The sequence below is a fragment of the Cohnella baijiui genome, from assembly GCF_020731285.1.
Lineage (GTDB): Bacteria > Bacillota > Bacilli > Paenibacillales > Paenibacillaceae > Cohnella.
The window spans coordinates 1-109,987 of record NZ_JAJFOW010000020.1 but is presented as its reverse complement, the minus strand read 5'-3'; the positions used below and the strand labels follow the sequence as shown (position 1 = coordinate 109,987).

General features: G+C 60.9%; 95 protein-coding genes, 3 pseudogenes and 1 riboswitch. Of the genes and pseudogenes, 63 read left to right on the top strand and 35 right to left on the bottom strand.

Features of this window, described 5'->3' with window-relative positions:
* Positions 1-223: 223 nt before the first annotated feature.
* Both LKX83_RS18500 and LKX83_RS18495 read right to left on the bottom strand, forming a co-directional pair.
* Positions 224-1,045 (bottom strand): 3'-5' exonuclease, encoded by an 822-nt coding sequence (locus LKX83_RS18500; protein ID WP_227883775.1) that lies wholly within the window; start codon positions 1,043-1,045, stop codon positions 224-226.
* Between the two features lie 163 nt (positions 1,046-1,208).
* Positions 1,209-2,021, bottom strand: a complete 813-nt coding sequence (locus LKX83_RS18495) for an SDR family oxidoreductase (RefSeq protein ID WP_227883774.1) — start codon at positions 2,019-2,021, stop codon at positions 1,209-1,211.
* A 381-nt stretch (positions 2,022-2,402) separates the two neighbouring features.
* Here LKX83_RS18495 and LKX83_RS18490 point away from each other — a divergent pair, with 381 nt between their 5' ends.
* The gene (locus LKX83_RS18490) at positions 2,403-3,038 is read left to right on the top strand and encodes a TetR/AcrR family transcriptional regulator (protein ID WP_227883773.1); all 636 of its coding nucleotides are present in this window, start codon (positions 2,403-2,405) and stop codon (positions 3,036-3,038) included.
* A gap of 88 nt (positions 3,039-3,126) precedes the next feature.
* Here the strand turns inward: LKX83_RS18490 and LKX83_RS18485 are convergent, their stop codons facing one another.
* The gene (locus tag LKX83_RS18485; RefSeq protein WP_227883772.1) at positions 3,127-4,494 is read right to left on the bottom strand and encodes a dicarboxylate/amino acid:cation symporter; all 1,368 of its coding nucleotides are present in this window, start codon (positions 4,492-4,494) and stop codon (positions 3,127-3,129) included.
* A 239-nt stretch (positions 4,495-4,733) separates the two neighbouring features.
* On the opposite strand from LKX83_RS18485, the gene LKX83_RS18480 reads away from it, so the two are divergent.
* Together LKX83_RS18480 and LKX83_RS18475 are read left to right on the top strand one after the other, a co-directional pair.
* Positions 4,734-7,346 carry a winged helix-turn-helix domain-containing protein gene (locus LKX83_RS18480; protein WP_227883771.1) on the top strand — a complete coding sequence of 871 codons (2,613 nt, stop codon included), beginning with the start codon at positions 4,734-4,736 and terminating at the stop codon, positions 7,344-7,346.
* Positions 7,347-7,560: 214 nt separating this feature from the next.
* Positions 7,561-12,096 carry an S-layer homology domain-containing protein gene (locus LKX83_RS18475; protein WP_227883770.1) on the top strand — a complete coding sequence of 1,512 codons (4,536 nt, stop codon included), beginning with the start codon at positions 7,561-7,563 and terminating at the stop codon, positions 12,094-12,096.
* 92 nt (positions 12,097-12,188) lie between these two features.
* Here LKX83_RS18475 and LKX83_RS18470 read toward each other — a convergent pair whose 3' ends face one another.
* The gene (locus LKX83_RS18470; protein ID WP_227883769.1) at positions 12,189-12,740 is read right to left on the bottom strand and encodes a C40 family peptidase; all 552 of its coding nucleotides are present in this window, start codon (positions 12,738-12,740) and stop codon (positions 12,189-12,191) included.
* Positions 12,741-12,972: 232 nt separating this feature from the next.
* Here LKX83_RS18470 and LKX83_RS18465 point away from each other — a divergent pair, with 232 nt between their 5' ends.
* A complete protein-coding gene (locus LKX83_RS18465) occupies positions 12,973-13,275 on the top strand; it encodes a putative quinol monooxygenase (protein WP_227883768.1) in 303 nt (100 codons plus the stop codon).
* Positions 13,276-13,412: 137 nt separating this feature from the next.
* Complete coding sequence (locus LKX83_RS18460; protein WP_227883767.1) at positions 13,413-14,063, top strand: M15 family metallopeptidase; 651 nt, start codon at positions 13,413-13,415, stop codon at positions 14,061-14,063.
* A gap of 995 nt (positions 14,064-15,058) precedes the next feature.
* On the opposite strand, the gene LKX83_RS18455 is transcribed toward LKX83_RS18460, so the two are convergent.
* On the bottom strand, positions 15,059-15,784 hold the full coding sequence (locus LKX83_RS18455) for a MerR family transcriptional regulator (RefSeq protein WP_227883766.1): 726 nt from the start codon (positions 15,782-15,784) through the stop codon (positions 15,059-15,061).
* Positions 15,785-15,922: 138 nt separating this feature from the next.
* Here LKX83_RS18455 and LKX83_RS18450 point away from each other — a divergent pair, with 138 nt between their 5' ends.
* The 9 genes from LKX83_RS18450 to LKX83_RS18410 all read left to right on the top strand — a co-directional run bounded on the left by LKX83_RS18450 (position 15,923) and on the right by LKX83_RS18410 (position 29,618).
* Positions 15,923-16,717 carry an Hsp33 family molecular chaperone HslO gene (locus LKX83_RS18450; RefSeq protein ID WP_370639097.1) on the top strand — a complete coding sequence of 265 codons (795 nt, stop codon included), beginning with the start codon at positions 15,923-15,925 and terminating at the stop codon, positions 16,715-16,717.
* 533 nt (positions 16,718-17,250) lie between these two features.
* On the top strand, positions 17,251-18,810 hold the full coding sequence (locus LKX83_RS18445) for a right-handed parallel beta-helix repeat-containing protein (RefSeq protein ID WP_227883764.1): 1,560 nt from the start codon (positions 17,251-17,253) through the stop codon (positions 18,808-18,810).
* A 293-nt stretch (positions 18,811-19,103) separates the two neighbouring features.
* Positions 19,104-20,210, top strand: a complete 1,107-nt coding sequence (locus LKX83_RS18440) for a Gfo/Idh/MocA family protein (RefSeq protein ID WP_227883763.1) — start codon at positions 19,104-19,106, stop codon at positions 20,208-20,210.
* A 30-nt stretch (positions 20,211-20,240) separates the two neighbouring features.
* Positions 20,241-21,140 (top strand): carbohydrate ABC transporter permease, encoded by a 900-nt coding sequence (locus tag LKX83_RS18435; protein WP_227883762.1) that lies wholly within the window; start codon positions 20,241-20,243, stop codon positions 21,138-21,140.
* Positions 21,140-21,970, top strand: coding sequence for a carbohydrate ABC transporter permease (locus LKX83_RS18430; RefSeq protein ID WP_227883761.1), 831 nt, complete (start codon positions 21,140-21,142; stop codon positions 21,968-21,970). The genes LKX83_RS18435 and LKX83_RS18430 overlap by 1 nt, the downstream gene beginning before the upstream one ends.
* A 19-nt stretch (positions 21,971-21,989) precedes the next feature.
* Positions 21,990-23,381, top strand: coding sequence for an ABC transporter substrate-binding protein (locus LKX83_RS18425; RefSeq protein WP_227883760.1), 1,392 nt, complete (start codon positions 21,990-21,992; stop codon positions 23,379-23,381).
* Between the two features lie 34 nt (positions 23,382-23,415).
* Entirely contained in the window at positions 23,416-24,813 is a 1,398-nt protein-coding gene (locus tag LKX83_RS18420) for an ABC transporter substrate-binding protein (RefSeq protein WP_227883759.1), read from the top strand.
* Between the two features lie 62 nt (positions 24,814-24,875).
* Positions 24,876-28,247: a DUF4832 domain-containing protein gene (locus LKX83_RS18415; protein ID WP_227883758.1), complete on the top strand. Its 3,372-nt coding sequence runs from the start codon at positions 24,876-24,878 to the stop codon at positions 28,245-28,247.
* Between the two features lie 327 nt (positions 28,248-28,574).
* Complete coding sequence (locus tag LKX83_RS18410) at positions 28,575-29,618, top strand: LacI family DNA-binding transcriptional regulator (RefSeq protein ID WP_227883757.1); 1,044 nt, start codon at positions 28,575-28,577, stop codon at positions 29,616-29,618.
* Between the two features lie 244 nt (positions 29,619-29,862).
* Here the strand turns inward: LKX83_RS18410 and LKX83_RS18405 are convergent, their stop codons facing one another.
* Positions 29,863-30,303, bottom strand: a complete 441-nt coding sequence (locus tag LKX83_RS18405) for a GyrI-like domain-containing protein (protein WP_227883756.1) — start codon at positions 30,301-30,303, stop codon at positions 29,863-29,865.
* Between the two features lie 130 nt (positions 30,304-30,433).
* Between LKX83_RS18405 and LKX83_RS18400 the strand changes: the two genes are divergently transcribed.
* Positions 30,434-31,192 carry a class I SAM-dependent methyltransferase gene (locus tag LKX83_RS18400; RefSeq protein ID WP_227883755.1) on the top strand — a complete coding sequence of 253 codons (759 nt, stop codon included), beginning with the start codon at positions 30,434-30,436 and terminating at the stop codon, positions 31,190-31,192.
* Positions 31,193-32,148: 956 nt separating this feature from the next.
* Positions 32,149-33,402 carry an MFS transporter gene (locus LKX83_RS18395; protein ID WP_227883754.1) on the top strand — a complete coding sequence of 418 codons (1,254 nt, stop codon included), beginning with the start codon at positions 32,149-32,151 and terminating at the stop codon, positions 33,400-33,402.
* Positions 33,403-33,682: 280 nt separating this feature from the next.
* Here LKX83_RS18395 and LKX83_RS18390 read toward each other — a convergent pair whose 3' ends face one another.
* Entirely contained in the window at positions 33,683-34,807 is a 1,125-nt protein-coding gene (locus LKX83_RS18390; protein WP_227883753.1) for an acyltransferase family protein, read from the bottom strand.
* Between the two features lie 380 nt (positions 34,808-35,187).
* Here LKX83_RS18390 and LKX83_RS18385 point away from each other — a divergent pair, with 380 nt between their 5' ends.
* From LKX83_RS18385 to LKX83_RS18340, 11 genes and pseudogenes are all read left to right on the top strand, one after another.
* A complete protein-coding gene (locus tag LKX83_RS18385; protein ID WP_227883752.1) occupies positions 35,188-35,841 on the top strand; it encodes a TetR/AcrR family transcriptional regulator in 654 nt (217 codons plus the stop codon).
* A 70-nt stretch (positions 35,842-35,911) separates the two neighbouring features.
* Positions 35,912-36,397, top strand: a complete 486-nt coding sequence (locus LKX83_RS18380; protein WP_227883751.1) for a hypothetical protein — start codon at positions 35,912-35,914, stop codon at positions 36,395-36,397.
* Between the two features lie 238 nt (positions 36,398-36,635).
* The gene (locus LKX83_RS18375; RefSeq protein WP_227883750.1) at positions 36,636-37,022 is read left to right on the top strand and encodes an iron chaperone; all 387 of its coding nucleotides are present in this window, start codon (positions 36,636-36,638) and stop codon (positions 37,020-37,022) included.
* Positions 37,023-37,195: 173 nt separating this feature from the next.
* Positions 37,196-37,588, top strand: a complete 393-nt coding sequence (locus LKX83_RS18370) for a hypothetical protein (RefSeq protein WP_227883749.1) — start codon at positions 37,196-37,198, stop codon at positions 37,586-37,588.
* A gap of 149 nt (positions 37,589-37,737) precedes the next feature.
* A complete protein-coding gene (locus LKX83_RS18365; protein ID WP_227883748.1) occupies positions 37,738-37,953 on the top strand; it encodes a hypothetical protein in 216 nt (71 codons plus the stop codon).
* A 289-nt stretch (positions 37,954-38,242) separates the two neighbouring features.
* Positions 38,243-39,013, top strand: a complete 771-nt coding sequence (locus LKX83_RS18360) for a DeoR/GlpR family DNA-binding transcription regulator (protein WP_227883747.1) — start codon at positions 38,243-38,245, stop codon at positions 39,011-39,013.
* 173 nt (positions 39,014-39,186) lie between these two features.
* The gene (locus LKX83_RS18355; protein WP_227883746.1) at positions 39,187-40,035 is read left to right on the top strand and encodes a class I fructose-bisphosphate aldolase; all 849 of its coding nucleotides are present in this window, start codon (positions 39,187-39,189) and stop codon (positions 40,033-40,035) included.
* Between the two features lie 2 nt (positions 40,036-40,037).
* Positions 40,038-41,195 carry a Gfo/Idh/MocA family protein gene (locus tag LKX83_RS18350; RefSeq protein ID WP_227883745.1) on the top strand — a complete coding sequence of 386 codons (1,158 nt, stop codon included), beginning with the start codon at positions 40,038-40,040 and terminating at the stop codon, positions 41,193-41,195.
* Between the two features lies 1 nt (position 41,196).
* A complete protein-coding gene (locus tag LKX83_RS18345; RefSeq protein WP_227883744.1) occupies positions 41,197-42,411 on the top strand; it encodes a carbohydrate kinase family protein in 1,215 nt (404 codons plus the stop codon).
* Positions 42,412-42,861: 450 nt separating this feature from the next.
* Positions 42,862-42,987 (top strand): annotated as a pseudogene (locus tag LKX83_RS34715) (transposase); the annotation flags it as partial.
* A 189-nt stretch (positions 42,988-43,176) separates the two neighbouring features.
* Positions 43,177-43,605 (top strand): hypothetical protein, encoded by a 429-nt coding sequence (locus tag LKX83_RS18340; protein ID WP_227883743.1) that lies wholly within the window; start codon positions 43,177-43,179, stop codon positions 43,603-43,605.
* On the opposite strand, the gene LKX83_RS18335 is transcribed toward LKX83_RS18340, so the two are convergent.
* The 5 genes from LKX83_RS18335 to LKX83_RS18315 all read right to left on the bottom strand — a co-directional run bounded on the left by LKX83_RS18335 (position 43,602) and on the right by LKX83_RS18315 (position 49,889).
* On the bottom strand, positions 43,602-45,584 hold the full coding sequence (locus tag LKX83_RS18335) for a glycoside hydrolase family 127 protein (protein ID WP_227883742.1): 1,983 nt from the start codon (positions 45,582-45,584) through the stop codon (positions 43,602-43,604). The genes LKX83_RS18340 and LKX83_RS18335 overlap by 4 nt on opposite strands.
* A 25-nt stretch (positions 45,585-45,609) precedes the next feature.
* Positions 45,610-46,653 (bottom strand): Gfo/Idh/MocA family protein, encoded by a 1,044-nt coding sequence (locus LKX83_RS18330; RefSeq protein ID WP_227883741.1) that lies wholly within the window; start codon positions 46,651-46,653, stop codon positions 45,610-45,612.
* Complete coding sequence (locus tag LKX83_RS18325) at positions 46,650-47,687, bottom strand: zinc-dependent alcohol dehydrogenase family protein (protein ID WP_227883740.1); 1,038 nt, start codon at positions 47,685-47,687, stop codon at positions 46,650-46,652. The genes LKX83_RS18330 and LKX83_RS18325 overlap by 4 nt, the downstream gene beginning before the upstream one ends.
* Positions 47,688-47,878: 191 nt before the next feature.
* Positions 47,879-48,889 carry a LacI family DNA-binding transcriptional regulator gene (locus LKX83_RS18320; RefSeq protein WP_227883739.1) on the bottom strand — a complete coding sequence of 337 codons (1,011 nt, stop codon included), beginning with the start codon at positions 48,887-48,889 and terminating at the stop codon, positions 47,879-47,881.
* Positions 48,890-49,004: 115 nt separating this feature from the next.
* Positions 49,005-49,889, bottom strand: a complete 885-nt coding sequence (locus LKX83_RS18315; RefSeq protein WP_227883738.1) for a hypothetical protein — start codon at positions 49,887-49,889, stop codon at positions 49,005-49,007.
* Positions 49,890-49,973: 84 nt separating this feature from the next.
* Here LKX83_RS18315 and LKX83_RS18310 point away from each other — a divergent pair, with 84 nt between their 5' ends.
* Entirely contained in the window at positions 49,974-50,138 is a 165-nt protein-coding gene (locus LKX83_RS18310) for a hypothetical protein (RefSeq protein WP_227883737.1), read from the top strand.
* 77 nt (positions 50,139-50,215) lie between these two features.
* Here the strand turns inward: LKX83_RS18310 and LKX83_RS18305 are convergent, their stop codons facing one another.
* The 3 genes and pseudogenes from LKX83_RS18305 to LKX83_RS34710 form a co-directional block, all read right to left on the bottom strand.
* Entirely contained in the window at positions 50,216-50,899 is a 684-nt protein-coding gene (locus LKX83_RS18305) for a PsbP-related protein (RefSeq protein ID WP_227883736.1), read from the bottom strand.
* Positions 50,900-51,170: 271 nt separating this feature from the next.
* On the bottom strand, positions 51,171-51,581 hold the full coding sequence (locus tag LKX83_RS18300) for a lipocalin-like domain-containing protein (protein ID WP_465249334.1): 411 nt from the start codon (positions 51,579-51,581) through the stop codon (positions 51,171-51,173).
* Positions 51,558-51,794 (bottom strand): annotated as a pseudogene (locus LKX83_RS34710) (family 43 glycosylhydrolase); the annotation flags it as partial. The pseudogene LKX83_RS34710 and the gene LKX83_RS18300, both read right to left, overlap by 24 nt.
* A gap of 270 nt (positions 51,795-52,064) precedes the next feature.
* On the opposite strand from LKX83_RS34710, the gene LKX83_RS18295 reads away from it, so the two are divergent.
* Entirely contained in the window at positions 52,065-53,015 is a 951-nt protein-coding gene (locus tag LKX83_RS18295; protein WP_227883734.1) for an ArsR/SmtB family transcription factor, read from the top strand.
* A 174-nt stretch (positions 53,016-53,189) separates the two neighbouring features.
* Here the strand turns inward: LKX83_RS18295 and LKX83_RS18290 are convergent, their stop codons facing one another.
* Complete coding sequence (locus tag LKX83_RS18290; protein ID WP_227883733.1) at positions 53,190-54,011, bottom strand: helix-turn-helix domain-containing protein; 822 nt, start codon at positions 54,009-54,011, stop codon at positions 53,190-53,192.
* Positions 54,012-54,144: 133 nt separating this feature from the next.
* On the opposite strand from LKX83_RS18290, the gene LKX83_RS18285 reads away from it, so the two are divergent.
* Positions 54,145-54,603, top strand: a complete 459-nt coding sequence (locus LKX83_RS18285; RefSeq protein WP_227883732.1) for an SRPBCC domain-containing protein — start codon at positions 54,145-54,147, stop codon at positions 54,601-54,603.
* A 239-nt stretch (positions 54,604-54,842) separates the two neighbouring features.
* Here LKX83_RS18285 and LKX83_RS18280 read toward each other — a convergent pair whose 3' ends face one another.
* The gene (locus LKX83_RS18280; RefSeq protein WP_227883731.1) at positions 54,843-55,418 is read right to left on the bottom strand and encodes a hypothetical protein; all 576 of its coding nucleotides are present in this window, start codon (positions 55,416-55,418) and stop codon (positions 54,843-54,845) included.
* Positions 55,419-55,556: 138 nt separating this feature from the next.
* Here LKX83_RS18280 and LKX83_RS18275 point away from each other — a divergent pair, with 138 nt between their 5' ends.
* Together LKX83_RS18275 and LKX83_RS18270 are read left to right on the top strand one after the other, a co-directional pair.
* Positions 55,557-55,856, top strand: coding sequence for a putative quinol monooxygenase (locus LKX83_RS18275; RefSeq protein ID WP_227883730.1), 300 nt, complete (start codon positions 55,557-55,559; stop codon positions 55,854-55,856).
* Positions 55,857-55,902: 46 nt separating this feature from the next.
* Positions 55,903-56,307, top strand: a complete 405-nt coding sequence (locus tag LKX83_RS18270) for a hypothetical protein (RefSeq protein WP_227883729.1) — start codon at positions 55,903-55,905, stop codon at positions 56,305-56,307.
* Between the two features lie 94 nt (positions 56,308-56,401).
* On the opposite strand, the gene LKX83_RS18265 is transcribed toward LKX83_RS18270, so the two are convergent.
* Positions 56,402-57,010 (bottom strand): TetR/AcrR family transcriptional regulator, encoded by a 609-nt coding sequence (locus LKX83_RS18265; protein ID WP_227883728.1) that lies wholly within the window; start codon positions 57,008-57,010, stop codon positions 56,402-56,404.
* Between the two features lie 106 nt (positions 57,011-57,116).
* Here LKX83_RS18265 and LKX83_RS18260 point away from each other — a divergent pair, with 106 nt between their 5' ends.
* On the top strand, positions 57,117-57,656 hold the full coding sequence (locus tag LKX83_RS18260; RefSeq protein WP_227883727.1) for a hypothetical protein: 540 nt from the start codon (positions 57,117-57,119) through the stop codon (positions 57,654-57,656).
* 321 nt (positions 57,657-57,977) lie between these two features.
* On the opposite strand, the gene LKX83_RS18255 is transcribed toward LKX83_RS18260, so the two are convergent.
* Together LKX83_RS18255 and LKX83_RS18250 are read right to left on the bottom strand one after the other, a co-directional pair.
* On the bottom strand, positions 57,978-58,430 hold the full coding sequence (locus LKX83_RS18255; protein ID WP_227883780.1) for a phosphotransferase family protein: 453 nt from the start codon (positions 58,428-58,430) through the stop codon (positions 57,978-57,980).
* Positions 58,431-58,706: 276 nt separating this feature from the next.
* Positions 58,707-59,036, bottom strand: a complete 330-nt coding sequence (locus LKX83_RS18250; protein ID WP_227883726.1) for a DUF6171 family protein — start codon at positions 59,034-59,036, stop codon at positions 58,707-58,709.
* Positions 59,037-59,166: 130 nt separating this feature from the next.
* Here LKX83_RS18250 and LKX83_RS18245 point away from each other — a divergent pair, with 130 nt between their 5' ends.
* Both LKX83_RS18245 and LKX83_RS34435 read left to right on the top strand, forming a co-directional pair.
* Positions 59,167-59,619, top strand: coding sequence for an RDD family protein (locus LKX83_RS18245; RefSeq protein ID WP_227883779.1), 453 nt, complete (start codon positions 59,167-59,169; stop codon positions 59,617-59,619).
* Between the two features lie 194 nt (positions 59,620-59,813).
* A complete protein-coding gene (locus LKX83_RS34435; protein ID WP_370639096.1) occupies positions 59,814-60,629 on the top strand; it encodes a C40 family peptidase in 816 nt (271 codons plus the stop codon).
* An 82-nt stretch (positions 60,630-60,711) separates the two neighbouring features.
* On the opposite strand, the gene LKX83_RS18235 is transcribed toward LKX83_RS34435, so the two are convergent.
* The 6 genes from LKX83_RS18235 to LKX83_RS18210 all read right to left on the bottom strand — a co-directional run bounded on the left by LKX83_RS18235 (position 60,712) and on the right by LKX83_RS18210 (position 65,945).
* The gene (locus LKX83_RS18235; protein WP_227883725.1) at positions 60,712-61,887 is read right to left on the bottom strand and encodes a glycine C-acetyltransferase; all 1,176 of its coding nucleotides are present in this window, start codon (positions 61,885-61,887) and stop codon (positions 60,712-60,714) included.
* A gap of 23 nt (positions 61,888-61,910) precedes the next feature.
* A complete protein-coding gene (gene tdh / locus LKX83_RS18230; RefSeq protein WP_227883724.1) occupies positions 61,911-62,957 on the bottom strand; it encodes an L-threonine 3-dehydrogenase in 1,047 nt (348 codons plus the stop codon).
* Positions 62,958-63,133: 176 nt separating this feature from the next.
* Entirely contained in the window at positions 63,134-63,688 is a 555-nt protein-coding gene (locus tag LKX83_RS18225) for a helix-turn-helix domain-containing protein (protein ID WP_227883723.1), read from the bottom strand.
* A gap of 198 nt (positions 63,689-63,886) precedes the next feature.
* Positions 63,887-64,303, bottom strand: a complete 417-nt coding sequence (locus tag LKX83_RS18220) for a DUF4190 domain-containing protein (protein ID WP_227883722.1) — start codon at positions 64,301-64,303, stop codon at positions 63,887-63,889.
* A 50-nt stretch (positions 64,304-64,353) separates the two neighbouring features.
* Positions 64,354-65,001 (bottom strand): DUF975 family protein, encoded by a 648-nt coding sequence (locus LKX83_RS18215; protein ID WP_227883721.1) that lies wholly within the window; start codon positions 64,999-65,001, stop codon positions 64,354-64,356.
* Between the two features lie 191 nt (positions 65,002-65,192).
* Positions 65,193-65,945, bottom strand: coding sequence for an acetamidase/formamidase family protein (locus LKX83_RS18210; protein ID WP_227883720.1), 753 nt, complete (start codon positions 65,943-65,945; stop codon positions 65,193-65,195).
* A gap of 363 nt (positions 65,946-66,308) precedes the next feature.
* Between LKX83_RS18210 and LKX83_RS18205 the strand changes: the two genes are divergently transcribed.
* From LKX83_RS18205 to LKX83_RS18190, 4 genes are read left to right on the top strand one after another with little or no spacing between them, the layout of a single operon-like run.
* Entirely contained in the window at positions 66,309-67,082 is a 774-nt protein-coding gene (locus LKX83_RS18205) for an ABC transporter permease (protein ID WP_227883719.1), read from the top strand.
* Entirely contained in the window at positions 67,079-67,870 is a 792-nt protein-coding gene (locus LKX83_RS18200; RefSeq protein ID WP_227883718.1) for an ABC transporter permease, read from the top strand. The genes LKX83_RS18205 and LKX83_RS18200 overlap by 4 nt, the downstream gene beginning before the upstream one ends.
* Before the next feature lie 60 nt (positions 67,871-67,930).
* Positions 67,931-68,911 carry an ABC transporter ATP-binding protein gene (locus tag LKX83_RS18195; protein ID WP_227883778.1) on the top strand — a complete coding sequence of 327 codons (981 nt, stop codon included), beginning with the start codon at positions 67,931-67,933 and terminating at the stop codon, positions 68,909-68,911.
* 59 nt (positions 68,912-68,970) lie between these two features.
* Complete coding sequence (locus tag LKX83_RS18190; RefSeq protein ID WP_227883717.1) at positions 68,971-69,492, top strand: NUDIX domain-containing protein; 522 nt, start codon at positions 68,971-68,973, stop codon at positions 69,490-69,492.
* 3 nt (positions 69,493-69,495) lie between these two features.
* On the opposite strand, the gene LKX83_RS18185 is transcribed toward LKX83_RS18190, so the two are convergent.
* From LKX83_RS18185 to spoVAC, 3 genes are read right to left on the bottom strand one after another with little or no spacing between them, the layout of a single operon-like run.
* Entirely contained in the window at positions 69,496-70,356 is an 861-nt protein-coding gene (locus LKX83_RS18185) for a DUF421 domain-containing protein (RefSeq protein ID WP_227883716.1), read from the bottom strand.
* A 5-nt stretch (positions 70,357-70,361) separates the two neighbouring features.
* Positions 70,362-71,390 (bottom strand): stage V sporulation protein AD, encoded by a 1,029-nt coding sequence (gene spoVAD, locus LKX83_RS18180; protein WP_227883715.1) that lies wholly within the window; start codon positions 71,388-71,390, stop codon positions 70,362-70,364.
* Positions 71,391-71,399: 9 nt separating this feature from the next.
* Complete coding sequence (spoVAC, locus tag LKX83_RS18175) at positions 71,400-71,873, bottom strand: stage V sporulation protein AC (protein WP_227883714.1); 474 nt, start codon at positions 71,871-71,873, stop codon at positions 71,400-71,402.
* Positions 71,874-72,024: 151 nt separating this feature from the next.
* Here spoVAC and LKX83_RS18170 point away from each other — a divergent pair, with 151 nt between their 5' ends.
* The 5 genes from LKX83_RS18170 to LKX83_RS18150 all read left to right on the top strand — a co-directional run bounded on the left by LKX83_RS18170 (position 72,025) and on the right by LKX83_RS18150 (position 76,659).
* Positions 72,025-72,231: a DUF1657 domain-containing protein gene (locus tag LKX83_RS18170; protein ID WP_227883713.1), complete on the top strand. Its 207-nt coding sequence runs from the start codon at positions 72,025-72,027 to the stop codon at positions 72,229-72,231.
* 65 nt (positions 72,232-72,296) lie between these two features.
* On the top strand, positions 72,297-73,085 hold the full coding sequence (locus LKX83_RS18165) for a polysaccharide deacetylase family protein (protein WP_227883712.1): 789 nt from the start codon (positions 72,297-72,299) through the stop codon (positions 73,083-73,085).
* Positions 73,086-73,299: 214 nt separating this feature from the next.
* Positions 73,300-74,265 carry an AAA family ATPase gene (locus tag LKX83_RS18160; RefSeq protein WP_227883711.1) on the top strand — a complete coding sequence of 322 codons (966 nt, stop codon included), beginning with the start codon at positions 73,300-73,302 and terminating at the stop codon, positions 74,263-74,265.
* 1 nt (position 74,266) lies between these two features.
* The gene (locus LKX83_RS18155; protein WP_227883710.1) at positions 74,267-75,367 is read left to right on the top strand and encodes a DUF58 domain-containing protein; all 1,101 of its coding nucleotides are present in this window, start codon (positions 74,267-74,269) and stop codon (positions 75,365-75,367) included.
* A complete protein-coding gene (locus LKX83_RS18150) occupies positions 75,364-76,659 on the top strand; it encodes a DUF4129 domain-containing protein (protein WP_227883709.1) in 1,296 nt (431 codons plus the stop codon). The genes LKX83_RS18155 and LKX83_RS18150 overlap by 4 nt, the downstream gene beginning before the upstream one ends.
* A 19-nt stretch (positions 76,660-76,678) precedes the next feature.
* Here LKX83_RS18150 and LKX83_RS18145 read toward each other — a convergent pair whose 3' ends face one another.
* A complete protein-coding gene (locus LKX83_RS18145; RefSeq protein ID WP_227883708.1) occupies positions 76,679-77,533 on the bottom strand; it encodes an AraC family transcriptional regulator in 855 nt (284 codons plus the stop codon).
* A gap of 177 nt (positions 77,534-77,710) precedes the next feature.
* Between LKX83_RS18145 and LKX83_RS18140 the strand changes: the two genes are divergently transcribed.
* Together LKX83_RS18140 and uxaC are read left to right on the top strand one after the other, a co-directional pair.
* Positions 77,711-79,003: a Gfo/Idh/MocA family oxidoreductase gene (locus LKX83_RS18140; protein WP_227883707.1), complete on the top strand. Its 1,293-nt coding sequence runs from the start codon at positions 77,711-77,713 to the stop codon at positions 79,001-79,003.
* Positions 79,004-79,032: 29 nt separating this feature from the next.
* Positions 79,033-80,439 (top strand): glucuronate isomerase, encoded by a 1,407-nt coding sequence (uxaC, locus tag LKX83_RS18135; RefSeq protein ID WP_227883706.1) that lies wholly within the window; start codon positions 79,033-79,035, stop codon positions 80,437-80,439.
* Between the two features lie 314 nt (positions 80,440-80,753).
* On the opposite strand, the gene LKX83_RS18130 is transcribed toward uxaC, so the two are convergent.
* The 3 genes from LKX83_RS18130 to LKX83_RS18120 form a co-directional block, all read right to left on the bottom strand.
* Entirely contained in the window at positions 80,754-81,221 is a 468-nt protein-coding gene (locus LKX83_RS18130; RefSeq protein WP_227883705.1) for a C40 family peptidase, read from the bottom strand.
* A 5-nt stretch (positions 81,222-81,226) separates the two neighbouring features.
* Positions 81,227-81,373, bottom strand: a riboswitch (cyclic di-AMP (ydaO/yuaA leader).
* 468 nt (positions 81,374-81,841) lie between these two features.
* Complete coding sequence (locus tag LKX83_RS18125; protein ID WP_227883704.1) at positions 81,842-82,660, bottom strand: hypothetical protein; 819 nt, start codon at positions 82,658-82,660, stop codon at positions 81,842-81,844.
* Between the two features lie 9 nt (positions 82,661-82,669).
* Positions 82,670-84,673, bottom strand: a complete 2,004-nt coding sequence (locus LKX83_RS18120) for a M1 family metallopeptidase (protein ID WP_227883703.1) — start codon at positions 84,671-84,673, stop codon at positions 82,670-82,672.
* Between the two features lie 175 nt (positions 84,674-84,848).
* On the opposite strand from LKX83_RS18120, the gene LKX83_RS18115 reads away from it, so the two are divergent.
* A complete protein-coding gene (locus tag LKX83_RS18115; protein WP_227883702.1) occupies positions 84,849-85,700 on the top strand; it encodes a hypothetical protein in 852 nt (283 codons plus the stop codon).
* Positions 85,701-85,890: 190 nt separating this feature from the next.
* Positions 85,891-86,388 (top strand): YwhD family protein, encoded by a 498-nt coding sequence (locus LKX83_RS18110; protein ID WP_227883777.1) that lies wholly within the window; start codon positions 85,891-85,893, stop codon positions 86,386-86,388.
* 99 nt (positions 86,389-86,487) lie between these two features.
* Here LKX83_RS18110 and LKX83_RS18105 read toward each other — a convergent pair whose 3' ends face one another.
* Entirely contained in the window at positions 86,488-88,596 is a 2,109-nt protein-coding gene (locus LKX83_RS18105; protein ID WP_227883701.1) for a transglycosylase domain-containing protein, read from the bottom strand.
* 300 nt (positions 88,597-88,896) lie between these two features.
* On the opposite strand from LKX83_RS18105, the gene speE reads away from it, so the two are divergent.
* The 9 genes from speE (at position 88,897) to argS (ending at position 101,025) form a co-directional block, all read left to right on the top strand.
* Complete coding sequence (speE, locus tag LKX83_RS18100) at positions 88,897-89,724, top strand: polyamine aminopropyltransferase (RefSeq protein ID WP_227883776.1); 828 nt, start codon at positions 88,897-88,899, stop codon at positions 89,722-89,724.
* A 463-nt stretch (positions 89,725-90,187) separates the two neighbouring features.
* Complete coding sequence (gene speB / locus LKX83_RS18095) at positions 90,188-91,057, top strand: agmatinase (protein ID WP_227883700.1); 870 nt, start codon at positions 90,188-90,190, stop codon at positions 91,055-91,057.
* A gap of 284 nt (positions 91,058-91,341) precedes the next feature.
* The gene (locus tag LKX83_RS18090; RefSeq protein ID WP_227883699.1) at positions 91,342-93,159 is read left to right on the top strand and encodes a sensor histidine kinase; all 1,818 of its coding nucleotides are present in this window, start codon (positions 91,342-91,344) and stop codon (positions 93,157-93,159) included.
* On the top strand, positions 93,134-94,687 hold the full coding sequence (locus LKX83_RS18085; RefSeq protein WP_227883698.1) for a response regulator transcription factor: 1,554 nt from the start codon (positions 93,134-93,136) through the stop codon (positions 94,685-94,687). Before LKX83_RS18090 ends, LKX83_RS18085 begins: the two co-directional genes overlap by 26 nt.
* A gap of 233 nt (positions 94,688-94,920) precedes the next feature.
* A complete protein-coding gene (locus LKX83_RS18080; protein WP_227883697.1) occupies positions 94,921-95,877 on the top strand; it encodes an ABC transporter permease in 957 nt (318 codons plus the stop codon).
* 16 nt (positions 95,878-95,893) lie between these two features.
* Positions 95,894-96,799, top strand: coding sequence for a carbohydrate ABC transporter permease (locus tag LKX83_RS18075; RefSeq protein WP_227883696.1), 906 nt, complete (start codon positions 95,894-95,896; stop codon positions 96,797-96,799).
* A gap of 72 nt (positions 96,800-96,871) precedes the next feature.
* Positions 96,872-98,617 (top strand): ABC transporter substrate-binding protein, encoded by a 1,746-nt coding sequence (locus LKX83_RS18070; RefSeq protein ID WP_227883695.1) that lies wholly within the window; start codon positions 96,872-96,874, stop codon positions 98,615-98,617.
* Positions 98,618-98,959: 342 nt separating this feature from the next.
* Positions 98,960-99,355: a YwiB family protein gene (locus tag LKX83_RS18065; RefSeq protein ID WP_227883694.1), complete on the top strand. Its 396-nt coding sequence runs from the start codon at positions 98,960-98,962 to the stop codon at positions 99,353-99,355.
* The gene (argS, locus tag LKX83_RS18060; protein ID WP_227883693.1) at positions 99,352-101,025 is read left to right on the top strand and encodes an arginine--tRNA ligase; all 1,674 of its coding nucleotides are present in this window, start codon (positions 99,352-99,354) and stop codon (positions 101,023-101,025) included. The genes LKX83_RS18065 and argS overlap by 4 nt, the downstream gene beginning before the upstream one ends.
* A gap of 56 nt (positions 101,026-101,081) precedes the next feature.
* Here the strand turns inward: argS and LKX83_RS18055 are convergent, their stop codons facing one another.
* The gene (locus tag LKX83_RS18055) at positions 101,082-102,230 is read right to left on the bottom strand and encodes a S8 family peptidase (RefSeq protein ID WP_227883692.1); all 1,149 of its coding nucleotides are present in this window, start codon (positions 102,228-102,230) and stop codon (positions 101,082-101,084) included.
* A gap of 351 nt (positions 102,231-102,581) precedes the next feature.
* Here LKX83_RS18055 and rpoE point away from each other — a divergent pair, with 351 nt between their 5' ends.
* The 6 genes and pseudogenes from rpoE to rho form a co-directional block, all read left to right on the top strand.
* Complete coding sequence (gene rpoE / locus LKX83_RS18050) at positions 102,582-103,169, top strand: DNA-directed RNA polymerase subunit delta (RefSeq protein WP_227883691.1); 588 nt, start codon at positions 102,582-102,584, stop codon at positions 103,167-103,169.
* 181 nt (positions 103,170-103,350) lie between these two features.
* Positions 103,351-104,958 (top strand): CTP synthase, encoded by a 1,608-nt coding sequence (locus LKX83_RS18045; RefSeq protein WP_227883690.1) that lies wholly within the window; start codon positions 103,351-103,353, stop codon positions 104,956-104,958.
* 142 nt (positions 104,959-105,100) lie between these two features.
* Positions 105,101-105,496 (top strand): response regulator, encoded by a 396-nt coding sequence (locus LKX83_RS18040; RefSeq protein ID WP_185142013.1) that lies wholly within the window; start codon positions 105,101-105,103, stop codon positions 105,494-105,496.
* A gap of 421 nt (positions 105,497-105,917) precedes the next feature.
* The gene (gene fba, locus LKX83_RS18035) at positions 105,918-106,772 is read left to right on the top strand and encodes a class II fructose-1,6-bisphosphate aldolase (protein ID WP_227883689.1); all 855 of its coding nucleotides are present in this window, start codon (positions 105,918-105,920) and stop codon (positions 106,770-106,772) included.
* 174 nt (positions 106,773-106,946) lie between these two features.
* Positions 106,947-108,197, top strand: coding sequence for a UDP-N-acetylglucosamine 1-carboxyvinyltransferase (locus LKX83_RS18030; RefSeq protein ID WP_227883688.1), 1,251 nt, complete (start codon positions 106,947-106,949; stop codon positions 108,195-108,197).
* A 73-nt stretch (positions 108,198-108,270) separates the two neighbouring features.
* Positions 108,271-109,593 (top strand): annotated as a pseudogene (gene rho / locus LKX83_RS18025) (transcription termination factor Rho); the annotation flags it as partial.
* Positions 109,594-109,987 lie beyond the last annotated feature (394 nt).

Here is a 109,987-nt window from a genome sequence, read left to right as displayed (position 1 = left end):
CCCAACTCAGCCCTGCCTACCGCGCCCCGGTTCCTACACCGCCGCCAGCACGCGCCCCACACCCAACTCAGCCCTGCCTACCACGCTCCGGTCCCTACGCCGCATCCGGCACGCACCTTCGCACCCAACTCAGCCCTGCCTACCGCGCCCCGGTTCCTACACCGCCGCCAGCACGCGCTCCGATCCCTACACCGCCCCAGCACGCGTCCTCGCGCCCCAGCCTCTACTCCGTCTCCGCAGGCGGCTCCTCGGACCGGACCGGCTGGGGCGGTTTGGCCGCAGCGGCGGGCTTGTCTTTCTTCTTCGCGCGCTCCGCCTCGAAGTACGCCTTCAGCTCCTCGGCTTTCCGCGGGTCGGTCAGCTCGATCTTTCCCTTCAGGTGATACTCCACGAGCAGCTCCCAGTCGGGGGCGACCTTCTGCGATGCCATCGCGCGGATGGCGTTCTTCACCATACGGCGCTCCTTGGCGTTGGTGAAGGTGTCCTTGAACCGCTGGATGCGCGTCATGTCGAGCGAGGGATAAATGCTGCGGAAAATCTCGCTCGTCATCCGCGCGTCGTCCAACGCACGGTGCGCCGAGCCTTCGGCCGAGATGCCGAGATCCTGCAGCGCCGCCTCCACGCTTACGTCGTTCGTGACGTTTTTGTAGCGCAAATACCCTTTCAGCAGATCGAAATAGTCGACGCCGAGCCAGTACGCGTCATCGAGCTTGTGCATGCGCGTATCGAAAATAATGCGCTTGAGATCTTCGCCGCCCCATGTCAGCAGCAGGAACGAGTCGTTGCCGCCGAGCCACGCCTGGAAATCCCCGATTACCTTGACGAAGCCGGACGCCGCGTCGATTTCCTCTTGGGCGATGCCGGTTTTTTTCTTGATGAAGCTGTTGAGCTTGGAGAAATAAACCGGCTTCACCATGGCTGAAAACGTATCCGTCAACGCCAGCGACGCGTCCAGCCGGACCGCGCCGATCTCGATGACCTCCATCGGGAGGTCGCTCGCAAACTTGCGGCCGTTGAATTCGATGTCCAATACGATATAGTCCAATGCTTGATCCTCCGATCGATCCTTGTGACTCCATTCTATCACTAGGAAGCGGGTCCGGCGCAAGCGCCTTCCGCCGGACGCTCCGGATCACGCACCCATCCCCAAAAGAATAGGCCAACCGGACAGCCGGTTGGCCTGTACAAACATGGACCCGCGTGGATCTTTAGCGGAAATTCGCTGCGATGAAGCCCATGAACTCCTCCTCGGTCCGCTCCGCTCTGGCGCCCATGAGAAACGCCGCGTCGTCCCCTGCGAGATAGCGAAAACGTCCGCCGGCGTCGTTCGCCGCTTCGTAGATCGTTTCGGCGATGCGTTCCGGCGCGGACGCGTTCGCCTGGAAGCTGTCCAGCTGCTTCTTCGTCACCGCCTCGGCGTAATCGCGATAGGAGGGGAGAGACTCGCCGGAAAGGAGCTCCAGAGACCGGCCGGTGAAGTCGGTGGAGACGTTGCCGGGCTCGACGACTTTGACTTGGATCTTTTGCGTTCCGAGCTCGTAGTAGAGCGATTCGGAGAAGCCCTCGATCGCCCATTTGCTCGCGTGGTAAAGCGACAGCAGCGGAAACGCGACGCGTCCTCCGACGGACGAGACGTTGATGATCGTACCCGCTCCGTTCGCGCGGAAATGAGGCAGAATCGCCTGGACGGCGCGCATCGTGCCGAACACGTTCACGTCGAATTGCCGCTTGATCTGCGCGGGCTCCGCCGCTTCGAAGACGCCGAAGGCCGCGTAGCCGGCATTGTTAAGGAGGACGTCGATCCGGCCGAAGCGCTCGATTCCGAGCGACACCGCCCGTTCGATCGTTTCCGGCTGCTCGACGTCCAGTCGTACGACCAACACGCGTTCGAGCGTGTTCAGCTCCGTCTCCCGCTCAGGTGCACGCATCGTGGCGACGACGTTCCACCCTTGCTGCGCAAAATGCCGCGCGGTGGCCCGGCCGATGCCGGAGGACGCGCCCGTGATCAAAATCGTGTTCATGGAAAAAGCCTCCTATCCAAGGGGATGTGAGACGATTATACGATGATAAGATAACAAAGTAAACAAAATTAATTAAAATAGTAAAATTAATAATCTATATACGCTGTGTTTACTTCGCTGTCGGGCGAACGGTATAATGGCTGAAACGGAACGGCAAGCGGAAGGCGAAAAAGGCTGGGCCTCGAGCGATTAGGGTGCGAAGGGCGGCCCGGCGGGACAGCCGATACGGCGAAACGGTTCATGCAGGGAAAAGCCCATGCGGCAAAACGGCACATACGGGGAAAGTCGATAATGGAAAAACGGCCCATGCGGGGGAAAAGCCCATTCGGCGAATCGGCCCATGCTGCAAAAAAGGCCGAAGCGGCAAAGGAGGCAGACGCCATGAAGACGGCGACGAGCAGCGCGACATATATCGAGAAAATCAAGCCCGTTCTTCGGAAGTTTCGATTCAGCCAAATGAAGATGGACGATATCGCGAGACATATGGACATCAGCAAGGTGACGATGTACAAGCACTTCGCGTCCCGGGACGACGTGATCCGGGCGGTCGTCGGTCACTACGCGGACTACCTGCTGGACGCGGACGCCGCTGCGCTGGACGGGAGCCGGCCGTTCGCGGAGCGGTTTCGGCGCGTCTTCGAGACGTCCTTGCGGTGCGTCGTCTACGTCAGCGATTTGTTCCTGCAGGATCTCAAGGATGCCTATCCGGCACTGTGGGAGGAGCTGCTTGCGGCGCAGCAGCGGCGCTATCGTTCGCTGGAGGCTTTTTTCGAGGATGGGATCGGGCAAGGCTTCTTCAATCCGATCAACGCGACGCTTTATCTGGTGCAGGACGATGCGACGCTGCGGCAAATCGTCGACCCGTCCTTCTCCATCAAGTACGATCTGACGGCGAAGCAGGCGCTGATGGACTACTATCGGTCGAAAAAGTATCAGCTGTTCCGGCCGGCGCATCTGGACGATGCGGAAGACGCCGAAGCGGAAAAAGAAATCGCTCAAATTCTGCAAGCCCTGTAATGCGCGCGAACAAAGAGCCCCGGAATCCGCCTGAAGGCGGTCCGGGGCTCTTCCTGTCGCCGATGCCGGCGCTCGGTTCACCCGGCGATCAAGCCGGGTTCAGCGAAATCTCCTCGTCTTCCTCGTTCCGCTCGAAGGCGGCGCGGTTGAATTCGCCTTCGGAATGGGCCACTAGCAGGGACGTCACGGTCGTGCCGGTCGCGTTGACCGCCGTGCGGCCCATGTCGATCAGCGCCTCGATGCCGGCGACGATCGCCATCCCTTCGAGCGGCAGGCCGAGAGCGGTCAGGACGACCGTTGTGGAGATGGTGGCCGGACCGGGCACGCCGGCGACGCCGATCGAAGAGATGATGCTGATCGCTACGAGGAGGAGGTAGTCGGTGAAGGTCAGATGGATCCCGTAGACCTCCGCCGTGAAGATCGCGACGATCGCGGGCCAGACGCCGCCGCAGCCGTTGAAGTTCATGGAGGCGCCGAGCGGCGCGACGAAGCTCGCGATACGCGGCGAAACGTGCAGCCGCTTGGTGATGACCTCCAGATTGACCGGCAGCGTCGCATAGCTGCTGCGGGTCGTGAAGGCGACGGCGATCGTCGGATAAATTTTGCGGAAAAACCGCAGCGGGTTTACCTTCGCCACGAGCAGGACGAGGCCGCCGAAGACGATTACGAAATGCAGGATGAGCGCCACGTACGACGAGACGATGACGCTGCCAAGCTCTTGCAGCGTATCCCAGCCGTACTTGGCCGTCATGCCTGCGATCAGCGCGAACACGCCGTAAGGCGTCAGGCGGATGACGAACCGGACGACCTGGTGCAGCACCTGGGTCAGCGAGTCGAGCAGGCTGCGGATGGGCTGGACGGCCTGGGGCTTTTTGGCGCCGACCTTGAGGATTGCGACGGCGATGAAGATGGCGAAAACGAGCAGCGGCACCACCTGGCCCTGAGCCGCTTCGTTCACCGGATTGGAGGGCACGAGGCTTAGGATGACGTCGGAGAAGGTCGGGATATCGCGGGCCTTGAAGCCTTCCGGCACCGCTTGCTTGATGCCCGAGCCGGGATTGAAGAGCAGCGCGACGAGCAAGCCGATGATCGAGGCGACCCCCGTCGTGCCGAGGAACCAGGCGAACGTCTTGAGCCCGATCTTGCGCAGCGCTTCCAGATTCGTCAGCGAGGCGATGCTGTTCAGCACGAGGACGAAGACGAGGGGCACGACGAGCATCCGGATCAAGCTGACGTAGATGCTGCCGAACGTCGTGATGCCCTTGGTTTCGACGTCCCAGTTCTGAATGACGATGCCGACGAGGAGGCCGAGCCCGAGTCCGATCAGCACGCGCGTGCCGAAGCCGAGCCTTCGCCGGGCGAGGTAGTACAGAATGCCGAAGACGACGACAGATATGACGAAGCTGAGCCAGTTGGTCTCGATTGCCTGCAGCAGATTGTTGTGGACCTTATCCATTGCCCAATCCCTCCTATGCGAAGCTGCTTAATGGGGATAAAGCTGGCATGTAGATCATCCGCAAGGCTGTCAATGCATCTATATGAAGGGGACGGTCGGTATATGCTCCGGTTGCGTGTGCCCCGGCGTGCATGTCTGCAGATCCCCAAGATTTGGCGCCAGGCTCTTGTCGGCCGGGACGGGTTATGGTACATTTCCGTCAAAAGATACGGCCTAGGCAAACGGAAAGGATGTCATCCATGCGTTTCGAGCCCCCCGGAAACCAAACCCTGCTCCTGTCGAAGCTGTCGATTCCGCAGCCGCGCGAAACGACCGTCGAACGTCCCCGCCTGCGCGCCCTGTTGGATGAAGGTCTCGCCAACAAGGCGACCTTCCTCGCCGCGCCGGCCGGCTACGGCAAGACGACGCTGGCCGCGGACTGGATCCGTCGGCTGGACGCCCGCGTCGGCTGGCTGTCGCTGGACGACAAAGACAACGACCTCGTCCGGTTCTGGAGCTATGTCGCGCAAGTCCTCGAGCAGGCAATTGACGGCCTGTCCGACGCATTCCGTTCGGCGGCCGCCACGCTGGCTCCCGGCTTGTACGAGCCGTTTCTCGTGGCGCTGCTGAACGAGCTGGGCGCCGTACGGGAACCGGTGGTTCTCGCGCTGGACGACTGGCACGTCATCGCGGACGAGGAGATTGCGGAATCGGTTTCCTATCTAATGGAGTATTTGCCCGAGGGCACGCACCTGCTGTTCGCGAGCCGGACCGGCACGCGGTTCCCCAAGGCGAGGTGGCTGAGCCGCGGCTGGGCTCGGGAGATCCGGGCCGCGGATCTGCGCTTCGACCTGGGGGAAGCGATGGAGCTGTTCCGCCGGTTCGGCGAGCGCGAGACGCACCGCGATCAGATCGAGGACTTCCTCTCGCGGACAGAGGGCTGGATTACGGGGCTGAAGCTGATTCTGCTGTCCATGCGCGGCGGTACGCAAGCGACGGCGACGGCGAGGAAGCTCGCGCATGCCGGCGGGGAACGAATCGAGCGGTTTCTCATGGAGGAAGTGGTCGAGTCGCTGGACGAGCGCGACCGGCAGTTTCTGCTGGACGTCTCCGTGCTGCGACGGATGAACGGATCGCTATGCGAAGCGGTGGCCGGAACGGGCGGCGCCGCGCGTCTCGCCGCGCTGGCGCGGATCGACCTGTTTCTCGTTCCTTTGGACGAGAGCAAGACGTGGTACAGATTCCATCATCTGTTCGGCGAATTCCTGCAGGACATGCTCCGGCGGCGCGACCCGGGGAGGACGGACGGGCTGTACCGGGCCGCGGCGGAGTGGTGCGAGGCCCAGGGCCTGCTCGAGGAGGCGATCGACTACCGGATTGCCGGCGCTCAGTACGACCAAGCGATCCGGCTGCTCGAGGAGATGCGGAGCCTGATGATCCGTCGCGAATTCTCGACGCTGCGGGTCTGGCTGTCGGCCATCCCGGAGGAGATGCTGCTTCGGCATCCTTATCTTTATTTCTCCTACATCCTCTCCCTGCTCTGGACGCTTGAGCTGGAGCGGGCCGAGCGGCACCTGCAGCGGGCCGAGCGCTACTACGAATCCGCCGCGTCCGGCTGGACGCAGGAGGAGCGAGACCGCTATCTCGGTTATTTGTACTTCGCGAGGAACTTCAAGGCGACCCAATACGAGATGGACATGATCAAGGGGCTGGAGTATATCCGTCTTTCCCTGCGGCACAGCCCGGGCGGGACGGACCTGATCTTCGCCTCCCCGGAAATGCCGCTCTGTCCCTCCATTTACCGATCGTACAACGGCAAACGCGGCAAGCACTTGCCCCGGGGGCTTTCGGACGACTTCTTCCACAGCATGATCGGATTCATGCGGCAGATGGGGCTGCACGACTCGGTGCTTGTCTGCTACGGGGAGCTGCTGTACGAGCGGGGAGAGCTGGAGGCTGCGGAACGGTACCTGAAGGAGGGGTTGTCCGGCCAGAGCCAGGCGCATTATCAGCCGGAAAAGGTGTACGTCCCTGCGAGCCTTTTCCTCTCCCGCATCGCCAGAGCCCGGCGGGATCCCGCGCAGGCGGAGCAATGGCTGGCCGAGGCGCTCGCCAGAGCGGAGTCGGAGGGGGCCGCAGCCGCGCCGATCCTGCTCGAAGCGGAGCGCGCCGCGCTGCGGCTGGAGCAAGATGATGCGTCGGCCGCCCGGACCTGGCGGGAGCGCTACCGGCTGACGGCGGACGACCCGGTCTCCGTCTATCAATTATTCGTCTATTTGTTCCTCGTCCGGACGCTGATGGAGACGGGCGCGGGCGACGAGGCGTGGCGGCTGTCGGAGCGGTTGCTCCATCTCGCGGTGAAAGGCCACCGCCCGATGGACGCGTTGGAGCTGCAGGTGCTCCAGGCGGTGATGCTGGACCGGGCGGGCAAGCCGGAGCAGGCGCTGCTCAAGCTAGAAGAAGCACTCAAGCACGCGCTGCCGGACGACTACATCCGAGTGTTCGTCGACAAAGGCAAGCCCGTCGCCGAGCTGCTCGCGGCTTACGTTCAGCAGCGGCAGAAGGGCAACATCCGGGACAAGCACGCGCCGCCGCTCGCCTACGTGCGCAAGATTTTGGCCGGCTTCGGGGAGGCGCCCGAGACTGGCCGTACGGCGGCGGCCGCGCTGGAGACGCTGCTCACGCCGAGAGAGCTCACGATCTTCCGCCAGATGGAGGAAGGGATGGACAATCCGGCGATCGCGGAGGCGCTCGGTATCGGCATGGGCACCCTGAAGGCGCATATCAATCGCATCTACAGCAAGCTGCAGGCGACGAGCCGCGTCGAAGCGATCAAGCGGGGCAAAGCGCTGCAGGGGCAGGCGGGCAAGTAAGCGCAAGGACGAGCATGTACAAGTTTTACCCTATTCATTTCTGTATGACCTCCGATAAAAACGTGTCGCCGTCCGGGAAGACGGCGACACGTTTTTACTTGCATGCGCCTATAACCGGGCCTATAACCGCGGTTAGATTCGGCTGGCGCCGGATGGGCCTATAATCGGAATGATGACTGCAGATCAAGATCAGACAGGAAAGGGAGTCGAGCAGATGAGGCGCGTCCTCTCATGGTTTACGGCACTAATGCTGGCGATCGGCATCATTCCGATTCACGCTTTCGCGGCATCGAGCGATTTTGCGCAAGGAGACGGATCGGCGGAGCGTCCGTACATCGTCACGACGTTGGCGGAGCTGAACGCCGTCCGCAACGATCTGTCCGCCCATTACCGGCTGGCGGCGGATATCGACGCCTCGGAGACCGCGGGCTGGGACGGCGGCCGGGGCTTCGAGCCGATCGGCAGCTACGAAAGTCCGTTTACGGGCGACTTCGACGGAGACGGACATCTCGTCGCGGGGCTTGCGATCAAGCGGCCCGAGGCGACCAATATCGGTTTGTTCGGCGTGTTGGGGCAGGGAAAAGTCCGTCGTCTCGGCTTGGAAAATGCCGAGGTGGAAGGCGGGCGGCGCGTCGGCGGGCTCGTCGGATACATGATCGGCGGCGAGCTGTCGGCCGTTTATTCCACGGGACACGTGTCGGGGCACGACGACTATACCGGCGGTCTGGTCGGGTGGAACGAAGACGGCCGCATCGCGGAAGCCTATTCGACCGCCACCGTAGACGGAAATCAATTCACCGGAGGATTGGCCGGGTACAATCGGAGCGCCCAGGCGGTCGTCTCCGACGCATACTTCGGCGGGCGCGTACGGGGTACCGCGTATGTCGGCGGCGTGGCGGGCCGCAATCTGCACGAGGCGAAGATCCGAACCTCTTATGTCAGCGGAGCCGTGTCCGGCAGTACCTATGTCGGCGGGATCGTCGGGTTGAACGACAACAAAGCCATGGTGGAGACCAGCTACTGGGACATCGAGACGACCGGGGTGCCGATCGGGGCCGGCGCGACGCTGGAGGACAGCCCGTTCTCCGCGGCCGCGCTGTTCACCCTCAACGCGCTCCGGGCCGCCAGCTATGCAGGCTTCGACTTCGAGCGCACCTGGTTTATGATCGACGGGTCGACCCGGCCGTTTCTGCGGTCGGAGTGGTCGGCGACGATCCGAAACGCGCACCAGCTCCAGCTTGTTGCCATGGACTTGAAGACGAATTACACGCTGGCCCGGGACATCGACTTCGGCGACGTCTTTACGGACGACAGCCGCTCGGACATGTGGGCCACGAACACGGCTTCCGACGGGACCGTCTCCGGCTTGGGCTTCGTGCCGCTCGGGAACAACTTCTACTGGGCGTACGAAGGACGGTTCGACGGACAGGGTCACGTCGTCCGGGGGCTGACGATCCACCGTCCGGGGGCAAACGGCGTCGGCCTGTTCGGCATGCTGCTCGGGCCAAACGGCATCGTGCGCGACGTCGGCATGGAAGGCGGCTCCGTCACCGGGGGCGAGAACACCGGAGCCCTGGTGGGCTTTAACAATGCCGGCACGATCGAATCTTCGTACGCGAACGTCCCGGTCCGCGGGACGAAATACGTGGGTGGACTTGCGGGCAACAACGGCAACAACGCTAAGATCCTGCAATCCTATGCGTCGGGCGACGTCACAGGCAACGCATCCGTCGGCGGTTTGGTCGGGTTCAACTATCGGCTGGCCGGCGGAGGACTGGTGACCGAATCGTACGCGATCGGTCGCGTGACCGGCCAGCCGGATGGCGGTACAAGAAGCTCCAACATCGGCGGTCTGGTCGGAGAGAATGCCGATGGCGTCATCGAGAAGTCCTACGCGACCGGTCCGGTGTCCGGGCAGTATCAAATCGGAGGCGCCGTCGGCGTTTCGAGCGCGGATGGCCGGCTCGACGATGTCTATGCCTCCGGCCGCGTTAGCGGTGACGAGCGGGTCGGCGGCGCGGTTGGCATGCTCTCCGGCCCGCTCAACCGGGCCTACGCGTCCGGGGACGTCGAGGGGCAAGTCCATGCGGGCGGTCTGGCGGGCGAAACGACCGCGTCCGGATCGATCAACGACGCCTACGCCACCGGCAGCGTGGAAGGAAGCGACAAGATCGGCGGCTTGGTCGGCATGCTGAACGGGCCGGTGAACCGCGCCTACGCCACCGGCCGCGCAGCCGGCAGAAGCTTCGTCGGCGGGCTTGCGGGACGGACCGAAGAGCAGGCGAAGATCCGCGACGCTTATGCCGTCGGTCCCGTCGAAGGCCAATTCGAGGTGGGCGGGCTGGTCGGACGCAACGTCGGCAGCATCGAGCGCGCTTATGCGGCAGGCCGCGTCACGGGCTCCGAAGATGTCGGCGGCCTGGTCGGCAGAGCGTTCGGCACGGCGACGATGAGCTATTTCGACCGGGAGACGACGGGCCGGTCCGGCGGCACCGGCACGGCGGACATGAAGCGGCAGGAGACGTTCGCTTCTTGGGACTTCGAACAGACATGGACGCTCCAAGCCGGCAAGGCGTACCCCGTCCTGCGGAGCATCCCGGCGAACCTTGCGCTCGATGCGGCTCCGCCCACCGTGGCGGGCGCCGAGGTGGACGTCGAGCGGCCGGACCGCGTCGTCGCGGTCTTTGACGAAGAAGTGACCGCCGTAGGCGCCGGCGGGATGACGATCCGCGCGGACGGGATCTCCGTGCCGATCGCGCGCGTAGAGGGTTCGGGGACGAAGGCGCTGACGATTGTCATAGACGCACCCGTCGCGTATGGGCAGGCCGTCGATCTGTCCTACGACGCCGGAGCCGGCGCGATCGCCGATCTGGCCGGCCATCCGCTGGGCAGCTTCGCGAATCTGGTGGCGGCGTTCGTCGACCGGACGCCTCCGCAGATCGCGATCGCGATGACCACAGCGGATGGGAAGGCCTATGAAGACGGCGCTTGGACCGATCAAGCCGTGACGGTGAGCGCGGCTGTCTCCGATCGGGGCAGCGTCAGCTCCGTCACGTATTCGTTGGACGGCGAAGCGTCATGGTCCCCCTATGCGGGAGAAATCGTCCTGCGGGACGGCGGGATCCATCCGGTCGCGGTTCGGGCGGTCGATGCGGCAGGCAACGAGGCGATCGAACGCCGCACCGTGAAGATCAGCACTGGCGGACTGCTGCTGACGCCGACGCTGACGAAGGAGGGCGGGGGCGCATACAGGAGCGGCGAGTGGACGAACGCCAGCGTGACCGTCAGCGTTTATGCCGCCGGAGGCGCGGGCGAGATCGCCGATTTCGTCTATACGCTGGACGGGGGCGACGCAATCGCTTATGCGAACGACGTCCCGATCGCCGTCGCGGACGAAGGCGTGCACACGCTCGTCTTCCGCGCGACGGACGAGGCGGGTGCCGTCGCCTTGACTCTGGCGGTGAAGGTCGACCGGACGCCGCCAGAGGTCGCCATCGCCCCGAATGGCGGCGACACGGCCGCCTCGGTGGCGCCGACGGTCTCCGCCACGGATACGTGGAGCGGCATCGATGCCGCCTCATTGCAGTATGTTTGGACGAAGGATCCTTCGTCCCCGGCCGACGGCTGGACGACGTTCGCGAACGGGAGCGCGCTCGCGAAGACGGGCGCCGACGGCGACTGGTATTTGCACGTCCGGGCGCGGGATCGCGCCGGTAACGAGACGGTCGCGACTTCCGGCCGCTTCCGTCTGACCGTCCCGTCCGGCTCCGGGCCTTCCGGCGGCGGAAGCCCGTCCCTTCCGGACCATACGTATCGGGTCGGCACGGAGGGCGGCACGATCGTCTTCGCGGGCGGGGAGATCGTCATTCCCGCGGGCGCGACGACGCAGTCCTTCCTCCTCATGATCCAACCGGTCGCCCCGGGCGACGTGCCGCCCGCGAACGGCGGAGACCGGCTGGCCAGCGGGGCGTTCTCCTTCACCAAAGACTTGGCTGGGACGTTTGCCAAAGACGTCACGATCCGTCTGCTGCTGAACGGGGGTACGCAGGAGGCGGAGGATGTCGCGTATCTCCTGAGCTGGTACGACGAGGCCTCGGGCGCCTGGGTACCGTTGAGCTCGCCCGGCTTTGATCCGGAGCGGCACAGCGCAAGCGGGACGACAAGGCACTTCACCATGTTCGCGGTCATTGCCCACCCCGTCGCCAAGGAGGAGCCAGCCGCGCCGTTTGCGGACGTGAAGGGGCACTGGGCGGCGGAGACGATCGCGAAGCTGGCGGCGGCGGGCGCGGTGAACGGCTATGCGGACGGCAGCTTTCGGCCCGACCGCACGGTCACGCGGGCCGAGTACGCCGCGATGCTCGTGCGGGCGCTCGGATTGGCGGATCAGACCGGCAAGGCATTCGCCGATCTGCAGGGTCATTGGGCCAGCCAAGCCGTCTCGACGGCGTACGCGAACGGGATCGTCCAAGGGATCGACGAGGAGACGTTCGCACCCGACCGGCGCATCACGCGCGAGCAGATGGCCGTCATGACCGCGAACGCGCTGAAGCTTAAGACCTCGTCGGACGATGTTCCCTTCGCCGACCGGGACCGGATCTCCGCGTGGGCCAAGCAAGTGCTGGCGGCTGCGACGGAGTACGGGCTGCTAAGCGGCTATCCGGACGGCACGGCGAGGCCGCAAGGGCAGGCGACCCGGGCGGAGGCGGCCGCCGTCATCTGGCGCGCGCTGGCGCTCCGGGAGAAGTCCTAAAGACGGAAGAACCTCGGCATCCGCCCGCAGTGCGGAAGCCGAGGTTCTTTTTTTCTGCAGCTGGGACCGCAGCATGTGGCGCCGCCTGCGATCTAAGCGGCCTTGCCGGCCAGGCGGAGGTTGAGATACCCCTGCAGCTCGCCGCGGTAGCGGAGCGTCAGCGAAGGGGAAGCGGCGAGGTCGCACGGCTTGACGAGCGAGGCCGGCTTGTCTGTTACCGGAAGGCCGGCCCGGGACAGGGCGCTCGCGACGAACTGCGAGCAGAAGTAGGCGCGATCCCGCTCGAGCGGCATGTTCAGCATGAGCGTCGCCAGGCCGAGCAGATTGTAGCTGTATTCGCGTTCGTTCTCCTGGAAGCGGCGGATGATCCGCTGAAGCCGATTATATGCGCTCTCGCTGACGTCCAACTGATAGACCGAGCAGGTCGCTTGGTGGAACAGCTCGCCCCGCAGATTCTCCTTGACGAATCCGGCGCTGAAAGGGTTGCCGGGGCTGCGCCGGCCGAAGCTGTAAACCTGCTCCAGGTCGCCGTCGAGCGCGAGGGACGCATGGTTCATCGGGGCTTTGGTATACAGGCGGATCATCCGGGTGAAAAGCGTCCCCGTGTCGGTCAGTACGATGTAGACGGGATGGGTGGCGTTCATGGTTAAGGTTCCTCCGTTCGGGCTTGTCGCGTTCCGGTTCGCTCGTTTGCTGTTGTCCTCAGCATACCGCGGACGGCCCCGCCGCCGTAACGAACGGAGGTTCAGATCGGAGCCCGACTTAGGTCCGAGGCGAAGGCTGGACTTTGCGCGATCCCTGACTCGGATTGTCAGGGGAAATGGGCTATGCTAAGAACAGCGGCACCGATTTGAATCCATAAAGGGAGGGAACCCAATGAGCAAATTTGGCATGTACGTAAAATTTACGACCGTCGAAGGCAAGCGGGAGGAACTGGCGGCGATTCTGATGGAGGCGGCGGCCTCGATGGACGAGGTCGACGGATGCGAGATCTATCTTGTGAACTATGCCGATACGGAGCCGAACGCGGTGTGGGTGACGGAGGTATGGCGGGATGCGGAAGCGCACCGGGCGTCCTTGCAGGCGGAGGGAGCTGCGGAGATGATCGGACGGGCCAGACCTCTCATCGCGGGCGTCGAGCAGGTCAAGCTGGCCACCTTGGGCGGCAAAGGTGCATAGCGTGGGCTGCCGCGTTGGGACATTCGCCGATTCTCGCTTATAATGAGAGGCAAGCCTGGGGAAACTAGAAAGGGAAGATAGATAGAGAGACGCGGTCGGAGACCGAATCCGATCGCCGGATGGAGAGGAATGAACGCATGAATCGGGAGATGCCCGGAACGGCCGCGCTGGCGGGGAAGAGAGCCGCGCCCGCGCGCGCGCGCAAACGCTTGTTGCTGCTGATCGCCGTCCTTCTCGTCCTGCTGACAGCACTGAATCTGCCTGCCGTCCATCGCTGGCTGCCCGTCAGCCTCTGGCGCGACGTTCCGCCGGTTACGTCCCTGCACCCGATCGTCGAGGCGCGCATGAAGACGCTCGTGACCGAGGCCAAGGCGCAGGGGATTTCGATCGCGATCACGGACGGATTTCGCAGCTCGGAGGAGCAGGAAGCGCTCTACCGCAAAGGACGGGACGGCGGCGGCGCGATCGTGACCAACGCCCGGGGCGGCGAGTCGTATCACAACTACGGCTTGGCCATCGACTTCGCCCTCCGCGCCAAGGATGGCCGGATCGTCTGGGACATGAAGTACGACGGCAACGGCAACGGGAAGGCCGACTGGATGGAGGTCGTCGCCATCGCCAAGCGCCTTGGCTTCGCATGGGGCGGGGATTGGAAGGACTTTCCCGACTACCCCCATCTTCAGATGGACTTCGGGCTGTCGATCCGCCAGCTTCAATGGGGACAGCGACCGCCCGAGGATTTGAAGCAGGCCGAGGCGCCGGCGCCGGCCGGCGTCCGCAAATCTTAGCTTAGCTAGCAGCAAGGGCCACCCGAGCCATCTGCCGATGGCGGGGCGGCCCTTGCGTCGTTTCATCCCGTTCCCTCGTGGCTTCAATCAAGGCTCTTAAAAGGTTAAAGTTAACGAAAATGTTTCCGAGCCCTATTGCCGCGGATTCTTGTAAATGCCGTACTTGTATCCGATGCGCCCGCTACAAAAAAACGGTTTTTCAACAGACAAGCACTGGCGTCGGCAAAACTTTTTCCTACTGAGATTAATGAAGTGCATGGATCGGCACTTCCTGTGATTGAAAAGTTATTGATCGTTCCCCTTCTTTTTCCGGATCTCTTTCGATTCTGCGACGACGTTTACAACCTTTACGTGCGGGTTTGTTGCGTTTCTTCCCGCCGCATCCACACGAACATGACATTCCGATACACCTTCTTCATCAAATTAATGAATGATGTATCGTATGTAATCGCTTGTTCAGGTGCGTGGACAAGTATCACGGCTTGCGATCTATTAGTAGGAAGATCCTGAAATAACGTACTTAAGCTCCAACCCGGGGAGTTTGACCAGAGGAGTAGATGGGCGTGCGTAAAAGCGGGCGAAAATTCTAACGGTTGTGAGCGACGCTATTTAGGTAAAAATGGAGTTTGCAAAATGTGACGGTTGCCAGCGAGCCTATTTCCCGTTTTTCGTAGGCAGAAGGGCTGTTTCGTCCAAATAAGCGCGCATGCAACCGTTAGAAAAGAAACCTCCGTTTTTTAGGCCGATTAGGCGCTATCACAACCGTTAGCGTAGGAATGTTCCAAACCGGTCATTCGTTCGAGGCTAACCCGTTGGTCAAGCACCGCATTCAGGTTGAGCCGAAAACCCTCCAACTTGAACGGACGAGATGACTCTAGCATGCTTGTAGCACATACATAATACGAACTAAAAGAAGGCTTCCGAAGAGACGGAAGCCTTTAAGCAAGTATCGAAGTAACGAGTTGAATAGCATAACAAGCCCAGCCCACCAGAGCCTAAATCAAAGAGACGGCCGTCTTGATATATGAATAGAGATCGCCGTCCATGCCATGGACAACCGCGTCCTCCGGATGATCGCCGTAATACTGTTCCGCCGCCTGGACAAAGGCCGCATCCGCAGGGGCGTAAGCATCCATGGCTGCCTTCCAGCGCTTTGCCAACTTGGCGACATTCGGATCATCCGGCGGCATTCCCCCGGTTAGACAGCTCCGAAATTCGGCTAACAAAATCTGCCCTTCCGCTTGGATCTCCCTTAGCTTTTCCGGTCCGATCCGTTTGCTCCGACTTTTCAGCTCTTCGGCCAGGCCCTTCGAAAAATGCGAGCTTTGCATCATCCGCATCATTTGCATCGCGAGCATAAATCGCTCTTCGGGTATCGGTTGACCCGATTGCAGCAGATCAAGAATGTACTGCACGCGATCTTTCAGTTCCGCCAGCATGCCGATCTGCTCGTTCAAGCGGGAAAGCTGCAGCTTCAGCATCTCCTCCGGACGGAAAGACGGGCTGTGAATCATCGCTTTGATTTCCTCGAGCGCAAGGCCCAATTGCTTCAGCGATAAAATGTGATGCAGCTTCGCGACATCGGCATCCGTATACAACCGGTGTCCGGATTCGGTCGTCCGGGACGGGGATAACAATCCAATCCGGTCATAGTGGTGGAGCGTTCGAACGGTCGTGCCTGTACGTTTGGCGAGCTCTCCAACCTTCCAACTGCCGTTCACGACGGTTTCTCCTCCCATGCGTTAGGATGACTTGAACCTGACGTAGCGTCAGGATTTATAATGGTTTCCATCCCGGGAACAACATAAATTTTACGAAAGAAGATGGAAAGGGACATGCTGTACGAACCCAATTATTTGGTGAAAGCGCTGGCCTATCGTAGTCAGGCCCGCCTTCTATTTGTTGAAAATACGGAGCTCGTCAAAGCGGTATGTCCGCGTCCGATGAACGACATGCTGAAAATCGCATTGGGCAGGACCGTCTCGGCCGCGAGCCTGCTTACCGGAACTTTAAAGGACCATCAACGAATCAGTTTGAAAATCAAAACCGGCCAAAAGGATGGCAAAATCTTCGCGGATGCCGATGCATGGGGCAATGTGCGCGGCTATCTAAGCGATGAATTGCGGAACGCGCCTCCTGCGTATTTGCGCCATCTCTCGCTCGAGCAATTGATCGGATCTAAAGGGAGCCTTCAAATGACGAAGGATATCGGAATGCAAGGCACGTTCACCGGGATCACCGATATGCCATACGGAAATATCGTCGACGACCTCTCGCATTATTTTCGGCAAAGCGAGCAGACACCCACCTTCTTTTCCTTGCCAATCGACATCGGTGCATCGGGAGACATCGTTCGAAGCCGCGGCGTTTTGGCCCAACTGCTCCCCGGGGCGCCGACCGAGCTAATCGATCGTATTAAGAACGATTTGCGCACCTCGAAAGTGGAAGACATGCAAGTGGTGGGCAAGGAGCCGATTCGATTGTTTTGCGGTTGCTCCAAGGAGGTACTATTCCCGATGCTGCACGCTTTGGACAAGGAAGAGTTGAAGGATGCGCACGCAGCAGGCCGTCCGATCGAAATCGTCTGCCATATATGCGGGAATGCTTATGCGTTTCAGCCGGATGAATTTGCAAGCATATCCGAAACATTGTAATCGTTGCGGGGCGTGTCACCCCATTATACGCCAATCCGACATTCGGTCCCAGCCACAAGACGGCAGCAGGCAGGCTTGCCTGGCGCGTTGAAGAAGAGACGGGCGCGGAGCTCGTCTCTTTTCACCATTTGTCTCGACCTCTTCCGAGGACGGCGAATCCGCTTTACCCGGTTCATCTTGCCTAGCGCTCTGCATTCGCTCGAATGGGATGGATACAATTGACAGTAAAATCGCGTTGTGATATAAAATGATCAGAATGTTTTTGGCGCAAATTTGCGGAAAATAGTGTGAAAAGTCGGAAAAATGCTGCAACTCGCAGCCTGCGAGTATTGCGATTAGCTTCGCGCAACGTTTCTCCTCCTTTTCGTGCTTTTGCATGCATGCGGCAGTTGCGCCAAACATTCGCGCCTTTTGGAGAATTTGAGGAAAAGAAGGGAGGAGAAACAGAGCCGAACGCAGTGCGCCGTGGCGGTCATTCACAAGATCATGGTTAGTCCAATCCATACCCATACGAAGAGGAGAGGATGAGTTTGATGATCGAAGCTATCGGGCACTATCGCAAGAAAGCGGGAGCATGCGCCGCCGCGGCGCTGTTGGTGGCGACGGCGCTGCTGCTGCCGCTGGGCGCGCAGTCGGTGGCGCACGCGGGTACCGCCTATTACGTATCCACGACGGGAAGCGACAGCAACGCCGGGACCGGCACCGGGACCGCCTGGAAGACGCTGCAGAAGGCAGCCAACACCGCAGGGCCGGGCGATACGGTCTACGTGATGGGGGGTACCTACAACCAGAAGCTGAAGATCTCGACTTCGGGCAGTTCCGCCGGCGGGTATATCACGTTCCAGAACTACGCGAACCAGACGGCGATCATCGACGGCACGGGCTTGTCGGTCGGCGACAGCGAGGGCCTGGTCGAGATCGGCAACGCCAGCTACGTGAAGATCCAGGGCTTCGAGATCCGCAATTACGCGAGTTCGACGCGGGACAAGGTGCCGATGGGCATCTACGTCTACGGATCGGGCAATCATATCGAGCTGCGAAACAACTTCGTTCACGATATCAAGAGCACGGCGACGGTCCGCTCCGACCTGTCGGGCCGCGACGCGCACGGGATCGCCGTATACGGGACCAACGCGACCGCCATCAGCGACCTTGTGATCGACGGCAACACGCTGACCAAGCTCGTCCTGGGCTCCAGCGAATCGCTGGTCGTCAACGGCAACGTGAACGGCTTCGCCATCACGAACAACCTCATTCACGACAACGACAACATCGGCATCGACGCGATCGGCTTCGAAGGCACGGCGCCAAGCAACGATCAAGCCCGCAACGGCACGATCAGCGGCAATACGGTGTACAACATCACTTCCATCAACAACCCCGCCTACGGCAAATCGCTGCCTAACGGCAGCTATGCGGCGGACGGCATCTACGTGGACGGCGGCAAGGATATCGTCATCGAGCGGAATTACAGCTACAGCAACGACATCGGCATCGAGATGGCCAGCGAACATGCGGGCAAATCTACGAGCAATATCACCGTCCGCAGCAATATGGTCTACAACAACAGCTATACGGGCATCGCCATCGGCGGATACGACACGCAGAGAGGTTCGACGATCGGCTGCAAGATCGTCAACAATACGCTGTACAAGAACGACACGGTCGGCTACGAGGGCGGGCAGCTGCTCGTCCAGTTCGACACCCGCAACAACGTGATCGAGAACAACATCCTGGTCGCGAGCGCCTCGGGCATTCTCATCCAGAACGGCTATACCCAGAACACCGGCAATACGGTGGACTACAACCTGTACTACGGACCGGGAGGGGCGTCGGGGTCGACCTGGATCTGGAAGACCGTCTCTTACGGCAGCTTCGCGGCGTACAAGATCGGCTCCGGCAACGACGCGCACTCGTTGTTCGCGGACCCGCTGTTCGTGAACGCCGCGGCCGCGAACTTCCATCTAGCCGCCGCTTCCCCGGCCATCAATGCCGGCTATGCGGATACGGCGATCATCGGCACGGCCGATATCGACGGAGACGCCCGCGTGAGCGGAAGCTCCGTCGATATCGGGGCGGACGAAAGCGCCTGATCCGCCCGATCCGGAGCCGAAGCCGAAGTTTCCTTCGTACCGCTAGACCCCTTAAGCCCGGCCGCAGGCCGGGCTTTTCTGCTGCAGCAGGCGCATGGCTAAACGCATGGACGGGTGTCCCATGGGCTCGGCGGGCTGAACGGACAGCCGCTTTACGCAAAATTTACGCAAACTCACATCTATCGTCAGGAAAACTTGCGCAAAAACCATTGACTAATTGCGCAAATTTTCGTAGATTATACTTATTATTTGCCGCAAACATTAGATTATTTCTCAACCATGGGGGGAGCCGCTTGAAAAAGAAAATTCGGTTGGCGCTAGTCGGAGTAGGCGACATGGGGGCGGGGCATCTGTACGGCTTCGACCGGATTCCGGAAGAGTGCGAGATCACATGGGTTGCCGATCCGCATCCGGACAATTTGGCGCGCGCGCTGGGCTATCTGAAGTACAACAAGCCGCAGGTTTGCGCCACGCATGAGGAGCTGCTCGCGCACACCGACGACTTTGACGCGGTCGTCGTCTCCGTGCCGAATTACCTGCACCGGGACGTCGCGCTTCCTTTCATCTACCTGGGCAAGCCGTTGTTCCTTGAAAAGCCGGTCGCGCCCACGCTCGCGCAATGCGACGAAATCATCCGGGCGGCCGAGGAGCGCGGCGTGCCCGTGCAGATCGGCCTCGTGTATCGCTACTCCAACGTCTACACACGCATGGCGAAGGAGCTAAGGCAGGATCGTCTCGGCGACGTTACGATGATGTGGTGCAAGGAGTTTCGGGATCCATTCCCGCCGGCTGACTGGTTCTACGACGAAACCAAGTCCGGCGGCGCCCTCGTCGAGAAGGATTGCCACCATTTCGACATCTTCAACTGGATGATCGGCGCGAAGCCGGTCCGGGTGTTCGCCTCCGGCGGACAGCACGTGATCCGCAACGGCGAGGATGTGCTTATCACGAACCACTACACCCACTACGCGCCGAAGCCGATCGGCACGAGCACGATCATCGACCATGCGTGGGTGACCGTCGACTACGACAACGGAAGCAAGGCGATGCTCGGCCTCTGCATGTATTTGAAACCGTATAACTTGATGGACGAAGGTCTTGAAATCGGTCTCATTGGCCGCAACGGCGGGCAGATGGTCGCCAAGAAGGACAAGACGCTCGATATTTTCGGCGGCGCCGACTTTACCCGCGAGCATATCGATCTGGACATTGTCAGCGACTCGGTGGAAGGCGGCCATACCGGCAGCCAAAAGCAGCGCTACGCCTTCCTGAACACGGTCCGGACCGGAGCGCGCCCGTTCGCCGATCTTCAGGTCGGCCGCGACGCGCTGCTCATCGCCCTCGCGGGCGAGCGCTCGATCAAGGAAGAGCGCTACGTCTACCTGGACGAACTCAAGTAACGCCAGGAGAGACGAAGGGGAGGGAATCGAGTGGTCAAAAGATGGAAGGAAGACGGGGCGTTCCTGCTGTTCATCTCCCCGTGGATCATCGGCTTCTTGGCCTTTTTCGTGGGCCCGGCGGCCGCGAGTTTGATCTACAGCTTCGCGGAATACAACGCCATCACGACGCCGATCTGGGTCGGCTTCGAGAACTATGCGAAGCTGTGGTCCGACGAGGTTTATCTGCAAAGCTTGCGCAACACGCTGTACTTCGTTTTTATCGGCGTTCCCGTCACCGTCGGCTTTCAGATCCTGCTCTCGCTTCTGCTGAACGTCGAGGTAAAGGGCATTCGCTATTTCCGCACGCTGTATTACCTGCCTTACCTGGTCCCGCCCGTAGCGACCATCGTCATCTGGTTGATCCTGTTCGGCTCCGGAGACGGCGTCGTCAATCTCATCCTCCTCTGGTTCGGCGGCGCGCAGATTGACTGGATGGGCAGCGAAGGGCTGATCAAGCCGGTCATTATCACGATCGGTATGTGGATGTCCGGCGGATCGGTGCTGGTATTCCTCGCCGGTCTGAAGGGCATCCCGAAGCCGCTCTACGAAGCCGCCCGCATCGACGGGTCCGGTCCGTTCCGCACCTTTTTCAACATCACGCTGCCGATGCTGACGCCGTCCATTCTGTTCACGGTCGTCATGCAGGTCATTTATTACTTCCAGATGTTCACCGAGGCGATGCTGCTTAGCAAGGGCGGCCCCAACTACGCTTCGCAGACTTACATGATGAATACGTATCAAGTGGCCTTCCGGGATTTGAACTTTGGCTACGCCATGGCGCAGTCGTGGGTGCTGTTCTTCATCATCCTCATCATTACGGTCGTGCTGATGAAGTCCTCCAATCGTTGGGTCTACTACGAAGGCGACGAGAAAGGGGGAGGCAACAGCTGATGCGCACGGCCAAAATCGCAAACCGCACCTATCAATATTTGCTGCTCCTGCTCGGATTGCTGGTCTTTATCGGTCCGCTCCTCTGGCTCGTCTCCACGATGTTGAAGACGCAGGACCAGACCTACGTATTTCCGCCGAAGCTGCTGCCGCAGCCGTTTACTTTAAGCGCCTTCAGCCGGCTCTTCGAGACGATGACGCTGATGCCCAGATGGATTCTGAACTCGTTCATCGTTTCCGGCATCAACGGCCTCGGCACCATCGTGACGAGCTCCCTGATCGCGTTCGGCTTCGCGAGGATGAAGTCGCGGCTGCGGCCGGCCCTGTTCGTCGTCGTGCTGTCGACGCTCATGATCCCGTCCCAGGTGACGCTCATCCCGATGTACATCCTGTTCAGCAAAATCGGCTGGTACGATACGTGGCTCCCGCTCACGATTCCGGTCCTGCTGGCCAGCCCTTACTTTATCTTCTTGTTCCGCCAATACTTCCTCACGCTGCCGCGCGAGCTGGACGAAGCCACTTACGTGGACGGCGGCGGCTACTGGACGATCTATAGCAAAGTCATCCTACCGCTTTCCGGTCCCATTCTCATCTCGGGCTTCATCTTCTCCTTCGTCTTCACCTGGACCGACTACTTCACCCCATTGATCTTCATTCAATCCGAGAAGCTCCAGATGATGAGCGTCGGCTTGCAGCTGATCATGGGCAAAAACTCGCAGGATCTTCCGATGATGGCCGCAGGCTCGTTCCTTGCGCTGCTGCCGATCGCCGTGATCTATTTTGCCGCGCAGAAATACTTCGTGGAAGGCGTCGTCATGTCGGGGATCAAATGAGAAAAGGGGAGTGCATCGCATGGTACGAAGCAGCACGGCGTTAAGCACGAAAGGGGGGCTCGCGCTCGTCGGCCTCGCCCTTGCCCTGTCCGCCTGCGGAGGGGACAAGGGAGAGAACGGCGCGACGGGGAGCGCATCGCCCGCGCCGTCGGCCTCCGCGTCGGGAGCCGCCGCGACAGGCGATCCCGCCGGGATCAAGGCCAAGATCACGTTCATGCAGTGGGGCACGCAGGAAGAAGTCAACCAGACCAAAGAGCTGCTGAAAAAGTTCAACGAAAAGTATCCGAACATCCAGGTGGACGTCGCCTCCAAGGACTGGGAGACCTACTGGACGGCGATCACGGCCCAGGCGGCGTCCCAGACGCTGCCGGACGTGTACAAGATGGACGAGGCTTATCTCGACAAATACGCCAAGCTGGGCGCGATGAAGGATCTGACCGCCCTGATGTCCGCGAACGGCTTCGACGCGAGCGAGTTCGAGCCGAACGTGCTGAAGAAGCTGCAGTCCGGCGGCAAACAGTACGCGCTGCCGCGCGACGCGAACACGATCGTTATGTTCTACAACAAGAAGCTGTTCGCCGATCCGAAGACGAATCCGGCGGGCGCTCCGGTGCCGACCGGGCAAATGTCATGGGACGATCTGATCGACATCGCGAAGAAGATGACGCTCGACAAGTCGGGCAAGACGGCGGCGGACGCGGGCTTTAATCCGTCCGGCGTCGCGCAGTGGGGGCTCATGATGGACGCGGCCGGCTCCGCCGACTCCGTCCTCGAGTCGCAGCTGTGGTCGAACGGCGCGAAGCTCGTGAACGACGATCAGTCGTTCGCGATGAACAGTCCCGAAGCGCTCGAGGTGCTCCGCAAATTCAGCGGCCTGATCACGGATCTGCACGTCGTGCCGAACTTCGGCCAGGCGCAGTCGATCTCCAAGGATCCGTTCCTCGCGCTGTCCACCGGCAAAGTCGCGATCAGCTTCGGCGGCAGCTGGAATACGAGCGAGTACAAGACGGCGGGCATCGACTTCGAGGCGATTCTGCCCCCGAAGTTCAAGGAAGAAAAGACCGTCGTTCAGGAAACCGGCTACGCGATCGGACCGACGACGAAAAACGAGCAGGCGGCTTGGACGCTCGCGAACTGGCTCTCCGGTCCGGAAGGGCAGATCGCGCTGGCCGAGCAGGGACAGTCCGTCCCGGCGAACAAAAAGGCCGCGGACGCGTATTTCGCCAAGGATGAAGGCTACGACAAGAAGGTGTTCATCGAATCGCAGCAGTACGCGATCCCCGTGCCGTTCTTCGACGGCAAAGAGAAGCTGCTGTGGGACATCATCCCGCAGAAGCTGACGAATCCGTTGTCCGGCAAGGGCGATCTGCAGAAAGCCATAGACGACATCCGGAAAGCGTACGGCAAGTAAGCGCAAGACACCAATTAAATGGGGGAGAACAAGGATGTCACACACGAAAAAGAATGCGGTCAAGACGCTCGCTCCGCTGACCGCGCTGGGCCTGATTCTCGCCGCCTGCGGCGGCAACTCGAACGCGGATTCGTCCGCCAGCCCCTCGCCTTCCGCTTCCGGCGACGCTTCGGCTTCGCCCTCCGCGTCGGCGTCGGCCTCCGCGCCGGCGGAGCCGTCCGGCAAGGTCACTTACATGATGTGGGGCACCGAGGAGGAGGTTAACCAGACCAAGGATCTGCTGAAGAAGTTCAACGAGAAGTATCCGAAGGTCGAAGTCGACGTCGTCTCCAAGGACTGGGGCACCTACTGGACCGCCATCACCGCACAAGCCGCGTCCAAGAGCCTGCCCGACGTCTACAAGATGAGCTATGCGTACGTGGACAAATACGCGAAGCTCGGCGCGATGAAGGATCTGACCGATCTCATTGCCAGCAGCGGCTTCAATCTGGGCGACTTCGAGCCCGGCGTTCTGGCCGCCCATCAGTCCGGCGGCAAGCAGGTGTCGCTGCCCCGGGACTCGAACACGATCGTCCTCTATTACAACAAGAAGCTGTTCGAGGACGCCAAGACGAACCCGCTCGGCGCCCCGGTGCCGACGAACGACATGACATGGGATCAGCTTATCGACATCGCGAAGAAAATGACGATCGACAAGAGCGGCAAGACGGCGGGCGATGCCGGCTTCAACGGAGCGCAGACGTCCCAGTGGGGCTTCGTCATGGACGCGGCCGGTTCGGCCGACTCCGTGCTGGAGCCGCAGCTGTGGTCGAACGGCGCCAAAATGGTGAACGACGACGAGTCGCTTGCCCTGAATACGCCGGAGGCGCTCGAGGTGCTGAACAAGTTCGCCGGCCTCGTCGCGACCGACCATGTCACCCCCTCGTTCAGCCAAAGCCAGACGCTGTCCAAGGATCCGTTCCTCGCCTTGGCGACGGGCAAGGTGGCGATGAGCTTCGGCGGCAGCTGGAGCGCCAACGAGTACAAAAAAGCGGGCATCGCCTTCGACACGGTGCTGCCTCCGAAGTTTAAAGAAACGAAGACGGTCGTTCAGGTGGCGGGCAACGCAATGAGCCCGAACTCCAAAAACGAAGCCGCCGCATGGGCGCTGCTCAGCTGGCTCGCCGGTCCGGAAGGGCAGATCGCGCTCGCCGAGCAAGGCCAATCGATTCCGGCCAACAAACAGGCGGCCTCGGCTTACTTGGGCATCGACGACGGCTACAACAAGCAAACGTTCATCGAAGCGCAGAAGTACGCTATCACCGCCCCATTCTTCGACGGCAAAGACAAGCTGATGTGGGAGATCGTCCCGCAGAAGCTTCAGCAGCCGCTGTCGGGCAAAGGCGACGTCGGCAAGGCGATCGAGGAGATCGCGAAGCTGTACGGCAAATGATCGACGAGCTTAACGGCACCGGTTGAACCCCAATCCAAGCGTTGAGAGGGAGGATGCGGAAGATGGCACAAGCGAATCGCAAGCGGCGTTGGCTGCAAGCGGGAGCGGCGGCCGTCCTGGCATCCTCTCTGGTCGTTCAAGGGGCGGTAGCCGCCCCCGCGGCCGGAGAGGGTGCAGGCGGGAAAGAGGAGGCCGCGATTTGGCGCGGCGGCACGGAGGCGAACGCGGAGCTGAAGCAGACGCTCCGAGAGATGAAGGCGATCCAGCAGGACGGCAAGCTGAAGCTGATGGCGCGAGGGCCGGGATTGGACCGCAAGGGCGTATGGTACATCGACGCCGACGGGAACGACAAGACGGGTATCGGCGTTCCTTACTGGGCGAACGGCGGCGGCATCGACTTCAAAATTTCCGAAGGGAAGGTATGGAAAGCCGCGGACGGCAAGTGGGTGCAGGCAGGAACCGCCCTGACCCAAACGGCGGGCGATACGACGGAGGTCGAGATGGAGCTGGCCGCCCTCGGCGCGGGCGAGTCGGCGATCATGCGGACCGCGTTCCGGCTCGACGGCGATCAGTATTTGCCGGCGGCGGGCGCTCGGATGCTGGTCGCCCCGCCGGCGGCGGGCGCCGAGTTCGGCCCGGACGTCAAGGTGACGGTGGACGGCTTGGCGGACGATTGGAGCGGCGTGAAGCCGGCCGCGCAATCCGCCGACGGCAAGACCGTCCTCTATGCCGCGGAGGAGGGGGACAGCCTCGTCCTGCTCGTGACCGGCAAGCTGGCGGAATTCAACGACATCTATTTCGATACCGACCGTAGCGCGGATACCGGATATGCGGATGTCGGATGGCCCTCGTTCGGCGGCGACTGGCTGATCGAGAACGGTGCCTTGTTCAAGAGCACCGGCGCCGGCTGGAACTGGGGGCCGGTCGAAGTCGCGAACATCGATTACAAGCAAGGGGGATCGGGGGATCGGGCGACGGTCGAATACCGGATTCCTCTGTCCGCGATCGGACTCGCCGCGCCCAAGGCCATCGCTGTCGGGTTTACCTCCAGCGACGTCACGGTTCCGCCCGCGGATACGCAGCCCCCGCTCGTTCTGCCTCCGCTGCCGAAGTTTAAGGTGGACGGCGATCCGGCGGAATGGGCGAGCTTGCCGACGACGGCCGTCGGCACGGGCCGGACCAAGCTGCTGAAGGCGTTCGCGGACGCCAAGACGCTGACCGTGCTGGCGAAGGCGGCCTCCTTCGACGCGGAGACCAATCTGTTCATCGACGCGGACAACAACGCCGGCACCGGATACAACGGCTGGGAGTACAAGCGGACCGGGGCCGATTATCTGGTGCAGAACGGCAAGCTGTTCCGCTACGCGGGACCGGGCTGGGCCTGGGAGGAGATCGGGCCGGCGGAGTGGCAGGTCTCTCCCCAAGCCGACGCGGACGGTCTGAAAAGCCTGGAGGTGCGCGTCGATCTGTCCGCCGAGCCCCATGCAGGCGGGTCGATGCGGGTCGCGATCGGCGTCGGCGAAGATTACGCGCCGGCGGTCGATCCCGAGGGCGAATACGCGCTGGCTTCGGGCCGCGGCGGCGCGCCGATCGTGGTTGACGGCCGGCCGGACGACTGGGCCTCGGTCGACGGCGGTGTGACCGGCGCGGGCGAAACGGTTAAGCTGACCGCGGCACAGGACGGCGACAAAGTATATTTGCTCGTGGAAGCGCCTTCCGTCGACACGCGCAACGTCTTTTACCTCGATACGGACGCGAACGCCAAGACCGGGGCCCGGGATACGGCGTGGACCGGCTTCGGTGCGGACGCCAAGATTGCCTATAACAAGCTTTACCTTTACGACAAGAAGACGGCCGGATGGAAGGAAGCGGGTCCCGTACGGGCGGAAGTATCGGCGGGCCGCGCGCTGTTCTACCTTTACCGGGATCAGCTCGGCTTGAAGAAGCCGGGGGAGCTGGCCGTCGGCTACGTCGGGCAGGAGGCTTACCGCCTTCCCGCGGCGGGCGGGAGCGCGCTCGTCCTGAAGAAAGCTGCCGCTTCGGGCGCCGCCGACAAGGGGACCTATGTCCCCCGGGAAACGTTCGGCGTCCTGGATAATCCCCTGATGGGCTGGGCGGGCTGGGCGAACGCCTCGGAACCGCTCGCGCAGCCGCACAAGCTGGTTTACGCCAATATCGCCTGGCGCGATCTGGAACCGGAAAAGGGCAAGTTCGACTGGGCCGGCATCGAGCGGAAGTTCCAATTCGCCAAGTGGCGGGCGGAGGGGACGCGGATCAATCTCCGGTTCGTCCTCGACGATCCCGGCGACGATCCGGATATGGATATCCCGCAGTGGCTGTACGACGAGCTCGTGAAGGCCGAAGGCGAGACTGGCGCCGGCAAGCGGTACGATACGCCGGATACGGTCGTCGGCAAAGGGTTTGCGCCAAACTATGCGAGCAAGACGCTGATCGCGGAGCACGAACGGGTGCTGACCGAGCTGGGCAAACGCTACGACGGCGACCCGCTGATCGCGTTTGTCCAGATCGGCAGCCTCGGACATTGGGGCGAGTTCCACAACTGGCCGGAGGAAGTGTCCGGCGTCTTCCCGAACCTCTCGGTATCGGACCGATACGTGGAGCATTACCTTCACGCCTTCCCGCACAAGCTGATCGGCATGCGCAAGCCGTTCCCGATCGCCGCAAGCAAGCGGCTGGGGCTGTTCAACGACGTCTTCGGCAGCAAGGGCGCGACGGACGAATGGCTGAACTGGACGGAGGAAGGATGGAACGGCATCGAACCCTATGTCGACGCGGGGCAGGATCCGGCGGCGGCGCAGGCGGCGTCCAAGATGCCGGACTTCTGGAAAGACAACTACTCCGGCGGTGAGTTCTACAACGGCAATCCGCTGCTCTCCCTGACGAACGACACGATCATGGAGACGCTGCGGCAGGCCCGCGCGAGCCATACCTCCTGGCTCGGCCCCTCCTCGCCGGCGCCGTATAAGCTCGGCAAAGACATCGACGAAGGCGTGCAGGCAAACATCGATCTGCTGCACAATACGATGGGGTACCGGTTCGTGCTCGAATCCGTGTCGCACGGCGCCAAAGCGGCCGCGGGACGCGGTACGACGGTCCGCATGACCTGGAACAACAAAGGCGTCGCGCCGTTTTACGCGGCTTGGCCGCTGGCGCTCGCGCTGATCGACGAGCGCGGCAAACTCGTGGACGGCAGCGTTCGGCGCCTCGGCGGCGCGGACGTGCGCAAGTGGCTGCCCGGGCAGCAGGCGCTGGAGGCCGAGTACGAGGTGCCGGCCAAGCTGACTCCCGGCGCCTATCGGCTGGCGGTGGCGATTCTGGATCCCGACACGGGCAAGCCGGGCGTTCACCTGGCCGTCGAAGGCGAGCGGGCGGACGGATGGACGGCGCTGGATAAGCTGCAGATCACGAAGTGAGGCGGCGAGGCCGCTTGCACGGCCCAGCGCCAGAGAGCATAAATTGTCGGTAGATTAGGGATGGAAAACGGCCTTCGCGTCTTGCCCGAACCGTCGATAGGGGAGAGGCGCGGAGGCCGTTTGCGTGGAATTTGGCTTCGTTTTCACTTCGGGATGGCGACGCCTCCGCCTTTGTGAAAAAACGACAAACGCCTTGCCGGGGAAGGCTTTCGCGAGCCGATAAGCTCCTCCGCAAAGTTGACACAGCTGCGGGCGTTCCGTTATGATGAGTGTAAACGTTTGGCGCAAACTTATCCTTGCGCTTTGCAAAGGAGTGCACATCGAGACGTGACAACGCTGAAAGACGTCGCTCAGCACGTTGGCGTCTCCATATCGACGGTTTCACGCGTAGTGAACAACGAAGCGACCCGTTCCGTCAATCCTGAAACCCGCCGCAAGATATGGGATGCCGTTGCCGAGCTCGGTTACCAGCCCAACAAGTGGGCGCGCCAGCTGGTCAAGGGCGGGCAGACCGCCCCGTCCGTCGCGACCCGCGTAGGCTGTATCGTGGCGGTTACGCAGAACAAATACAATCACCCCTACTTTTCCGGCATCCTCGAGGGAATCGAGAAAGGGCTCGTGGACAACGGCTACGAGCTGTCCTATATCCAGACGGGAGAGGATCTTCGCAATCCGGCGCTGCTGCACCGGATCCTGCACGAGAATCCGGCGGACGGCCTGATCCTCGTCGAGGGATTGGACGCTCCCCTTTACGACACGCTCCGCAAGAGCGTCAAGTATCTCGTCGGCGTGGACGTGTCCGATCCCGGGATCCCTCGCGTCACCTACGACCGGGTGCAGGCGGCCAAGGCGGCCGTGCAGCATCTGCTCGCGCAGGGGCACCGGCGCATCGCCTTCATCGGCGGTCCGGGCTTGTCCCAGGACATGGAGAAGGAGAAGCGCTACCGGGGCTACCGGGAAGCGCTCCGCGAAGCCGGCCTTGAGGCGCCGGCCGAGTGGATGCTGAATTCGCAGTGGGACGTCGAGACGAGCTACCGGCTGACCAAGGAGCTGCTCCAGAACGGCAAGGAGCGACCCACGGCCATCTTCGCCGCGAGCGACATGATGGCCATCTCGGCCATGCGGGCGGCAAACGAGTGCGGCCTGCACATTCCGGACGACATCGCATTCGTCGGCATCGACAATATCGAGCTGTCGGCATACAGCTCGCCGCCGCTTACGACGATCCACATCCCCAAGTTCGAGATCGGCGTCATCGCCGCCAAGATGCTCATCGACTACATTCACGGCCGGTATCCGATTCCGGTCAAGATCTCGGTACCGTTCGAGCTGAAGATTCGCCAGTCCTCGCAAGCCGACGCCAAGGCTTGAGCGAGGACGATCCCAAGAGACGGGCATGCGCCCCGTCTCTTTTTTGTTGTGCATGATCCTGCGAGGGCTGCTCGCAGCCCGGGGGCTGCGTGACTCTAGGAGCGCGTCCGCGTGAGTTAACGAAAGAAACTATCGTTACAGCGACCTTGCCTGCGAAGCGGTCCTTTAGCCGCCGCCCTCGACATCGCGTTCGGAGACAGGCAGGGCTGCGGACATGCGGACCATGCGTTTGTCGGTATGCGAATCAGCGAATGGTATCGTACAGCTCGATCGGGCTCTCGCCCTCCGTCGAAATTTCCAGATGCCAGCCCGTCAGGTCCCGTTCGAGTCCCTGAGCCTCCATCCACGCATGCAAAGCCGCATAAGTGTCGCGAATGGATGCCGGGTCGCCGTCGTGCCTACTCACGGCGTAGCGCCGCGCGGGGACTGCCAAGTCCGTCATCCCCTCCGGCACAGGACTGCCGGGCTCCGCCTCGACTCCGATCCAGTAGCCGTCCTTCTCCGGCGGCTCCTCCCCTACGATAAAAGCCCCGATGAATCGCTCCGGACGGATCGCCCCTTGGATCTCCGAGCAACGCTGGCGGAGCAGCGACGCCGTGCGCGGGATCTCGACCGCGTACCGTTCCCCCTCGCATTGCACCTGAAAGCCGATGAGGCGAAAAGCCTCCATGGATTCGATTTTCACGCCCGATCCCTCCTATCGAGAATGATTATGCCACTATCATACCATCATTTAGAAAATCTTGATCGATTCCCCTATTCCCGCTTAAGATGAAATCGTAGATTTTAGCAACAAGGAGAGGAACGAAACATTCATGAGCGACATCGATTATCGCGCCTTCTACGATCGCGTCGGCCGCGCCAACGGTTGGGACTTCAGCCGCGTGCAAGTCCATGTGGAGGGCAGCTCGCCCGACTTGTACGAAGAAGCGCGGGGGATCGCCCGGTCCTCCGATCTGCTGCTCGATATCGGAACCGGCGGCGGAGAAGCGCTATTGGGCATCCGGGACGCAGTCCACTTGCTGGTCGGAATCGACCGTTCGGCGGACATGATCTGTACGGCTGCGTCCAATCTGGCGCGAACCGGCGCGACAAACGTTCGTTTCGTCCGCATGGACGCGGAGAGGCTGGCGTTTCCCGACCGGTTCTTCGACATCGCCACCAGCCGTCATGCGCCCTTCGACGCGGCCGAGGTTGCCAGAGTCGTCGCGGACGAAGGGGTCTTCCTGACGCAGCAGGTCGGCGAAGGGGACAAAGCCAACCTGAAGGCGGCGTTCGGCCGAGGTCAATGCTACGGGGTACCGGAGGGCACGCTGCTGCTCGAGTATACGAGACGTCTCTCGGAAGCAGGCTTTACTGAACTCGAGACGAGCGAGTATGACGCGATCGAGTATTACCGAACGCCGGAAGATCTTCTTTTTTTGCTGAAGCATACTCCGATCATTCCCGATTTCGGCAAGGCGCCGGGGGATTTCGAAAAATTCGACCGCTTCGTCCGGGAACAAGGTTGCGATCAGGGGGTCCGGACGAATGCCCGGCGATTCGTGATCCGGGCGCGCAAAAGGACGAGCTAGGGCGCTGGGGATAGCGACTGTCTAGACGCAATCGTACATAAAGCTTTGTAATTAAGCTAGGCAAGCGGGAAAAGGCGAAAGCGCACTTGCCGCTTCGCGCGGATGAAGGAATAGGGTGTTTGGGAGCGGTTGAGGTGAGGAATCGGTTGGTCGGTTCATGGGGTGGTGCGATGGTTGCGATTTTTTTAACGAGTGCCACAGCGGCTACTACCGGGAAAATACGCTTTTTACAAATCTAACGGTTCTGAGGGACGTTATTCGAGCAAAAAAGAACGTTCTTGATGAAGAACCGAGAAATAAGCTTGTCAGCACCCTTTAGAAATGGAATAGAAGCATGACGAGCCGAATAAGCGCAATTCCAACCGTTAGCGGATGATTGGACCGAGAAATGCGAAGCGGAGATCCAGGCCCAGCGGAAAAAGGGAACCTAAAGCGCTGAAAGCAAAGGAGGCAACCCGTCCGGGCCGCCTCCTTTTATCTTTCTTCGCGAAAACGTCCCATAAGGACGGTGTGCTCGGATTTTCCGTCGGAGAGAATCCGGTCGTGTCGAAGATGTCCTTCCACGACGAAGCCGAACTCCTCGTACAATCGGATCGCTCTCGCGTTCGTTTCTGCGACCCGTCTGCACCCGCAGCTTCGACAATGCCGCCGCATCCGCCGGTTCGGCGGAACGGATCGTGTATCGGAGTCCTCTGGCCTCGTACGACTGCGGGTCGATAACCATGTTTCCTCCTCGTGAAGCGTCTGCATTTGGCCCAAAAGACAACAAAAAAAACGCCACGAAATCGTGCCGCTACTTGTAATTGAAGCAGTTGGAAGAGAAGGGCCATACCTCGCCCTCAATAATATTAGTATAAACGACCGGCCAATATAAGTCTATATCTTTGCCGAAAAATCGTCTACAGTAGGAAAGCCCGGGCCGGGAGCAACGCAAGAACAGAAGGAGGTACCCCGCTGTGAGATGGCTCAAATGGGACCTGAACCTGCGTACGCGCATCGTCGGCGAGACGCTCTTCAATTTGCTGTTTTGGATGTACTTCCCCTACATGACGCTCTACTTCCGATCGGTATTCGGAGAGCAAACGGCGGGGCTTCTCATGTCCGTCCCGCCCTTGGTCGGTATCTTCGGAAGCCTGCTCGGAGGTTATCTCTCCGACCGGATGGGACGGCGGTTCGCGATGCTGTTAGGGGCCTTTACCCAAGCGGGGATGTTCGCGATCTTCTCCTTGTCGCTAACGGATTGGACCGACTACCTCGCCTTTATCGGAATTAGCTTGGGCGGCTCGATATTCGGGCCGGCCAGCTCCGCCATGGTGGCGGACTTGACACCGGAGCGGGATCGCCGCGTCGTCTTCGCCACCTTCGTCACGGCGATGAATATCGGCGCCGTCTTCGGACCTGCGCTCGGCGCCGTCTTTTTCTTCCGCTATCGGACGGAACTGCTCTGGACGTGCACCGGCGTGTCGCTGCTGTACGCGATCGCGATCTGGTTCATCGTTCGGGAGACGCTGCCGGCGGCCGCGCGGGCGGCGAAGCCGCCGCAGAGCGTGCTCTCGCTCCTGAAGGACCAAGGAGCCGCCTATGCGGTCATTTACCGCGACCGCCTGTTCGCCATCTACATCGCCGCCGGCATCTTCGTCACTTTCGCTTTTATGCAGCTGGACTTGTACTTGGTCGCCTACGTAAAGGATTATGTGCCCGCCCAGACGCTATTTGCATGGGAAGGCGGTTCGCTCGCGCTGAGCAGCATGGGCGTGTTCGGTTGGATGATGGGAATCAACGGACTTCTGTTCGTTGTGGGCGTCCTGCCGCTCACCCGCTGGCTGTCCGCCTGGAGCGACCGCAACGTGTTCGTCTTTTCCTCGCTCTTGTTCGGGATCGGGATGTTCCTGATCGGCTGCACGACGAATGCATGGCTGCTGTTCGCCTTTACGATCGTGATGACGATCGGGGAGGTGAGCCGCTCGCCTGTCACCCAGAGCTTCGTCAGCCGCTACGCGCCCGAAGCGTCGAGGGGCCGTTATATGGGGGCCGCCAGTCTTCAGTTCGCCTGCGGAAGGTTTCTTGCGCCGTCGACCGTCATTCTCTCCGCCTGGCTGTCGCCGCCGGCCGTCTTTGGGATCATCCTGATGTGCACGATGATCGGCGCGGCGCTCTACATCGTCCTGTTCCGGATGCTGGCGGCTCGGGAGAACTGGCAGAAAGAGTGACCATCTGAATTTATGCGGTCGTGCTATCCCTCACGTCACCTTTTATTCGCATTGAAAAAGGCATTGCTCTTGGCTGCAATGCCTTTTCAAGGAATATCTCGGTAAATGAGTCAGGCTTATCATGGAAGGCGAAGAAAATGAAGGCGGTGCTAGAAGCTACGGCTTATCCGCGCCCAGCTGTGTAGGGCTCGTCTTGTTGAAGGCGTCTCAAACTGCCTCTTTCTGATTTCTTGCATAGGTGATACTTATGAGTAAGGGTTTTATTGTGCTTTCAAGGGCCTTACACAGCCCTGGCTTTTTTCTTTTGATTGTTGATGAGGGCATTTTTCATTGGTTTATACCCTGTTAATAGTTTGCCCAAAAGAATAGATGGCTTCTCAATAAGGTAGTACATAAGCGCAGAAACAACTATAGCAACTACGATACTCAGGCAAGTTAATAGCCAAGTCGAATAAGACGAATAATGATTCATAAAATAATAAAGTACCAAGAGGTGGGTTAGGTATAGACTGTATGATATTTTTCCTATGAAATGGATCGGAGTGAACAATAAAAATTTTGAAAAGTTCTTCATCGAAAGCGAAGCAATAATAATGATGCAAACACCAAAAGAAACTATCCAATCATTTAGGTAATTGGAAGGAGTAGATGGGGCTTGAGTAATTATGTTCGTAAACATAATTACTCCAATTGCCAAAACAAATAAACGGGAGAAACTCCCCTGTGTATTAAACATCTTTACAAGAGCATCCTTATGCTTTGCTAGTAGTGCACCAATTATGAATAGAGAAATATAATGCAAAGTGGAGTAGTAATTAGTGAGTGGTAATTGCGGATCAAAATAGGCATGATTTTTAGCCATATAACTAGCAACGCACGATAAAGCAAAGGCGATACAAATACCTGTTAACCAATATACTCTTCGTACAACGGACATTATAAATGGGAATATAAGAGATATTCTCATCTCATGAGCCAGGGACCAAACGACTCCCATAATGGCAACATAATTGAAACTACCAATTAGCAAATAATGCCCTATGAGGATGTCGCTGGAGATTGATACGTTTCTAAAAACGATTGTAACTGCAAGAATCAACGCTACGCAATAAGGAATATATATCCGAGTAATTCGTCTGATTATAAATTTCCCATAGGTCTTCAAAGATGTTGATTGTTTTTCGTAAAACTGAAGAGATAAGGAAAAACCGCTCAAAATAAAGAAGAAAATTACAGCTTCATGAGCAGAGAAGAAAACTTTAAAAGGTGTATATAACATGTAAAAAAGAAACTTACTTTGATCGAAACTTTCTTTAGATCGATAGAATAAAGTTATGATATGAGCAAATAATACGGTTAACGCTGCCAATCCTCTTAAAGAATCCAATTCTTTCAGTCTTTTCATAATTAAGCTCCTGCCATTAGAATATATAAATCATAGCAACTTAGAAATATGTTGTCTAATATAATGTTTCATCTTGATGAGAGTTATCACATAATGTCGTAAATCAGTCAAAGGAAAGTATCCAACCTGTCTCTCTGAGCATAATCCGATTTTGATCTAGTAGAAGATTGTATCATTTGAGATAAGCTATCGGATGTGATTTGGAGTATGCTTTGGATCCAAAGCTCCACGAAGTGTCGATTACGAATGTATCAGGGGTGCCTCACGAAGGTCGAATAGAGAAATATAGGCTCGGCTTGTTTTATCAGCCGAATTGACAGCCGGAACGCTTTTCCTTATGATTACAGCAATTATCCAAGTCCAAGCAGCAGGTGAAGCGAATGTCCCCCCGGACCCGAGAACAGAACGAAGAGATTCGCAGGCAGCGAAAGCAGGAGATCTTGCAAGCGGCCATCGCCGTGTATGCGGAGAAGGGCTACGCCGCCTCCGATATGGGCGAAATCGCGGAGCGGGCGGGACTCGCCCACGGGCTGGTCTTCTACTATTTCAAAAACAAGAAGACGCTGTTCCGCGAGCTTTACACGTATATGAGGGAAGAGTCGAAGCGAGCTACCGAATCCTATTTCGCGCAGGACGCCCCGGCTTTGGAGCTGCTCGGAGGCTATGCGAGGACCGTCTGCGAACGCGTGCTGAACCGGCCGGACATCTCCCGTTTCTACGCGCGGATCGGTCTCGATCTCCCCCATCTGTACGCGCCGGACGAGATCTCTCCCTTCGACTGGGTCAAGAGCTTCATGGAACCGATGGCGCGGACCGTCGAGCGGGGGATCGCGGAGGGCGACATCCCGCCCGGCGATACGCAGCTGATGGCGATGCAGTTCTGGGGCGCCGTCTCCCAGGGGATGACGTACCTCGATCAGGCGCAGCAGCGCCTGGCCGCGCGGGAGGACGCCGGGACGGCGCCGGAGGATCGGCTGGATGCGGTGCTGGATCAGGTCGTGTCGTCCGCTTTATCCCTGCTTCGGCAGGGATGATTTTTTTGGTTTTAATATTGACTTTTAACTCAGTCAAAAATAAAATGGCGATAAGGAGCGTGGTACATGAATGTTGGTGGAGATGCAGAAAGACCGTTTCGAGGCGTTGGACGACGAGGCGCTGTTCCTGGCATGCACGGAACCGGCGATCGATCGCATGCGCGGGCACAGCCTGGCGCTGAAAGCGGAGACGATCTCCGGCTTGAATCCGGGACAGCAGGCGCTGTGCATGTTCCGGGTGCTGTACCCGGCTCAGGCTTCGGAGGCGGACTTCGAAGCCTGGACGGCCTATCTGCTGGAGCAGCCCGCATATTGGCAGGGCGTTCACGGCGGTTTGCGGTTCTGGGGGGAAACGGACCTCTTGCGGCTTCTCGAAGACGCAAGAGAGGTGCTCGCGGCGAAGCGGATCGAGCAGGCCGGGGAGGACCGGAAGGCCATCCAATCCGCGATCCGGTCTTTGTTCGAGCGCTTTCAGTCGCAAGTCCGCGGAGCGCTGACCCGCATCGGGATCTATATCCGCTCTCGGCCGCAAGAGTTCGTGCAGTTGACGAGCTGACGGACCGGCGGACTGCGCATGCATCCGGCAAGTTTAACGGCGAGGGGCAACTGATAGACGAAGCTGCGCATGAACTGCTTCAATCGGCCGTGGACGGCTTGGTGGGGGAGATTCGTTCGCGAACATAGCCCTGTAGCGATGCGAGGGCGGGACATGCTATACTCTTGGCGAAACGAAAATGCTAGGAAATACCATTTTCGCAAAGCGCTTTGCGCGCTCGTCGGGAGGGAAATACAGCTTGTCCGAGAAAACGAAATTCGAAACGGTCGATGCGTATATCGGCTCCTTTCCGCAGGAGGTACAGGCGGGATTGGAGCAGCTCAGGGAGACGATCCGGCAGGCCGTGCCGGAAGCCGAAGAGGTCATCAGCTACCAGTTGCCGGCCTTTCAATACCATGGCATGCTCATCTACTATTCGGCTTACAAGAACCACTATTCGCTGTCGTTCCCTCCGCCGTTCCGCATCTTCGAGGCGTTCCAATCCGAGCTGGCGCCGTACGAGGTGTCCAAGACGACGATCCAGCTTCCGATGGACCGTCCGCTGCCGCTGGATCTGGTGAGCGAGCTGGCGAAGTACAGGGCGCGGGAAAACGAGGAAAAAGCGGCGAAGAAGAAGAAAAAGTGATGTAGAACCCCGGAAGCGAAAGCCTGGAGCGCGAAATGAAGACTGCACGGAGTGGGAAGGTCCATTCGTTGCAGTCTTTTTTGTTAATCTCTATCTTTCGTTTCGGGGGCAACCTACAGCAGGGTAGGCACGTCTATTTCACCAAACGGAAACGAAAAAGGAGGCTTGTCCCCATGGCCGTCAAGAGGACCGTTCTTTGGGCCGCCGGATTCGCGCTTGCGGCGATGCTGCTGGCTGGAAGCTGGCTCTTCGTCAGCAAAGCCTACTATCCGGCGCTTCCGTTCGAAGGAGTGTCCAAGCGGGAAGCGTTGGCGAAGCTTGCGGCCGGCGACGGGGCATTGGTGGAGCTTGCGGCCCGCCCGGGCTACCGCTGGCTCGGGTTCCGCGGCAGCCAGCAGAAAGGACGGGAGCGGATCGTCGAAGAAATGGAGCTCCGCGGATATCACTACACGCATATCGACGGCGCGGGTATTTTCTTCGCTAATCCGAACAGGGAACGAGCGATCGTCACGGGAACGAACTGGACGAGCAAGTATGTGCTGTACCGGGTTCCCGAGGGCGTCTAGCCGGCAAACGGAAACAGAAGTAGGCGAGATCCCGCAACGGGAATGAGGCTGTCGAAGACGGCTTCTTGCCCGCGCAAATGTACCGGACAAAATCCGCCGCCCTAAGCTAAATTCGGTTCAAAGGATCGACGCAGAGGAGGGCGGCGGCATTGACGGCTCCCGGCACCGGCTCCGTCCCCGGTTTTGTCCCGAAACCGCTGGGATTACCGTTTGAGGTCAGCCATCCGATCTCGCTCCATTACTTCGAATTCGCCAAGGATTTCACCTTCCGGGGCGAGCGCCGCGACTTGGCTGGCGCTTCCGCTGCAAGGCGACGGGGACATCGCCAAAGCCGTCAAAGAGAAGGCTTGATGGCGAATCCGTAAGAGCGGTCCGGCGCTGGTTGCGGCGATCGGCTGGTGGAGATACGCGGACCGGAGCAGAGAGGGCCGACTGGACCGATAGACGAAAAGCGGATTGTCGCCAAACCCCGGAGCGGGCGTGTTCCGGGGTTTTGGCGCTTTCGGCGGTGACGCGGTGGTGCCGGGCGGCGATGCTGCAAACTTGATCGATGTCCAGATGTGGAATGGACAGCGGAAAGGAGTTTTTTTACAATGTAAAAAAGGAACGAACCAACTGTTCATTTGGAACATGGAAGCATCTGGGAGGAACGATATGAGCGGATTGCAGCGGTTGAACGAGCGCCAGCAGCGCATGCTGGCGATTCTGGAGCAGACGGGCGACGTGCGGGTGCCCGATCTCAAGGCGCAGTTCGGCGTCACGGAGATGACGATTCGGCGGGACCTGGAGAAGCTGGAGCAGACGGGCAAAGTGAAGCGTACGTTCGGCGGCGCGATCATGGTGACGCGGGACGTCGCGTTTTCGGACCGCACGGGCGTCCGCGCCGCCGAGAAGACGCGGATCGGCCGATGCGCGGCGGAGAGCATCCAGCCGGGGGACGCGGTGTTCCTCGACGGGGGAACGACGACGCTGCAGATCGTCCGCCACCTGCCGGCGGAGATGCGGATTACGGTCGTCACGAACGCGATCAATCTCGCCGCCGAGCTGATGGACAAGAAGATCCCGACGCTCGTCTCCGGCGGCATGCTGCTCGACACGACGTCCACCCTGATCGGGCCCGTGTGCGTCGAAGCGCTGTCGAAGATGGCGTTCGACCGCATCTTTCTCGGCACGACCGGCATGACGGCGCTGCACGGCTTCAGCAACTCGAACATGTACGAAGCCGAGATCAAGCGGGTCGCCGTCTCCCGGGCGAAGGAAGTGAACATCGTCGCGGACCGTTCCAAATGGGGCGTGCAGGATCTGTTCTCGTTCGCCGAGCTGTCCCGGGCGGACCGGCTGTTCACCGACGCGCCGGAAGGGGAGGAAGACGAGCTGCGGCAGGCGTTGGAGGAAGCGTCGGTCGAGTGGGTCGTCTGCGATTAAGGCGGTTCCCGGATGCCGTTCTTGCAAGCATAGCAACGTTCGATCCGGACAGGAGATTAGACCTCATCTGATCTTTTCGAACAAAAGCATCGACAAATCCGGCAATGTGCCTTATAGTAATGTTTAAAACAAACATATTTATGTTTGTATATAACATGAAAGGGATGATCGGGTTGTCCAGCAGCAGCAAACCTAGACTGAACCGAATGTTCAGCGAGCAGGGAAAATGTTTTGACGTCGCCATCGATCACGGGTTCTTTAACGAATATTCCTTCCTGGCGGGAATCGAGGATATGCCGCGCGCGATCGCCACGATCGTCGACGCGAACCCCGACTGCATTCAGCTGAGCGTAGGGCAGGCACGGCATCTCCAGGCCATTCCGGGCAAGCGCAAGCCCGGGCTCGTGCTGCGTGCCGACGCGGCGAACATCTACGGCAGCGAGCTGCCGCGCTTTCTGTTCAGCGAGCTGATCGACGAAGCGGTGGAGCACGCGGTGCGTCTGGACGCGGTCGCGGTGTGCGTGAATCTGCTGCTGCTGCCCGGTCAGCCCGAGCTGCACCATCAGTGCGTCCGGAACGTTACCCTGCTGCAGCGCAAATGCGAAGCGTACGGCATGCCGCTGATGGTCGAGCCGCTTGTCATGCTGCCGAATGAGGTCAAAGGCGGCTACATGGTCGACGGCGATATCCGCAAAATATTGGCGCTCGTCCGGCAGGGCGTGGAACTGGGCGCCGACGTCATCAAAGCCGATCCGTGCGACGACGTGTCCGAATACCACCGGGTCATCGAGACGGCCTCCGGCGTGCCGGTCCTCGTCCGGGGCGGCGGCCGAGCGAGCGATGAGGAGATCGTGCACCGGACGGTGACGCTGATGCAGCAAGGCGCCTCCGGCATCGTCTACGGGCGCAACGTCATTCAGCATCCGAACCCGGCCGGCATGACCCGTGCGCTCATGGCGATCGTCCATCACGGCGCGGCTGCCGACGAAGCGTTGGCGCTGTTGAACGGGGAGGGAGCATAAGAATGGCAAAGCAGACAATCCGCTTCGGCATCGTCGGGTGCGGCCTCATGGGCAAGGAATTCGCCAGCGCCGCGGCGCGCTGGCTCCATTTGGCGAATCTGGACGTGGAGCCCGAGATCGTGGCCGTATGCGACGCGAATCCGGCGGCGACGGCCTGGTTCCGCGAGCGCATCCCGAGCGTCAAAGCCGTCTATGACGACTACCGCCAGCTCCTCCAAGATCCGGATGTCGATGCGGTTTACTGCGCGGTGCCGCACAACCTGCATGCCGAGCTCTACGCGGATATCGTCCGCGCGGGCAAGCATTTGCTGGGCGAAAAGCCGTTCGGCATCGACGCGGAGGCGAACGGCCGGATCGCGGCGGCGCTCGCCGAGCGGCCGGGCGTGCTCGTGCGCTGCTCATCGGAGTTCCCCTTTTTCCCGGGGGCGCAACAGATCGTCCAATGGGTGACCGAGGGGCGCTTCGGACGGATCATCGAGGTCGAGGCCGGGTTCTGGCATTCCAGCGATCTCGACCCGCGCAAGCCGATCAATTGGAAGCGCCGCATCGGGACGAACGGCGAATACGGCTGCATGGGCGACCTCGGCATGCACGTGCTGCACCTGCCGCTCCGCTTCGGCTGGCGTCCGCGCAGCGTCCGCGCGCTGCTCAGCCAAATCGTGTCCGAGCGCCCGGATGGCAAGGGCGGCATGGCGCCGTGCGAAACGTGGGACAACGCGATCCTCGCGTGCGACGTCGATACGGGCAACCAGGCCTTCCCGATGACGCTGTCCATGAAGCGGATTGCGCCCGGCCACGCCAACACCTGGTTCATCCGCATCCAGGGCACGGCGCTCTCGGCAGAGTTTACGACCAAAAATCCGAAACAGGTCGCCTCGCTGCCCTACGAACCGGGCGGCCCGCAGGCATGGCACGTCATCGATGCGCCGTATCGCTCGGCCTACGAGACGATCACCGGCGGCATTTTCGAATTCGGCTTCTCGGACTCCATCCTGCAGATGTGGGCGGCGTTCTGCGACGAGCTGGCCCACCGCGACGCGATGACGCAGCCGTTCCGCTGCGCCACGCCGGAGGAGGCGGCCGGCAGCCATCGGGTGTTCACCGCGGCGCTGGCGTCCCAGCGCACGGGTCAGACCGTGACGATCGATTGGGGGGACTGAAGTGGGAGCGCAGGCACCGGATGTCGTTGTAGCCGGACATATTTGCCTGGATCTTTTGCCGCAGATGGACGGGGCGAACCAGGGGATCGACGCGGCCCTGGTGCCCGGCAAGCTGGCGCTCGTCGGACCGGCGCATATCGGCACGGGCGGCGCCGTGTCCAATACGGGACTCGCCCTGCACCGGCTCGGCGTGCGCGTGCGCCTCATGGGCAAGGTTGGCGAAGACCTGTTCGGCGGCGCCGTGCTCGATACGCTGCGCGGCTACGACGCGGCGCTGGCCGAGGGGATGATCCGCGCGCCGGGCGAGCACACGTCGTATACGGTCGTGGTCAGCCCGCCGCGGACGGATCGCATCTTCCTGCACTGCACGGGCGCGAACGACACGTTCGGCGCGGAGGATGTGCCCGCCGAAGCGCTCGAAGGCGTGAAGCTGTTCCACTTCGGTTATCCGCCGCTCATGAGGCGGATGTACGAGCGGGAGGGCGCGGAGCTGGCCGCGCTGCTGGCGCGGGCCAAAGCCGGCGGCGCGACCGTGTCCGTCGATCTCGCCCGGCCGGACCCCGACTCCGAGGCGGGCCGAGCGGACTGGCGGGCGATTTTGCGGCGGACGCTGCCGAGCGTCGATCTCTTCCTGCCCAGTCTGGAAGAGATCCTGTATATGCTGCGCAGAGATCGGTACGAGGCGATGGCGCAGGCGCACGGAGCGGCGGAGCTGCTCCATCACGCCGACGGCGCGCTCCTTCGCTCGCTCGCCGACGAGCTGCTGGAGATGGGCGCGGCGATCGTCGTACTGAAGCTGGGCGAGCACGGCCTCTACTTGCGCACGACGGCGGATGCGGACCGGCTCGCGCGGATGGGGCGCCGCGCCCCGGCGCAGACCGAGCGATGGCGGGATCGCGAGCTGCTGGCGACGTGCTACCGGGTGACGGCCGCCGGCACGACAGGCGCCGGCGACTGCACGATCGCGGGCTTCCTGACCGGGCTGCTGCGGCACGGAGCTTCCCCCGAACCCGAAGCGGTGCTGAACGGCGCGGTCGCCGTCGGCGCTTGCAACGTCGAACGCGCGGACGCGGTGAGCGGCGTGCCCTCGTGGGACGACGTGCAGCGGCGCATGCAAGCCGGCTGGGCCCGCCGGGACCAGGCGCTGCCGCTCGCGGACTGGCGGCAAATCGCGGACGGCCTGTGGGCGGGACCCGGGGACGGCGGCGGCCGTTAGTCGGCGAACACGAAAGACGCTGTCTCAATGACATCAATTGACGATTTTTCCACGCATGACGGCTGCCTCGAACGCGTGGCAATCTGCGAGGCTGGTTTCGAATGAATCAGTTGGGTCTTGGTGCAAAGTCGTCGGATTCTGGCCGATGGTTCGCCACTGGTGTATGCCAATGGGCCTTGTTTGCGCTCGGTTCGGGTCGCTCAGTAAATGAGTTGCATTCGTACGTCTAATTTAGTTGCATTCGTACATCTAATTAGGACCATTTCGGGAGGGCGGAGCGGTTTACTTGTAAAAGTACATCTAATTTAGCGTAAATCCGTCCTGTACGCAGAAAACGGACGATTTAGTTGTACGATTGCAACTAAATGACCGTTAAGAAGGAATATAGCAAAATTAGATGTACATTTGCATCTAAACCATTGGATGCGGGGGATAGGTAACACGGAAAGCGGATTCAGGCGTTTTCTGCCTCGCGTCTTGCCGAAGGGAAGCTTGGAGGTCGGATGGCTTTCGCTTGCCCATCATTTGTTGAAGAAGGAAGCAGTGGATCGAAAGCGAGAAATGGCGGTGCAGGGATCATCTCCCCAAACACCGCCATTTCTTCGTTTTCACACGCATAGGGATCGAGGAGAGCTGTCTGTCGCGTGAACAGACTTACATTCGAGGCTCCCTCTTTCCTTTGGCGTCTTTTTTCTTTGGCCCGCCCTTGGACCGGCGCCGGCTTTCGTCGTAAAATGGGAAAGTCCGGGGAAAGGGGAGTTACGCGTGAAGAAATATCTTTTGGCGGGATGGTTCGGCGCTGCGGCGATCGCCGTCCTTGCTTTTTGGCATACGGAAAAAGATCGCGGCATCCTCGCCATCCAGCCGCAGGACGCAGTAAGCGTCGAAATGTATCAAGGGTCCGGCACGGCCGCTCCCGGATCGGAAGCGCAAGCGATGATGACGATCGATGAACCGCCGGCAATCGCCGAAGTGCTGAGCCGGCTGGACCGCATTCGGCCGAACGATCGCGGGAAGCCGATGGATGGCGATTATACGCTGAACATCCATCTCGCGGACGGATCCAGCCTCCTCTATGTCTACGAAAAAGGATACGTGACGACGTCCGACGGATTTCGGGGCCGCGTCGAGAGCGACAACGTCTTGAACCGGCTGTGGGCGGATCTTCCTTATCCGGTACGGGATCCGGCTTAGCCGAGCGGGATTTTCCGATACAGCTTGTTTTCCCACCCGGTCCCCGTCTTCGGATGATCGTAGGCCAGCCAAATATCCATGGCGCCGCGCGAACGATTGTTCCAGTACGGGTAGGGGATGGCGACGAGGGGGCGGCCCCGGTCGTCTTCGGTCCGGATCGTGACGGCGCCGTCGAAGAAATCGGGGTCGTAGAACGTTTGGAACTCGGGCGACGCCGGGAGCTTGCGGCCCGCGCGCACGGCCGGATCCAGCGCCTCGCGCGCGTACCGGGCGACTCCCTTGTCATACTTCTCGTTGTCCACCGATTCGAGACAGTAGAGCAGAGGGCCTCGTCGAATTGCCGCCCTATCGGCGTGCGTCGTCACGTTCGGATGCGCCTCGATCAGGTCGACGGGCATATCGAGATCCAGAACCACTCGGTCTTCCGGGCTCCACGTTCGGGACAAAACGGCATAGCCGCGATCAACCTCGCAGGAGACGGGCTTGCCGTTCACCCGGATCGCGTAGGTCCCGCACCACTCGGGAATCCGCAGCCGCAGCGCGAACGCCGCCTCCCGTTCCGGCGACACCGCGATGCCGACCGCTCCTTTCCAGGGGTATTCGGTCTCCTGCCGCAAGCGGACGGCAACCTCGCCGATCTTCAGCTCGGTTTCGCTGGCAACGTACAGATTGACGAAAGCGCCTGAGCCGTCATAAGCGTAGATGTAGGAGCCCAATTCGGGCAGCAGCTTGAGGATCATCGGCGGGCAGCACGGGCAGCTATGCCACTCCCACCGGTGATGGCCGCCGTGGCTCGCCAGCGGATTTTCGTAAAAATACTTGCGGCCGTTCATGGAACGCCCGGCGAGCACGATATTGTACAGAATCGTTTCCAACCGATCGATATACCGGCCCTCTCCGGTCGCCAAATACAGATGCCAGCTGAAAAACCCCATCCCGACCCCCGCGCAAGTTTCCAGATACCCGTCGTCGGGCAGCTCATAGCCGCCGCCAAACTTCTCTTCCTCGTGCACGGCGCCGACGCCGCCGGTTACGTGCGACTTTTGATACGCGATGTTGTCCCACAGCTTTTGGGCCCGTTCCAGATACGCGGTCTCGCCCGTCGCCAGATAGAGCGCCGTGATTCCCGTATAGAGCAGCGTCGCGCGGACGGCGTGGCCGACCGCCTCTTCCTGCTGCAGTACCGGCAGATGATCCTGCGCATATTCCCCGTGGGACTGCCGTCCTTCGTGATGGCCCCGGTTCCGGATCCAGAATTCCGCCAGCTCCAGGTAGCGGGAGGCTTCGAACGGGGCAGGCAGAACGCGGGAAAGCTCCGGCTCGTCCACAGCCAGCTGATACAGCTTGAGCAGGGCCTCCTCCGGCAGCGAGTGCGCGGGCACGAGATTGTGTTTGGGCGGCGGGCCCATCCGATCGCTCATATGGTTCGCCATTTTCACGGCCGCCTCCAGCAAGGCGGTTTTGCCCGTCGCTTTGTAATGGTGCACGCCGGCTTCGACCAGGCAGCCGGCGTTGTAAATGTCGTGCTGCCACCGCAGGTTTCCCCCGTTTTCGCCCCAACGCTGCTCCGGCCGATCCAGCAGCGTATACGTATTGAGATATCCGTCTCCGACCGCGTCTTGCGCGCGGACGATCTTGGCGATGACGGCGTCGACCCTCCGATTCAACTCCTCGTCGTCATGGACGGCCAGCAAATCGGAAAGGCCCCGGATCGTTTCGTAGATCAATCCGTCGAACCATGGCTCTCCGCAATGGTACCCGTCTTCGGCGCCATCCGCCACGAAATCGAAGTTTTGCATGGCGCCGTCGCTTTCGAACTTTGTAAGCACGTCATAAGCGGTAACGTCCCGAACAATGCGCAATTTGGGCGACCAGAACGCATCGTCGATCCGGACGGACCGGACCGGCAGGTTTTGCACCGCCTGATGCTTGTAAGTCGTGGGTCGCATGGCGTTTTTCGCCGTTTGATGGGACAGCATATGGATCCCTCCTTCGTATGAATGGTTACTCTCGCGTCGGAACCTTCACCCGCGTTCCGCTCTCGAAGGAGCGAACGGCGGCATCGGCCAGCAGGAGCGCGCGATATCCCGCCTCGGCTTCGATTGGGGGCCGTTCCCCGCGGCGAAACGCGCCTAGCAGCGCATCGACGTGCTTGTCGAACGTCCGGTGAAACTCGCGGTCCGCGTCGTTGAAGTAGCCGGGCTCCCAGCTTTCCCCGACTTCGCTGCCTTTGGCGTGGAACGTATACCGCTTGACCGTATCATGGATCACGGAACGACCGAGGGTACCGTCGATTTCCAAGCGATGGGCGTCCGGGTAGGCGTAAGAGGAGTCATAGGTGCCGATCAGGCTGCCGACCGCGCCGCTGCGAAAGCGGAGGGCCAGCGACAGCGTGCGATACCCGCCGCCCGTCCGATCCGTCATCTCCGCCATGACCGATTCGATCGGTCCGCACAAGTGCTCCAGCATATCGAAGCCGTGGCACTGCGTTTCGATCAGATTGGCGTGCGGATGGTCGCTCGCGCCCTCTCCGCCAAACCGCCAGGAAGCGAAGGTAGGCTCGCCCAGGCGACCCGCCCGGATCGCCGCCAGCGCGAGCTCGACCGGCTTGGCGAACCTGTGGTTGAAATTGATGGCGAAAAATACGTTCTTTTTGGCAGCTTCGTTCAGCAGCCGGTCGGCCTCCCGCAAGTCGAAGACCAGCGGCTTTTCCGCGAGCAAGGGCACCCCGGCCCGGATCACCTCGAGCGTGGCGTCGAAGTGCCCCTGGTTCGGCAGGCAGAGGCTGACGAGATCCGGCGTCTCCCGCTCGAGCATGTCCGCGATGCCGGTGTACGCCCTGGCGCCGAACCGTTCCGCACGCGCTTGCGTTCGCGCGGCATCCCGCCCGACGATGGCGCAAAAGTCCACGTCCGGCCGCGAAGACCAGATGCGCGCGTGCTGCAGCCCCCAACTGCCCGCTGATCGAAATCCGTCGCCCCACCCGAGGCCGTCCGCGGAGCCGCCCGCGCCGACGAGCGCCACCTTTACCTTTTTCGCGGACGTCATGGTTCGATGATCACCTTTCCGGTTTCGCCGTGGAAAAACAGTTCATAAGCTTCTTGGATGCGATCGATGCCAAACCGGTGCGTGATGATCTGCTCAAGGTAAGGCAGATTGTCGAGGAGGAGCCGGTGATTGTCGGCCAGCTCGCGGTACTGGAAGTATTCGCTTCCGAGCACGGCGCGCTCGGGGGCGATGAGGTCGCCGGATACCTGAAGATTCAGTTCTTGACCGTGCCCGACGCATACCAGCGCGCCGCGCTGATGAAGCGCTTGCAGGGCAGCGTGCCGTCCGGCGGTTTTGCCGCTCGTATCGATCGCGACGTCGACGCCGCGGTGGCCGGACTCCTGCAGCACTTCCGATACCGGCCGGTCGGCCAGCGGAATCGGAATCGCCCCCATTTTCCGGGCCAGCTCGAGACGGTAGGGGACAAAATCCATGATAAAGACCGGCAGGTCTTTGCCCAGCAGCAGTTTGGCCATCGCAAGCACGCCGAGGCCGATCGGACCGGCGCCCGCCACCAGGACGGAACGGATGTCCGGATGCACGAGCTGGGCCCGCGTGATCGCATGTCCGCCCGTCCCCATCATATCGAGCAGCATCGTCGCTTCGACGAGCGGGAGGGAGGGATGAACGGGAAAAAAGACGTTTTCGTTCACGACCATATAAGGACCGTAACCGCCATCGTGCGTAAAGCCGTAATCCGCTCTTTTTTGCAGGCATTGGTTGGTGAAGCCGAGCCGGCAGCTGCGGCATTCCCCGCAAAAATCCATCAGGAAGACGACGCCGGGCGTCCCTGCTTTGGTCGCGGTTCCTTCGCCGGCTGCCGCCACGATCCCCGCAGCCTCATGGCCCGGCGTCGTACGGCTGCCGTCGTAGAACTGGCTTCGGTCGGAGCCGCACAGGGCGTTGGCCTTCACCCGAAGGAGCAGCTGTCCCTTGCCCGGTTCGGGGACGGGCTTCTCTCCGTATTCGATTTTCCCCTGTCCGACAAATAAGGGGACGGTCATTTTCCGGGGCACATCGAGGGCATGGCTCATTTGTTTCAGCCTCCGCTTCAGGAAATTTTTAACGTTAACATTAACGATAATGTAACATTCGCGTTTTGACGCTGTCAATCGTTTTTCGGAGCTGCCGTCAGCCGAAAATCGGAGCGGGAACGGTTGCGATCCTGATGAAAAAGAGAACGGCTCGTCGGAAAACCGACGAGCCGTTCTATGGACTGATGCGCTTATTTCGTGCTTTCTCTCAGCACCAGCGCCGTATCGATAACCTCGCGGAATCGGGTCTTCGATTCCGGGTGGTTGATTTTATGAAGCACGATGTCGACCGCGCGCTTGGACATTTTGCCTTTGGAGGGGCTGACGGACGACAGCTGGAACGGGATAAACAGTCGAGACTGGATATTGTCGAAGCCGATGACCCCGAAATCGTCGGGCACGCGATAGCCGTGCTTTTGCAGAACGTACGCGGCTTCCCATGCGATCACGTCGTTAAACGCGAAAATGCCCGTGAACGTGGCATCCCGCTCGATCAACCGTTTGACGACTTGGCGCGTATCTCCCGCGGAGGCGCCCACTTCGACGATCAACTCGTCGCGGATCGGCAATCCGGCTTCGGCATGCGCCCGCTTGTATCCTTCCAACCGCTCCTGCGCGCTCGAAATCCGGCCGGGCCCGTTGAGGAACAAGACGCGCTCGCGACCGCTCTCGATCAGATGCTTCGTGGCGAGATAGCCGCCTTTCTCGTCGTCGCAAATGACGTAGTCGAAGTCGGGTTCTTCCCGGAACCGCCTTCCGATCAACACGAAAGGGACGCCGTTCTTTTGCAAAAAACGGATGTTGTCGGTGCTCCGCTGGGAGGGACAGATGATGATCGCGTCGACGTTTTTGCCGATTGCCGTGTAGATGGCCCGCTCTTCCATCTCGTAGTCGTCTTCGGTATTGATGACGAAAATCGTGTAGTTGTGCTTGCGGGCGGTCTTCTCGATATCTTTGACCATGATGCCGAAATGCGGGTTCGCCACGTCGCTGACGATGACCGCGATCGTCTTGGTCAGCCCCGACCGGAGAGAGCCGGCCAGCGCGTTGCCGACATACCCCATCTCCTTGGCCAGATCCTGGATCGTTTTCCGGGTGGCCGGCGAGATATCTTCCTTGTCCTTCAGCGCCCGGGAAATCGTGTTGACGGAAAGCCCGGCTTTGATTGCAAGATCCTTGAGCGTTACTTTCCTGCCCGCCAATACTCTCTCCCCTTCAGGACGCGTCCGACGAAGACCGTGCTGTTCGTTCGTTTTCCTATTACTAGGAAGCATAGCATTTGAGATTTGCGGCCGTCAATCGGCCCGGCGCTGCAGATCAGCTCCGAAAGGAGGCGGCTTCCGGCCGCCGGACGGGACGCCGCAGCAAGATGAGCGCGACCGGGACGAGGGCGAGGAGGAAGCAGCCGGCGGCAGCGAACGTCAGGTACGACCAAGAGAGGACGGCTTGGCCGAGCATTGTCTGCCAGCCGATCGCCACGAGGCCAAGCGCGTAGGCGGCTCCCGACAGGTGCACCAGCGCCCGCCGGGCCGGAACGTCCATCGCCGCGCGTCCCGTCAGCCAGGCGACGAACGGCAGCGCCTGCAGCCCGTGGAATCCAAGGCCGTGCAGCCAGATGAGATTGCCGTGCGAACCGACATACCGGCCTTGGTGCATGGAGATCCAGATGCCTGCGGCAAAGGAGAGCATGACGGCGATCATCGCGTAACGGATGCTAAGCACCCAAACGGGGTTTTGCTTGTAGACCTTGGGGAAAAAGTATCGGGCGGCCAGGAAGAGGTAGAAGACGACGAGGAGCAGGGCGACGAGACCGAAGACCGCGCCGATCGCGATGTCGTAGGCGGACGCGCCGTCCTTCAGGAAGCGGGGGTTCGCGCCGCGGAAGTTTTGCGTCGTTTCCGCGAAGTACGAAAAGAGCGCCAGCAGGACGTATACGGTTCGAAATGTCGTCTTTCCCTTGCGGCCCAAGCCCGAGGAGGGCAGAATCATCGCCGTCGACAGCAGGAAAATGCCGATGGCGGCGTTGAAGGAGAACGCCTTGGAGACGTCGCCGTCCGGGCCGACCGGACCTCCGTACAGCAGTACCCATACCGCGCACAACGCTGCCAGCGCGAAGCCGAGCAGGCCGGCCAGGACCAGCGCCTTTTCGGCTTTGAAAAGCCGAACGGCCGCGCCGGTGAATCCGTCTTGTTTCGTTTGCATGATCCATGCACCCTTCCGCGTGAGATTTGATTCTCACTTTACAGGAGGGCGTGGAACTTTTTGACAGGCGCAGGTGGGGGAGGGATGCCGGACGTCAAGCGGGAAATGGCCGTCCCCGGCGGCGGAGCCCGCTCCGTCCGGAGACCGAGCGGCCTGCCGGACGACGGGCTTGCGAAGCGTGCCGCGACGGTGCGAACGGGCGAAGCGGCCTTAGCAGGGACGCTACATGATCCACATGCCAATGTCTAGCATGGGGAAAAGGAAGGGCCTCTCCTTCGCCGGTTGGCGAGGAAGCGGCCCTGAGGGTCACGCTATTCAATTCCTGCTTACTTGTACGACTCCAGCGTTTCTACCATCTCGGCTACCGTATCTTCGAACTTGTCCACCGAATCCGGAGCGGCCGTGTACGTGATGACGTACGCTTTGCCCGAATCGAACACCGTCGCTTGTTCCCAATGCAGGCTCAGTTGCCCTTGCTTGCCGGTGTACTCCATATAGTGCACGCCATCCTCCGTAGACGTCTCGGAGGAGATCAGCTTGTAGTCCGTAATCAGCTGTTGGAGCTGCTGCTTGGAAGCATCGGCGTATTGCTCCAGCGTGATTTCTTGCCCGCCGAGATCTTGAACGACGAGGTTGACGTTCTCTTGGAAGGTATCCTTGTCGTTTTCGAGCGGAGAGAGGAATGCCGCCACGACGCCCGGGATGTTGTCCTGGATGGTCCAATCCTTCGGATACTGCATGCGAATCTTGTATTCCGTGTTGTCGTACAGGACATAGCCTTCCTTAAGCGCGCCGGCGGAAGCGCTCGGGCTTGCGCTGGGGCTAGCACTCGGGCTCGGACTTGGGCTCGGGCTCGCGGACGGGCTCGCGCTTGCGGATGACGAGGCGCTAGGCGAAGGCGAAGCGTCGTTTTTCTTATCGTCGGACTTGCCGCCGCAGGCGGCCAGCACGATGGCCAGACCGAGCGGGATCGACCATTTCAACCAGCGTTTCGATTGTTTCCACTCCATTTTTTTCTCCCCCTGTTCATCTCTATCAAAATCAACCTACAAAATACCAAATACCCTGACAACAATATACAATTTTCGCCCGATTGTAAATACATTATCACCAAATTTTTAGAAAATTTTAGGATACAAGTTGTATAACTCGAGATACGAGATAGGAGAAAAGGAGGAGGAGCAGCCTGCGGCGAGAACAAAGAAAAACAGGGCGGCTCCATGCCGGCGACCCCGGCGGAAACTGCCCTGTTTGTTTGCGATCGGTGCCGTCAAGGCCGCGTCATCCGGCCAGCCGGCTCGTCTGCTTGCCCCACACCGCCTGGCCGTCGCCATCCAGGCCGGTGAAGACGAGCGCGGGCCGGTTCAGCTCCCAATCCCAGGACGGCAGCAGCAGCACGGTCTCGGCGGTCGTCCGACCGTCCGCTTCGGCCCAGGTCAGGGTGAGCGTATGGTCGCCGTCGAACGACCAGTTGCCCTTGCCGTCGGCAACGTCGATCTGCCCACCTTCCAGCAGGCGCAGCGGCGAGGACGGCGCCTGACCGTCGATCCACCGCAACTGCACGAGCCGCTCCCACCCGCCGGGGATTTCCCTCTTGGGGATTCGCTGCATCCGCTCCCTGGCATAGCGCTCCGGCGAGACGACCGGCCAGCCGTCCTTCGTCCACAGCGGCGCCCAAATATGGGAGCTCATCTCGCCGTCCGCTCGCTTGCGCCAGACGATGCGCGTCTCGGCTTGCCCCAGCCCTCCGATCACGGGCGACCTGCGAATCTCGATCCGGTCGTATTCCGGCACGGATCCGGTGAAGTAGTAGCAGCCGTCCGCGTGCTTGTAGATCCAGGGATCCGCCCGCTGGCTGACGATCGGGTTGTCGTAGGGGCAGGGCGTCTCGATTGCTTCGCTCATTCGTTCCATCCTCACCATCCGCTTGATGTCGATGCAATACGTTAATAATTATACAAATATATCGTTCGTGTATTAGCGATAACAAAAGAGCGCTTACAAGTCAATAAGGTTGTGAGTAAAAATATTTAAACATTAATAAATATATTAATTAAAAGGCGGCAGGACGCGGAAGACGGGGGAGCGGCCGCTCATAGCGTTGCGGGGATGTTAATAAAATACTATGATGGAGAGGACATCGTCCCGAGGTCCGACATGATAGGGAGGACAAGCATGAACCTGGACATTTCCGACAAATCCTTGCCCGTTTACGAGGCGCTCGCGAGCAGCGTCCGGCTGAAAGTCATTCGCCTGCTCGCCAAACGCCCGATGAATATCCGGGAGCTCTCCGAAGCGGTGGGGCTCAGCAGCGCCATCATGACCATGCATATCAAAAAGCTGGAGAAGGCCGGCATCGTCCGCAGCGAGATGCAGCCCAGCCGGGGCGGCATGCAGAAGGTTTGCTCGCTTCAGGTGGAGGAAGCGGAGATCGTCTTTCCGAACAAGCTGGAGCATATCCGCGAGTACCATCAGAGCGAAATCTCGGTGGGACACTTCACCGATGTCAACGTGGAGCCGACTTGCGGCCTCGCGACGACCGAACAGTTCATCGGGATCGTCGACGATCCCCGGTCGTTCCTCGCGCCGGAGCGGTTCCAGGCGAAGATTCTCTGGTTCAGCGAGGGCTTCATCGAATACAAGATTCCGAACTTCCTGCTCTCCACGGAGCATCCGACGGAGCTCGTCATCTCGATGGAGATCGCGTCGGAGGCGCCGCTGACGAACAACAACTGGCCGTCCGACATTACGTTTTACCTGAACAACGTCAAGCTGGGCACATGGACGAGCCCGGGCGACTACGGCGACAAGCGCGGCAAGTACAACCCTTCCTGGTGGCCGGACGACATCAACCAATACGGGCTGCTGAAGCACTTGACGATCACCAACGAAGGCACGCGCATGGACGGCAACGCCATCTCCGGGGTGACGCTGGATCAGGTGAGCATCTGGGACAAGCAGTGGACGCTGCAGATCGCCGTGGAGAATGCGTCGCGCAACGTCGGAGGGGTGACGCTGTTCGGCAGCGGCTTCGGCAACTACAAGCAGGACATTCTGCTCCGTCTCTACTACGAGAAGACGGTCCCCGCCTCCGACCCGGAGACGGAAGGGGAAGCGGACGCATAGGCGCGGCCCGGTAGATCCGAACAAGGCCGATCGCAGGGCGCAAATCATGATGAAATCAAGGACGCAAACAAGGACCTCATCTCCGCAGCCGGGCGCGGGACGAGGTCCTTGTTTGCGCGCGAATCGTACGATGCGGAGCGAGGGACATGCCGCAACGATCGGTTCTGCCTGTCGTTACGGCTCGCGAATTTCCTCAAGATACGCCTCCGGGGAGCGGCCGATCATCGCTTTGAAGCATTTGATGAAGTGCGACTGATCGTAGAAGCCCAAGTCCTGCGACAGCTTCGGCCAATCCGTCGCCTCGCCCCGTTCCATCCGGTCCGCGGCCTCCTGCAGCCGAAAACGCTGGATGACCCATTTCGGACTGACGCCGACATAGCAGCTGAACAGGCGCTGCATCGTCCGCATGTGAAGGCCGAACCGCTCGGCCAGCCTGTCCACCTTCGTCAGATCACGATCATCGATGACGGCTTGGACGATCGCCGTGGCTAGACCGACGTTCGGATCCCGATCCGGCACTCTGGACAGCAGAAACCGATCCGCGATCTGTGCCATATCGGCCCCGTCGTCACGGGCGAAGATGTCCGCCTCGAGCGCGTCCGGCTGGACGCCGAACGCCTCGTCGAAGCCGATCCGCGTATCGGCAAGCTTGGAGATCGGCTGACGGAAGTACGGGTAGAAGCCGCCCGGCTGGAACTTGACGCCCAGTACCCGGCCTTCGCCGCGGAGTATGCGGAAGCTGCTCTCGCTGGAGATGCCGTATACGCCGGCGTACTTGCCGGACGACTCCCGCTCGAAGGCGAGATTCAGATTGGGAAAGGGGAGATTCACCTGGCGGTAGGGCGCCTGTCCCCGCAAGTCCCAGCGTACCACCCAATAATGCTTCACGAAGTAGGCCAGTTCCGGGCTCGGCGCGTACCGTGTTAGGGAAAAGCGCTTCATGCCGGCATCGGCCCTCAGAATGCCTCGGTTCGTCGCCGCAGCGATCGTCTCCATGCCGCTCCCTCCGTTTTCTTTGTCGTTTGTCGCGTTTTTACTATACGCATGCGTGGCCTTCGCTCTATACTCGAGAGTACCACTCGAACTTCAGTTGCACAAATCCATCCAGCGGCAAACGGAGGAATGAATCATGGGACAACCGGACTTGAAGTATTCGATCTACGTAAATGCGGAGCCCGAGCAAATTTGGCGGATCTATACCGATGCGGAAGCGACGCGCGCGATCTTCTTCGGCAGCGAGCTTCGCTCGACGTTCGAGGTCGGCGCCTCTTACGAGTACGTGGGCCCCGGCACGGATGGAGAGGAGACCGTCCACGTGTACGGTCAGGTACTGGCATACGAGCCGTACCGGTTCTTGAGCTTCACGGAGCATGCGGGTCCGTCCTACCGGGAAGACCACGCGAATTGGAAGACCCGGGTATCGATGACGCTCGAGAAGGTCGGTCAAACGACGAAAGTCACGATCGTGAACGACGAATGGCCGGACGAGCACCCTTCCTACGCCAGCACGCAAGAAAGCTGGCTGATGATCCTCTCCAACATCAAGACGTACGTCGAGACGGGCAAGACGATGGATTTCGGCTGGTAATTGGACGGAGCTAGCGTTGGTGTTTGATTCTAGGGCACAAAAGAGCAGGGCTGCCGCAAAGCGGGGCTCTGTTTCTTTATGTGCGCTGGGCTGCAGGCACGACGGAGATAAGGGAGGGAGTGCTGCTACGTTAAATAAAAATATCGTTAGTTTTTTAGGGGATAAGTCGTTCATACAATGAATCCATTTTGAAGGGGGCTCCATTTGAGATCATTCATTGTAAAAACTGCAAATTTCGCTTATTCAATCTCGTTTATGCTATTCGCTATCTCTTTTAATTTTGAAACATCATAAAGCGGCACAAATTCCCCATCTTCAATTTTTGTGGTGATTAATGTAAATGTCATCCCGTTTTTCCTCCAAGCCAAAACACTTGAATGTTGATTGCTTTGAACTTTGGTTTCAGTTCCATCCTTGAGGTGTGGTCCTACTTTCCCGCCTGGTTTAAATTTATCGGAATTGGATTCAGCTAAAACAAGTTGATACCCAACTTTTTCGTTAGCATAAGTTAATTGAATGACAACAAACGGATCGGTTATTAGACTAGCCGCTTTATGTGTGACCTCAAACGGTACTTCTGGCTCTTTTACTTTGAACGAAACTTTATCGATAACTTGTTCAAAAGGTAGTGCATTCTTATCTTCATTCCATTTGTTTCCTTCGGAACTAATGGATAAGGCACTATTGTTAAACGTTTTTGGAGTATCGACGGTGGAAGGTTGCGAAGTTTCAACATTAGAATGCTGATTTGTTTCGCAGCCTGAGATCAACAAAACCAATGCCACTAAGCAAAACACAATACGTAAGTTTTTCATAACATCACCTCCCCAGGATTATACCTTCAATTAACCAAAAAGTTCCAATTCGGAGGAAAATGCGTAATGGCGAGAAAATAGCATTCTAAAAGAAATCGCAATTCCATATTGGGTTAAAATAAAGAGGGAGGGAATGCAATGAATACACATAAGGTGATCATCGCAGGATGGTTTACAGTTGACCCGAATAAGCGTGATGAAGTGGTTAAAGCGCATGAAGACCTCGTGAAGCGCGCTCGGCATGCGCCAGGATGTCTTGATCTGGCAATTACAGCTGATCCGGTCGATCCATCGCGAATCAACAATTTTGAGTATTGGCAGTCAGAAGAGGATTTAGAATCGTTTCGCGCGGTAGCAAATCCCCCAAAACAGATTACTCCCATCCTAAGCGTTGAAATGCAGAAGCATGAGATCAGTAAATCGGGACCGCCATTCTAAATGAAGCTAAAAAACGGCCGTGCGCTGAGGGAGGAGAGTGGGGTTCTTGAAAAAAGTCGCATATGTTTCCCTGGCCGTAATCGCTGCGATTCTGTTGGCAACCGCTTGCGCCTCAAGCCGCAACCATGACATAAGTAGCGAATTCATTTCCAAGGAAAGCGGCACTTATGCGGGTTACTTATTCTGGAATTTGGACTCGGACGTCCATGAATTAAGCAAGGAGTTTCTAAGTATTGTGAATTCCGATCAAGTGATGTCGTCCGTTCGTTTTAGCAAAGTGGAGGTCATCAGCATGAATGACAAAACCCGGGAAAAAGCCGTTCGAGCATTCGGCATCGAAAAAAGTCCGACCTTGCTGGTTTTCGATACCGAAAAGTTAATTTGGCAAACAAGCGATCTTCGCGATTTGTACAAATGGGCTGATCAACGAAAGGAAGAAACGAGCCGCTAACCGGCCGATCCGATATAGAGAATGGAGTTCTGCAAAAGCGCCGCGAACCTTGGTTCGGGGCGCTTTTGTCGGGTTCGGCCGTTTCTCAGAGTCGTTAATCCCGTTCGGCAGAGGGGGAGGGGGACTCGGCCAGCAGGCCGTCCAAATGATCCGCGATGATGCGCATCAGCTCTTGGCCGCTCATCCGCTCGGGATAGGTCACGCCATGTACGACGAGACCGTCTACGAGCGCATGCAGCCGGCGGGTTTCCCGTTCGGGATCCAGGCCTTCCTTCGTCAGCCGCTCCGAAACGAGAAGCTCGATCATGCCGCGAAAGCCGTCGTACAACGCTTCGTGCACCTGGCGGCTAATCTCCCGGATGGCGGGATCCGAGATCGCCTTCCCGGCAAAAGCCAGCCAGACCTTGGCTTCGGCCCTCCGTTCATCGTCGAGCGGGGCGAGCTCCGTAATCGCCATCTCGATATCCGCGCGCGGCTCCCCTGTGAAAGGCAGGCTGCGGATGCGCTGCTGCACGCGCTCCGTGACAAGCTGCATGGTGAAGAAGAGCAGCTCGTTCTGCGTGGGGAAGTAGTGGCGGAGCGATCCGAGAGAGACGTCCGCTTCGTCCGCGACGCGCCGGACGGAGACGCCCTCGAGGCCTTCCTGCCGGATGATGCGCCAGGCAGCTTCCGCGATTTGTTCTTTTCGTTGTTGGTGATCCACGATTTTAGGCATACACCGATTATAGCACAGTTGTATTTTAATACAATTGCACTATAATAAAGAGAGGTTTTAATAATACAATTGTGTTAAAAAGGATGTGGAGAGCTTGCTGGCTTTTATCATCGGATGCGAAGTCGCCTTTTGGGTTTTCGTCCTGGCGGGCCTCGTCTGCCGCTATCTGCTCGGATGGAAGCGGGCGGGCGCGCTGCTTCTCGTCTGTACCCCAATCGTAGATCTGGCACTGCTCGTCGCGACCGCCCTCGACTTGCGGAGCGGGGCGGATGCGGGATTTTTCCACGGCCTCGCTGCCATCTATATCGGCGTGTCGATCGCCTTCGGCCACGGGATGATCCGATGGGCGGACGAACGGTTCGCCTTTCGCTTCGCCGGAGGCCCCCCGCCGCGGAAGAAGGCCAAGCACGGCGCCGAGCACGCCCGCCAAGAGCGGCGCGGCTGGCTGCTGCATCTGCTCGCTTGGGCGATCGGGTGCGGGCTGCTCCTCGGCATGACCGCCTGGGTCGGCGCGGCCGATCGGACAACGTCGTTGACGAACCTGATCCGGCTGTGGTCGGTCATTTTGGGCATCGATTTTGTCGTTAGCTTCAGCTATACCTTCTGGCCTCGAAAGCCCAAGTCGACGGCGTGATCGTTCGTTCGGGATTTGAGTATTTCCGAGGAAATTCGCGCAGGTCATACCGGGTGCTATCGGGTAATTCTGCGTCTTTTCGATCGCGTTCGAGCCGCGGGGAGACATCTTGCCGGGCGGCTGTCGAGGCGAGACTCTGCGGATCGGCATACGCCGGACCGGAACCGCGCATAATGAGCGGGACATCCATTTCGCACCGGAAAGGAGCGCACTCCATGACCCGCGAGATCAAACCGAACGGCTCCCAGCATGCCGCACCGCCGTCCGACGACCCCAAGAAGATGGGCCGGTCCGCCGCGAAGAAAAAATCGAAATAGCGCGTCATCCGCGCGCGCCTTCCAAAAACGCGGCCCAGCCTTGGGCCGCGTTGTCGTGGGCCCAGCGGACATGGTCTTCGTTCCCGTACTGGCGGGAGTAGCATTCGATGACGAGGATGGGATCCAGATAAAGGTCGTACAGCCGCTTGCGCGCCTGCTCGCCCGGTCCGTCGAACCGGCCGCCGTAGCCGGCGAAGAAAGCTTCCGATCGCTCGAAACGGCGAAAGTAATATTCCATCAGCGGGTCGCCCCACAGCGCGCGTTCCCAATCGAGGATGCCGGCGATCCGTCCGTCCGCGATAAGCGCGTTGCCGCTCCACAAATCCCAATGCACGAAACGAGGCTCGGTCACCTCGGCCAGCAGAGGAAGCCGGCGCGCCAATTCGGCTTCGATCTCCTCGCGGGAGGCCGGCAATCGGGCGCCGAGCCTCCCGGCGTCGGCCAAGAGCGCCTGCATCATCGCGCCGAACGCGGCCGGTCAAGACGAAGCCGCCGCCGCATCGTCCCCTTCGAACGGTCCGAAGCGCTCGCCGCGGACCTCGTTGATCCGCCGGTTCAACCGGCCGAGCTCGGTCTCGATGGCGGCGCGCTGCTCCTCTTTTGGCGCCCGCGATTTTCTTCTATTGTAAAGGAAAGGATTTCAATTGTAACCGGATTGAAATTTGTTTTTCATCTTCCGTTAAGGTTATTTGTCTATAATCGTTCTCGACCCCCCTTTTTGATAGCATAGAACTTAACCCCGCGGCGTGCAGCCGCGGGGTTCTTTCTGCGCTTCGGACGCGATGCGATTCGCTTCGAGCCGGTCACCGACCCAGCGGCTGCCGCCTGGCGCCGGGCAAGTCTTGTCGCGCAGCTTGGCCCGAAGCTGCACGATACAGCCGCAATGCGCGCACGTCGTGCCATATTGCAGCGACGGGCACGCACGGCACGCGGCGAGCCGTGTTGCGTATACTTCTTCCTCCGCGCACGTCTCCGGGAAACGATCGAGCTTCGAGACCATCCGGGCGATCTGCTCCATCGTCAGTTTGACGTCCTCGGTACATCCTTTGCAGCCGGTTCTCACGCACGATTCCCCCAGTACGCTTAGAATAGCAGAAATGGCCGGAGAAGGGATGAGATTTTCTGCAGAATGCGGACATGGAAACGCGAAACGAACGCACAGGATGAGCATGGAGATCTCATCTTCAGATATAATGAAAATAGGGGAAGGTGGGAACCTATCTCATTCAAAAAGAGGAGCGGTGCCTGTGAACGCCGGATTTTGGATCCGCCTCGGCGCGAGTTTGCTCGACGGGATCATCATCGGATTGCCCCTGTACATTTTGTCGTCCGTGCTGTTCGGCGACGGCAACAGCCGGGTATCGGATGCGGTGGCCCTGCTCTACGGACTGCTCGTTCCGGTCTTCTGGCAAGGGTTTACGATCGGCAAGCGAATCTGCGGCATCCGGATTCAAAAGCTGGACGGCGCACCGCCTACGATCGTCACGATGCTGCTGCGGACGGTCGTGTCCGGGTTGATCTATGGGCTGACGTTCGGCATCGGGTCGATCGTGAGCGCTTTTATGGTCGGTCTGCGCGAAGATAAACGAGCCATACACGACTTTATCGCGGGGACGGAGGTCGTATACGCATCGCCGGCGCGTTAACCTTGTCTCCTCAAAAAGCAAGAGGTCGGAAATTAGAATTTGTTCATCTATTTCTCATTTAGCGGCGCTTGCCTTCGTCCGGCAAGCGTTTGCGCTTTCTTTGGGAAATGGTGCAAATCCGATCCGTGTTATAGTGGTCTCACGCGGGGAACGCCTCGAATCCCCTTAAGTCAGACGAACACGGAGGACCCACCATGAATCGCAACATCGCGCTTCCCATCCGCAAATCGTTCATCGGCATCGGCCTCAGCTTGACCCTCGCGCTGGGTACCGGCGCGATCGCAGCGCCAGCGTCCGCTTTCGCGGCGCAATCCCAACAATCGGCATCCGCAGCGACCGTCGCGAATCAGATCATCGCGACCGGCAAACAATATTTGGGCGTCCCTTATGTTTTCGGTGCAAGCTCGGGCAAAACGTCTGAATTTGACTGCTCGTCGTTCACCCAGTATGTCTACGGCAAACACGGCATTGACCTGCCGCGTACCTCCCAGGCGCAGTCCAAGGTAGGCACGAAGGTGTCCAAGAGCGATCTGCAGCCGGGCGATCTGGTCTTCTCGGACACGAACCGGGACGGCAAAGTCAATCACGTCAGCATCTATATGGGCGGCGGCCAACTGCTTCACACCTATCGGGTCGGCATAGGCGTGACGATTTCCGACTTCGCGGGCAGCACGTGGGACAAAACCTTCGTCACCGCTCGCCGCGTCATTCCGGACGGAGGCGCCGGACAGGCGGCGGCCGATACGTCCGCCAAGAAGACGCCGTCCGCCTCTCCGTCTTCGTCGGATAACGGCTCCAAGTCGTCGTCCGGCACCGGCTCCAAGGCCCCAACCGGATCGGGCAGCAAGGACAAGTCAGGTTCCGGGTCGTCTTCTTCTCCGGATCGCGGCTCCTCGTCGAATTCCCGCTGGGGCGGCCCGTCCGGCGACTCGTCCTCGCCATTCGGGTTCGGCTTCGATCGCGGATCGCAGCAGTTCGGCTGGCCCAACGGCGGATTTTTCGGATTCTAATGTTCCGCACTTCTCAACAGCCCAACAAGCCCCTCCCGTCCATCGGACGGGGAGGGGCTTGTTTTCGCGCGGCGGCGCCGGGCTAAATCATTCCGAGCGCCCGGCCGACCTTGTTCAGCGCCGCACGGGCAAAGGCAAGATCGTCGTCCCCGTGCGCCGCCGTGACGATGAGGCGGATTCGGCCCTTGTCGGCCGCCACGGTCGGATAGACGATTCCGGGGGCATAGACGCCTTCCCCGAGCAGCGCCTCGGAGAAACGCATCGTTTCCGCGGCGCCGCCTACGACGATTGGTATAATCGGCGTCTCGCTGGCGCCGGTGTCGAAGCCGTCCGCCTGCAGCTCGGCGCGGAATCGGCCGGCTTGCGCCCACATGCGTTCGCCGAGCTCGGGACTCGAGCGGAGGACGCGGATCGCTTCGAGGCAGCTCGCTGCGACGGACGGCGTCTGCGATGTGCTGAAGAGGAACGGGCGGGCCTTGTGAACGAGATACTCCTTGAGCGCCTGGCTGCCCGCCGCATAGCCGCCGACGACGCCGACGGCCTTGGACAGCGTGCCGATCTGGATATGCACGCGGCCGTGCAGGCCGAAATGATCCGTCGAGCCTTTGCCGCAGCACCCAAGTACGCCGCTGGCGTGCGCGTCGTCCACGCAGACGACGGCGTCGTAACGTTCCGCGAGCGCGACGATCTCGGGCAGCGGGGCGATATCGCCGTCCATGCTGAATACCCCGTCGGTCACGACGAACCGCCGGCGATAGGCGGAAGCCCCTCGCAGCGCCTGCTCCAGGGCGTCCATGTCTTTGTGGGGATAGATCCGCCTCGCCGCCTTGGTGAGACGAATCCCGTCGATGATGCTCGCATGGTTCAGCTCGTCGCTGATGACGACGTCCGTATCCCGAAGGAGTGTGCCGAAGACGCCTTGGTTCGTCGTGAAGCCGGACTGAAAGACGAGCGCGGCTTCCGTTCCCTTGAAGTCCGCGAGCTCGAGCTCCAGCTGCTCGTGAATGTCCAGCGTGCCGGCGATCGTGCGGACCGAGCCGCTGCCGACGCCGTAGCGCTCGATCGCGTCGATGGCGGCTTGCTTGAGCCGGGGATGGCCGGTCAGTCCCAGGTAGTTGTTCGACGCCATCTGCAGCACGCGGCGCCCGTTCAACGTCATCCACGGCCCGGAGCCGCTCTCCCATACGGCGGGCAGCCGGTAGCGGCCCTGCGCTTTCAGTTCCTCCAGCTCCAGCCTCAAATCGTCCAATCCGCTCATTTCGTTCACTCCTTTGCCGTTCGTTATTCGTGCTTGAATACGATTTTTGCGCATTGGCCCGAGCCCATCAGCGCGAATGCCTCCTCGTACCGATCCAGCGTAAACGTGCGATCCACCAACGGCTTCAGGTCGATGCGCCCGGCGGCGAGCAGCCCCTGCATCTGGTGCCAGGTCCGGTACATGAGCCTGCCCGTAATGCCGTGAACCTGGACACCTTTAAAAATGATGTGGCGGGCCAGGTCGACCGGTACCTCCCGGGCGGGGATGCCGAGCAGGGAGACGCGGCCGCCGTTCGCGACCGCTTCCAGCAGCTCCTGGATGGCGCTGGCGCTGCCGGACATTTCGAGGCCGACCTCGACGCCTTCGCCGCCCGTCAGCTCAAGGAGCGTCCGGGATAGGCGCTGGCCGTCCGCCGGCTTGACGATATGATCCGCTCCGAGCCGGGAGGCCATCTCCAGACGGTAGTCGTGGAGGTCGACCGCGACGATATGCCCGGCGCCGGCGGCCCGGGCGACTTGGATCGCCAGGAGGCCGATCGGTCCGCAGCCGACGACCGCGACCGTCCGGCCGACGATGTCGCCGGCGAGCACAGCCTGCACGGCGTTGCCGAGCGGGTCCTGCAGGCATGCCTGCTCGAAAGGCAGCGCCGGATCGTTCAGGATGACGTTGGCGGCCTTCGTCACGGCATAATCGGCAAAACAGCCCGGCGCCGAGATGCCAAAGCTCCGCATGCGCGTGCAGACGTGCGCTTGGCCGGAGCGGCAGGGCTTGCACGTCCCGCAAGAAATATGCCCCTCGGCCGATACGGAATCGCCGGGACGAATGCCGGCGACCGCGCTGCCCACGGCGTCGACGACGCCCGCGAATTCATGGCCGAATACGTTCGGCGTCACGACGTTTTCCTCGGCCCATCGGTCCCAATGGTAGATATGCATATCCGTCCCGCAGATCGAACTCGCCTTTACCTGGATGCGGACCTCATCGGGTCCGATCTCCGGGATCGGGAGCTCCATCAGCACGGCCCCCGCCTTGCGTTCCGCCTTTACCAGACCGGTCATGGCAGACTTCATCCGGCATTCTCCTTTGGTCAGGATGATCGCTATAACGCACAAATGTTCAATATATGGAACAATCCTTATGTAATATTATATTAGGCCTTCGGCGTTTGTAAACAACAAAAAAGCAACCTTTCGGCCGAAAGGTTGCCAAGGCGCGTGCCCTAGGGGGCGAAGCGGGAGCGGAGCGCTCAAAAAGGATACAAGATCACGCTCTGAAGCTCCGTATCTTCGTCGGACGCGTTGCGGTAGACGTGCGGCTGATCGGCTTCGAAGCGGATGGCTTCGCCCGCCGAGACGGCGTACGTCATCTCGCCGATCTGCAGCCGGAGCGTCCCGCGCGCGACCGTAACGTACTCCGTCACGCCTTCATGATGCGGCTCCGCCTCATAGTGGCAGCCGGGCCGCATCACAACGCGGTAAATCTCGAATCGCGAGCTGTCGCTGTAGGGGAACAGAGGGAAGGACAAATAGCGCCCCTCGTCCGCGGAGATCGCTTCGGCATCGCCCGCTCGGACGAGCGTGACGGCCGGCTTTTCTTCCTCCAGCAGGTCGGTGACCGAAATGCGGAGACCGCTCGCGATTTTCCAAAGCACCGTGATCGTCGGGTTCGAGTCCGCACGCTCGATCTGGGCCAGCATCGTCTTGCTGACGCCGGTGAGCTCCGACAGCTTGTCCAAACTGTAATTCCGCGCTTTGCGGATCTTTTTCAAGTTGCGGGCGACCCGCAACACCATCGTGTCCATACGGTCCTCCGGATATTTGCCGTTTCGGGCCCTCAGGCCGAGATGTCCTCATTTTATCACGATCGACCCGCGGCCGGAATGCGGCGGGTCCTTCGTGCCCTTGGCGCAAGAAAAGCGGGCTGCGCCATCCGATGAAAAAAAGCCTTCGCCCGGCGGCAAGGCCGGGGCGAAGGCTTCGGGGGACGACCGACGGACGGATCAAGCGTTTAACGTCGTCAGGTTGCTCTCCCAGGTGGTGGAGCCCGAATAAGCAAAGAGGATGATGATAAACAGGAGGATCAGCGAATAGATCGTCGTGCCGATGATGCCGCAGACGAGACCGGCGACGGCCATGCCTCGGCCCTGCTCGCCCGTGCGTTTGAGCTCCTTAAACGAGAGGGCTGCGAAGACGATGGCGACGATCCCGATGATGAGCCCGACGTACGGGACAACGATGGACATGATGCCGAGGATCATCGCGACGATCGATTTGCTGTTTGTTTTCGCCGGAGGCGCATAGGGCGGGTAAGGTGGATAAGGCGGATAGGGATAAGGCTGCTGATGAGCCCGAGGCTGTTCGCCGTGAATCGGTCGTGCCTCCGGCCCCTGCTGCGATTCCGGGCGTGGATCTTCCATTGGCGTTCCTCCTTTCGCGTTAGCGTGCCCCTAGATCGGAATTTGTAGCGTTACGGTTGAAACGGCGGCCTGCCCGGCATGGGCGGCGGCGGGGGCGGCGGCATATGCGCGAACGACCGGCCCTTCAAGTCCTCGTGGAACTTGGCCAGGGTCGTCAGGACATAAGGCGCAAGCCACAAATACCCGATCCCGAACGGGATGGCCGCGAGAATGGCCCAGCCGATAAAGGTCAGGCCGAGGACGAATAGGCGCCCTTTGTGTCCCGCCATCATCTGTTTGCTGCGGCGCAGCGCTTCGAGCGCGCCGATCTCCGGATTGTCTCTCAGGATATAGTAAGCCTGCGAATAACGGAGAGCCGCGATAATGCCCGGAATGACGAGCAGCAGCGTCCACAGGTAGGTGAAGATCGAGATGAGCAGGTAAAGGAGAAATACGTCGATGAACTGCTTAAATCCGCTGAACGCGACCGAGACGTCCGGGATGCGGTTTCTGGCGAAGTCTTGGAAGTAGGCGTATAACCCGAAGATGAGCGGTCCTGCCAGGAACAGATCGGCAAGCCATCCGATGACGGGAATCATATTGATGAGTCCCAGGACGAAAAACACGGCGTAGAGGAGCAGGGTCGTCAAGATGGCGGCGAACCAATTTCCCCTTAAACTTTCTCTGGCTTGTGCGCGAAGCGCGGCACTGGTCGGCATGTGTACGTGAATCCACCTTTGCGTCAAGTTTGGGAATAAAGAGATGTTCATCCTCTTCTTCCTCTAATTTACACCCCCATTGTAACGGGATTGTCACAATTCGACAACATTTAATTTCCTTCCGGGCGATTCGACGGCGTGTCTGCGGGACCTTAGGAGGGGATCGCCATTTTGTCGGATAAACCGTGCTTTTATAGCATGGACAGCACGGCTTTTGGAACTTTACAAACGACGCTGTAAGCGGGGTTGAACACATTCGCCACTTCGTATTCCACAGCCTGGCCCAGGAGAAGGCTTGCTTCCGAGGGAGTCAGACCGAAGTCTTTTGTCAGCAAAGACAGCATTTCCGTCGTTGCGTGTCGCAGCGCTTGGTCAAGCGGCCTGGCGTTGCCAATGCAGAACCAATGCGTGTCCGATTCGCCTCGCGGCCAACCAATCGTTTTCCCCTTCAATACCTGAACGGTGAAACGGGCGTCAAGCGATATTTCCACTCCGGTGCCTACAATTTCCCCGCAGCCTTGAACGGCATGCCCGTCCCCGAGAAAGAACAGCGCCCCCTCCGCAAAAACCGGAAAATAGACGGTAACACCGGCTACAAGACCTTTGTAGTCCATATTCCCGCCGTATTGCCCGCTCGTCGCCGTTGAAATCGCCTGATCTTGCGGAGGAGCTACGCCAAAGCAGCCCAGAAACGGACACGCTTCCAGCTTCAATCCGGTCAAACCGGACGTCGGCTTTTCCAAAACAACCAAAGCTTGCTCAGCATCCACAGTCCAACGCACAATGTCGAGTGGCGGCAAAGCTGCGGAAGCAATCGGATCGACGACGTTCGGCGCCAGCGCGTTAAACGTCCAGCCCCAATCCCGGCTCGGCACCATCGACTCAAGCCGTACGGCAAGCGTATCGCCGGGCTGCGCCCCTTCCACATAGAAGGGCCCCGTCATCGGATTGCCGCGCCCGGCCACGCATGAGGATGGAACGGGAGTCGTAGACGAAAGTCCGAAGCGAAAAAGGCAGAAACGAGCAAAGAAAAGGGAGTGATAAGGGCAGAAACAAGCGGGAAAAGGGAGTGGAAAAGGGGGCAAAAAATAAAAAAAGCCGCCGAATGCGGATTTTTGACAGATTCTAAGCAGGGGGCTAGTTGGCTAACTAGCGGATAAGAAATGTATATCCTCGACTTCTATAATATTAGAATAACACGAAGAAAAAGAATAGTCTAGTCTTTTTTGGCATTTTTGTTATGATTTTTTTTGCCCTTCGATCAAGTCCGACCGGAGGCCGCCAATACGAGAAGGAAGGGGTTCACGATGGTCATATGGGTACTGGCCCGAAGCATGTACGAGAGCCGTCTGCAGTACAGCGCCTCGCATGCGGTACGGACGGTCGCGAGCATCATCTTCGGGCTGATCTACGTTTCGATCTGGCAGGGCATCGGCGCGGAGCGCGAGCTCGGCAGCTACGGGACGGCGGGGATGGTCAGCTATATCGCCTTTAACCAAGTCATTCTGTGGGTGACGTTCACGAACCACGGACTCGGGCTGGAGGAACGGGTACGGACGGGGCAGATCGCGCTCGATCTCGTTCGGCCGCTGCACCTGTTCGCCTTCGCGGCGAGCCGGGAGGCGGGCTCGATCGCGTACAACGCGCTGTTCACGGCGCTGCCGCTCTATGTCGTCTATACGCTGAGCTTCGGCTTGCCGATTCCGCAGCAACCCGCGGTATGGCTGTGGACCTGCGCAGCCCTGGCGATGGGGGCGTACACCGCGATCTGCATCGCCTACGCGATCGGCGTGACGGCGCTGTGGACCGTCGAGAGCCGTTGGTTCAGCCTGCTGAACTATTCGGTCAACTTTACGCTATCGGGCTTTCTAATCCCGCTCGAGTGGATGCCGGGCTGGCTGCAGACGATCGCCAAGGCGTCGCCCTATCCGATCTTCAACTATGTGCCGACCCGCCTCTACTTGGGCAAGGCCGGGCCGGATTCGCTGCTCGTTCCGATTCTCTGGTGTCTGGCGTTGACGCTTCTTTGTATAGCAGCGTCGGCTGCCGTACGGCGCAAGGTGGAGGTGCAGGGCGGATGAACTGGCTCGGCATCGCGGCGATGCTCTACAAGATCAACGTCCGGGCGGGCATGCAATACCGCCTGAACTTCATTCTCTCGACGCTGCTCGCCGCCCTCGTGACGGTGTCCGAGTTCCTCGGCCTCGTCGTCCTGCTCAGCGTCTTCGGTGCCATCCGAGGCTGGAGCGTCTGGGAGATCGGCTATTTGTACGGCGTTCTCATGACGGCGAAGTTCCTGTACCGTGCCTTCGGGTCGGCGATCAACAACTTCGAGCCCTATCTCGTGAACGGAACGCTGGACCAGCTCCTGCTGCGGCCGATGCCGCTGCTGCTGGCCGTCATCACCTCGCGCACCCGGATGGTCGGGGGAGAGCTGCTGCAGAGCCTGACGGTGCTCGTCGCCTGCATCTGGCATCTCCTGGCGCAGGGCAAGGTCACTTGGCTGGTCGTGCCGGAGACGCTGTTAATCGTCTGCACAGGGACGGTCATCATGTTCGCGGCGGGTCTCGTTACGGCGGCTTGCGGCTTTTGGATCACGCGGACGGAGGATCTATCGGTGCTGACGGACAACGCGACGACGACCGCCTGCCAGCTCCCGCTCAGCTTGTTTCCCCAGTGGCTGCGGACGGTGCTGCTAGCGGTCATCCCGTTCGGCTTCATCAACTACGTGCCCGCGATGCACATCGTGCGGGGAGAGTGGGGCATCTGGACGCTCGGCGCGACCGCGGGGGTGGCCGGAGCGGCGCTCCTCGTCGCGCTGGGCGTGTGGAGCATCGGCGTGACCAAATATCAAAGCACGGGATCGTAGCGGGGAGCGCGGCTCCCCGGCTCGTTTTTTCCTACGAAAGGAGTCAATCAAGCCATGCATATGCTGGAAGCAATCGGACTGGAGAAAACCTTCGCCACCGCCGTTCCGCGCGCTGGCCGCTTCAAAGCGGTGCGCGCGCTATTCTCCAGAAAGAGACGGACGGTGACGGCGGTCAAGGGGCTGGACTTTCGCGTGTCCCCCGGCGAGTTCGTCGGGTTCATCGGCCCGAACGGCGCGGGCAAATCCACGACGATCAAGATGCTCTGCGGCATCCTGCATCCGAGCGCGGGAGAAGTCCGGGTGGCCGGCCACAGTCCGCAGCGGGAACGCCGCAAGGTCGTTCGCCAGATCGGCGTCGTGTTCGGCCAGCGTTCACAGCTGTGGTGGGACTTGCCGTTAAAGGACAGCTTCGACATTCTGGCGGCCATGTTCCGGCTCGGGCAGGCGGAGAAGGAGCGGCAGCTCGCCAAGCTGGAGGAGGTGCTGCAGCTGCGCGAATTCTGGGAGACGCCCGTCCGCAAGCTGTCGCTCGGCCAGCGCATGCGCGGCGATCTCGCCGCCGCGCTGCTGCACGATCCGAAGCTGCTCGTGCTTGACGAGCCGACGATCGGCATGGACGTGACGGCGAAGCGGCAGATCCGCGCCCATCTGAAGCTGTTGAACGAAGAGTACGGCAAGACGATCCTCCTCACGACGCACGACATGGACGATATCGAGCAGCTGTGCCGGCGGGTCATCGTCATCAGCCGGGGCGAGCGGCTGTACGACGGGGATCTCGCCGAGCTGCGCGACCGGATCGGTCTGCCGACCGTGATTCGCGTCACCTACCGCGACAACTATCGGCTCCCTGCAGAATGGCAGGAGACCGAAGACGCCGGCTTCCGCATCGTGGAGCGGCGGGAACGGGAGATCGCCGTCGGCTGCAACCGCAGCGAGACCGGCGTCATGGACGTGCTCCGCAAGCTGGGCGAGTGGGGGGAGATCGACGACGTGCGCGTCGAAGAGCCAGACTTCGAGGACGTCATCCATCGCATTTATTGAGATCAAGCGCCGACGGTCGTCGGCCTTAACAGAATCGCGATCCAAGGAGGAAATAGGAAATGGACAACGCGGAAGCAACGAACGAACGGCATGCGCGCCTGCAGCAGGCGCCGCCGCCCGCGCCTTGGCACCGGGTCCGCGCCTGCGCGCTGATCCTGCGCGACGGGGCGGTTCTGCTGGCCGAATTTGAGGATGAATTCGGCCTGCACTACAATTTGCCGGCGGGGGGCGTCGAACCGGGAGAAACGGTCCGCGAAGCGGTCTGCCGCGAGGCCTGGGAGGAAGCCGGCGTACGGGTCGAGGTTGGCCCGCTCGCCATGGTGCTAGACAACGAGCCGGTCCGATCCGGCATCGGGCGCGTCGCGGAACTGAGCCTCGTCTTCGCCTGCACGGCGGAGGAAGACGGTCAGCCGACGCCGGCAAGCCCCGATCCGCAGCAGACCGGGGCCAGATGGGTGCCGCTCGCGCAGCTGGACGACATCGTCCTTTATCCGAATATCGGATCCGAGATTCGAGCATACGCCCGCACCGGGCGGTGCTTGGAGCACGTCTTGGAGCATCATCTGCTGCCGTCCTATTGACCGCTAATTCTGCAGCATCGGCTTGAGCGCTTCGATCACGCGGTTCAGCTCGGCCGAATTGCGCTCGTACATCGCCTTGGCGTCGAGGCTGCGGGTCGATCCCGCGAACAGCTCCAGATCGGCTTGCGTTTTCTTCAGCGTTGCCAGCAGCAGCGCTTTGCTCTGCGGCGCGGGCACCTTCAAATTGTCGTCGTAGAGATCGATGTAGAGCTGCTGATACGCGTCCACCTGTCCGAGGAAGACATTGTCCACGCTGACGCCGATTTTCTCCAGCTCCGTCGTGAGCCAGCCGGGGCTGAGCCCGATCGTGGCGAGCGGCTCCAGCTGGATTTTGCCGTCGATGATGACCGCTTGCGGCTCCACTTCGTTCACTTTTTTCATCCCCATGTCGCTCGGCGTAAGCGGCAGCTTCTCTTTCTTTAGCAGCACGCTCAGCTCGCCGTTCGTCTCCATGATGGCGAATTCGACGTCCGCCAGGTTGAACACGTTTTTCCCCCGCAGCTGCTCCATCAGCTCGTCGGCGGTCAACCGCTCCTTTTTAAGATTGTCCTCGAGCACCTTGCCTTCCTTCATGACGACGCGGCCTTTGCCCTCGAACATGTGCCGAAGCTTTTTGCTCTTGAGCATGAGGAATTCCAGGGCGAACGGAACGAGAAACCAGACCAGCATGGCGAGAACGCCATAAAAGTAGTGGCCTTCGATGTCCGTCGAGATGAAGCCGGCGAGTTCCCCCAGCGTAATGCCGAGCACATACTCGAAAAAGGACAGCTGCGAAATCTGCTTTTTACCTAGGATGCGCGTCATGAGGAACAGAATCGACAGCGCGCCCAGCGAGCGGAATATAATCACGGACCATTCGGGCATGGCGATCACTCCTTCGTGCCGACCGCGTCCGGGGCTTCGATCGCCACGGCATGCGCGATGCCGGGAATCGATTCGCCTTGCTGCAGCGAAATCGGTGACATCAGCGCGCCGGTGGCGACGACCAGGATACGCCGCAGCTCGCCGCCGCGCAGCTTTTTCATCAGATGGCCGTACGTGACGACCGCGGAGCAGGCGCATCCGCTGCCGCCGGCCTCCACCATCTGCGTCTCGTAGTCGTAAATCATCATCCCGCAGTCGCGGAAGCGGGTTTTGTGGATCGGAATGTTGTGCTTCTCGAACAGATCGGTCGCGATCTCGTGCCCAACCCTGGCGAGGTCTCCCGTCACGATCATGTCGTAGTGGTCCGGGCCGACGTTCAGATCGCGGAAATGGGCCGTAATCGTATCGACGGCGGCCGGCGCCATCGCCGCGCCCATATTGAACGGATCCTTAATGCCCATATCCACGACTCTGCCGATCGTGGCGGAGGTGACGACGGGCCCTGTGCCTTGCTCGCTCACGAGCGCCGCGCCCGCCCCCGTCACCGTATACTGCGCATAAGGAGGCTTTTGCGAGCCGTACTCGGTCGGATACCGGAACTGCTTTTCCGCGCTGGAGTTGTGGCTGCACGTAGCCGCCAGCACATGCTTCGCCCCGCCCGAATTCACGAGATAGGCAGCGAGAGACAGGCTCTCCATCGAAGTGGAGCAGGCGCCGAACACACCCAGATACGGAATCGTGAGCGTCCGCGCCGCGTAGCTCGTGCTCGTGATCTGATTCAGCAGGTCGCCGCCGACGTAGAAGTGCACTTGCTCCTTCGTCAGTCGGGACCGTTCGATCGCGATGGCCGCGGCTTCCTCCAGATACGTTTTCTCCGCTTTTTCCCAGCTATCCTGACCGACGAAGGAATCGTCGTGAACGATGTCGTAGTCGTTCGCCAGCGGTCCCCTTCCCTCGAACGGGCCGACGACCGTCGCCGAGGAGACGATAACCGGCTTGGATCGGAATACCCAGCTTTGATGGCCTTTTAGCATGCGCGCGAATCAACCTCCGTATTCGAAGATCAGGTGAATGAGCGAAATGAGAAAAGCCGCTACGGTGCCGAAGACGATGACGGACCCCGCGAGCTTGAACATATTGGTTCCCGAGCCCAGCACGAGCCCTTCGCTGCGGTGCTCGATGGCCGCGGACGCCATCGAGTTGGCGAAGCCGGTCACGGGCACGGCCGACCCGGCGCCGGCCCATTGGCCAAGCTTGTCGTACACGCCGATGGCGGTCAGGAAGACGGAGAGGAGAATGAGCAGCGCCACGGTAGGGCTGCCGGCTTCCTTTTCGGTCATTCCCGCCCAATGGACGAACGCTTGCTGCACGACCTCGCCGAACACGCAAATCAACCCCCCGATCACATAGGCGCGAAGGCAGTTCATCGCCATCGGTCTGGCGGGCTGCCTGCGCAGGGCGAGCTCCTGGTACTCCTGCTGGGTCGGCGTGAGTTTTTTCTTTTTCTGGTTGGCCATGGCCGGGGACCTCCTTTACCAATCTCTCCAGAGGGTTCCTCCAAAGCGCCGTTTTACAACCACCAAATGTTTACATTTTGAAATCGGCTGGCTTGGGGGAAAGTAACGTTGGCCCTTCCGGGAGCAAAATATTTGAAAAGAGGGATCTCGAGTGACGGTATCGTCTCAAGTAAAAACCTGCGTCGCTTCGCTGAAAAGCGCGCAAGCCAGCCTGGAGCAGTTCGCTCTGAACACGCAAAACCAAGAAGCGAAGACGCTGTTCACGAACGCGGCGACCCAGACGCAGCAGATCGTGGATCAAGTGTCTTCCCGCATTCAGCAACTGGAGAACGAAGAACCGCAATACAAAGGCTTCTAAGCAGGACGAGAACGGAGGAGTTCCGCGCGCGGAACTCCTTTTCTGCAGAAGAGGGAGATGAAGAAATGAATACCCGTTGGGGCCGATGGGCGAAGCGAAGCCGGGCGGCGGCCGTGTGCGGGCTGTCCGCCTTCCTGCTGGCGGCCGGCGCATCCGACGCGGCGCAAGCGGTGCCGAAGCCCCGGTCGTACTACGAATCCACTGGCGAAGTGATCTGGGAAGTACCCGTCGGGGAAAAAGTGATCGCGCTCACGTTCGACGACGGTCCGGATCCGAAAGATACCTCTCAGATTCTCGACCTGCTTCAGCAATACCATGCCAAAGCGACCTTTTTCATCATGGGGCGAAAAGCGAAGGAACATCCGGAGATCGTCAAGCGGGAAGCCCTGGAGGGCCACGAAATCGCCAATCACACCTACACGCACCCGGTGCTCGTACGCTGCAGCGCGAAGCAAATCCAAGAAGAGATCTCCAAGACGCAGAACATCCTTGCCGAAACGGCGGGGGTGCGGCCGGTTCTGTTCCGCCCGCCGGAGGGTTTCTTCGACGCGCGTGTGCTGGAGGCGACCAAGGCGCACGGGCTCAAAACCGTTCTTTGGTCGTGGCACCATCCGACCGACGATTGGTCGCGTCCGGGCGTCGGCCATATCGTCCGGGGCGCGCTCGGAGACGTGCGCAACGGGGACATCATCCTGTTCCACGACTACGTTCACGGTCCGACCCAGACGATCGCCGCACTTCGCCAAATTTTGCCGAAGCTCACCGAGGACGGCTACCGCTTCGTGACCGTCTCTGAGCTGCTGCGGGACAAGGCGCAGGAGAATCCTGCGGAGCGCATGGGGGCTCAGCAATAAATACGATCGATTACGCAGGGTTATTTCTCTGGGGGAGGAGAAATAGCCCTGCGTCTATTTTCTTTGCCATGGCGGCCGCCCCCTTGTAAAATGGAGGAAACGCGGGGGACGGATGGCTGCGGGCGTTCGCTGCGCCGTCGTTTTCGTTTCCTTGAAAGCGCTATACTCGCCGTGTCTTCATTCTATCGATTTTTGCCAAATGGAGGGTGCGTCCATGATCGAAATTCAGGAAGTCGGTTCCCGGCTGCAGGCCATCAAGGACCAGATTGCGAAAGTCGTCGTCGGTAAGGAAGAAGTCGTAGAGCAGGTGCTGATCGCGCTGCTCGCTTCAGGTCATCTCATCCTCGAGGACGTGCCGGGAACGGGGAAGACGCTGCTTGCCAAGTCGCTCGCCAGATCGCTGCAATGCGACTTCAAGCGCGTCCAGTTCACGGCCGATCTGCTCCCATCCGATATTTCCGGCATCAACTTCTTCAACCAGCAGGCGGGCCGCTTCGAGCTGCGCCGCGGACCGGTATTTACGAACATTCTGCTGGCGGACGAGCTGAACCGGGCGACTCCCCGTACCCAGTCCAGCCTGCTCGAGTGCATGGAGGAGCGCCAAGTGACGATCGACGGGGACACCTACCCGCTGCAGAAGCCTTTTCTCGTCATCGCGACGCAAAATCCGATCGAGAACCACGGCACGTTCCCGCTGCCTGAGGCGCAGCTCGACCGCTTCATGATGCGCGTCTCGATGGGCTATCCGTCCCGGGACGAAGAAACGGAAATTTTGCGCCGGTTCATGGGCCGGGATCCGCTGCCGGATCTGGCTCCGGTCCTGGACCAAGCGGACATCGCTCGTCTCCAGGGGAACGTTCCGAACGTCGCCTGCCACCCGGACGTGCTGCAGTATCTCCTCTCGATCGTATCGGCTACGCGCACGAGCGACGAGATCGCGAGCGGGGTCAGTCCGCGCGGCAGTCTGCAGCTCGTCAAGGCCGCCCAAGCGCGTGCGCTGCTCCGGGGCCGCGACTACGTGTCGCCGGACGACGTAAAGGCACTCGTCTCGCCCGTGCTGGCGCACCGGATCTTGCTGAAGGACATGCTCGGGTCCGACCACAGGCGTACCGAAGCGCTGCTCGCCGGCATCGTCGCGCAGATCCCGGTTCCGTCCGAGCCGCAGCTGGAGCGCCGGTAGCATGATCATCGTCTGGCTGCTCACCATCTTCGCCGTCCTCTTCGTGCTGCAGCGCCTGCTCTTCAACCGCCGCGTATTGCGCCGCGTAGCCTACGAGCGCGCCTTTAGCGAGCCGCACGCCTTTGCGGGAGAAACGGTGTATATGCTGGAGCGGATCGTCAACCGGCAGTGGATGCCGCTGCCGTGGCTCCGCGTCGAGACGATGATGCCTTCTCCGCTGCAGTTCAAAAACCAGAACGCCGAGCTCGCGATCAGTTCGGGCCAGCTTCTGCAAAATCACGCCAGCTTGTTCAGCCTGGCGCCGTTCACGAAGGTCGTTCGCAAGCACGAGGTCGTCTGCGTGCGCCGGGGCGTCTACCGGGTTCCGTCGCTGTCGCTCACGCTCGGCGATCTGACGGGGGCCCCCGGCGCGACCGACACGCGGGAGTCGGGATGCGCCATCACGGTCTTCCCGCGCCTGAAGGAGGCGCGGCAGCTGCCTCTGTCCGCGCGCAAGTGGATGCAGAGCGCGATCGGCATGCACGAGGCGTTCCGGGAAGACCACTACGAGATGGCGGGCGTCCGACCGTACCGGAGCGGGGATTCGCTCAAGCAGGTAAACTGGAGCGCGACGGCCAAGACGGGCCACACGCTCGTCAACCGGCGGGAGACGATGGTAGACAACGACGTGACGATCCTGCTCAACGCGGAGCTGTACGATGCTTCCGAGAACCGCCGCATCCAGCCGGCGGACTTCGAGGAGGCGATCAGCTACGCGGCGTCGGTCGCGCGTCATCTGCTGGCGAGCGGGGGCAAGGTGGGCCTGATCTACAACGGCAAGGTGGAAGGGGAATCGGCCGTTCCCCTCGTCCTCGAACCCCGCGCCGGACGAGAGCATCTGTACCGGATGCTGCACCTGATGGCGAGGTTCGAGGCGGTCACGCGGCGCGAGCTCGGTTACGTGCTCGAGGAGATGGCGGCTTCCGGCATGCGGGGCACCAATCTGCTCGTCGTATCGGCGTTTCTGACGCCGAAGCAGGAGCAGCTGATCGATCGCCTGCGCCAGGCGGGCAACCGGGTGGAACGGCTGCTGCTGTACCGGGAAAAGGAGGCGAGCGCATGAGAATCGTCTTGCGAAGCGTAGCGGAGCTGCTGGCCTGGGCGCCGGTGCTCGCCACGGTGCATTTCTTTCTGCCGGGTGAAATCGGGCTTGCGGTCTGGCTCGTCGCCGCCTGGGCGGCGATCTGGGCGGGCAGGATGCTCCCGAACGCCGTCCGCCGCCTGCCGCCGGCTTTGATGAATAGCGTCCTGCTGATCGTCCTGGTCGCGGGCGCGGCCTTTATCGATCCCGAGCTTGCCGCGCTCGGAGCCATTCTCGGCATCGCGTCCTGGGTGGCCGGCGCGAGGGTGATCTGGACCTGGCTGTGCAGCATGGGAACGGTCGTCGCGGCTGTGTGCCTCATCGTAGCTTCGCTCACGCACGAGCTGGCGCGGGAGCGGCTGTGGTTCGTGCTGGTCGGCGTAGGCTGGTTCCTGTCGCTTCTGTACGTTCGGAATGCGGGCATGATGGCTTCCGCGGGGCTGCAGAGCGGCATTGTGACGCGGTCCGTGGCCGCTTCCAGCCGCAAATACTTGACGATTCTCGTCGTGCTGGCGCTCCTCGTCTTTCTAGCCACGACGGATTTGTCGGTATGGCCGGCAATCGCCCGGTGGATCAACGGCCTGCTGCCGCACGGCGCGAAGCAGCCGGAGATGGTTCAAGACCCGATGCCGATGGATCAGGGTCCGCCCCCGATGCTCCCGCCGGCCGACGGCAAACGCCACTGGTTTTGGCGGCTGCTCGACTACATCGGGTATGCTTTGCTGGCGGCGGCCGCGCTGTACGTCGTCTGGCTGCTGCTGCGCAAGTTTCTGCTGAACCGGGCCTGGCTGCGGGCGGTGGCGGAACGGGTCCGGGCGATCATGGCCAAGCTGCTGCGGCGGCGGGAGCGGAAGGCTGACGATACTGGATACACCGAAGAACGGGAGAGTCTGCTGAACGTGGAGCGCGTACTGCGCGGCTGGCAGGAGCGTTGGATGGACCGGGGGACGAAACGCCTGGGGCGCAAGGAGTGGGCGGGGTTGTCCCCCGAGGCGCGCGTGCGCCGGCTGTACGAGGACACCGTCCAGGCCGGCGTGCGCGAGGGCTTCGCGTTTCGGCCGGCGCACACGCCCGCGGAAACGGCGGCCGAGCTCGCGGCTTGGCAGGCGGGCCGCGCGGCGCCGAGCGGGGGGCGCGGCGGCCTGTGGGGCTGGTTCGCCGGCGCGCGGGCCGCGCTGCTCGAGCTGTATGGCCAGGCACGCTACGGCGGGCGCGGGGTGAAGGCGGACGAGATCGAGCGCCTCGTGGCCGAGTACCCGTGGGAGAAGCGGTGAGCGATGGCGCCCAACCCCATTACCCCCGCTCCCGCTTGCGGTAGTCCCGGGGGGAATGGCGGGCGATCCGTTTGAACGTCTTGCCGAAGTGCGAAAAGTTGTCGAACCCGGCGGCGACGGCGACGTCCGCGATCCGGAGGTCGGTGTCGCGCAGCAGCCGCTGCGCCTCCTTGACCCGGGTGAGCGCCAGGTAGTCGGTAAAGGTGAAGCCGGTCATCTCCTTGAACGACCTGCTCAAATGGTAAGGGCTGATATAGAACCGCTCCGCCAAACCGCCGAGCCGCAGCGGCTCGGCGTAGTTCGCGTTCACGTAGCGGACGATCTCCGTCAGCTTGGCGTGCATCGGCGTCGCGTAACCGACCGGGAGCGGCTCGTGCTCGTGCACGTAACGCGCCGTTCGCAGCAGAACGTCCGCGATCGTCATACGCACGGCCAGCTCGTAACCCGGGGCGCGCGATCGGAGCTCCGAGACGCTTCGGCGCAGCAGCCGGTCGATCTCGATCTGTTCGGCTCGCGGCAGGCGGAAGACCCTTGTCGGCTGCTCGAACGGAGCGAGCAAAAAGTCGGTCGGAACCCCGACCAGCGAAAACACGAAGGCGTCGCCGAAATGGATCACAATGCGTTCGTGCGTCGCCTGGCCCGCCTGGATCGTCTTGTGCAGCTCGTTTTTCGGGATAAAGACGAGATCGCCCTGTTCGACGGGATAGGTTCGGTCCCGGACGAAATACACCCGGCTGCCGGAGAGCAGATAGTAGACCTCGTAATACGAATGGTAATGGTCCGCCGCCATCGTAAACGGCGCGGTCCGCTTCCGATACTCCAGATACAGCTTGTCTTCCGTCCCGTATCGCGCTTCTTCCGGTTGATCGGCCATCCCCGGCTCCCCCTTTCTCTCCTCCTATATGACCTAAGCCTCAACTTCTTCGAAGTCGGCTCGCTCCCGCAACAAAAGCGGGGTTTTCCCGAAATCGGGCATCATTTTAGCAGAATTATAGCACTCTCATGTCCTACAATGAAGCTATCTTACATTCTCGAAGGGAGCAACACGGCAATGGGCGGAAAGAAAAGGTACGTACTGGTCGGAACAGGCGGACGCGCGGAGTTTTTCTACGGCGCGATTGCAACCGCATATAGGGAGACGTCGGAGCTCGTTGCGTTTTGCGACATCAACCGCACGCGCATGAACTACGCGAACAAGCTGCTGGCGGAGAAATACGATTACCCGCAAGCGCGGACGTATCTGTCTGACGAATTCGACGCCATGATCGAACGGGAGAAGCCGGATGCCGTCATCGTGACAAGCGTGGACCGCACGCATCACCGCTACATCATCCGCGCGATGGAGCTCGGCTGCGACGTCATTACGGAAAAACCGATGACCGTCGACGAGCGCAAGTGCCAGGACATCTTGGACGCCGTCGAGCGGACCGGCCGCAGCGTCCGGGTTACCTTCAACTACCGCTACGCGCCGCATCACACCAAAGCCCGCGAACTGATCGCATCGGGCACGATCGGCCGCATCCAGTCCGTGCATTTCGAGTGGCTGCTGAACACGAGGCACGGCGCGGACTACTTCCGCCGGTGGCACCGCGACAAGCGCAACAGCGGCGGCCTGCTCGTGCACAAATCCACGCACCACTTCGACCTCGTGAACTTTTGGATCGGCTCTCAGCCGGAGACGGTGTTCGCGTTCGGCGACCTGCTGTTCTACGGCCGGGAAAATGCCGAGCAGCGCGGTGTCACGCAGTTTTACGAGCGCGCGACCGGCAATCCGCTCGCCAAGGACGATCCGTTCGCCCTGCATCTGGACGACAACGTGCACCTGAAGGCGATGTACCTCGACGCCGAGCACGAAGACGGCTACCGCCGCGACCAGAGCGTCTTCGGCGACGGAATCAACATCGAGGACACGATGGGCGTCATCGTCCGCTACCGCAACCAGGCGATCCTTACCTATTCGCTCATCGCCAATGCGCCTTGGGAAGGCTACCGAATCGCGTTTAACGGGACGAAAGGCCGCATTGAGATGGAGGTCGTCGAGCAGTCCTACGTCAACGCCGGCGGGGAGAAAAAGGACGAGGGCGCTCTGCACAAGCAAGCGATCAAGGTGCTGCCGATGTTCGGCGCACCGTACGAAGTGGCTGTCGAAGAAGGGGAGGGCGGCCACGGCGGCGGCGACCCGGTGCTGCTGAACGACATCTTCGGCACGCCGGTCGAGGACCCGTTCCATCGCGCGGCGAACCATGTGGACGGAGCCCGCTCGATTTTGACCGGCATCGCGGCGAACCGCTCCATCCAGACCGGCCAGGCGGTCCGCGTCGCGGATCTCGTGAAGTTCCACTAATCCGAACCAAAGGGAGGCGGAAAGACCGGATGCGCGTATTTCTGGACGACAACTTCCTGCTCGGCAGCCGGACGGCGGAGCGGCTGTACCATGACTATGCGAAAGCGATGCCCATCATCGATTATCACTGTCACCTCAGCCCCCAAGAAATCTATGAAAACCGGACATTCGCCAACCTGACGCAAGCCTGGCTGTACGGCGATCACTACAAATGGCGGGCGATGCGAGCGAACGGGATCGAGGAGCGCTATGTGACCGGGGGCGAAGGCGTCGCGGACTACGACCGTTTCCTGGCCTGGGCCCGCACCGTTCCGCGCACGATCGGCAATCCGCTGTATCACTGGTCCCACCTGGAGCTGCGCCGCTATTTCGGCATCGAGGAGCTCGTGAGCGAACGGACCGCCCCTGCCATCTGGGCGCAGGCCAACGCCAAGATGGCCGAAAGCGGCCTGGGTGCGAGGGACCTGATCGTGAAGTCGAACGTCAAAGTCGTCTGCACGACGGACGATCCGGCCGACACGCTCGAATACCATCGCCTCATCCGCGATCTGCCGGATTTCGACGTCAAGGTGCTGCCTTCGTTCCGCCCGGACAAGGCGCTGGAGATCCGTCGGGCGACGTTCCTGCCGTGGATCCGGTCGCTGGAGCAAGCCACGGGCATCCCGCTCCCCGAGTACGAAGCGCTGCTCGACGCGCTCGGCAGCCGCATCGACTTTTTCCACGAGACGGGCTGCCGGGTATCCGACCACGCGCTCGATGCGATGGGCTACGCCGAGGCGACGCGGGAGGAGGCCGCGGGCGTCTACCGGAAGGCGCTCGCCGGCGACCCGGTGTCGGCGGAGGAGGAGCGCCGGTACAAATCGTACACGCTGCGCTTCCTGGGGCGGCGGTACGCGGAGCTGGGCTGGACGATGCAACTGCACATGCACGCGTCGCGCAACAACAACGGCCGCATGTTCGAGAAGCTTGGCCCCGACACGGGCTACGACTCCATCTACGACGGTCCGGTGTCGGACGCCCTCGTCCGCCTGCTGGACGCGCTTGAGCGGGATGACGTGCTGCCGAAAACGATCGTGTACTCGCTTAATCCGAACGACCTGTACGTGCTCGGCACGGCGATCGGCAGCTTCCAGGGCGGCGGCATACCCGGCAAGATGCAGCTCGGCTCCGCGTGGTGGTTCAACGACACGAAGGACGGGATGCTGGAGCAGATGAAGGCGCTGGCGAACACGGGCCTGCTGAGCCGGTTCGTCGGCATGCTGACGGATTCCCGCAGCTTCCTGTCCTACACGCGGCACGAGTACTTCCGTCGTCTCCTCTGCGACCTGCTGGGCGATTGGGCGGAGCGCGGCGAAGCGCCGGACGACCTGGAGCTACTCGGCGGCATCGTGCAGGATATCAGCTACCGCAACGCCGAAGCGTACTTCGGATTCTGATCGCATTCACCGGCCATTTTGAAAGCCTGCGCGCAAGCCGCGCAGGCTTTTTGGCAACCCCCGCACCCGCCCCGGCAACAACCTTTATTCCGCGAACGGCGAATCAAATGATGATGACGGGCGAGGCACTGGCCCTCTCGTCCCGATGGCAAATTTTTCGATGGGCGCTTCAAAAATTTTGCAACTAAACCCACGCTTGTTTCGTTCTATGTGTAGAAGGGTACAAAAAGACCAGCCCCCCATTCACCCCTGTAAACGCAACAAAGACCCGCCTGCCAGCGGGTCTAAGTCGCAATGCAAGGTACGGCCCTCGATTAGACGTGTTCGATGGCTACGTCCTTGTAAGTATCGGAATCCAGCACGCGGCGGGCTCCGAGGTAACGCTTGGCGTAGTACTTCTCATCCAGATCCGAGATCGTAACCCCTTTGGATGCGGAATGAGCGAACTTGTTGTCGCCGACGTAGATGCCTACGTGGGACACGCCGTTGCCGCTCGTGTTGAAGAACACGAGGTCGCCGGGACGGAGATCTTCCCGAGCTACTTTGTCTCCGAGCGAGAACTGCTCCTTCGACGAATGCGGCAGTTTCACGTCGAACTTCTTGAATACATAGGACGTGAATCCCGAGCAGTCGAATCCGCTCGTCGTCGTGCCGCCGTAATCGTAGTCGATGCCGATCAGCTTGGAAACGGTGCTGTCCAGCTTGGTAGCCGCGGAGGCGGCGCCTGCTCCTACAGCGAGGAAAACGGTTAAAGCAAGAATGAGGACTGAAACTTTGCGCAAAACGGACGTGCTCCTTCCAATTGCCTACGAGGTTAGCTGGAGGGTTCGGTTGAAGGTTCCCTATGACTCCTGCGTTCGGCGCAGAGTCAATTCACCCGGTATTGACTGGTTCCCCCATTTCCCTGTGCGCGGGAATTCGGCAGTTTTCGCACATGTCTTTAGGAATTCGATTTTTGGGTCAGTTTTCCTGCCTCGAGGAAATTAGAATTCCTTAATATTCCCGAAATCCCCCGACTAAAGGCGGATTTACACCCCGGCCGAAGGCTGAAAAATCAAATGCTGTCGGCTCTTCGGAAGGCGTGGGGACGCTCGTTAGGAACGCGGAAAACCGCGTAACGGCGGGCTTTTTTTGGCTTTCGGGAAGAGAAAGGATCGAGGCGGGGAAAGGGTATAGGTCTGACTGCGCTATGGGAGCAATGCTCCCGCGACAAAAGCGCGTTCGACGCGGTTTGCGGCGGCATTCGCCATGTTTTGGCGGCAAAAAATGAGAATTCTCACATCGATCCGAAGAAGGAGAAGAGGTGGGAACGGAGCATTCTCCGGCGCGCCCCCATAAATGCAAAGAGCCCCGAAACCGCTCGGGGCTCTCTTTTTTCATATGCGGAAGATGGCAAGCCCGTTCAGGCGGCAGGGTCCGACTTCCAGAGCTGGTGCTGGGAGGCCGCGGTCCAGAGCGTGATCAGTGACCGTACGAGCTGGAAGGCCTGATGCAGCGCCACGGTCAGAAAGCCGGTCCACAAAAGGGAGCTGGCCGTCACGGCAAGCGAGGCGATCGCGCCGGCGGCGAACAGCAGCAGCGATACGGCGAAGAGCGGCAGCGCCCGTCGGCAGGCGCGCCCGATGCCGGAGAGCAGCCCGTCCTTCGCAGCCGCGCTGAACTGCATGAAGACGAAGAGCAAATGCAGGAGGAACGCCCATGCGATCCAAGCCCCCGCGTAAGGCAGCATGTCGCGCAGCCAGGTGTCTTCCGCCGCGCCGGAGAGGTAGCTGGCTTTGGCCATCGGGATAAGCCAGGCGCCGGGCAGCAAGGCAAGCACGTTCTCGATCCAGTAAAGGAGCGTGACTGGCTTCCAGGCGCTGCGGATGCCCATCATGACGCGCGTTCCCTCGCGATCGTCCGCGTGCTGGAAGGAGTAATAGAGGCCCGCGTTGAGCAGCGGCGTCACGATCATGCGGAGAAGGAGCATGCCTGCCAGCATCCAGAGCACTTCGTCGACGAGATCCGTCTTGAGCAGGCGGAATTGGGCTTCGATGAGGAACAGCCGGGCCGCCCCTCCGTTCGGATGCGGGTCCGGGTAGCGCGACAGCACCGTCGAGACGATCGAGTCGACGAACCGATAGAGGAAGAAGCCCCAGAGCAGCCGGTACAGAAACAGCACGACGAGCGCGTATTTGTGGCGAAGGGTAACGGTCCAGCCTTTGCGGATAGCGCCTTTCATTTCCTCACCTCACCAAGCCAGGGTGCCAAGCACGGTTTCGATCAATTGGCTGATGCCGACGTTCAGCCGGGTCCGCTCTTTCTTCGGCACTTCCGCTTTCAGATAGTTGTTGAAGCGGTAGTTGTCCAGGACGATGTCATACATCGGATCGACCGCTACGTAGTCCAGCGGAACGGCGTGCTTTAGCTCCAATTGCACGTGGTTCTGGACGCCATCCCAGGTTTTGCGCACGGCGGTGCCGTCCGCGAAATGGAACAGCACGGTCACCGGCTGCGCGCTGCCGCCGTTGCGCCGGAGCACGACGAGTGACTGGTATCCGCCTTTATCGGCGGGCAGGGTGCGGATGGAATCGACGGCAAAGTCCGCCATCTCGCCCCGATAGACGTAGGCCTGGAAGAAATCGTTCCACTTGTCTTTCGTTACGCTCTCGACGACCTTCTGGAATTCGGCGGAGCCGGGATGGCGGAAGCGGTACTTTTGGAAATAGGCGCGCATAATCTTGTTCATGGCAGACTCGCCGACTTTGGCTTCGATCGCCTTCAGGACGAGTTTGCCGCGCATGTACACGTTCTCCGCGTAACGGTTGGAGCTGCCGTATTGCCACGCGTCGCGCTTCAGCGGCTCCGGATGCGTCAGATAGCTGGCTTCGAGCGGCGTGTTCGATGAGACGCCGTAGATCGAGGACATAAGCTTGTCTTCGGTGTAGGAAGTAAAGCCTTCGTCCAGCCACGCCTCTTCGAATTCGTTCGTCGCCACGATGCCGTACCAGTACTGGTGCGCGATCTCGTGAACGAGGGTGCGCTCGAGATCGTAGCCGGGCCGGTCGTCCTTGGCCGCGGCCGCAGTGACCAACGTCGGGTACTCCATGCCTCCCGCGCCTTCGGCGTCCGCCGGCGGGACGATGACCGACAGCGTCGTGTACGGGTAGTCGCCGTACCAGGCGCCGAGCTTGGCGAGCGCGGATTTGGCCGCGTGCATGTAGCGGTCCGCGAGGTCCTTGTGCTGCGGATCGAGATACAGCTTGATGCGCACGCCCGGGACGCCGACGGAGGAGAAGGAGTCTTCCACGGTCGTAAAACGGGGGGAGGCCGCCCAGCCGAAGTCGTGGACGTCGTCGGCGTAGAATTGGTAGACCTTGCGCCCGTTTTTAGCCGAGGCGGTCTTGGTCTGAAATCCGGTCGCGGCCACGATGTGGGTATCCGGAACGTCGATCTTCACGCTGTAAATGCCGAAGTCCGAATAAAACTCGGAATCTCCGTGGTACTGGTGCAGATTCCAGCCCTCCGTCGCGCGGCCTCGCGTGCCGACGGTTTCGTAGACGGCGACTTTGGGAAACCATTGGCCTGCCATGACGAAGTCGCCCGCCTTGCCCATCCGCGCGAACACCTGGGGCAGCTTAACTGTGAACTTCATCTTGAGCGTCACGGTCTGTCCCGGACGGACCGCCTCGGGCAGGCGCAGCGTCGCAAGCGTCCGGTCCTTGACGTTGCCGTCGTCGGGCTGCACGTAGTGGACGCGGGGAAGCAGCGTCTCGCCTTCATCGGTCGTCAGCTCCGTCAGCGTGATGGCGCCTTCGCCGCCGGGCTGCATTTTGACGCCGCGAAGTTGGCCGCCGGATTCCGAGAGGAAGGTGCTTCCGGGGGAGAAGGCGTTCGGATACAGGTGGAGGTACAGATCCGAGACGATCTTGCGGCCCGGATTTTTCCAGGACAGCGTCTGCTCGCCCATCAGCGTGCCGTCGTCTTCGAGCCGGACGGAGATGTGGTATTCGGTGAGCCGGTTGCTGAGGGCGACCGGCTGGGGCGCGGAGGGGACGACCTCCGACTCCGCAGCGGGCTTCGCCGGCGGGTTCGCCTTCGGCTGCGCCGACGCGGGCTCCTCGAGCGCGTTGGCGGAAGCGGGCGGGGCGAACTGCGACTTCCAGGCGTCGGAAAACCCGAAGCGCATCGAGCCGATGAGCACGACGGCCGAAACGGCGAGTACGATCATGCGGTAGGTGCGGCGATGGGGCATACGGATAACCCTCCCGTTGACAAGCATCTAGGGGATGTATATGTTGGTTGTCCGCGGATTATATCTTCGGGTTCGTACGAGCTTCAGGGGGTGGCTGCGGGGCGGTCCTCCCGAAAGGCCCGGAGGCGCAAATGGGCGAATGGGGTAAAGATAAATACCAAGAGGAGGGATGGACATGACTTGGAGAACACCGATGGCAAGCATGCTGGCGGCCGGAATGTTCGCTGTGGCGGCGCTCGGGAGCGCGTCGGCGGCGGAAGACGGGGTGCCGATCGCGAGGGCGACGAGCGAGGGCGGCACGCTGCCGATCGCGAAGACGGAGAAGATCTACGCGGAGGGCGCGGATCTATACGGCGACGGCGTGCGGACGGGCATCGCGGTCTACGCGGATCTTTCCGCGGAGCAAGAACCGATCCGCTGGCGCGTCGCGGCGAACGGGCGGACGCTGTTTGCGATGATGCAGCCGGAGATCCCGTACGGGAAGGATGCGGAGGTGAAGCTGGCGGACTTGACCGGCGACGGCAAGCCCGAGGTGCTGATCTTCCGCAACGGCACCGGCTCCGACGGGGCCCAGGGTCTCAGCGTGTACCGTCCCGCCGACGGATGGAAGCCGCTGCTCGAGTTGGTGGATCCGACGCTCAAGGGGTCGGCCGGCCGGGACCGCTACGCCGTTTCTTATCAAGGCGGAGGCGCCCTCGCCTTCGAGGACAGGACGACCGGTCTCGCGGCGACGATCCAGCTCGACGTACGCCGGTACGACGACGATCAAGGGAAATCCGAAGCCGCGTTCCGTAAAATCGATGCTTGGGTCGATCCCGTATCGGGCTATCGCTTCGAAGACCGGGACCGGGACGGCGTCCAGGAGATCGTCGCGATCCAACGGGTGATCGGGGCATTCCACGCCGATACGATCGCGCAGCTCGAGACGACCTACCGGTTGAAGGACGGGGCTTACGTCCAGACGGCCGAGACGCTCTGCGACGAGAACGGCCAGCCGCTGCTGCAGGTCGCCATCCCCGGGTATTGACGCTGTCCGGCGGATAGCCGTCGGGGCATCGCTTCTTGTCTCGCCGGTATCGCGGGCTTGCGGCCGGCGAAGCGGGAGGATCGCGCCGCTCTTCGGACGAAACCGACGGAAGAGGGTGCTTTTCCGTCCGAATTTCGCTAAAATGGGGGTAGTCCGAAAGGGTGGAGGATGGATCGTGGACAACAATCAAATCCCAGAATCGCAACCGATGAAAAAGAAGCTGTCCCTGAACGTGGTCAGCAACAAGGAACATAAAGGCTTCGGTGCCGGAAGCATCGATCTCAGTCAAGTGTCGCCCGTCATCATCGACGGGGACGAGGCCTACATCGACGTCGGCGCCATGCACGCCAAGAGCAAGGTGGAGAAGGGCATCAAGTTTTCCCCGGACAAGGCCAACGTCCCGAACGGACGCCAGGTCTGGATCGTGTGGGTCGCGGTGGACCGCGACGAGCACGGCAGCTTTTACGGCGGCGCGTCCGCCTGCGAGATGCTCGTCGACACGGAAGCCCGGAGGGGCTGGAAGCTGCTCGCCGAACACGTGAACCGCATGGATGCGGCGATCAAGCGCCGCTTTTTGCTCGACAACCTCGGCCCTGCAGACAAAGTCGCGCTGCGCAAGCTGCTGCAGGAGCACAACGCCGAGTGGTGGGACCGCTCGCCGCAAACGCTCAAGGACCAGCTCGCCTAAAGCGAATAGGCTTGCAGCCTAAGGAACAGAAAAAGCGGTTGGCCCGGACGATCGTACGCCGTCCAGGCCAACCGCTTTTTGGCGTTAGGGGCGTTCGGCCTAGCCGCGCCACCAGCGCCGCATCCGCGTCCACAGGGACGGCCGTTTGCCGTCGCTGCCCGGCGTGTTCCCGCCTCCGCCCGGCGTGTTCCCGCCTCCGCTACCGTGAAGCGCGCACGTATCCGTCGGCTCGGTGCCGGCGAGGAACGTCTCCTGCACCCGGCCGGGACAGCCGGGCGCGGCGAGCAGCCCCGTCGCGGGATCGATGCTCGCCCGGACGACGCCGTCCGGCATCGCGAAGTCCTGCGGCGCGTTCGCGGCCAGCGCGGCCTCGGTAAACGCAGCGAAAATCGGCGCCGCGCGGTGCGCCTCGTACGAGCTGATCGCCCGCCCGCGGTCGTAGCCGACCCAGACGCTCGTCGCCAGCTCCGGCGTATAGCCGACGAACCAGGCGTCCGAGCTCGTCGTGCCGGACTTGCCGGCGACCGGACGCTTCAGCAGGTGGGCGACCCGGTGGGCCGTCCCGCCGCTGTCGAATACGCTCCTCAGCAGATCGGTTACGACGTAAGCCAGCGCGGGCGAGAGGACTTGCTCGGTACGCGGATGCGCCGAATAAAGCGTGCGCCCGTCCCTGTCCGCGATTCGGAGGATCGCCGTCGGCGCGGTTCGGGTGCCGCCGTTCGCGAACACCGCGTACGCGGCGGCCATCTCGTACGGGCTCACCGGGAACGTGCCGAGCGCGAGCGAGGGCACGGACGAGAGTTTGGCGGTGATGCCGAGGCGGCGCGCCATCCCGACCACCTCGTCCGGCCCGATCTCCGTAATCGTGTGAACCGCGTAAATATTGTCGGAGGAGCGGATCGCCTGCCGCAGCCCGATCTCTCCGCCGAAGTATCGGTCGTTGTAGTTGCTGGGCCGATACACTTTGCGATAGTCGTCGTAGTAGAACACCGTCGGCTCGCTCCGAAAGCGCGTGGCGGCGGTGACGGCCCGCTTGTCCAGCGCGGCGGCGTAGACGATCGCCTTGAAGGACGAGCCCGGCTGGCGCGTCGTGGCGAAAACGCGGTTGTACGGGTTTTTCCGATAGTGGCGCCCGCCGACCATCGCCTTGATATAGCCCGTCTTCGGATCGATCGCGACGAGCGCCGCCTGCATCCCGCTTGATTCCGGGAGCTCGCCCGCAATGGCGGCTTCCGCTTCGCGCTGCATCCGCGCGTCCAGCGTCGTGGTGATCCTCAGCCCGCCTTCGCTCAGCAGGCGCTCGTCGATACCCAACTGCTCGATCGCCACCTTGCGCACATAGTCGGCAAAGTAGGGAGCCGTTTGCCCTTGATCCTCCGGCAGCGGCCGGAGCGCGAGCGGATCCCGCCCCGCCTGCCGCGCCGCCGTCCGGCCGATCTCCCCGGTCTCCGCCATCGCCTGGAGCACCGTGCGCTGGCGGGTCTTGGCCTGATCCGGGTGCAAATGGGGCGAGTAGTAGCGGGGTCCTTTGGGGATGCCCGCGAGGAGCGCGCTCTCCCCCAGGGTGAGCGATTTGGCGGACTTGCCGAAATACAGCTGCGCCGCCGCTTCGGCTCCGTAGACGCCGTGCCCGTAATAGATTTGGTTGAGATACATCTCCAGAATCTCGTCCTTGGCGTATTTTTGTTCCAGCATGGCGGCGTACCAAGCTTCCTTGGCCTTGCGCGTCCAGGTCCGCTCGTGGGAGAGATAGAGATTGCGCGCAAGCTGCTGCGTCAGCGTGCTGGCGCCTTGCTCGCGGGAGCCGTGGCGGATGTCGATCCAGGCTGCCCGAGCCAGGCCGCGGAAGTCGACGCCGGCATGCTCGTAGAATCGCCGGTCCTCGACGGCGAGCGTCGCCTTCACGAGCCAGGGGGAGATGTCCTTCAGCGCCACCGTGCGCCGGTTTACGCCGCCCGAAAGCGACGACAGCACTTGGCCGCGCTCGTCGAGAATCTGCGTGGACTGCGGGAACGCCGCATGAGGCAAGCTGCCGAACTTGAGCAGCGCCGCGGCCGCGACGGTGAGGAGGAGAAAGGCGCCCGCGATCGTCGCCAGCACCCACCGCCACCGCCGGCCGGGCTTGCCTTCTCCGGTCCGCCGGAGCTTATGCGGCGATTTGCCGGCTATCGCGGGATCCGGCAGTTGATTGTCCGAGTTCGATCGCATGCGGGGCCTCCTTTCCAGACGGACGTGCCGCCGCCAATCTCCCCTTATTATGGAAAAGCGGACCCCGTCTTATTCCTCCTTGCGGACCGCCGCGTGACGTCGATCTCCCCCCGCGGGAGCCGCAGGCAGGACGCGCGCAAATCTTCGGTTGCTTTTTGACGGTGATTTCATATAATACAACTTGTTTGGTACAATAGGCCAAAGACCGGAAGACCCGGCATCCCGTTCAAGCGCCGCACGTCCTCCCGCCGCGAAGGCGGATGAATCTACCTGGGAAAGAAGGGTTCTCTCATGTCCTCCATGGAATTGTGGTATACCGAGAAGCAGACCGAAAACTTCGGTATAACGGCCAAGATCAAGCGTACGTACGTTCACGAGCAGACCGACTTCCAAGAGCTCGCGATGATCGAGACGGAAGAGTGGGGCAATATGCTCGTCCTCGACGGCATGGTCATGACGACGGAGAAGGACGAGTTCGTCTACCACGAGATGGTTGCGCATCCGGCGCTGTTCACGCATCCGAATCCGGAGCATGTGCTGGTCGTCGGCGGGGGCGACGGCGGCGTCATCCGCGAAGTGCTGAAGCATCCCAAGGTGAAAAAGGCCGTGCTCGTCGACATCGACGGCAAGGTCATCGAATATTCGAAGCAATATCTTCCGTCCATCGCGGGCAAGCTGGAGGATCCTCGCGTGGACGTACAGGTGAACGACGGTTTCAAGCATATCCTGGATCACAAAAATACATACGACGTGATCCTGGCGGACACGACGGAGCCGGTCGGGCCGGCGGCCCATCTGTTCACGCGCGGCTTCTACCAAGGCATCTACGAGTCGCTCAAGGAAGACGGCCTGTTCGTCGCGCAGACGGACAATCCTTGGTTCAAATCGGATTTGATCCGCAGCGTCAACCGCGACGTGAAGGAAGTGTTCCCGATCGTCCGCGTCTACGCGGCCAACATCCCGACGTATCCGAGCGGGCTGTGGACGTTTACGATGGGCAGCAAGACGCACGATCCGCTGAACGTCAAAACCGAGGACATCGCCGAACTCGACACGAAGTATTATACGCCGCGCCTGCACCACGCCGCGTTCGCGCTGCCGAAGTTCGTCGAAGACCTGATCAAGTAAACGGCCCGGGATTAAGCGAGGTACGCTAGAAGATGTGCTTCTCCGCCGGCAGCGCGGCTGCGACCGGGTGCCACGGCAGGCTTAGGGATCTGGCGAAGCATGCGGAGGAGATGCGCTTCTCCGCTGACGGCGCGGCTGCGACCGGGTGCCTCGGCAGGCTTAGGGATCTGGCGACGCATGCAAAGGGTTGGCTATGAACGGTTGCGATGAGGCTTAATCTGTAGACTTCGCCGGGGTCCTTCAAGATTAGTTGCATTTGTACATCTAATTTGGCTCCTGGCGGGGGCGCGAGGCAGATTACTTGCAAAAGCACATCTATTTTTGCGAGAAAGCCTCGAAACGCCGAATAACGGCCAAATTAGATGTACTTTTGCGACTAGATGAGCATTTGAAGGGTAAAAGGCTGAAATTAGTTGTACTTTTGCAACAAAATGCGATCGATAATAAAGGAGATTAGCCGCACATGCGTATAGATCAAAAATATTCGGGCAACGTCTTTATCCTGAGCTCCGACGATTACGCCTCGGCCAAAGCCGTCATCTATGGCATGCCGATGGACTATACCGTCTCCTTTCGCCCCGGCTCCCGGTTCGGCCCCGGCCGCATCCGCGAAGCCTCTGTCGGCCTGGAGGAGTACAGCCCCTATCTGGACCGCAGCCTCGAGGAGCTGAACTACTTCGACGCCGGCGACCTGCTGCTGCCGTTCGGCAACGCGGCCAAGAGCCTCGACATCATCGGGGAATACGTGAGCGGCGTGCTCGCCGACGGCAAGTTCCCGTTCGGTCTCGGCGGCGAGCATCTGGTCACCTGGCCGGTGCTCCAAGAGGTGTACAAGAAATACCCGGATCTGGCGATCATTCATATCGACGCGCACGCCGACCTGCGCGAGAGCTACGAGGGCGAGCCGCTTTCGCACTCGACGCCGATCCGCAAGGCCGCGAACCTGATCGGCGGCAAAAACGTCTATCAGTTCGGCATCCGTTCCGGCAGCCGCGAGGAGTGGGCCTTTGCGCGGGAGAACATCAACTTCCATCCGTTCGAAGTCGCCGAGCCGCTGCGCCGGGCGCTGCCCGAGCTGAAGGGACGCCCGGTTTACGTCACGATCGACATCGACGTTCTGGACCCTTCCGCCGCGCCGGGCACCGGCACCGCGGAAGCGGGAGGCATCACGTCGAAGGAGCTGCTTGAAGCGGTCCACCTGATCGCCCGGTCCGGCGCAAACGTCATTGGAGCCGACGTCGTCGAGGTCGCGCCGATCTACGATCCGACGGAGCAAACGCCGATCACGGCGTCCAAGCTGATCCGAGAAATGCTGCTCGGCTTCGTCAAGTAATCGAATAACCGTCCCGGGAGGCGGCATCCGTTGGAGGGTGCCGCCTTTTTTGCGTTTTCTTTCGCCGGCCCGCCATCAAGCGCTCCGAATTCCTGCTTGAATACGGCGCATTCGTGTGGCAAAATCGATTTATATTATCCTAATTTTTCATATAACCTAGCTAACAGAAAACTTCCTGGAACCGCGGAAAGGGAAGCGGGCACAATCGAAATCGCAGCTCGCCATCATTTTTGAAAACGCTTTATTCGGGAAGGTAGTGGCAGAGGAACACAGGGGGGATGCGGATGCGGCTCGTGCATCATTTGACGAATCATATGAAAATCCGCAACAAGCTCTATTTCTCCTTTATTGCGGTCGTCCTCGTACCCGTCCTCATCGTCGGCGTATACCTGACTGTGGAGCTCCGGCGGATGGCGCTCGACAACGCGGTGGACCAGACGACGGCCAACGTAGAACGCGTAAAGAAACGGACGTCCGATCTGCTCAAGGTTGCGTACGATATTTCCTATCGGCTCTACAACGACCATCGCCTGTCGGAGCTCGCGACGCGCAGATACGACTCCATCTACAGTGTCGTCAAGTCCTACAAGAGCTACCCCGACTTTCGGGAATACGAGGATCTGTACAAGGAAGTGTCCGGCATCCGACTCTACTTCGACAATCCGACGCTGCTGAACAACTGGGAGTTTCTCCAGCCGAGCCCTGACGTCATGGGGGCGTTCTGGTACGAGCGCGCCATGAAGGCAAACGGACTCATCGCCTGGAACTACATCCGGGACGACCGGAACGGGCAGTACAACCTCAGCCTGATCCGCCGGCTCGACTTTACCGAGAACAACGCCAAAGGCATTCTCGTCATCAACATCAACTCGGCGATGCTGAACGGCATCCTGAGCCAGGAGACGTTCGAGACGATGATCGTCGACGAGTACGATCATATCGTCGCCGCGAACCGGCCGGGCCAGGCGGGCAAGACGCTCGCCGACGCGCATTTCGGCCGGGACATCGCGGATCGGAGCGACGGCACCTTCGATACGGTCGTGGACGGCAAAAAGTCCCGCATCCTGATCGACACCTGGAATTCCGCCGACAGCCTGAACGGACTGCGGATCATTTCCGTCTTCTCGGTCGACGGCATCGTCCAGGAGCCGAATCGCATCATTCGGCTCGCGGTCGTCGTCATCTCGATCAGCATTTTGATCGCGTTGATCCTCATCTACGGCTTCTCGTCCCTGCTGACGGGCCGGCTGCTGCGCCTCAGCAAGCAGTTCTCCCGCGTCGCCTCCGGCAAGCTGGACGCCGCGCTCGAGATCGACGGGCGGGACGAAATCGGCCAGCTCTCCCGCCAATTCAACGCGATGGTCGGCAGCATCCACGAGCTGATCATGGAAGTGCAGGATACGAACGCGCAGAAGAACCTGCTCGAGAAGCGGCAGAGCGAAATCCGGTTCCGCATGATGGCGAGCCAGATCAATCCGCATTTCCTGTTCAACACGCTGGAATCGATCCGGATGAAGGCGGTGCTGCACAAGGAGAAGGAAATCGCGAGAGTCGTGAGGCTCCTCGGCAAGCTGATGCGCCGAAGCTTGGAAGCCGGCCACAGCAGCGTCCCGCTCGGCAGCGAGATCGACGTCGTCAAGTGCTACCTCGAAATCCAGCAGTTCCGGTACGGGGAGCGTCTGAACTACGAGCTGTCGATCGATCCCCGGGCGGAAGACGTCCCGGTGCCCGCGCTGATCATCCAGCCGCTGGTGGAAAACGCCATCATCCACGGCCTGGAGAACAAAGAGGAGGGCGTGACGGTGCGGATCGAGGCCCGGCGGGAGGGGGACGGGGTCCGCGTGTCCGTGACCGACGACGGCGCGGGCATGTCTGCGGAACGGCTGAACGAGGTGAAGGGGCATCTGGAAGGGCCGGACGAGGAGGGCGAGGGACATCGGATCGGCTTGCGCAACGTGCACTTGCGAATGCAGCTCTCCTATGGGCCCGCGTACGGCTTGCGCATCGAAAGCGAGCCCGGGCGGGGCGCCCGCGTTCAATTCGTCATCCCGCATCAACAGGAAGGAGGGTTGATTCATGTACGGCGTGCTCATCGTGGATGACGAATCGACCATTCGGGAAGGCCTCGAAGCGTTGATCGAATGGGAGGATGCGGGCTTTCGCGTCATCGGCGCGGCGGCGAACGGGAAGGAGGCTCTCCGTCTGTACCGCGCTTATCGGCCCGATTTGATGATCGTCGATATCCGGATGCCGGGGATGAACGGTCTGGAGCTGATCCAACAGCTGCGCCGCGAGGAGGAGCGCGTGCACGTGTTGGTGCTGAGCGGGTACGCCGACTTCGGCTACGCCAAGCTCGCCATCCACCTCGGGGTCGACGGCTATCTGCTGAAGCCGGTGGACGAGGACGAGCTGACGGCCTCGCTGGCCGCGGTGAAGACGGCGCTGGACGAGGAACGGCGCGCCGAGGCTGAAGACCAGCTGCAGGCCGTTTGGAGCCCCGAACTGCTCGTGGAGACGCTGGCGGCGGGCCGATTCCGGGAAAACCCGGAATCGCTGCGCTATGCCGCGGCCCAGGCGGGCTTGGACTGGGCGGCCTATCAAGTCGTGCTGCTTTATCTGAAGCCAGCCGATACGGCGGACCCAGAGGCGCGTGCACGGGTGCTGGAACGGCTCGGCCGGGCGCTTGCGAGAGAGGGCGGGGTCGTCTTCCGGGCGGAGCCATACGACGGGTTGCTGCTCAAGAGCCCGCTCCGCGCCGATTCGGCGAGGCGCGACCTGCTGCGCCTGATCGAGGACGCCGCGTCGGGCGAGGGCGTCCCGTTCGTGGCGGCGGCAGGCGGCGTAGCCGACGGGCTGGAGCGTCTGGCGGACGCCTGCGCCGATGCGTTCGAGCGGCTGCGCGTCCGGTTTTTCTACGAAGCCGGGACGCTGATCCACGAGGACACGCCCCGGCCGCCGCTACCCGCCGAGACGCCCGACCCGGGGGCCGCCGCGCGTCTTGACGAAATCAAGGACAAGATCACGTACGCGATCGAAGCGGGCAGCAGGGCGCCGCTGTCCAATCTGCTCGAGGAGGCGGGCCGCTGCATGCTCCAGGCAGGGGAGAACGAGAGCGGGATCAAGATCAGGTACGGACAACTGCTGGTGCATACGCTGAACCGGCTGGCGCAGAAGCACGCGATCGTGCGAGAACGGTTTCCGGCGTACGAGGAACGCGCGCTCGCCGTCTATAGCTCGCCGTCCTACGGGGAGTTGCGCCGGATGATCGCCGTCCTCCTGGAGGAGATCGCAGGCTTGATCGCGGGCGCCGGCTCCGAACCGCGGATCCGCCAGATGATCCACCTCATCCATCTCCGGTACGGGGAGAATCTGAAGCTGGAGGCGCTGGCGGACGCTTTGGGCTACAACAGCGCTTACCTGGGCAAGCTTTTTCGCCATACGACGGGGGACGCCTTCAACACCTATCTCGACAAAGTGCGAATCGAAAAAGCGAAAGAGCTGCTGGACGAGGGGATGAAGGTGTACGAAGTGGCGGAGCGGGTGGGCTACGCAGAGGTGGATTACTTCCGCGCGAAATTCCAGAAATACGTAGGCGTCCCCCCGACCGCTTACCGCAAAAAACACTCCTGATCGAGAGGAAGAACCAATAAGCGCCGAACAGCAAAGACGACATCTCAGACGGTGCAAGCCGAGAACGGCCGCTCCGAAGCGTTTCGCCCGGGAGCGGCCGTTTTCGCGTCTTCTTTCTGAAAACGCTTTCTGAAATCGCTAATTTGGAGGGGATTTTTGTCGCAATCACTCGGGTACTGCATGTCTGGCGATTCCACTATCATTAGGGCATGCATCAAGGAGGGGAAATCCATATGGAAGCGGCTGCAGCCGAATTGGAAAGCAAACCGGCCAAACGCGCCGGCCGACGATTTTGGCGCATTTTGATCCAGCAACGTTACTTATACCTCATGTCGCTGCCGTTCATCGCCTGGGCGTTCGTCTTCAGCTATCTCCCGCTATGGGGCTGGACGATGGCGTTCCAGAAATTCCGCCCCGGCCGTCCTTTCCTCGACCAGGAATGGGTCGGACTGCAGTATTTCAGGGAGCTGTTTCACGACCCGCAGTTTTACCTGGTGCTGCGCAACACGATCGCGATGAGCACGATGTCGCTCGTCGCCGGCTTCACGGTGCCGATCCTATTCGCCCTCGTCCTGAACGAAGTCCGCTCGATGTCCGTCAAGCGCTTCGTGCAAACGGTGTCTTACTTGCCCCACTTCGTCTCCTGGGTCGTCGTGGCGGGGCTCGTCACGAAGATGCTGGCGACCGACGGCGTCGTGAACGGCATTCTGATGGGCCTTCATCTGATCGATCAGCCGATCCAGTACATGGCGAAGGGCAACCTGTTCTGGTATATCGTGACCGGGTCCGACGTGTGGAAGGAAATGGGCTGGAACACGATCATCTACCTGGCCGCCATCTCCGGCATCGGTCCGGAGCTGTACGAGGCCGCGAAGGTAGACGGTGCGGGGCGGCTGCGCTCGATCTGGCACATCACCTTGCCCGGCATCCGCTCCACGATCATCATTCTTCTCATCATCTCGATCGGCCATCTGATCAGCATCGGCTTCGAAAAGCAATTTTTGCTCGGCAACCCGCTCGTCAGCGACTATGCGCAGGTGCTCGACCTGTACGCGCTTAATTACGGGCTGTCGATGGGGCGGTTCTCGTTCGGTACGGCGATCAACATCTTTAACTCGATCATCAGCCTCTTCCTGCTGTTCGTCGCCAACGGCGTGTTCAAGCGGATCACCAAAGAGAGCGTGTTCTGAAAAGGGGGGTGCCTGCATGGCTTCGAACACCGTCAAATCCAGGGCCGCTTGGTCGATTTCGACCTTCGACGTCTTCATTTACTTGATCTTGGCGATCGTCACGGTCGTCACGCTTTATCCGTTTCTGAACGTGCTCGCGATCTCGTTGAACGATTCTACGGACAGCGTGCGGGGCGGTCTGACGATCTATCCTCGGGTCTTCACGCTGAAAAACTACGAGACGATCTTCGCCTTCGGCGGCCTTATGACCGGGCTGAAAATCTCGATTCTGCGGACGGTCGCGGGCACGCTCATGGGGCTCGTCAGCGCGTCGATGCTGGCCTTTACGATCAGCCGCGCGGACTTTCAGGGACGCCGGTTCGTTTCGACGTTCCTGGCGCTGACGATGTACGTGTCGGGCGGCTTGATCCCGTTCTACATCCTCATCCGCGACCTGCACATGATCGGCACCTTCGCCGTCTACGTGCTGCCCGGCCTGGTGAGCGCCTTCAACGTCTTCATCATCCGCTCCTTTATCGACGGCATTCCGTTCGCGCTGCAGGAGTCCGCCAAGCTCGACGGGGCGAACGACTGGACGATCTATTGGCGGGTCATCCTCCCGCTGACCAAGCCGGCGCTCGCGACGATCGCGCTGTTTCTCGCCGTCGGACAATGGAACGCCTGGTTCGACACCTATCTGTACAACGGCTCGTCGCCCCACCTGACGACGCTGCAGTTCGAACTGATGAAGGTGCTGCAGAGCACGACTACCAACGCCGACTCTTTCCGGGGCCGCAATATGACCGAGGTGATGCGGCAGATTTCGCCCGAATCGGTGAAGATGGCGATCACGATTGTCGTCACCGTTCCGATCCTCGTCGTCTACCCGTTCCTGCAAAAGTATTTCGTCAAAGGCATGACGCTCGGCGCCGTCAAGAGCTGAGCAATCGCCGCCGGTATCGACAGGTTTCCTGTTTATACAATACAACCGAACACACATGGGAGGGTTCACTGCATGGCGAACAAGAGATCGAGATCGGCCGCCGCACTGATGGCGATCGCGCTAACGGTCAGCATGCTGGCCGGCTGCGCGGGCAAGGACAAGGGGAACGGCGGGGCTTCGCCGGGTACCGCCGCGCCCAGCGGCAGCGCCGGCTCCAGCCCGAGCGCGTCCGCGGAGGATCTCGCTCCGGTTACCTTCACCTATTTCTCCGAAGACCCCAATCCGAACTGGAACAACATGCAAGACGACGTATCCAAGGAAATCACGAAACGAACGGGCGTCACGCTGAACGCGGAGTACGCAGTAGGCGATCCCGCGCAGAAAGTCGCGCTGATGGCGGCGAGCGGCCAGTATCCCGACATTATCGCGGCCAAGGGCGACATCGGCAAGCTCGTCGACGCCGGCGGCGTCATCGATCTGACCGACCTGATCGACAAGTATGCGCCGAACATCAAGCGCGTGCTCGGGCCTTACCTGAGCAGAGCCAAGTATACGACCAAGGACCAGGCGATCTACTCCATCCCGACCTGGGCGGCGGTGAACGAGCAGAAGTTCGTCGCGGGCGGCGGCTTCGAATTGCAGCACCGGGTCGTCAAGGAAGCGGGCTATCCGCAAATCCGCACCTTGCAAGATTACGAGAAGGTCATCAAAGACTATCTCGCCAAGCACCCGACCGACGAGAACGGCAACAAAAATGTCGGCGTCTCCCTGAACGCGGACGACTGGCACATGTACATCTCCGTCACGAACCCGGCCGTCGCCGTCACGGGCGGCTCCGACGACGGCGAGTATTGGGTCGACCAGGATACGTTCGAAGCGACGTACCATTTCCGCCGCCCGGAGGAGAAGGAGTACTTCCGCTGGCTGAACCACATGAACGCGGAAGGGCTGCTGGACAAGGAAAGCTTCGTGCAGAAGTACGATCAATACAAGGCGAAGGTTGCGTCGGGCCGCGTGCTCGGCCTCATCGACCAGGACTGGGATTACAACGACGGGCAACAAGCGCTGAAGGCGGCCGGCAAATTCGACCAGACGTACGGCCACTATCCGGTCACGATGAGCACGGACATCAAGGAGCCTTCCTTCTGGCCGACGGGCTTCATGGGCGGCTACGGCATCTCGATCTCGAGCACGGCGAAGGATCCGGTCCGCATCATCAAGTTCCTCGACTTCCTTGCCTCGGACGAAGGCCAGATCCTGAACAACTGGGGCATCGAAGGCAAGCACTACATCGTCGAAAACGGCAAGCGCGTCGTGCCGAAGGAAGTGCAGGAACGCATCAACAACGATAACACGGCGTTCACCAAGGAGTCGGGCATCGGCTTCTACTGGAACATCATGGTTCACTACGGCGACGGCGCCAAAGACGCGAACGGCGACTACTACACGAAGAACAACCCCGAGCTGATCCCGGTCGGCTACAGCGACGTTGAGCGCGAGACGCTCAAGGCGTACAACGCGACGATCTGGAAGGACCTGTTCCCGGCAGAAACCGAGTTCAAGGAAAAAGCGTACGGCGCGGCCTGGAACATCCAGATTCCGGGCGAAGACGAGGTGTCGATCCTCGGCAACAAGATGAAGGACATCACCTGGAAACGCGTGCCCGAAGCGATCTTGGCGAAGCCGGAAGACTTCGACAAGATCTGGGACGCTTATCAGCAGGACCTCGTCAAGGCGGGCGTCGAGAAAATGGAAAAAGGATACACGAAATACGTACAGGACCGCGTCGCGCTGTGGAGGGCCGACGAAGGCAAGTAAGCCCGATTTGGTCGGCATGATGAGTTTCCTTCATATCAAAGAAGAGCAACAGCTCTGGGGCGATCCCGGAGCTGTTGCTGCGTAATGTTCCTTTTCCTGACTGATCTGCGGCTGCCGAGTTTGAGGAGACAGGCCCGCGGCGGGAAACGGATAATGACGGCCTAGCCCCGCTCGGAGCGGGGCGATAATCCGATTATCGGGTTATCTAGGCGAGGAGTACATGCGAGTGACGCCGTCAAGGTCCGTACAGGCAGCCGGGAAGACGGCCGCGCATTTCGTTTGAATTGACGGGACGTTCTGTATATAGTAGTAAAAAGGATATGAGGAAAGACGGTGCAGGGCATGCCGGAAAAACGAAGGGTCGCGGTCGTCTTCCGCAGCCGCCAGGAGGGACCGTGGGCCGAAGAGCGGCTCGCGGGCGAATGGTATCGGCTGGCGACGGGCTGGGTGCTGCGGTGCCCGGACGCGATGACGGTCTCCGTACTGAAGGGCGACGTGCGCGTCGTCCGGCAGGGCGAGTTCGGCGTCGAGATGACCTTTCGTCTCGGGGCGGCCGTGCCGGGAGCGATCCATACGCCCCGGGGCTCGCTCCCGGTCGAAGCATATACGCACGAGCTGCAGGCCGAGCTGACGGACGCCGGGGGGACGCTCTCCTGGCATTACGAGATGCGGATGGAAGATCAGGATATGGGCCGCTTTGAGATCGGGCTGGACATTCGGGAGGAATCAGGGTCATGAACGTATTGGAACAAGCGCACGAAACATTAAAAGGAGCGATCGCGGACGCCATCGTGCAGGCGGGGATCGTGGCGCGGGAGGACGTGCCGCCAATCGTCCTCGAGGTGCCCCGCGACAAGGCGCACGGGGATCTCGCGACGAACGCGGCGATGCAGCTGACGCGCATCGCGAAGAAAAACCCGCGGGAGATCGCGACTGCGATCATCGAGAACCTGGACAAAGCCGGGGCGTCCGTCGAGTCGGCGGAAATCGCGGGACCGGGCTTTATCAACTTCCGGATGGATAAGCGCTATCTGCATCCGGTCATCGCCTCCGCCCGCGCGCAGGGCGCCCGGTATGGCAGCACTGACGCGGGCCAAGGGCGCAAGGTGCAGGTCGAGTTCGTCAGCGCCAACCCGACGGGCAGCCTGCACCTCGGGCACGCGCGCGGGGCCGCCGTCGGTGACGCGCTGTGCAACGTGCTCGCGTTTGCCGGCTACGATGTGACGCGCGAGTATTACATCAACGACGCAGGCAACCAGGTGGCCAACCTGGCCAAGTCGATCGAAGCGCGCTACCGCCAGGCACTCGGCCAAGAGGCGGACATGCCGGAAGACGGCTACTACGGCGAGGACATCGTCGGCTTCGCCAAGGAGCTGGCGGAGCGCGAAGGCGCGCGCTTGCTGGAGCTGCCGGAGGAGGAGCGGGTCCGGTACTTCCGCGACTTCGGGCTCGAGCGGGAGCTGGACAAGATCAAGCGCGACCTGGGTCGGTTCGGCGTCCAGTTCGACAGCTGGTACAGCGAGACATCGCTCTATCAGACGGGCAAGGTCGAGCGGTCGCTCGCCGCGCTTCGCGAGACCGGCCACGTTTACGAGCAGGACGGCGCCGTCTGGCTGTCGACGACCCCGTTCGGTGACGACAAGGACCGCGTCCTCGTCAAGAACGACGGCAGCTACACGTATCTCACGCCGGACATCGCCTACCATATGGACAAGTACGGCCGCGGCTACGACCAGATGATCAACATTTGGGGCGCGGACCATCACGGCTACATTCCGCGGATGAAGGCGGCGATGGCCGCGCTCGGCAACGACCCGGACAAGCTGACCGTGCTCATCGCCCAGATGGTCAGTCTTTTCCAGAACGGCGAAAAGGTCAAAATGTCGAAGCGCACCGGCAAAGCCGTCACGATGGAAGATCTGATGGACGAAGTCGGAGTCGACGCGATTCGCTATTTCTTCACGATGCGGAGCATGGACTCCCATCTCGACTTCGACATGGATTTGGCGGTTTCGACGTCCAACGAGAACCCGGTGTTCTACGTCCAGTACGCGCACGCGCGCATCTGCAGCATCTTCCGCCAGGCAGAGGAGCAGGGCGTCGCGCTGCTGCCGGCGGACGAAGCCAAGCTGGAGCTCCTGACGACGGAGCACGAATACGATCTGCTGCGCAAGATGGGCGAGCTGCCAGCCGCCGTCGCCGACGCGGCGGCAACCTATGCGCCGCACCAGATCATCCGCTATGTATACGAACTTGCCTCGCTCTTCCACAGCTACTACCGGGCGGAGCGGGTCATCACGGAAGACGCGGAGCAGAGCCAGGCCCGCCTTCAGCTGCTGGAAGCGCTCCGTCATACGCTTGCGAACGGCCTGCGTCTCGTTGGCGTGTCCGCCCCGGACCGGATGTAGCCGCCCGGGCGCCCGGCTTCGGCCGCGGCGCCCCGGGCAACCCGGCGGGCGGCGCGTCACTGCCGATCGTCGGCGATTTGCAGCATCCGCATCACGTCCAGCTCCCTGGCTCCCCGGGGAGCTGTCGTGCGCTGTAGGGGGCGCGAGGAGGCCTTCAGGATATCCTTGATCTCCCCGGGCGTGAGCTCCGGCTTTTCGGCCAGCAGCAGCGCGATGGCTCCGGTCACGTGAGAGGTGGCCATCGACGTGCCGCTCATGATGCGGCGACGGCCCCGCAGCCAGGCGGATTCGATCTGCTCGCCGGGCGCATAAATGTCCACCATCGCGCTGCGGTTCGTGAACTTCGCGATGCGGCCCTGCCGGTTCAGCGCGCCGACGGACACCGTGTTGGCGAAGCGCGCGGGAAAGTCGATCTCTCCCCGCTTGCCGTCGTTGCCGGAAGAAGCGACGATGAGCACGCCGGAGCGGTAGGCGTTGTTCACGGCGCTCAGCAGCGCCTTGCTTCTGGTGCGCATGCCGAAGCTCATGTTGACGATGTCGATCCGGTTGCGCACGCACCATTCGATGCCAAGGATAATGTCGGAGACGAAAGCGGTGCCGTTGTGGTCGAAGGCTTTGACCGGATAGATCGACGAGCGCGGGGCGACGCCGATCATGCCGCGGATCGGATTGGCGGCGGCGATGGACCCGGCGATATGGGTGCCGTGACCGTTGTCGTCATGCGGCAGCATCGTCCGCTGCAGCAGATTGATGCCGCGCTCCAAGGCGTGCCGGAGGTCGGGGTGCTGAAAGTCGACACCCGTGTCGATGACGCCGATTTTGACGCGCTGGCCCGTCGTCCGGTTCCAAGCCAGCGGCGCCCGGATCCGCCTGACGCCCCAGGGGATATTCAGATCGCTCGCGAGGACGGACCGGGTAGCCCGGAGCGGCGCGCGTACGGTGACGATCGGGTCCTCTTCGCAAACGAAGGCGCCTCGATAGGCTTCGGGGATGCCTGCGATCGGCAGCGGAAAGGAAAAGCCGCGGATGATGCCGAGCTGGCGCACGGCCCGGAGCGTCTTGGAGCTTCGCCGCGCCCGACGCAAGGCAGACAGGAGGTTGAAGTAATCGGAAGGCTGGGCGACGCGAAGGATCGTACGGCCGGCGTTTTTGCCGGAAGCCGCGAGAGCGCCTTGCAGCCATTTCAGGAAGCCGCTCGTGTCCATTGGCTTGTAACCCCTCCCGACGAAATGAGCTTCCCTATTGTATGAACGCACCTCCGCAAAAGCTTGGGAATTCGCGTTTTTTAGACGGAAATGGGCGTCACTCTGTGTCAAACGGCGGCGCTTCACATACGATGAAGGGAGAGTTTCCCGGCGAGACTCTTAGCCACGTCGGTTCCTCCCGCGGGAGGCGGCCGGGGTACAGTCGAAAAGCGAAGGCGCAGTCTGCGGACCCGCCTTCGCTTTTTCGCGTTCCGAAAACTTGCATTTTCACAGGAAATGCGGTTAACTATTGGTTGACACCAACGCGAATCAAGATTTTTGGTTAACATACAGAGAGGATGGGGACTTAAGGTGAGCGCGGAATACGTCCTGAAATTCGACGCCGAAAAAATCCGGGAAATGCCGATGGTCGACCTCGCCTTCGAGGTGCTCAAGGCGGCCAACACCCCCTTTTACTACCGGGATCTGATGATGGAGATCGCCAAGCTGCGCGGCTTTACGGAAGAGCAGATCAACGAATCCATCGCCCAGGTGTATACCGAGATCAACATCGACGGCCGCTTCGCCTGCGTAGGCAGCAACGTATGGGGCTTAAAGCGCTGGTATCCGGTTGATCGTTCCGACGATCCGGTCACCGGCGGCGCCAAGCGTCCTCGCATCATCAACGACGACGACGATCTGGACGACGAGGATCTGTACGGCGAGGACGAGGAAGAAACCTTCACGGAAGGCGAAGAAGGCTTCGATCTGTTCGACGAAGACCGCGAGGAGATTTTCGACGAAGGCGAGGAAGCCAGCGAAGCCGACGAAGAAGTCGCGATCGACGAGGACGAGGAGTCCGGCATCGAGGAAGAGATCGACGAAGAAGAAGCGGAAGAGGAAGAAGAAGAAGACTTCGAAGAGGGCGACCTGGACGACGAAGAGGAAGACGAAAAGTAGGCGCTCGTCAGGCTTGACACCCACCAGACCAGACGTTAAACTTAGGCTTGGGCTTTTCAAGCGAGCATTTCTATAGGGTGTAAATTTTAAAAGTGCCCCCATTTATTGGGTGTCACTTTTTTGTTTTGCGGGCAATCTAAGAACGATGCCGATCGGCACGTGGTGGGAGGTTTCATACAGGGTGACCAAATACATTTTTGTGACAGGCGGCGTCGTGTCGTCGCTCGGCAAGGGAATTACCGCCGCTTCGCTCGGACGGCTGCTCAAGAATCGCGGCCTTAAGGTGACGATTCAAAAATTCGACCCTTATATTAACGTGGATCCGGGGACGATGAGCCCTTATCAGCACGGGGAAGTGTTCGTGACCGACGACGGCGCGGAGACCGACCTCGACCTCGGCCACTATGAACGCTTCATCGATATCAATCTCTCCAAAAACAGCAACGTGACGACCGGCAAGATCTACTCGACGGTCATCAGCAAGGAACGCCGAGGCGAATATCTCGGCGGTACGGTTCAGGTCATCCCGCACATCACCAACGAGATCAAGGACCGCGTCTTCCGCGCGGGCCGCGAGACCGGCTCCGACGTCGTCATCACGGAGATCGGCGGCACGGTGGGCGACATCGAGAGCTTGCCGTTCCTCGAAGCGATCCGCCAGATCAAGAGCGACATCGGCCGGGACAACGTCATGTACATCCACGTGACGCTGATCCCGTACATCAAGGCGGCCGGCGAAGTGAAGACGAAGCCGACCCAGCACAGCGTCAAGGAACTGCGCAGCATCGGCATCCAGCCCAACGTCATTGTCTGCCGGACGGAATATCCGCTGGCCGAGGACATGAAGCGCAAGATCGCGCTGTTCTGCGACATCGATGCGAACGCCGTCGTAGAGTGCCGCGACGCTTCTACGCTGTACGAAGTGCCGCTCATGCTCCGCGAGCAAGGGCTCGACGACTACGTCGTCAAGCATCTCGGTCTCGGCGGGGAACTGGTGCCGGATATGGCCCAATGGGAAGCGCTCGTCCAGCGCGTGAAATCGCTGAAAAAGACGACGGAAATCGCGATCGTCGGCAAGTACGTGGCGCTGCACGACGCTTATCTTAGCATCGTGGAGTCGCTCGGACACGCCGGCATCGACGCGGACTCCGAGGTGCAGATCCGCTGGGTCAACGCCGAAGAAGTCACGCCCGCCAACGTGGAGGACATGCTGGGCGGGGTGAACGGCATCCTCGTTCCGGGGGGCTTCGGAGACCGGGGCATCGAGGGCAAGATCACCGCGATCCGCTACGCGCGCGAGCGGGAGATCCCGTTCTTCGGCATTTGCCTCGGCATGCAAGTCGCCGTCATCGAATACGCCCGCAGCATGGTCGGCCTCGACGGCGCCAACAGCTCGGAGATCCACCCGGCAACGCCGTTCCCGGTCATCGATCTGCTCCCCGAGCAGAAGGACATCGAGGATCTTGGCGGCACGATGCGCCTCGGCCTTTATCCTTGCAAGGTCGTGCCAGGCACGCTTGCGGCGCAATGCTACGATGACGAGCTCGTGTACGAACGTCACCGTCACCGGTACGAATTCAACAATGAATACCGCGAACAGATCGAATCCGCGGGGCTTAAAATTTCCGGCACTTCGCCGGACGGCCGCCTCGTGGAAATGGTCGAGCTGCCCGGACATCCGTGGTTCCTCGCCGTGCAATTCCACCCGGAATTCACGTCCCGTCCGAACCGTCCGCAGCCGCTTTTCCGCGATTTCGTCAAAGCTTCCCTCGTTCACGCGGAAGGCTAAGGCAAAAGGCAGGTTATCTAACAGCGACGGCGAAGGCCGTCGCTATTTTTTCACAATTTTCCATGGGTGCGGAAGGATTTCCATGTCGAGACCGCGAATACGGGAGGATACAGGTTAGAAGGTTATGGAGGAGGATTATTTGATGCCTAAGAAGAAGCTGCTCATTGTCGATGATCAAATCGGTATCCGAATCCTACTGCTCGAAGTGTTCAGCGTCGAAGGCTACGAGACGTTCCAGGCGGCGAACGGGCGCGCGGCGCTCGAGATCGTGCGCAACCACACGCCGGACCTGGTCCTCCTCGATATGAAGATTCCGGGAATGGACGGCTTGGAAATTCTGAAACAGATCAAGGAAATGAACCGTGAGATCAAAGTAATCATGATGACCGCCTATGGAGAGCTCGACATGATCAAGGAAGCGACCGATCTCGGTGCGCTGATGCACTTTACGAAGCCGTTCGACATCGATGAGCTCCGCATCGCCGTGAACATGCAATTGGAAGGCGGCCCTTCGCCCCGTTTCGCCTCGGGGTCCTGAGAGCTTTCTTTCCTTCTGTTCACCACCGGCTTCTTTCGCCGACGGCCCCTTGTTTCCCCCCGCCGCTTCGCTTGCCGATTTTCCGCCTCCTCCTCTCTTGGGCGGCCTCCCCGACGGCGTCCGCACCCGCTTTCCGTGCCAAAGGAAGATTCCTTTCAAAGCCTGGATTCGCCCGGACAAGTTGCCCGGCGTCGCTTGAGAAAATTCTAATCTGCTTCCCGCGGCCGGAGAGCGGCCGCGGCGGGGCCTTGCGGGAGGCGGTTTCCGGCCGTTTTTCCCGTATTCAAGGGCGTTCCCGCCGTTTTTCTGCGGGACAGGCCGTTTTACAATAAAAAGTCTTTTTGTGTTATAATAGCGCAGTATGCAAGTCGGCGAAGAGACGACTTACAGCTTATCTGAATCGCAGGAGGAATCACACATTATGCCACTCGTGTCAATGAACGAATTTTTGCCTAAGGCAAAAGCCGGCAAGTTCGCAGTGGGCCAGTTCAACATGAACAACCTCGAGTTCGCCCAAGCGATCACGGACGCGGCGATCGCCGAGAAGTCTCCCTTCATCTTCGGCGTCAGCGAAGGCGCGCTGAAGTACATGGGCATGGAATACACGGTTGCGATCGCCGAAGCGGCGGCCAAGAAATCGGGACTGCCGATCGCGCTGCACCTCGACCACGGCAGCAGCTTCGAAGTCGCGATGGCGTGTATCCGCGCGGGCTTCTCGTCCGTCATGTTCGACGGCTCCCACCACTCGTTCGAAGACAACATCCGCCTGACCAAAGAAGTCGTCAAGGCTGCGCACGCGATGGGCGTCTCCGTTGAAGGCGAGCTCGGCACCATTGGCGGCGTCGAAGACGACCTGAGCGTCGACGAAGCGGATGCGAAGTTGGCCAAGCCCGAAGAAGCGATCCGTTTCTACGAAGAGACGGGCGTAGACTGCCTCGCGATCGCCGTCGGCACCGCGCACGGCATGTACAAGGGCGAAGTGAAGATCCACTACGATATCATTAAGCAAGTCGTCGCCAAAATTCCGGTACCGGTCGTGCTGCACGGCGGCTCCGGCGTGCCGGACGAAATGATCCGCGAAGCGATCCAATCCGGCGTCGGCAAGATCAACGTAAACACCGAGAACCAAGTCGCCTGCACCGCGGCGATCCGCGAAGTTCTCGGCAAAGACGACAAAGTGATCGATCCTCGCAAATATCTCACGCCTGCTCGCAACGCGATGCAAGCCGTCGTGCAAGAGAAGATTCGCCTTTTCGGCAGCAGCAACCAAGCTTAATTCCCTATTATTCCGCACGTCCCGCGGGCTGTCGCAGCCTTGTATCCCTGCGGCAACCGCTCCAGCTCGGGGAAAGCGTCGTCCGCGGCGTCTTTCCCTTTTCCTTCATTTGTATCCGCACGACGGCTTAAAGAGCGGGCAGATGGAGCAGAATACTAGGAGGACCATGCATTCATGGAGAAACTTATGATACGCGGTGGGCGCCCGCTCCGCGGAACAGTCTCAATCAGCGGCGCCAAAAACAGCGCGATCGCGCTGCTGCCGGCAGCGATCCTGGCGGAATCCGAAGTCAGGCTGGACAATCTTCCTCATATCAGCGATGTAGAAATTTATAGAGAATTGCTCGAAGAGCTAGGTTGCAGAGTGACTTGGAACGAAGACACCCTGTCGATTGACCCGACCCGCATTCAATCCATTCCAATGCCCAACGGCCGCGTAAAGCTCTTAAGAGCTTCCTATTATCTGATGGGCGCACTGCTGGGCCGTTTCGGCGAAGCCCTCATCGGCATGCCGGGCGGATGCAATTTCGAACCCCGTCCCATCGATCAGCATATCAAAGGCTTTGAAGCGTTGGGCGCGGTCGTAACGAACGAACACGGAGCCATCCGCATCAAGGCACAAGAATTGCGCGGGGCTAGAATATATATGGACGTCGTCAGCGTCGGCGCCACGATCAACATCATGCTGGCAGCAGCCAGAGCCAAAGGCTCCACCATCATCGAGAACGCCGCCAAGGAGCCGGAGATCATCGACGTCGCCACGCTCCTGAACGCGATGGGCGCGAAGATCAAGGGGGCCGGCACGGAGACGATCCGCATCGAAGGCGTGTCCAGTATGCACGGCTGCCGTCACTCGATCATCTCCGACCGGATTCAAGCAGGCACTTATATGATCGCAGCAGCCGCCACGCGCGGCGACGTCATCATCGACAATATCATTCCGAAGCACTTAGAGGCGATTACCGCCAAGCTCCAAGAAATGGGCGTGCACGTCTACGAAATGGACGAGGCGATCCGCGTGGTTGGCCAGCCGAACTACGAAGCTGTCGACGTCAAGGCGCTTGTTTATCCCGGCTTCGCGACCGATTTGCAGTCTCCGATGACGAGTCTCTTGACGCAGGCGAGCGGCGTGAGCATCCTGTCCGACTACGTATACAGCAACCGCTTCAAGCATGTGCCGGAGCTGACGCGCATGGGCGCGCAAATCCGGGTCGAGGGCCGGTCGGCCATCATCGAGGGCGGGCCCCTGAATGCGGCCAAAGTACGGGCGGCCGATTTGCGCGCGGGAGCGGCGCTAGTCGTGGCTGCGCTGACGGTAGACGAAGGAGTGACGGAAATTACCGGTTTGGAATACATCGACCGCGGTTATGAGAGATTAGACGAGCATCTTCGCAATCTCGGCGCGGACGTCTGGCGAGAAGGGTGAGGCGTTCGCCGCTTGATGCGGCGTCCCTCGCCTTTATTCTAACGATGAAGTGGGGATTGTATTGACGGATTTTATGATGTCCGATTTGGAAGGGTTAACCCTGACGCAGCTGTATAAGCTCGCCAAGGACCATCAGATCAGCAATTACAGCCAAATGATCAAGAAAGAGCTCATCGTCGCGATCCTGCGTTCGCAGGCGGAGCGCGGCGGGCATATGTTCCTCGAAGGCGTCCTGGAAGTGCTGCCCGAAGGCTACGGCTTCCTTCGCCCGATTAACTACCTGCCCAGCGCGGAGGATATCTATATCTCGGCTTCCCAGATTCGCAAGTTCGATCTGCGGACCGGCGACCTCGTGTCCGGCAAGTGCCGGGCGCCTAAGGAGAGCGAACGGTACTTCGGTCTCCTGCAGGTCAATGCCGTAAACGGAGATTCCCCCGAAGTCGCCGCCGAACGCCTCCATTTTCCCGCCCTGACTCCTCTGTTCCCGAACGAGAAACTCGTGCTCGAGACGACCCCCACCCGATTGTCGACCCGCATCATGGACTTGCTAGCGCCGGTGGGGCTTGGCCAACGCGGCTTGGTCGTAGCGCCGCCTAAGGCCGGCAAGACGCTGCTGCTCAAGGAGCTCGCCAACAGCATCTCCACCAACCGTCCGGACATCTCGCTCTTCGTGCTGCTCATCGACGAGCGGCCGGAGGAAGTGACGGACATGCAGCGCTCGGTCAAAGGGGAAGTGGTGGCCTCGACGTTCGACGAATTGCCGGAGCATCACATCAAGGTGGCGGAGCTGGTACTGGAAAGGGCCAGACGGCTCGTGGAGCAGAAGAAGGATGTCGTCATCCTGCTAGATAGCATCACGCGGCTCGCCCGCGCGTACAACCTCGTCGTGCCGCCGTCCGGGCGCACGCTGTCCGGGGGCGTGGACCCTGCGGCTTTCCACCGTCCGAAGCGGTTCTTCGGCGCCGCGCGCAACGTGGAGGAGGGCGGCAGCCTGACGATCCTCGCGACCGCGCTCGTCGAGACCGGCTCGCGGATGGACGACGTCATCTACGAGGAATTCAAGGGAACGGGCAACATGGAGCTGCACCTCGACCGCAAGCTGGCGGAGCGTCGCATCTTCCCTGCGCTGGACATTCGCCGTTCGGGCACGCGACGCGAGGAGATGCTCCTCACCAAGGAAGAGCTCGACCGGGTATGGACACTGCGCAAGAGCATGAACGATTCTCCGGAGTTCGTGGACCAGTTCCTGCGCAAGCTCGCCGGGACGAAGACGAACATCGAGTTCCTGACCGTGCTGGAATCGTCCGGCGGCCCTTCCGCTGGGCGCGGTCCGATCCGTACCGGCTCGGGCACGGCTACCACCTACAGCAGCGGCGGCGGAGGGACCGGCAGCGGTGCCGGATACAGCTCGAACGCGAGCCGTTATACGGGCGGAACGACCCGCACGGGTACGGGAGCGCCGATGCGCTCCTCCTCCCCGAGCGGCAACTATGCGGGCTCGCGCCCGAGCTATTCGTCCGGCCATGCCGGGACGGGCGCGCGGCCGACCGGCGCCGCGAACGGCGGCTCCGCCTACGGCAACGGCGGCGCCGAGCCGACCGGCGCAAACGCCGCCGGCACCGGCACGACTGCGCCGCGTCCGGCGCCTAGCGCGCCATCGGCGCAGGGCGCATCCGGCGCAGTAGGCGCGAGTACGCCTACGCCTGGCGCAGGCTCCGGCAGCGCGAGCTCCGGCACGGCGGCCTCGCGTCCGGTCGCGCCGGCGGCACCAGGCGCGACCGCCGGCGCCG

Bases quoted from the DNA above. Each gene is read 5' to 3' on its own strand.
- uxaC (WP_227883706.1), top strand. From the start codon at position 79,033: ATGCGCGTATTTCTGGACGACAACTTCCTGCTCGGCAGCCGGACGGCG.
- LKX83_RS18400 (WP_227883755.1), top strand. From the start codon at position 30,434: ATGAGCGACATCGATTATCGCGCCTTCTACGATCGCGTCGGCCGCGCC.
- LKX83_RS18150 (WP_227883709.1), top strand. From the start codon at position 75,364: ATGAGAATCGTCTTGCGAAGCGTAGCGGAGCTGCTGGCCTGGGCGCCG.
- tdh (WP_227883724.1), bottom strand. From the start codon at position 62,957: ATGAAGTCTGCCATGACCGGTCTGGTAAAGGCGGAACGCAAGGCGGGG.
- LKX83_RS18490 (WP_227883773.1), top strand. From the start codon at position 2,403: ATGAAGACGGCGACGAGCAGCGCGACATATATCGAGAAAATCAAGCCC.
- LKX83_RS18445 (WP_227883764.1), top strand. From the start codon at position 17,251: ATGATCGAAGCTATCGGGCACTATCGCAAGAAAGCGGGAGCATGCGCC.
- LKX83_RS18325 (WP_227883740.1), bottom strand. From the start codon at position 47,687: ATGAGCCATGCCCTCGATGTGCCCCGGAAAATGACCGTCCCCTTATTT.
- LKX83_RS18090 (WP_227883699.1), top strand. From the start codon at position 91,342: ATGCGGCTCGTGCATCATTTGACGAATCATATGAAAATCCGCAACAAG.
- LKX83_RS18190 (WP_227883717.1), top strand. From the start codon at position 68,971: ATGGACAACGCGGAAGCAACGAACGAACGGCATGCGCGCCTGCAGCAG.
- LKX83_RS18290 (WP_227883733.1), bottom strand. From the start codon at position 54,011: ATGGAGACGATCGCTGCGGCGACGAACCGAGGCATTCTGAGGGCCGAT.
- LKX83_RS18065 (WP_227883694.1), top strand. From the start codon at position 98,960: ATGCCGGAAAAACGAAGGGTCGCGGTCGTCTTCCGCAGCCGCCAGGAG.
- fba (WP_227883689.1), top strand. From the start codon at position 105,918: ATGCCACTCGTGTCAATGAACGAATTTTTGCCTAAGGCAAAAGCCGGC.
- LKX83_RS18480 (WP_227883771.1), top strand. From the start codon at position 4,734: ATGCGTTTCGAGCCCCCCGGAAACCAAACCCTGCTCCTGTCGAAGCTG.
- LKX83_RS18315 (WP_227883738.1), bottom strand. From the start codon at position 49,889: ATGCAAACGAAACAAGACGGATTCACCGGCGCGGCCGTTCGGCTTTTC.
- LKX83_RS18370 (WP_227883749.1), top strand. From the start codon at position 37,196: ATGGCCGTCAAGAGGACCGTTCTTTGGGCCGCCGGATTCGCGCTTGCG.
- LKX83_RS18155 (WP_227883710.1), top strand. From the start codon at position 74,267: ATGATCATCGTCTGGCTGCTCACCATCTTCGCCGTCCTCTTCGTGCTG.
- LKX83_RS18030 (WP_227883688.1), top strand. From the start codon at position 106,947: ATGGAGAAACTTATGATACGCGGTGGGCGCCCGCTCCGCGGAACAGTC.
- LKX83_RS18465 (WP_227883768.1), top strand. From the start codon at position 12,973: ATGAGCAAATTTGGCATGTACGTAAAATTTACGACCGTCGAAGGCAAG.
- LKX83_RS18285 (WP_227883732.1), top strand. From the start codon at position 54,145: ATGGGACAACCGGACTTGAAGTATTCGATCTACGTAAATGCGGAGCCC.
- LKX83_RS18235 (WP_227883725.1), bottom strand. From the start codon at position 61,887: ATGAGCGGATTGGACGATTTGAGGCTGGAGCTGGAGGAACTGAAAGCG.
- LKX83_RS18420 (WP_227883759.1), top strand. From the start codon at position 23,416: ATGTCACACACGAAAAAGAATGCGGTCAAGACGCTCGCTCCGCTGACC.
- LKX83_RS18335 (WP_227883742.1), bottom strand. From the start codon at position 45,584: ATGCTGTCCCATCAAACGGCGAAAAACGCCATGCGACCCACGACTTAC.
- LKX83_RS18055 (WP_227883692.1), bottom strand. From the start codon at position 102,230: ATGGACACGAGCGGCTTCCTGAAATGGCTGCAAGGCGCTCTCGCGGCT.
- LKX83_RS18430 (WP_227883761.1), top strand. From the start codon at position 21,140: ATGCGCACGGCCAAAATCGCAAACCGCACCTATCAATATTTGCTGCTC.
- LKX83_RS18080 (WP_227883697.1), top strand. From the start codon at position 94,921: ATGGAAGCGGCTGCAGCCGAATTGGAAAGCAAACCGGCCAAACGCGCC.
- LKX83_RS18125 (WP_227883704.1), bottom strand. From the start codon at position 82,660: ATGAAAGGCGCTATCCGCAAAGGCTGGACCGTTACCCTTCGCCACAAA.
- LKX83_RS18415 (WP_227883758.1), top strand. From the start codon at position 24,876: ATGGCACAAGCGAATCGCAAGCGGCGTTGGCTGCAAGCGGGAGCGGCG.
- LKX83_RS18205 (WP_227883719.1), top strand. From the start codon at position 66,309: ATGGTCATATGGGTACTGGCCCGAAGCATGTACGAGAGCCGTCTGCAG.
- LKX83_RS18115 (WP_227883702.1), top strand. From the start codon at position 84,849: ATGACTTGGAGAACACCGATGGCAAGCATGCTGGCGGCCGGAATGTTC.
- LKX83_RS18280 (WP_227883731.1), bottom strand. From the start codon at position 55,418: ATGAAAAACTTACGTATTGTGTTTTGCTTAGTGGCATTGGTTTTGTTG.
- LKX83_RS18460 (WP_227883767.1), top strand. From the start codon at position 13,413: ATGAATCGGGAGATGCCCGGAACGGCCGCGCTGGCGGGGAAGAGAGCC.
- LKX83_RS18485 (WP_227883772.1), bottom strand. From the start codon at position 4,494: ATGGATAAGGTCCACAACAATCTGCTGCAGGCAATCGAGACCAACTGG.
- LKX83_RS18105 (WP_227883701.1), bottom strand. From the start codon at position 88,596: ATGCGATCGAACTCGGACAATCAACTGCCGGATCCCGCGATAGCCGGC.
- spoVAC (WP_227883714.1), bottom strand. From the start codon at position 71,873: ATGGCCAACCAGAAAAAGAAAAAACTCACGCCGACCCAGCAGGAGTAC.
- speE (WP_227883776.1), top strand. From the start codon at position 88,897: ATGGAATTGTGGTATACCGAGAAGCAGACCGAAAACTTCGGTATAACG.
- LKX83_RS18385 (WP_227883752.1), top strand. From the start codon at position 35,188: ATGTCCCCCCGGACCCGAGAACAGAACGAAGAGATTCGCAGGCAGCGA.
- LKX83_RS18305 (WP_227883736.1), bottom strand. From the start codon at position 50,899: ATGGAGTGGAAACAATCGAAACGCTGGTTGAAATGGTCGATCCCGCTC.
- LKX83_RS18350 (WP_227883745.1), top strand. From the start codon at position 40,038: ATGGCAAAGCAGACAATCCGCTTCGGCATCGTCGGGTGCGGCCTCATG.
- LKX83_RS18215 (WP_227883721.1), bottom strand. From the start codon at position 65,001: ATGCCGACCAGTGCCGCGCTTCGCGCACAAGCCAGAGAAAGTTTAAGG.
- LKX83_RS18165 (WP_227883712.1), top strand. From the start codon at position 72,297: ATGAATACCCGTTGGGGCCGATGGGCGAAGCGAAGCCGGGCGGCGGCC.
- LKX83_RS18225 (WP_227883723.1), bottom strand. From the start codon at position 63,688: ATGGACACGATGGTGTTGCGGGTCGCCCGCAACTTGAAAAAGATCCGC.
- LKX83_RS18070 (WP_227883695.1), top strand. From the start codon at position 96,872: ATGGCGAACAAGAGATCGAGATCGGCCGCCGCACTGATGGCGATCGCG.
- LKX83_RS18075 (WP_227883696.1), top strand. From the start codon at position 95,894: ATGGCTTCGAACACCGTCAAATCCAGGGCCGCTTGGTCGATTTCGACC.
- LKX83_RS18140 (WP_227883707.1), top strand. From the start codon at position 77,711: ATGGGCGGAAAGAAAAGGTACGTACTGGTCGGAACAGGCGGACGCGCG.
- LKX83_RS18425 (WP_227883760.1), top strand. From the start codon at position 21,990: ATGGTACGAAGCAGCACGGCGTTAAGCACGAAAGGGGGGCTCGCGCTC.
- speB (WP_227883700.1), top strand. From the start codon at position 90,188: ATGCGTATAGATCAAAAATATTCGGGCAACGTCTTTATCCTGAGCTCC.
- LKX83_RS34435 (WP_370639096.1), top strand. From the start codon at position 59,814: ATGAATCGCAACATCGCGCTTCCCATCCGCAAATCGTTCATCGGCATC.
- LKX83_RS18220 (WP_227883722.1), bottom strand. From the start codon at position 64,303: ATGGAAGATCCACGCCCGGAATCGCAGCAGGGGCCGGAGGCACGACCG.
- LKX83_RS18255 (WP_227883780.1), bottom strand. From the start codon at position 58,430: ATGCAGGCGCTCTTGGCCGACGCCGGGAGGCTCGGCGCCCGATTGCCG.
- LKX83_RS18300 (WP_465249334.1), bottom strand. From the start codon at position 51,581: ATGAGCTCCCATATTTGGGCGCCGCTGTGGACGAAGGACGGCTGGCCG.
- LKX83_RS18210 (WP_227883720.1), bottom strand. From the start codon at position 65,945: ATGACGGGGCCCTTCTATGTGGAAGGGGCGCAGCCCGGCGATACGCTT.
- LKX83_RS18330 (WP_227883741.1), bottom strand. From the start codon at position 46,653: ATGACGTCCGCGAAAAAGGTAAAGGTGGCGCTCGTCGGCGCGGGCGGC.
- LKX83_RS18160 (WP_227883711.1), top strand. From the start codon at position 73,300: ATGATCGAAATTCAGGAAGTCGGTTCCCGGCTGCAGGCCATCAAGGAC.
- spoVAD (WP_227883715.1), bottom strand. From the start codon at position 71,390: ATGCTAAAAGGCCATCAAAGCTGGGTATTCCGATCCAAGCCGGTTATC.
- LKX83_RS18380 (WP_227883751.1), top strand. From the start codon at position 35,912: ATGTTGGTGGAGATGCAGAAAGACCGTTTCGAGGCGTTGGACGACGAG.
- LKX83_RS18275 (WP_227883730.1), top strand. From the start codon at position 55,557: ATGAATACACATAAGGTGATCATCGCAGGATGGTTTACAGTTGACCCG.
- LKX83_RS18295 (WP_227883734.1), top strand. From the start codon at position 52,065: ATGAACCTGGACATTTCCGACAAATCCTTGCCCGTTTACGAGGCGCTC.
- LKX83_RS18195 (WP_227883778.1), top strand. From the start codon at position 67,931: ATGCTGGAAGCAATCGGACTGGAGAAAACCTTCGCCACCGCCGTTCCG.
- LKX83_RS18120 (WP_227883703.1), bottom strand. From the start codon at position 84,673: ATGCCCCATCGCCGCACCTACCGCATGATCGTACTCGCCGTTTCGGCC.
- LKX83_RS18245 (WP_227883779.1), top strand. From the start codon at position 59,167: ATGAAAATAGGGGAAGGTGGGAACCTATCTCATTCAAAAAGAGGAGCG.
- LKX83_RS18040 (WP_185142013.1), top strand. From the start codon at position 105,101: ATGCCTAAGAAGAAGCTGCTCATTGTCGATGATCAAATCGGTATCCGA.
- LKX83_RS18200 (WP_227883718.1), top strand. From the start codon at position 67,079: ATGAACTGGCTCGGCATCGCGGCGATGCTCTACAAGATCAACGTCCGG.
- LKX83_RS18470 (WP_227883769.1), bottom strand. From the start codon at position 12,740: ATGAACGCCACCCATCCCGTCTACATCGTACTGACCGACACGGGGACG.
- LKX83_RS18475 (WP_227883770.1), top strand. From the start codon at position 7,561: ATGAGGCGCGTCCTCTCATGGTTTACGGCACTAATGCTGGCGATCGGC.
- LKX83_RS18495 (WP_227883774.1), bottom strand. From the start codon at position 2,021: ATGAACACGATTTTGATCACGGGCGCGTCCTCCGGCATCGGCCGGGCC.
- argS (WP_227883693.1), top strand. From the start codon at position 99,352: ATGAACGTATTGGAACAAGCGCACGAAACATTAAAAGGAGCGATCGCG.
- LKX83_RS18185 (WP_227883716.1), bottom strand. From the start codon at position 70,356: ATGCCCGAATGGTCCGTGATTATATTCCGCTCGCTGGGCGCGCTGTCG.
- LKX83_RS18310 (WP_227883737.1), top strand. From the start codon at position 49,974: ATGCCGGACGTCAAGCGGGAAATGGCCGTCCCCGGCGGCGGAGCCCGC.
- LKX83_RS18085 (WP_227883698.1), top strand. From the start codon at position 93,134: ATGTACGGCGTGCTCATCGTGGATGACGAATCGACCATTCGGGAAGGC.
- LKX83_RS18390 (WP_227883753.1), bottom strand. From the start codon at position 34,807: ATGAAAAGACTGAAAGAATTGGATTCTTTAAGAGGATTGGCAGCGTTA.
- LKX83_RS18145 (WP_227883708.1), bottom strand. From the start codon at position 77,533: ATGGCCGATCAACCGGAAGAAGCGCGATACGGGACGGAAGACAAGCTG.
- LKX83_RS18360 (WP_227883747.1), top strand. From the start codon at position 38,243: ATGAGCGGATTGCAGCGGTTGAACGAGCGCCAGCAGCGCATGCTGGCG.